79 protein-coding genes and 1 tRNA gene are annotated in these 82,909 nt (G+C 40.6%); 50 read left to right on the forward strand and 30 right to left on the reverse strand.

Annotation, left to right across the window (positions count from 1 at the left end; all coding sequences use genetic code 11):
* Nucleotides 1-110: 110 nt before the first annotated feature.
* The 3 genes from prsT to KO530_RS17490 all read right to left on the reverse strand — a co-directional run bounded on the left by prsT (nucleotide 111) and on the right by KO530_RS17490 (nucleotide 5,215).
* The gene (gene prsT / locus KO530_RS17480; protein ID WP_216049750.1) at nucleotides 111-2,930 is read right to left on the reverse strand and encodes an XrtA/PEP-CTERM system TPR-repeat protein PrsT; all 2,820 of its coding nucleotides are present in this window, start codon (nucleotides 2,928-2,930) and stop codon (nucleotides 111-113) included.
* Nucleotides 2,931-3,076: 146 nt separating this feature from the next.
* Nucleotides 3,077-3,997 carry a choice-of-anchor A family protein gene (locus KO530_RS17485; protein ID WP_216049751.1) on the reverse strand — a complete coding sequence of 307 codons (921 nt, stop codon included), beginning with the start codon at nucleotides 3,995-3,997 and terminating at the stop codon, nucleotides 3,077-3,079.
* Nucleotides 3,998-4,276: 279 nt separating this feature from the next.
* Nucleotides 4,277-5,215: a universal stress protein gene (locus KO530_RS17490; protein ID WP_216049752.1), complete on the reverse strand. Its 939-nt coding sequence runs from the start codon at nucleotides 5,213-5,215 to the stop codon at nucleotides 4,277-4,279.
* Nucleotides 5,216-5,471: 256 nt separating this feature from the next.
* Between KO530_RS17490 and KO530_RS17495 the strand changes: the two genes are divergently transcribed.
* Nucleotides 5,472-7,613, forward strand: coding sequence for a hypothetical protein (locus KO530_RS17495; protein ID WP_216049753.1), 2,142 nt, complete (start codon nucleotides 5,472-5,474; stop codon nucleotides 7,611-7,613).
* Here the strand turns inward: KO530_RS17495 and KO530_RS17500 are convergent.
* Nucleotides 7,575-8,393 carry a hypothetical protein gene (locus KO530_RS17500; RefSeq protein WP_216049754.1) on the reverse strand — a complete coding sequence of 273 codons (819 nt, stop codon included), beginning with the start codon at nucleotides 8,391-8,393 and terminating at the stop codon, nucleotides 7,575-7,577. The two genes, KO530_RS17495 and KO530_RS17500, sit on opposite strands and share 39 nt — an antisense overlap.
* Before the next feature lie 239 nt (nucleotides 8,394-8,632).
* Here KO530_RS17500 and KO530_RS17505 point away from each other — a divergent pair, with 239 nt between their 5' ends.
* From KO530_RS17505 to dnaB, 5 genes are all read left to right on the forward strand, one after another.
* The gene (locus tag KO530_RS17505; protein ID WP_252729353.1) at nucleotides 8,633-9,199 is read left to right on the forward strand and encodes an RNA polymerase sigma factor; all 567 of its coding nucleotides are present in this window, start codon (nucleotides 8,633-8,635) and stop codon (nucleotides 9,197-9,199) included.
* A complete protein-coding gene (locus KO530_RS17510) occupies nucleotides 9,192-9,698 on the forward strand; it encodes a hypothetical protein (protein WP_216049755.1) in 507 nt (168 codons plus the stop codon). Before KO530_RS17505 ends, KO530_RS17510 begins: the two co-directional genes overlap by 8 nt.
* Nucleotides 9,698-10,738 (forward strand): DUF4097 family beta strand repeat-containing protein, encoded by a 1,041-nt coding sequence (locus KO530_RS17515; RefSeq protein WP_252729354.1) that lies wholly within the window; start codon nucleotides 9,698-9,700, stop codon nucleotides 10,736-10,738. Before KO530_RS17510 ends, KO530_RS17515 begins: the two co-directional genes overlap by 1 nt.
* 40 nt (nucleotides 10,739-10,778) lie before the next feature.
* Entirely contained in the window at nucleotides 10,779-10,931 is a 153-nt protein-coding gene (locus KO530_RS17520) for a hypothetical protein (protein ID WP_216049756.1), read from the forward strand.
* Nucleotides 10,932-11,083: 152 nt separating this feature from the next.
* Nucleotides 11,084-12,472 (forward strand): replicative DNA helicase, encoded by a 1,389-nt coding sequence (dnaB, locus tag KO530_RS17525; protein WP_216049757.1) that lies wholly within the window; start codon nucleotides 11,084-11,086, stop codon nucleotides 12,470-12,472.
* 134 nt (nucleotides 12,473-12,606) lie between these two features.
* Here the strand turns inward: dnaB and KO530_RS17530 are convergent, their stop codons facing one another.
* From KO530_RS17530 to rsd, 5 genes are all read right to left on the reverse strand, one after another.
* Nucleotides 12,607-13,788, reverse strand: coding sequence for an OmpA family protein (locus KO530_RS17530; protein ID WP_216049758.1), 1,182 nt, complete (start codon nucleotides 13,786-13,788; stop codon nucleotides 12,607-12,609).
* 85 nt (nucleotides 13,789-13,873) lie between these two features.
* A complete protein-coding gene (locus KO530_RS17535) occupies nucleotides 13,874-14,305 on the reverse strand; it encodes a secondary thiamine-phosphate synthase enzyme YjbQ (RefSeq protein ID WP_216049759.1) in 432 nt (143 codons plus the stop codon).
* Nucleotides 14,306-14,312: 7 nt separating this feature from the next.
* The gene (locus tag KO530_RS17540) at nucleotides 14,313-14,777 is read right to left on the reverse strand and encodes a chemotaxis protein CheX (protein ID WP_216049760.1); all 465 of its coding nucleotides are present in this window, start codon (nucleotides 14,775-14,777) and stop codon (nucleotides 14,313-14,315) included.
* An 84-nt stretch (nucleotides 14,778-14,861) separates the two neighbouring features.
* Nucleotides 14,862-15,293, reverse strand: coding sequence for a transcriptional repressor (locus KO530_RS17545; protein WP_216049761.1), 432 nt, complete (start codon nucleotides 15,291-15,293; stop codon nucleotides 14,862-14,864).
* A 26-nt stretch (nucleotides 15,294-15,319) separates the two neighbouring features.
* A complete protein-coding gene (gene rsd, locus KO530_RS17550) occupies nucleotides 15,320-15,775 on the reverse strand; it encodes a sigma D regulator (RefSeq protein ID WP_216049762.1) in 456 nt (151 codons plus the stop codon).
* Between the two features lie 217 nt (nucleotides 15,776-15,992).
* Between rsd and nudC the strand changes: the two genes are divergently transcribed.
* The 3 genes from nudC to KO530_RS17565 all read left to right on the forward strand — a co-directional run bounded on the left by nudC (nucleotide 15,993) and on the right by KO530_RS17565 (nucleotide 18,800).
* Nucleotides 15,993-16,814, forward strand: coding sequence for an NAD(+) diphosphatase (gene nudC, locus KO530_RS17555; RefSeq protein WP_216049763.1), 822 nt, complete (start codon nucleotides 15,993-15,995; stop codon nucleotides 16,812-16,814).
* Between the two features lie 292 nt (nucleotides 16,815-17,106).
* Nucleotides 17,107-18,180, forward strand: a complete 1,074-nt coding sequence (gene hemE, locus KO530_RS17560; protein WP_216049833.1) for a uroporphyrinogen decarboxylase — start codon at nucleotides 17,107-17,109, stop codon at nucleotides 18,178-18,180.
* Nucleotides 18,180-18,800 carry a hypothetical protein gene (locus KO530_RS17565; protein WP_216049764.1) on the forward strand — a complete coding sequence of 207 codons (621 nt, stop codon included), beginning with the start codon at nucleotides 18,180-18,182 and terminating at the stop codon, nucleotides 18,798-18,800. The genes hemE and KO530_RS17565 overlap by 1 nt, the downstream gene beginning before the upstream one ends.
* A 39-nt stretch (nucleotides 18,801-18,839) precedes the next feature.
* On the opposite strand, the gene queG is transcribed toward KO530_RS17565, so the two are convergent.
* Nucleotides 18,840-19,991 (reverse strand): tRNA epoxyqueuosine(34) reductase QueG, encoded by a 1,152-nt coding sequence (gene queG, locus KO530_RS17570; RefSeq protein ID WP_216049765.1) that lies wholly within the window; start codon nucleotides 19,989-19,991, stop codon nucleotides 18,840-18,842.
* On the opposite strand from queG, the gene KO530_RS17575 reads away from it, so the two are divergent.
* The 11 genes from KO530_RS17575 to KO530_RS17625 all read left to right on the forward strand — a co-directional run bounded on the left by KO530_RS17575 (nucleotide 19,985) and on the right by KO530_RS17625 (nucleotide 31,696).
* Nucleotides 19,985-21,496, forward strand: a complete 1,512-nt coding sequence (locus tag KO530_RS17575; protein ID WP_216049766.1) for an NAD(P)H-hydrate dehydratase — start codon at nucleotides 19,985-19,987, stop codon at nucleotides 21,494-21,496. The two genes, queG and KO530_RS17575, sit on opposite strands and share 7 nt — an antisense overlap.
* A 2-nt stretch (nucleotides 21,497-21,498) precedes the next feature.
* Complete coding sequence (gene tsaE, locus KO530_RS17580) at nucleotides 21,499-21,957, forward strand: tRNA (adenosine(37)-N6)-threonylcarbamoyltransferase complex ATPase subunit type 1 TsaE (protein WP_216049767.1); 459 nt, start codon at nucleotides 21,499-21,501, stop codon at nucleotides 21,955-21,957.
* Nucleotides 21,958-22,010: 53 nt separating this feature from the next.
* Complete coding sequence (locus KO530_RS17585; RefSeq protein WP_216049834.1) at nucleotides 22,011-23,300, forward strand: N-acetylmuramoyl-L-alanine amidase; 1,290 nt, start codon at nucleotides 22,011-22,013, stop codon at nucleotides 23,298-23,300.
* A gap of 42 nt (nucleotides 23,301-23,342) precedes the next feature.
* Nucleotides 23,343-25,208, forward strand: a complete 1,866-nt coding sequence (gene mutL / locus KO530_RS17590) for a DNA mismatch repair endonuclease MutL (protein WP_216049768.1) — start codon at nucleotides 23,343-23,345, stop codon at nucleotides 25,206-25,208.
* Complete coding sequence (gene miaA / locus KO530_RS17595; RefSeq protein WP_216049769.1) at nucleotides 25,201-26,145, forward strand: tRNA (adenosine(37)-N6)-dimethylallyltransferase MiaA; 945 nt, start codon at nucleotides 25,201-25,203, stop codon at nucleotides 26,143-26,145. The genes mutL and miaA overlap by 8 nt, the downstream gene beginning before the upstream one ends.
* A gap of 86 nt (nucleotides 26,146-26,231) precedes the next feature.
* The gene (gene hfq, locus KO530_RS17600) at nucleotides 26,232-26,480 is read left to right on the forward strand and encodes an RNA chaperone Hfq (RefSeq protein WP_008843456.1); all 249 of its coding nucleotides are present in this window, start codon (nucleotides 26,232-26,234) and stop codon (nucleotides 26,478-26,480) included.
* A 19-nt stretch (nucleotides 26,481-26,499) separates the two neighbouring features.
* Nucleotides 26,500-27,789 carry a ribosome rescue GTPase HflX gene (gene hflX, locus KO530_RS17605; RefSeq protein ID WP_216049770.1) on the forward strand — a complete coding sequence of 430 codons (1,290 nt, stop codon included), beginning with the start codon at nucleotides 26,500-26,502 and terminating at the stop codon, nucleotides 27,787-27,789.
* 77 nt (nucleotides 27,790-27,866) lie between these two features.
* Nucleotides 27,867-29,024, forward strand: coding sequence for an FtsH protease activity modulator HflK (hflK, locus tag KO530_RS17610; RefSeq protein ID WP_216049835.1), 1,158 nt, complete (start codon nucleotides 27,867-27,869; stop codon nucleotides 29,022-29,024).
* 2 nt (nucleotides 29,025-29,026) lie between these two features.
* On the forward strand, nucleotides 29,027-29,911 hold the full coding sequence (gene hflC, locus KO530_RS17615; protein WP_216049771.1) for a protease modulator HflC: 885 nt from the start codon (nucleotides 29,027-29,029) through the stop codon (nucleotides 29,909-29,911).
* 75 nt (nucleotides 29,912-29,986) lie between these two features.
* The gene (locus tag KO530_RS17620) at nucleotides 29,987-30,505 is read left to right on the forward strand and encodes a GNAT family N-acetyltransferase (protein ID WP_216049772.1); all 519 of its coding nucleotides are present in this window, start codon (nucleotides 29,987-29,989) and stop codon (nucleotides 30,503-30,505) included.
* Between the two features lie 21 nt (nucleotides 30,506-30,526).
* Entirely contained in the window at nucleotides 30,527-31,696 is a 1,170-nt protein-coding gene (locus KO530_RS17625) for an acyl-CoA dehydrogenase (protein ID WP_216049773.1), read from the forward strand.
* A 37-nt stretch (nucleotides 31,697-31,733) separates the two neighbouring features.
* On the opposite strand, the gene KO530_RS17630 is transcribed toward KO530_RS17625, so the two are convergent.
* The 4 genes from KO530_RS17630 to KO530_RS17645 are packed head-to-tail and all read right to left on the reverse strand — an operon-like array spanning nucleotide 31,734 to nucleotide 36,726.
* The gene (locus tag KO530_RS17630; protein ID WP_216049774.1) at nucleotides 31,734-33,875 is read right to left on the reverse strand and encodes a putative bifunctional diguanylate cyclase/phosphodiesterase; all 2,142 of its coding nucleotides are present in this window, start codon (nucleotides 33,873-33,875) and stop codon (nucleotides 31,734-31,736) included.
* A 6-nt stretch (nucleotides 33,876-33,881) separates the two neighbouring features.
* Nucleotides 33,882-34,373, reverse strand: coding sequence for a Rab family GTPase (locus KO530_RS17635; protein WP_216049775.1), 492 nt, complete (start codon nucleotides 34,371-34,373; stop codon nucleotides 33,882-33,884).
* Between the two features lie 20 nt (nucleotides 34,374-34,393).
* On the reverse strand, nucleotides 34,394-36,163 hold the full coding sequence (locus tag KO530_RS17640) for an OmpA family protein (protein ID WP_216049776.1): 1,770 nt from the start codon (nucleotides 36,161-36,163) through the stop codon (nucleotides 34,394-34,396).
* An 11-nt stretch (nucleotides 36,164-36,174) separates the two neighbouring features.
* Nucleotides 36,175-36,726 carry a hypothetical protein gene (locus KO530_RS17645; protein ID WP_216049777.1) on the reverse strand — a complete coding sequence of 184 codons (552 nt, stop codon included), beginning with the start codon at nucleotides 36,724-36,726 and terminating at the stop codon, nucleotides 36,175-36,177.
* 652 nt (nucleotides 36,727-37,378) lie between these two features.
* Here KO530_RS17645 and KO530_RS17650 point away from each other — a divergent pair.
* The 4 genes from KO530_RS17650 (at nucleotide 37,379) to KO530_RS17665 (ending at nucleotide 41,230) form a co-directional block, all read left to right on the forward strand.
* Entirely contained in the window at nucleotides 37,379-39,025 is a 1,647-nt protein-coding gene (locus KO530_RS17650; protein ID WP_436792309.1) for an AbgT family transporter, read from the forward strand.
* A 99-nt stretch (nucleotides 39,026-39,124) separates the two neighbouring features.
* Nucleotides 39,125-40,204 (forward strand): ferrochelatase, encoded by a 1,080-nt coding sequence (hemH, locus tag KO530_RS17655; RefSeq protein WP_216049778.1) that lies wholly within the window; start codon nucleotides 39,125-39,127, stop codon nucleotides 40,202-40,204.
* Nucleotides 40,201-40,635 carry a DUF4112 domain-containing protein gene (locus KO530_RS17660; RefSeq protein ID WP_216049779.1) on the forward strand — a complete coding sequence of 145 codons (435 nt, stop codon included), beginning with the start codon at nucleotides 40,201-40,203 and terminating at the stop codon, nucleotides 40,633-40,635. Before hemH ends, KO530_RS17660 begins: the two co-directional genes overlap by 4 nt.
* Nucleotides 40,622-41,230, forward strand: coding sequence for a glutathione S-transferase family protein (locus KO530_RS17665; RefSeq protein WP_216049780.1), 609 nt, complete (start codon nucleotides 40,622-40,624; stop codon nucleotides 41,228-41,230). Before KO530_RS17660 ends, KO530_RS17665 begins: the two co-directional genes overlap by 14 nt.
* A gap of 8 nt (nucleotides 41,231-41,238) precedes the next feature.
* Here KO530_RS17665 and KO530_RS17670 read toward each other — a convergent pair whose 3' ends face one another.
* From KO530_RS17670 to KO530_RS17680, 3 genes are all read right to left on the reverse strand, one after another.
* Entirely contained in the window at nucleotides 41,239-42,132 is an 894-nt protein-coding gene (locus KO530_RS17670) for a transporter substrate-binding domain-containing protein (protein WP_216049781.1), read from the reverse strand.
* 97 nt (nucleotides 42,133-42,229) lie between these two features.
* Nucleotides 42,230-43,123, reverse strand: coding sequence for a carbon-nitrogen hydrolase (locus tag KO530_RS17675; RefSeq protein ID WP_216049782.1), 894 nt, complete (start codon nucleotides 43,121-43,123; stop codon nucleotides 42,230-42,232).
* A 1-nt stretch (nucleotide 43,124) separates the two neighbouring features.
* Nucleotides 43,125-44,189 (reverse strand): agmatine deiminase family protein, encoded by a 1,065-nt coding sequence (locus KO530_RS17680; RefSeq protein ID WP_216049783.1) that lies wholly within the window; start codon nucleotides 44,187-44,189, stop codon nucleotides 43,125-43,127.
* 172 nt (nucleotides 44,190-44,361) lie between these two features.
* Here KO530_RS17680 and KO530_RS17685 point away from each other — a divergent pair, with 172 nt between their 5' ends.
* Nucleotides 44,362-45,111, forward strand: a complete 750-nt coding sequence (locus KO530_RS17685; RefSeq protein ID WP_216049784.1) for a ferredoxin--NADP reductase — start codon at nucleotides 44,362-44,364, stop codon at nucleotides 45,109-45,111.
* Between the two features lie 55 nt (nucleotides 45,112-45,166).
* Nucleotides 45,167-46,357 (forward strand): tetratricopeptide repeat protein, encoded by a 1,191-nt coding sequence (locus tag KO530_RS17690; protein ID WP_216049785.1) that lies wholly within the window; start codon nucleotides 45,167-45,169, stop codon nucleotides 46,355-46,357.
* Nucleotides 46,358-46,370: 13 nt separating this feature from the next.
* On the opposite strand, the gene KO530_RS17695 is transcribed toward KO530_RS17690, so the two are convergent.
* Entirely contained in the window at nucleotides 46,371-46,727 is a 357-nt protein-coding gene (locus tag KO530_RS17695) for a hypothetical protein (RefSeq protein WP_216049786.1), read from the reverse strand.
* A gap of 21 nt (nucleotides 46,728-46,748) precedes the next feature.
* Nucleotides 46,749-46,937 (reverse strand): hypothetical protein, encoded by a 189-nt coding sequence (locus KO530_RS17700; protein WP_216049787.1) that lies wholly within the window; start codon nucleotides 46,935-46,937, stop codon nucleotides 46,749-46,751.
* A 260-nt stretch (nucleotides 46,938-47,197) separates the two neighbouring features.
* Here KO530_RS17700 and KO530_RS17705 point away from each other — a divergent pair, with 260 nt between their 5' ends.
* Nucleotides 47,198-47,416, forward strand: coding sequence for a hypothetical protein (locus KO530_RS17705; protein WP_216049788.1), 219 nt, complete (start codon nucleotides 47,198-47,200; stop codon nucleotides 47,414-47,416).
* Here KO530_RS17705 and KO530_RS17710 read toward each other — a convergent pair.
* Both KO530_RS17710 and soxR read right to left on the reverse strand, forming a co-directional pair.
* The gene (locus KO530_RS17710; protein WP_216049789.1) at nucleotides 47,403-48,695 is read right to left on the reverse strand and encodes an NAD(P)/FAD-dependent oxidoreductase; all 1,293 of its coding nucleotides are present in this window, start codon (nucleotides 48,693-48,695) and stop codon (nucleotides 47,403-47,405) included. The two genes, KO530_RS17705 and KO530_RS17710, sit on opposite strands and share 14 nt — an antisense overlap.
* Nucleotides 48,696-48,841: 146 nt before the next feature.
* Complete coding sequence (gene soxR / locus KO530_RS17715) at nucleotides 48,842-49,309, reverse strand: redox-sensitive transcriptional activator SoxR (RefSeq protein ID WP_216049790.1); 468 nt, start codon at nucleotides 49,307-49,309, stop codon at nucleotides 48,842-48,844.
* Nucleotides 49,310-49,580: 271 nt separating this feature from the next.
* Between soxR and KO530_RS17720 the strand changes: the two genes are divergently transcribed.
* On the forward strand, nucleotides 49,581-50,003 hold the full coding sequence (locus KO530_RS17720) for a VOC family protein (RefSeq protein WP_216049791.1): 423 nt from the start codon (nucleotides 49,581-49,583) through the stop codon (nucleotides 50,001-50,003).
* 65 nt (nucleotides 50,004-50,068) lie between these two features.
* Here KO530_RS17720 and gloA2 read toward each other — a convergent pair whose 3' ends face one another.
* From gloA2 to KO530_RS17750, 6 genes are all read right to left on the reverse strand, one after another.
* The gene (gene gloA2 / locus KO530_RS17725; protein ID WP_216049792.1) at nucleotides 50,069-50,458 is read right to left on the reverse strand and encodes an SMU1112c/YaeR family gloxylase I-like metalloprotein; all 390 of its coding nucleotides are present in this window, start codon (nucleotides 50,456-50,458) and stop codon (nucleotides 50,069-50,071) included.
* Nucleotides 50,459-50,475: 17 nt separating this feature from the next.
* On the reverse strand, nucleotides 50,476-52,590 hold the full coding sequence (locus KO530_RS17730; RefSeq protein ID WP_216049793.1) for an alpha-amylase family glycosyl hydrolase: 2,115 nt from the start codon (nucleotides 52,588-52,590) through the stop codon (nucleotides 50,476-50,478).
* 18 nt (nucleotides 52,591-52,608) lie between these two features.
* Nucleotides 52,609-53,580 (reverse strand): aldo/keto reductase, encoded by a 972-nt coding sequence (locus KO530_RS17735; protein ID WP_216049794.1) that lies wholly within the window; start codon nucleotides 53,578-53,580, stop codon nucleotides 52,609-52,611.
* A 182-nt stretch (nucleotides 53,581-53,762) separates the two neighbouring features.
* Complete coding sequence (gene cydB / locus KO530_RS17740) at nucleotides 53,763-54,761, reverse strand: cytochrome d ubiquinol oxidase subunit II (protein WP_216049795.1); 999 nt, start codon at nucleotides 54,759-54,761, stop codon at nucleotides 53,763-53,765.
* Nucleotides 54,761-56,122, reverse strand: a complete 1,362-nt coding sequence (locus KO530_RS17745) for a cytochrome ubiquinol oxidase subunit I (protein ID WP_216049796.1) — start codon at nucleotides 56,120-56,122, stop codon at nucleotides 54,761-54,763. The genes cydB and KO530_RS17745 overlap by 1 nt, the downstream gene beginning before the upstream one ends.
* A gap of 104 nt (nucleotides 56,123-56,226) precedes the next feature.
* Nucleotides 56,227-56,772 (reverse strand): GbsR/MarR family transcriptional regulator, encoded by a 546-nt coding sequence (locus KO530_RS17750; RefSeq protein ID WP_216049797.1) that lies wholly within the window; start codon nucleotides 56,770-56,772, stop codon nucleotides 56,227-56,229.
* 486 nt (nucleotides 56,773-57,258) lie between these two features.
* Between KO530_RS17750 and KO530_RS17755 the strand changes: the two genes are divergently transcribed.
* From KO530_RS17755 to KO530_RS17805, 11 genes are all read left to right on the forward strand, one after another.
* Nucleotides 57,259-57,612, forward strand: coding sequence for a BufA1 family periplasmic bufferin-type metallophore (locus KO530_RS17755; protein WP_216049798.1), 354 nt, complete (start codon nucleotides 57,259-57,261; stop codon nucleotides 57,610-57,612).
* A gap of 15 nt (nucleotides 57,613-57,627) precedes the next feature.
* A complete protein-coding gene (gene bufB / locus KO530_RS17760) occupies nucleotides 57,628-58,476 on the forward strand; it encodes an MNIO family bufferin maturase (protein WP_216049799.1) in 849 nt (282 codons plus the stop codon).
* The gene (locus KO530_RS17765; RefSeq protein WP_216049800.1) at nucleotides 58,469-59,209 is read left to right on the forward strand and encodes an HvfC/BufC N-terminal domain-containing protein; all 741 of its coding nucleotides are present in this window, start codon (nucleotides 58,469-58,471) and stop codon (nucleotides 59,207-59,209) included. The genes bufB and KO530_RS17765 overlap by 8 nt, the downstream gene beginning before the upstream one ends.
* 12 nt (nucleotides 59,210-59,221) lie before the next feature.
* Complete coding sequence (locus KO530_RS17770) at nucleotides 59,222-59,752, forward strand: DoxX family protein (protein ID WP_216049801.1); 531 nt, start codon at nucleotides 59,222-59,224, stop codon at nucleotides 59,750-59,752.
* Nucleotides 59,753-60,280: 528 nt separating this feature from the next.
* Nucleotides 60,281-61,255: a DUF1852 domain-containing protein gene (locus KO530_RS17775; protein WP_216049802.1), complete on the forward strand. Its 975-nt coding sequence runs from the start codon at nucleotides 60,281-60,283 to the stop codon at nucleotides 61,253-61,255.
* Between the two features lie 31 nt (nucleotides 61,256-61,286).
* Entirely contained in the window at nucleotides 61,287-62,315 is a 1,029-nt protein-coding gene (locus KO530_RS17780; RefSeq protein ID WP_216049803.1) for a methionine synthase, read from the forward strand.
* A gap of 89 nt (nucleotides 62,316-62,404) precedes the next feature.
* Entirely contained in the window at nucleotides 62,405-63,259 is an 855-nt protein-coding gene (locus tag KO530_RS17785) for an alpha/beta hydrolase family protein (RefSeq protein ID WP_216049804.1), read from the forward strand.
* A gap of 61 nt (nucleotides 63,260-63,320) precedes the next feature.
* Complete coding sequence (locus tag KO530_RS17790; protein WP_252729356.1) at nucleotides 63,321-63,782, forward strand: GNAT family N-acetyltransferase; 462 nt, start codon at nucleotides 63,321-63,323, stop codon at nucleotides 63,780-63,782.
* 113 nt (nucleotides 63,783-63,895) lie between these two features.
* Nucleotides 63,896-64,420, forward strand: coding sequence for a lipocalin family protein (locus KO530_RS17795; RefSeq protein ID WP_216049805.1), 525 nt, complete (start codon nucleotides 63,896-63,898; stop codon nucleotides 64,418-64,420).
* 101 nt (nucleotides 64,421-64,521) lie between these two features.
* A complete protein-coding gene (locus KO530_RS17800; RefSeq protein ID WP_216049806.1) occupies nucleotides 64,522-65,049 on the forward strand; it encodes a hypothetical protein in 528 nt (175 codons plus the stop codon).
* 100 nt (nucleotides 65,050-65,149) lie between these two features.
* Nucleotides 65,150-65,713, forward strand: a complete 564-nt coding sequence (locus KO530_RS17805; protein ID WP_216049807.1) for a PhnA domain-containing protein — start codon at nucleotides 65,150-65,152, stop codon at nucleotides 65,711-65,713.
* A gap of 229 nt (nucleotides 65,714-65,942) precedes the next feature.
* Here the strand turns inward: KO530_RS17805 and KO530_RS17810 are convergent, their stop codons facing one another.
* Nucleotides 65,943-67,676, reverse strand: coding sequence for a lysophospholipid acyltransferase family protein (locus KO530_RS17810; RefSeq protein ID WP_216049838.1), 1,734 nt, complete (start codon nucleotides 67,674-67,676; stop codon nucleotides 65,943-65,945).
* A 152-nt stretch (nucleotides 67,677-67,828) separates the two neighbouring features.
* Here KO530_RS17810 and pyrC point away from each other — a divergent pair, with 152 nt between their 5' ends.
* The 4 genes from pyrC to dbpA are packed head-to-tail and all read left to right on the forward strand — an operon-like array spanning nucleotide 67,829 to nucleotide 71,870.
* The gene (pyrC, locus tag KO530_RS17815) at nucleotides 67,829-68,866 is read left to right on the forward strand and encodes a dihydroorotase (protein WP_216049808.1); all 1,038 of its coding nucleotides are present in this window, start codon (nucleotides 67,829-67,831) and stop codon (nucleotides 68,864-68,866) included.
* Between the two features lie 2 nt (nucleotides 68,867-68,868).
* Complete coding sequence (locus KO530_RS17820) at nucleotides 68,869-69,756, forward strand: substrate-binding periplasmic protein (protein WP_216049809.1); 888 nt, start codon at nucleotides 68,869-68,871, stop codon at nucleotides 69,754-69,756.
* Between the two features lie 12 nt (nucleotides 69,757-69,768).
* Nucleotides 69,769-70,458 carry a crotonase/enoyl-CoA hydratase family protein gene (locus KO530_RS17825; protein ID WP_216049810.1) on the forward strand — a complete coding sequence of 230 codons (690 nt, stop codon included), beginning with the start codon at nucleotides 69,769-69,771 and terminating at the stop codon, nucleotides 70,456-70,458.
* 35 nt (nucleotides 70,459-70,493) lie between these two features.
* The gene (dbpA, locus tag KO530_RS17830; protein WP_216049811.1) at nucleotides 70,494-71,870 is read left to right on the forward strand and encodes an ATP-dependent RNA helicase DbpA; all 1,377 of its coding nucleotides are present in this window, start codon (nucleotides 70,494-70,496) and stop codon (nucleotides 71,868-71,870) included.
* Between the two features lie 58 nt (nucleotides 71,871-71,928).
* Here dbpA and KO530_RS17835 read toward each other — a convergent pair whose 3' ends face one another.
* Both KO530_RS17835 and KO530_RS17840 read right to left on the reverse strand, forming a co-directional pair.
* Nucleotides 71,929-74,151 (reverse strand): M13 family metallopeptidase, encoded by a 2,223-nt coding sequence (locus tag KO530_RS17835; protein ID WP_252729357.1) that lies wholly within the window; start codon nucleotides 74,149-74,151, stop codon nucleotides 71,929-71,931.
* 61 nt (nucleotides 74,152-74,212) lie between these two features.
* Nucleotides 74,213-75,019, reverse strand: a complete 807-nt coding sequence (locus tag KO530_RS17840; protein ID WP_216049812.1) for a class I SAM-dependent methyltransferase — start codon at nucleotides 75,017-75,019, stop codon at nucleotides 74,213-74,215.
* A gap of 167 nt (nucleotides 75,020-75,186) precedes the next feature.
* Between KO530_RS17840 and KO530_RS17845 the strand changes: the two genes are divergently transcribed.
* From KO530_RS17845 to nusG, 7 genes are all read left to right on the forward strand, one after another.
* The gene (locus KO530_RS17845; RefSeq protein WP_216049813.1) at nucleotides 75,187-75,603 is read left to right on the forward strand and encodes an MAPEG family protein; all 417 of its coding nucleotides are present in this window, start codon (nucleotides 75,187-75,189) and stop codon (nucleotides 75,601-75,603) included.
* 25 nt (nucleotides 75,604-75,628) lie between these two features.
* Nucleotides 75,629-76,240, forward strand: a complete 612-nt coding sequence (locus tag KO530_RS17850; RefSeq protein ID WP_216049814.1) for an RraA family protein — start codon at nucleotides 75,629-75,631, stop codon at nucleotides 76,238-76,240.
* An 18-nt stretch (nucleotides 76,241-76,258) separates the two neighbouring features.
* A complete protein-coding gene (locus KO530_RS17855; protein WP_216049815.1) occupies nucleotides 76,259-78,100 on the forward strand; it encodes an ABC transporter ATP-binding protein in 1,842 nt (613 codons plus the stop codon).
* A 562-nt stretch (nucleotides 78,101-78,662) separates the two neighbouring features.
* Entirely contained in the window at nucleotides 78,663-81,086 is a 2,424-nt protein-coding gene (locus KO530_RS22160) for a S8 family serine peptidase (RefSeq protein ID WP_216049816.1), read from the forward strand.
* Nucleotides 81,087-81,364: 278 nt separating this feature from the next.
* Nucleotides 81,365-81,441: transfer RNA gene (locus KO530_RS17865), tRNA-Trp, on the forward strand.
* 86 nt (nucleotides 81,442-81,527) lie between these two features.
* On the forward strand, nucleotides 81,528-81,905 hold the full coding sequence (secE, locus tag KO530_RS17870; RefSeq protein WP_216049817.1) for a preprotein translocase subunit SecE: 378 nt from the start codon (nucleotides 81,528-81,530) through the stop codon (nucleotides 81,903-81,905).
* A gap of 3 nt (nucleotides 81,906-81,908) precedes the next feature.
* Nucleotides 81,909-82,445 (forward strand): transcription termination/antitermination protein NusG, encoded by a 537-nt coding sequence (gene nusG / locus KO530_RS17875; RefSeq protein WP_216049818.1) that lies wholly within the window; start codon nucleotides 81,909-81,911, stop codon nucleotides 82,443-82,445.
* Nucleotides 82,446-82,909: the final 464 nt, after the last annotated feature.

Raw genomic sequence — 82,909 nt, forward strand, 5'->3', positions numbered from 1 at the left:
TACTGTGGGGATTCTTCAGGATAAATCCCGTGCTACAGGGATGTGTAGCCATGGGTTTTTAGCCTATGGAATGTTGGTGTATGCCCAACGGGATAAATCCCGTCCTACAATCAACCTTTGTTGATTTCTTCAAGCAGTGCTTGAGCGTTAGATTTTTCGGCGAAATACACATTTTCAGCCAGTATCTCGTTAAGTAGCCGCTCAGCTTGTTTGATTTTGTCTAGTTTTGTTAATGTGTAAGCTAGATGATATTTCAGGTTTGGATTGCTTGCATCTCGAGTCATCGCGTCGCGCAATACAGTGATACTTTTTTCGTAATCGCCTTGTTTGGCAAGTATCCATCCATAGTTGCTTAGAATATTTACATTGTCGTCATCCAGTGCCATAGCTTGCAAAGAATAATCTGCGCTTTTGTTCAAATCATCTGGTAAGTATAAATAAGCCAAACGATTAAGTAGTGCCGCTTTATTTGGCATATTATCGGTCTCTAGAAGATGTTGATAGTGTTCGATAGCAATGGATGATTGACCATAGTAAAAATGGAATTGCGCAAGTAGGCTTCGTGGAAAATAGCTCTGTGGATATTTGTCTACAATTTGATTGAGCACGGTTAAAAACTCATTTTCTGACATTCCATTGGCAACGTGTGCATAAAGTTTTGCCAAGGCTAATTCGTATTTGTCGTCTATTTTTAATATTTGTAAATAGTACTGTTTGGCAACGTCAAACTGTTGTTTTGCATCATTTAACTCGCCAAGTTTTAATAATACATCTGGGTTATCTGAATTGCTTTGAACTAGTTCGTTAAGTTGTTTTTCAGCTTGCTTGAGATTGTCTGAAGTAATTAATTGAGACACCCATTGTAAGTGTAAACTGATGTCATTAGGGTTTAGTTTATGGGCTTGTGCGACAGCGGATAACGCTTTTTCTTTCTCATTTACGGCTAAATACAACTGACTAAGCGCCAGTAAATTAAATGCCGTTTTTTCAATAAGCTTTTCGTATTTACTAATTGCTCTTAAAGCTTTTGCTTCGTCTTTTAACTTTATGAGAAGTTGTGCTTCTTTTAACACATACAGCGGGTAACGCGGTTCTAAGCGTTGAAGACTTTGCGCTAGACGCAAGGCTGGAGTGAAGTTGCCCTGACTTTCGTTTATTTGTAACAAACCTTCCATTGCCTGTAAATTATTTATATCTTGCTTCAAAATCGACTGATATAGGTTGCTAGCCCTATCTGTATTAGACATAGCTAAGTTGATTCTGGCTAAACGTAGTTTAACTGCAATATCGCTGGTATTAATACTGAGTAATTTTTCTAGTGTTAGTAGCGCTTCTGGGTAACGCTTTAAGCGACTTTGCACAGTCGCAAGGTTATATAAAGCAGAATAAGACTCTGGGTTTTCTGCTAGTACATTTTGTATCGCGTCCATTGCTGCAAAATCTTGTCCTTGCATGATTAGCATAGCCGTATTTAGGTTCTTAACGTCCACATCGTTAGGCATTAACTTTTTGAGTGTGGTTAGACTTCGATCTGCAGAATTAAGCTTCTTTGCATCCATGTTTACCATGCAATGTTCAATTAGGACCTTCTTATTTTCGGGGTAGGCAATCATCAACTTTTCTAATTCAGCCAAAGCGATGTCAGTTTTTCCCCTTGCTATAGCTACCTGAACAGCAAATAGTTTGTATTCCACTTGTTCAGAAAAGCCATCTTCAAGCCTATCTAATAATGCCACAGCCCTATGAGGTTTATGGTTTACCAAATACAGACCGCCTAAAAATAATGACTGGGAAAGATTATTGGTTATTTGTAACTGATATTTTTCGAATACGTCTAACGCAGCATCAAAGTCGTAAAGTGCCGAATAGGTTTTAGCTAACAGGTAGGCCGACTGAAACTCGCCACCGGAGCGTAAATTGTATTCTGCTAAATCGTCTCTCGCGCTTTGATACTGGCCAAGTAGAAAGGAAACCGTCCCTCTGAGGTATGAAAATGTCGGATACTCATCGATCAAATATCTTGGTAAACCATTGAGTCGATTTGCCAATACTTGCATTTGTTTATAACCGTCACTCTGGTTAGCAGTTTTAACCGCTAACCAGTTGCGTGCGAATTGCACGTATAAGTCATTGGGAGACTCTACTAATAACTTGTCTGATAAAGAAAATGCTTTATCGAGGTCATTACTGGCAATGTAAGCATCGACGAGGTTACGGGCGATTGCTGGTTCACGGGGATTGATCTCAAGGGCTCTGTTTAAGAACATGATTGCTTGTTCAATATCACCTTGAGATCGAGCTAGTTGCCCTCTTAAACGCCAAGTTTCTGCGTTTTCTGATGAGATTTTTAAGGCTTTTTTTATTAATTTGTCGACCTGTGAATAGTTTTTTTCGATCAACGCTATTGCGGCTTGTCCATTAATTGAATCAATGTGACCGGCATCAATAGCTAAATTTTGTTGATAAAACTGATTGGAGCATTGGTAATCGCGCAAGTTGATGCAGGCTGTTGCTTTGAATATATTCCATTTCATTTGATTTTTTTGCGATAGCCTACCGCTATAGTCGAGCTCTACTAAATATTTATACTTTTTAAGGTTGAGCAGGGTCTCTGCCCAATCAGCAAACACTAGGTTAATATCTACATGGGAGCGGATGGCTTCGCCAATCTGTTTTTCTGCATCTTCATATAGTTTGTTTTTTACTAGCAACTTGCTCAATAGCACTTTCGCTGATAAATCATTAGGGTTGTCTTGAAGTGCATTTTTCACGTGGATATAGGCTTCTTCATATTGTCCCTGGTCGAAGTTCGAAAGTGCTTTTTCATAATCAGAGTTGTTTGCATTGACAACCTGAGTGAGCGTGCAAGCGGCTATCAAAATGATTAATTTAATTTTGTAAAAACGGTACTTCAGGTAATTTCTTTTCATGGGGTCTCTGACGAATCAGGTTGCTATTTATAAGGGAAATACAGGCTTTAATTTACCTCGAAATGGGTCATTTAAAAAGCCACTTTGATTAATACTAGATATAAAAAAGCCCGCTAATTAACGGGCTTTGAATTGATATAAAGTGCTTAAGATTTGATTCTACGTTTTCTGATCACTAGTAAACCCGAAAGTAACATCAAACCAAACAAAGAAGGTTCCGCTATCTGCGTTGATGTTGGAGGGGTATAATTGAATGTATAATTATGGAATTCTCGAGCACCAGTGTATGACACAGCAGCAAATGAGCCATCAAAAGATGCGCCGCCACTTGTATCTGCATATGGCGCTAAAACAGAACCTTTAGATGCTAAACTATTAAAATCGATATTAGTTGCTTCAAAGAAATTCCAAACAATATTAGAAAATGCTGCGTCGCCATTAAAACCGTTGTTAAGGTTAACACCGCCACCGATATTAATATCAGTGCCAGACACATTAATGATAACCGTTTCAGCGCTTCCCCAATTCATTGATAAGTTGCTGTTTTGGGCAAAAACATCGGCAGCAGACACAGCAAAAATTGCCAAGTCTCCTGAGCCAGTATAATCAAAATTACCACTGGAAAAACTACCTGTGCTTGTGAGACCAGCGAAATAGGCTGTATCAGCGTACAACTCAGCTTGGATGTCAGCAACGGTCAATGATGAATCATGTATTAACTGGCCGTCATTTCCATCGTTCAACTCTACGGCGGTACCGTTTAAATCACCACCATAAACCAAATTATTATCACGTAATACACGAACGCGACTCGCGTTGATATCGCCAACAATAGTTACCGCATCAATAGCTGTGTCGGTATTGGTTAGTCTGCTACCAAACTCTACTGGATTAGATGAATTCAAATCACCACCAATAAACGTTTGTCCTTGGACATCTCCGCCATTGAAATTATAGTCGCCAAGCAATAAAAGATTATATTTGCCAATAGTGCCACTGGTTGCGGTGGCTGCGCCCGAAATCGAGGCCAGTAATGCAAATGCGAATAATGATTTTACCAATTTCAATCTACTTCTTCCTATTACTAAAATATGAATATTTACGCCATACAGACATGTTTCGTGCAATTCAAAGCTTAAAGCCTACCTGAGTATTCCGTTCTCAATCTTTAAGCAATAAACAAGCCGAAATTTAAGTCTTTGTATTTTATAAAAAATAACTCCATTTAACTGCCCTTCCTGAGTAAAGTGTAAAAAAATCAGACTCGGAGTCGCTTTACGCCAGAAAATTCGCGCATAATATAACATATTATCAACTAGCGAGTTACTCAGATAAGCCGAATTTAGTTATACTTTAGTAAGGTTGCCCTCACCTTTATCAGATTCTGGCTTCAAAACTAAAATGTCGCAGGGCATTGCTTCTGTTAGGGTCATTGCGGTGTCACCAAAGATCTTATCCATAAAATGTTTATCTTCATTATTACCAATAACGGCTACTTCAGCATTCAAACGCGCGGCTTTTTCAGGCAAAACTTCATCTGGAATACCTTCGATAGAATGAAGAACTTCATTAGCAAGGGAATATTCTTTGATATAAAGCTCTAACTTTTCTTGATGTTTTTGTTTCAACGTCGCCTCTCGTTTAAAGCCTCGCTGACTATTATAATCGATGTGAAGTGTGCCTATTTCGCCATCATAACAATCAATAACATGCATTTGCCCACCGATTGCCTGGGCCAGTTTATCGCTGACGGCTAAAATCCTACGATTCAGTAAATGATTATCAAAATCATCGTCTTTCATATCTACACAAGCTAAAACCTCGAGTTGTTTGTCCCACAGTCTTGGCTTAACCATCCATATAGGAAGAGGGCAGTTAGCAACGAAATAGTGATCCAGTCCACTGGTAAACAATCGTTTAAAATCACTTTGCAGATAAGGTGCCTTCAAGACTAAATTAAATGTTGTTTGAGTTAATAAATTCGCTACGGCTAGAGAAGGTTTCTGCTGCCATGACAAAACAATATCTTCAACAAATTCACTTGCTTCCCATTTTTCCAATATATTTTTAATTGAATTTTGATGATTAACCACAACCTTGTTCAGGTCATCTGCTAAGTTGAGATTGGCTTTAGGGTAGAAATAATTGTGCAGAGAAACGAACACCGTCATTTTGCCAGAATAGGCCCTGCACAAACGAGTAGCTCTAGCCAAAGGTATAGACGGATCTTCATCTGCTTGCAGTACGACTAAAATATGATTAAAGGGGCTGATTTCCATGTTCATTATTGTTTTACCTTCTTACCCTAATTAGTTGAACTAAAATTGTAGACGACTATTTAGCCAATGGTTAGAAAATAAATCTATGAGCAACAAATACCTATGAGGTATTGCTCAACTTACGAACGATTGATTTTAGTACTAAATTAAGCCAACATAAGCCGTATAAAAGACTCTTTCACGCTAAGTGTGTCGCACGCTCTTGTTTCGAAATGACAGTATTCTCTTAGTAACCTATTTTATAGCATTACTCAGGATATTTATGTTTAAGACCTTGGTGTCTGAAGTGCGTCGTCGCAATGTGCTGCCTACTGTAATTCCTTACTTAGGTCTTATTTGGTTGTTACTGCAAGTGGTTTCCGTTATCCAACCAATGCTTAATTTGTCGCCGCTGTTTGGCACCTTAACCGCTGTGATCTTATTTGCGGGTTTTCCAATTGTATTATATTTGTCCTGGTATTTTAACTTCACCCTTAATGGTTTAGAGCCAATAAGTGATGAGGACAGTGGGGAAGTAATCGCTTTCGGTGCCGGGAAGTGGGTGTTGCTGATAATTATTACAATTGCATCAGGTGGTTTAGGCTATGTGTATTTTACTGATCTAAAACAGCAAATAGTTAAGCAAGAAGAAGGAATAAGCCAGATAAAGTCGGTAACTTCAATTGCGGTTTTACCATTTAGAGATTTGAGCCCTGATAAAGACCAAAGTTATATTAGTGACGGCTTAAGCGAAGAGTTAACTGCATTATTGGGTAAAGTTAGCCAATTAAAAGTTGCCGCTGCAGGTTCTGCTTTTAGTCTCGCTGAGCAAAATCTAACAGCGACCGAATTTGGTCAGCGCTTGAATGTGGATGTCGTTGTAAGTGGTAGTTTGCGTGTGACGGGCAATCGGTTAAAAATTCGTACCGAACTAATTGATAGTAAAGACGGAATGTCATTGTGGTCTGAAACCTTCAGTCGCAAGTTTCAAGACATCTTTTCTATTGAAGAAGAAATTAGCCGCACAATAGTCAACCTTCTTGAAGATCGTTATTTAGAGTCTGGGCAGGTAACCACTCAATCGAAAACTGCCAGCACTGATGCTTATGTGATGTATTTAAAAGGACGGGAACAATATCGTAAACAAACTACAGAATCGATAAAGGCCGCCCGCCAATTTTTTGAACAAGCAATAGCATTAGACCCCGAATATGTCGCTGCTTACGTGGCGTTGGCAGATACTATTTTATTATTAGAAAAAGGCGAAAGTCGATTCGGTATTTTGGAAACTGAGATTGCAATTCAACTTGCGGATCAACAGCTAGCAAAAGCTTTTGTTAGAGATGACGGTAATGCAAGATCCTATGCTATTCAGGGAAAATCATTTGAACTAAAACAGGAGTTTGATAAGGCAATTTCTAGTTACGATAAAGCGATTTCAATTAATCCCAGTTTAGCTGTGGCGCATATGTGGCAGTTTTTAGTATATAAAAAACTCAATAAGCACAATGAAGCAATGGACTCAATTTCAAAGGCTTACGCTTTAGATCCACTTTCCATTTCGATTATAACTAATTACGCATTAGAGTTAACATTTAGAGGTGAATTCGAGTCATCCTACGTCATTTTTCATAATTTGTTGAAAGAGCATCCAGAATCGCCTTTCGGCTATGCGGGATTAGCTACTCATGCTTTTATGCAAGGAAATTTGGCCGAAAGCTTAATTAACTGGAAGCGCGCGTCTGAACGTTCACCAGAAAATGAAGCGTACAAATATAATTACCTGGACACGTTAACAAGCTTAAAATTGGTGGAGGAGCTTGAAAAGTCCACAGATGACCCAGCTTATAATGCCTCAATCTTTATTATTAAACAGGATTATGAAAGTTTGTTTAAAGAAATGGATTTTATCTTGCAAGCTTATCCAGACGATCCTTGGGCACAATTTGAGGCTGGCTGGTATCAACTATTGTATGGTGAAAAAAGCCGAGGAATAGCACTGCTTTTGCAAGCCAAAGACGGGTTAAGTGATGAGGATTTATTTGCCATGCCGATGTGTAGTCCAGGGATAGAAATTGCTTGGGCATTGCAACAACAAGGAGCAATTGATAGCGCTAAACGCATCATTTCCCGTTGTGAAGTGCAGGCCAAATTAGCCGAGGATACATTGTTAAAGGATAGTTTTGTGGACTATTTAAAAGTACGTATTTCCGTTCTAAATGGCAGTTCAGCGTTGGATACAAAGAATAAACTAAACCAAGCGATTGTTCATGGATGGAGAGAATGGTGGACAGATAAGGATCCCGTCCTTTCCAAATTTGCCAGTAGCACTGAATTACAAGAACCTTTTGCGACGATTAAGCAACAATTAGCCCAGCAGAAACAGTTAGCTAAATCTTTGCTTTTGGCGTCTGATTCCCATTAACCCTAATAACATTAAAGCTAGTATTGCAGGTTCAGCAACCTCAACTTGTTGTTCTGCAAGAATGACTAGTCTTTCTGCATAGCGGGCTGAAAAAGACAATGTATCGGATGAGTAAAAAGAGGTGTATCCACAAACGTCATTTACAGTATCGCAATCATATTGAAATGAATTACCTTCACCTGAAGCATCATAATAAAAATTAGCATCTAGACCTGAATACAAGGTGATATCCAAATCGACTTGGTACTCGCCTGGTATTAATTCCGAGGGCATTAATATGTCTAACAGAATATCGCCGTTATCAAAGGCACTAATATTTTGATTTATTGTTAAGTCGGGTTGACCTAGTTGGGAAATAGTCCAAATAATTTGTGCGCTTTGCGCAAGGTTAAATGCGAATGGACTAAACCCGTTTAAGGTTAGTCTTTCTTCATTTTCATAAAATTCGTAATAACAAGGCTCTTCTATAAAAAAGCCATTGTCTATAGCAAAGTTATAATCTGAAAAAGATCCTAAGTTTCTCATGCAATCGCTAGGCGTTGTAAGTAAATGGGGATCTTGACTATTTTTGGATAACATTTGAATAGCCATAAAATCTTCAGCTATTCCGACCGAATTCAGATAAAGATTATCAATTAAGTAGTAAGCATCAGTTGCCGAGTCAGTATAGGTTCCTCTTCCACCGCCCCTGACCAGCCGTGCATCTGCAAACGCGTGAAATAAAAATAGTATTGAAGCTAAGGAGTAAATAACGACTCTACAGGAGGGGAGTGTAAACATAGTCTTTCTTATTTCGGATTTGGTGGTTAAAATTTAAGCATGTTTCATGCCTTAAAATAAACTTACTAAAAAACAATAAGTAAGATTTTGTATTATTTTTCTATGTTTATAAGTGTAAAAATATCAGACACTTATAGCATGAAATACAAAGAATGCTGAAATATAATTTTGGCAGTTTAAACCTTTCTGATCTACTCTGCGACTAACTCTTCAACACAATATAAAAAACGACAAGCATATTGAATACACAAGGAAATGTTGTTTCTGCTCAACGCGCATTCGAAGATAAGTCTGAGCGGGATTTAATTAAAGCAGTACAACAGGGCGATAAAAAAGCATATCAAACCCTATATCAAACCTATATTGGTCAGGTATATGGTCTGTGCTTTCGGCTTACTAGTGATAAGTCGTTAGCAGAAGATGCCGCTCAAGAAGTGTTCATTCAACTGTGGCGAAAAATGGGTAATTATAAAGGAGACAGTAAGTTCTCCACTTGGTTACATACAGTAACTTCAAACATTACCATTTCTTATTTGCGTAAGCAGCGAGGTTGGGTGAAACGTATGTTCAATATTGAAGATTCAGAGGCAAATTTTTATGCTGCGGAGCAATCCACTGATCTAAGTGAATTAGAACGTCATGTCGCCAGATTGCCCGAACGAGCGCGGATTGTTTTTGTGTTGCATGCAATAGAAGGTTACCGCCACGAAGATATTGCTAGCATGATGAATATGGCGGTTGGCTCCAGTAAAGCACAGTTTCACCGTGCCAAGCAGTTGTTAAAGGAGTGGATGGGTTATGAGTAATATGAATTTTGAAAAAGATTTACGAGCGCAAATAGATGCTCTGAGTAACGAAAAACAACCTGAAAGAGATCTGTGGGCTGGGATTGAAATAGCGCTAGCCGAAGAACCTGCGCCTCTTGAGCAAGTTCAAAAAAGTAAAAGTGAGTCGAGCTTCAAGGTGATTGCTATTGCAGCTTCTTTCGCGTTTGTTTGTGTTCTTAGTTGGTTCTCTCTAAACCCCACATCTGAGCAAATGACGGGGCAAGATCTAGTCGCAGCATTAAGTAGTCAGCATAAAATGCAAAAAGATGCGTTATTGGTGAAATTTCAAGATCAGCCTGCGTTGACGGAAAATTGGCAAAAGCAATTAACGGAGTTGGATGAAGCAGCTGATGCTATCAAGGCTGCTTTGAAGCACGATTCAAACAATATTGCACTGTTGAAAATGCTGCAAAACGTGCATCAACAGCAAATTGATTTAATTGAACGAGTTCATGCTCCCAAATGGAGACAAATTTGATGGAACTGCAACAAGATAGCACTCGCACCGCGTTGCAGTACTGCAAGAATCATCACTGCCAGTCAGTGGATGTAAATAAGGGTATTAGAATGAAACAAATATTGTTTAGTGTTGGTTTTTGCTTGATAAGCTCTTTTACCTTCGCCGGTGAGAAAGTTGATCAAACGCTAAAAGCCGATAACAACGGTTATGTACAAATTGAACACCTCGGAGGCTATGCCAACATAAAAGGCTGGTCGAAGAATGAGGTACGAGTCGTGGGTGAATTAGGTGACCGTACAGAGAAGTTTATTTTTGAGCGTGATGGCAATGAAGTCATTATTAAAGTGAAGGTTAAAAATAACAAAGGTACTTGGAGTTGGGGGTCAGAAGATGGTGATGATCTGGAAATTTACGTGCCATTAGATAGCCATATAAATTATAACTCCACAAATGCCAATGTAGAGGTTACACAAGTACGCGGAAGTGCTGATATAGATACCGTAAATGGGAATATTGAAGTCACAAATCTCTCTGGTAGGTTACGTATTGAAGCCGTTAATGGCGATGTTACGGCTCGATCACTGCAGGGCAATATTAAAATTCAAACTGTAAATGGCGATATTAAAGACAGTGACTCTACAGCAAGTGAAGCTGCATACGAATCGGTTAATGGAGATATTGACGTTGTTGTTTCAAGTCCGGAAGTAAAAGCGGAAACCGTCAATGGGGATATTGAGTTAACATTAGGAAAGGTTGAGCACCTGAACTTGAACACGGTAAATGGTAGTGTGCAAGCGAGCATGGCGTTAGCGTCTCAAGGAGATGTTCGGGCTACCAGTGTTGGTGGTGGCATCAGTCTATATTTTCAGCCAGATGTTTCCGCGCGCTTTGATTTACAAGGTCATGCCGGTGGTCGGATTATTAACAAAATTACCCAAGATAAAGAACATAAAGCCAAATATGGGCCTAGTCGCTGGCTTGAATTTTCCCATAACGGCGGAAACGGTCAAGTTAAGGTGTCTACCGTCAGCGGCAGAATTAAAGTCGACAAAAAATAATAAACATACTAAACCTGTAGTCGGTGGCTTTAGCCCCGAGATGGATGGGTTAAACCCTGAGAGGAACCCATGGCCTGAAGACCATGCTACAACCTCTATATTGGATTGGGAAACCCCCGAGATGAACCCATGGCCTAAAGGCCATGCTACACCTGTAGTCGGTGGCTTTAGCCCCGAGGAGATTCCCAATTAAACGAATCAACAACCTCCCTGTACCGGCGAAAAGAATTCGCCAATCGATTCCAACAAATCCTGATTTGCTGATAAATTTTCACAATACACTTTGATGCAGTATCAAACTTAGCGCATAATACTCGGCCCATTGTTAAAAGATTTAAGAGTGTTGTGAAAGCCGTTCCGGATAAAAACAGAGACGATAAAGTTGAGAAACTGAAAATCCCGCCGCATTCCATGGAAGCTGAGCAATCAGTGCTTGGGAGTATGTTAATTGCTCCCGATTCTTGGGACAAAGTAGCGGAAGTCGTTGTTGAAGAAGACTTTTATAACCGTTCGCACCGTACTATTTTCCGCGCAATTGTTCGTTTGTTATCTGCTAACCAACCTGTTGATATCATCACAGTTTCTGAAGAGTTAGAGAATCACGATGAATTGGAAGAAGCCGGTGGCTTCACGTATTTAGGCGAACTAGCTCAGAACACGCCAAGTGCAGCTAACGTAGTGGCCTACGCAGAAATCATTAAAGAACGTGCTATCACACGGGAGCTTATTGGTGTTGCACATTCTATCGCTGATGTTGGGTATAATCCTGAAGGCAGAGATAGTAGTGAGATCCTCGATCTTGCCGAGACACAGGTTTTCCAAATCGCTGAAAAGCGAATGGGTAGTAATGAAGGGCCCAAAGATGTTGAGTCTGTATTAGGTAAGACAATAGATCGTCTTGAAGCCTTAATCAAAACCAACAAAGAAGTGACTGGGGTGTCTACCGGCTATACCGATCTAGATAAAAAAACCAGTGGGTTGCAGGGTTCGGACCTTATTATTGTGGCAGCTCGTCCTTCCATGGGGAAAACAACTTTTGCCATGAACTTGTGCGAAAATGCCATGTTATTGGAAGAGAAACCGGTATTAGTGTTTTCCCTAGAAATGCCGGCCGAGCAAATTATGATGAGGATGCTCGCCTCTTTGAGTCGGGTCGACCAGACCAAAATCCGTACCGCTCAGTTAGACGATGAAGACTGGGCACGTATTTCCAACACAATGGCTATGTTGAAAGACAAAGATAATCTGTTTGTTGATGATTCATCTGGCCTAACACCTATGGAAGTGCGTACTCGAGCCCGTAAGTTAGCGCGTGAGCGTGGTGGTATCAGTATGATCATGATTGATTACCTGCAGCTAATGCGAGTGCCATCATTAAGTGATAACCGTACCTTAGAGATAGCCGAAATATCCCGTTCATTAAAGGCATTGGCAAAAGAGTTAAATGTGCCTGTTGTGGCTTTGTCACAGTTAAACCGGAGTTTGGAACAACGGGCTGATAAACGTCCGATAAACTCAGACTTACGTGAATCTGGTTCTATCGAGCAGGATGCCGATTTGATTATGTTTATCTATCGAGACGAAGTTTATAATGAAAATACTGATCTTAAGGGGATTTCGGAAATAATCTTAGGAAAACAACGGAATGGTCCTATTGGTACGGTACGTCTTACATTCCAAGGTCAATTTTCCCGCTTTGACAATTATGCTGGTCCCGCTTATTCCGACGAATAATGTGAGCTTAAATTGTTTTCAAACAGGATAAATCCCGTCCTACAGGTGTTTGTAAACACCGATGCCAAATCATGATTAAATTTCAGGTATAAAAAAAGCGGCTTAAAAGCCGCTTTTAACGTAAATATTGCGTATTAACGTAATACTTTTTCTTTCTTAGTAGCTGTTACAACAGCTTCAATACGACGGTTCACTTTATGTGCTGCTGCAGTATTGCTTGTATCTAATAATTGAGTTTCACCAAAACCTTCAGCGCTCAATCTGCTTGCATCAATACCGTAGTCATCGATAAGCAATTGTCTAACTGCTCTTGCACGCTTAAGTGAAATAGTCATGTTGTAATCCGCACGACCTGGTGCAGAAGCGTGACCTTCAATTGTAGTGTGAGTATTCGGGAAACGATTCAAGAAATCAGCGAATTCTTGGAACTTAGGATCCTTCGGATTTTGAATAACACTGCTGTTATTTGCAAAAGTTACTTTAAGTGTTTCACGAACTTCTACTTCTTCAAAAACACTACAGCCCATTGAATCTACTTTATCTGTAAGAGGCGTGTCAGCACACTGATCTACATTATCAAGAACGCCATCTTGGTCGCTATCAAGTTCTAAACTACAACCTTTAGCACCTACAGGTGTACCAGCTGGAGTATTTGGACATTGGTCAATGTCATTCAATACGCCGTCGCCGTCTAAATCTATGCTACAACCGTTGCTGTCTACTCGTGCACCGATAGCAGTGTTAGGGCATTGATCAAGATTGTCGTTAACGCCATCTTGGTCAGCATCACCAGGAGCTTTAGGACCAGTAGAACCAAATGTGTAAGCTAAACCTAGTTTAGCGCTTACGTCATTGTATGCCTGTCCGAAATCATGGTAAGCAGCTACTTCAGTAATTAGCTTAACTTTTTCAGATAGGTCCCAGTGCTTACCAAGACCAAGGTTAGCCATACTTCCAGAGTCAACCATATCGATATGTTTCAAACCACCAAATATATACATTAGGTCGTCATCTAGGAAATACATTGCATCAATACCGAAACGTATTGCGCTGTCATCTTCTAGGTTAGCATCACTTTGTAAGTTAACTTTAGATACTTCGAAACGACCACCCCAGTGCTCGCTTTCTCTAACACCAACTTCAGCACCTAGTCCTAGGCCAGCATCAAAAGAAGTAAAGTCGAAGCTTTTCTCTTCATCTGGCTTATAAATCTCAGTAAAGCCGCCTATCCAGTATTTGTCTGAAGAATCTTCAGCTGCGAAAGCGTTACTTGAAATAGCAGCTAAAAGACTTGCTGCGATTAATGATTTTTTCATGTTTCCATCCCGTGTGTAGTGGTTGTCTAAATTAAAAGTAAATTTTTCAAATTATTGTCAATTCTACGTGTCAAAAATATAGTTTTTACACGTCTTTTTCGAGTCCTTGTAGTGTCGCCACTATATTTCTTTGGGTCCCATGGTCTCGGTGCTCACCTAAGTATATCCCTTGCCACGTCCCCATTTCCAGCTTACCTGAGCTAATGGGGATATTTAAATTGTTACCAAAAATACTCGCTTTAATATGTGCTGGCATATCATCATCACCCTCAATATCATGCAAGTAATGTTCCGAACCTTCAGGAATCATCCGATTTATTTGAGTTTCGAGATCAATTCTTACTGTAGGGTCTGCATTTTCGTTAATTGTGAGGCTTGCACTGGTGTGTTGAATAAATAAATTCAACATCCCTACAGACATCTCTCGTATTTCAGGCAGCTGTCCAAGGATTTCTTGGGTAATTAAATGAAACCCTCTTGCTTTGACTCTTATTGTTATTCTTTTCTGTATCCACATTGCGACACTATTTATTAAAGCATATTTCTAAATATGCTTTTCCTGCCTCGCTGGTAAACGGCATAACTAATTTAGCGCCGTCAACCTGATGATTAATTGTATGGTTTTTACCAAAAACTACAATAGGTGTGGCCATACCAAATTCTTGACTTGTTTCAGCAAGCGTACTTTTCGCGCCACCACAAACCATATTTACAACTTCTCCAACCATGTCCTGAACATCGTCATCTACACTTGTTGGTTTTTCGCCTAGCATTTTATGCATTATATCAAGTGCTAAGGATTCCTCGAAAGTGATCGACAAAGAACCTTTAATATCGTCACCAATCATTCCGATTAAACCTGACACATCACCGCAAGCCTTAGAGTCGACCTTTTCTAGTGCTTCTCCTGGCTTCAATTCGGTTTGAGCCATGGTCAACAACACATTTATAAAAGATGCAATAAATGGCTTAATGAATTCGGCGTTCATAGAACTAGTGTTTCCTTATCCCGTTCTAGCATTTACGGAGGTAAAACAAATTTACCCAGAACTAAATGAAGATGGAATGGATGACTACTGACAAAGTGCGCAGGTTCCATGTGCTTCAATCGTTTGTTTACTCACTTTGAATCCAACAGAGTTTGCCTGTTTATCCAATGTTTCTTTCAATCCTTCTGACTGAATTTCTTTTACTAAGCCGCATTTATCGCAGATTAAAAACTGAACTGGATGACTGCAATCAAAATGATGACAGGCAACAAAAGCATTGGTGGATTCTAATCTATGAACCAAACCGAATTCGAGTAAAAAGTCTAAGGTACGATAAACAGTCGCAGGTTTGGCGCCGCTTTCAGTCACTTTTAATTCATCTAATAACTCGTAAGCACCTACAGAACTACTTTTGTTCAACAGTAATTCATAGACTTTTTCTCTCAGGCTTGTGAATCGAGCACCCTTACCTTCACAGTATTCTTTAGCTCTAGACAATTGTGCATCAATATTCATTATAGCTAGTTATGTCCTTTTTAACCCTATTTATTCAGGGATTGAAGCAACTGATCTTCTAATTCAAATCGTGCTTCTAGTTGTTGACCTAAAAACGAAAGCTTATCGTCAAAATTCGCTAAATTCTTATCTGAGGAAACTTCGGCGAATAAATCATTAAACGCTAGTGCTTCTTCAGTTGTCTCTGAAATGCGAGGATATATAGACTTTTCAAGACTCTGATCGTTATTATTCTTTTGTGGATCTGAAGCCAGTTTATCATAAACTTCAAAATGCCCAGTGGATACATAATCCACTAAGGTTTCGCAGAAGGTCCTGATTTCACTTATTTCCGGCAACCCAGAAGTTTGCTTCTCAAACGGCGGCAAGCCCGCCAATTGACAATATTGTACCAGTAATTTTTGACGCTCTTGCAACCATATATCTACAGACTTATGGTAGCCACTCCATTTTTGCTTAGCGAGTTCGACTTTGGTCAACATTGTAGATCCTTACAAGAGTCCATTTCATTGAAACATAGTATATCATTGGCAATAGTGTAACTAAACTATGCTTTAGTCTATTGACGTAGATCAATTGTAACATCTGACTTTCAAGAAAGGCTAGAAATCGTGTTAAACTAATTTCATCATTCTGACTTCAAATTGTGGTAATTATACCTTGTTTTGGTGTCTCTAAAAGACGACATGTGTGTGACTTATGCTAATAAATATTAAAGAAATCGGCGTTAATACTGAAGTTCAGTGGATTATTTTTATGGGCGACCGTGTTGTCGCAAATAAGGAACAGCAAGAGTTGCTAAGAGCCACTTGGCAAGATCTGGCAATGATTCATCATTACGACGATCAAATCATTTCATTGGGTGAGTTCGACGGAACTCCCTGCCTAGCAGTCGATGTAGGCAATGAACAGCTGGTTATTGAAGAATACGAAACTATTAGTCTCCGTGGCATTTACCTTGGTAATAATTTTCCTTTGTTCCAGACTGTCGCCCGTGCTTGGCAATGGATATTGTTTAGACGAACCCATCGTTACTGTGGTCAGTGTGGAAGTGCGATGCAGCAAGTGAATTGGGAAATGGCAACCCAGTGCTTTAATTGCCAGCATCGCTGCTACCCGCGTGTTTCACCTTGTATAATTGTTGCTATCCGTAAAGGAAATAAAATATTACTAGCACAAGGTAAAGCACAACGAGATCGAAAAATGTTTTCTACCTTAGCCGGATTCGTAGAAAGTGGTGAAAGCTTAGAGCAAGCGGTTCATCGAGAAGTATTTGAAGAGGTTGGGATTAAGGTAAAGAACCTTGAGTATTTTGACAGCCAACCTTGGCCGTTTCCCCATTCTTTGATGATGGGGTATTTAGCTGAACATGACAGCGGAGAAATTGAAGTTGATGGCGATGAGATTTTAGAAGCTCATTGGTACGAACCTGACCAGCTGCCAATAATTCCGCCGCGAATATCTATTGCTGGGCAATTAATTGAAGAAACCTTGCGACGCATAGCGCAATCCGATAATTAAGCTTATTAGAAATAAAAAACCCTGCTGAGCAGGGTTGTAATATTTTAGCGTCGAGGGCTCGTTAATCGAGCTTCTTAATTGTTAGAACTTTTACACCATTATTTTATAGCAAATGGTGATAACGTAAATCAAGAATTATTTTTAAAATATGTTATAAAAAACTAAAAATCGATAAATATACCCTCAACAACACTTTTTTACTAAACTATGCCGCAATTTTAAAATAATGAGCTTCTCACTAATTCACAAAAATTACTGTTGGCTCGGCTTAACCCCTTTAATAAACGGATAAATCATGCAGTTAAAAAACGATCGCTATCTACGCGCTTTGCTTCGTCAACCAGTCGATGTCACCCCAGTGTGGATGATGCGCCAAGCCGGTCGCTATTTGCCAGAATATAAAGCGACTCGTGCAGAAGCGGGCGATTTTATGTCACTTTGTAAAAATGCCGAATTGGCCTGTGAAGTGACTTTACAACCTTTGCGACGCTTTGATTTAGATGCTGCTATTTTATTTTCCGATATTTTGACTATTCCTGATGCAATGGGACTTGGTCTGTATTTTGAAGCTGGGGAAGGTCCTAAATTTAAACACCCATTAACTAGTCGCTCGCAAATCGAGGCACTGCCTATTCCTGATCCTGAAGATGAACTGGGTTATGTTATGAATGCAGTGCGTACTATTCGACGCAACTTAAAAGGGGAAGTGCCATTAATTGGATTCTCTGGCAGTCCATGGACGCTTGCCACTTATATGGTAGAAGGCGGTGCTAGCAAAGCATTCACTAAAATTAAGAAAATGGCATTTGCAGATCCTCAGTCATTGCACTTATTGCTAGATAAACTTGCAGATTCAGTGATTTCGTATCTGAATGCACAAATAAAAGCCGGTGCACAATCGGTAATGGTATTTGATACTTGGGGAGGGGTGCTAACTCCAAGAGATTATCAATTATTTTCATTGCAGTACATGCACAAAATTGTTGATGGCCTGATTAGAGAATATGAAGGACAGCGCATACCAGTTACATTGTTTACTAAAAATGGTGGGGCATGGATTGAGAAAATCGCCGACACCGGATGTGATGGTGTGGGACTTGATTGGACCATTGATATTGCAGACGCTAAGCGCCGAGTAGGCGATAAAGTAGCGTTACAGGGCAATATGGACCCGTCCATTCTTTACGCGGATGCTCCTCGCATTGAAGAAGAAGTTAAAACGATATTGGCTGGATTTGGTGAAGGCACTGGCCACGTATTTAATCTCGGCCACGGTATTCATCTAGATGTGCCACCTGAAAATGCAGGTGTATTTGTAGAAGCGGTGCATAAATTCAGTAAGCCCTATCACCAAACTGCAAAATAATGAAATCGCCGTTTGTTTTATGGGTTAGTGCTGGATTAATATTCTTTGCTGGATATTGGTTCGGCACTGTTCAATCGGAACATAACGGCGACATTGTTAACAAAGAGGTATTAGTTGAAATTGAGCAGAAAAGTGAACAGCCGCTAACTGAAAATACGCATACCACTTCGAATCAGCAGACGACCAAAGAAATCGAGATTCAAATAAAAGCCAAGGATGAAAACCTTAGCTTGTTAGATGATAAAAATAACCAACAAGATCAAGATTTAGCTGAGTTAGGTGAAGCATTTCAGCAATCGAAATTGTCTCGTCAACTAACAGAATTAACAGAGGTCGATTTTGAACAGGGTTACTCTGCCAACCACACCAACTTAACCGCGCAAAATCAAATCAGTGATTTTTTGTCTTTACACCAAGATGCTGAACTAATTGATCTTTATCGACTTGATTGTGATAACAGCCGATGCCAAATGATTGGCGAATATGCTGGTGAACATCAAGATTGGGCTAAGGTAATATCTGGTATGCGAGGCTCTGATTGGTGGGATTATGTTGGTACCTCGTCATCCACTACAAGCAAAGATGGAAAAACTTATTTTCACATTTTTTTAGATAAATAGGCCGCTACTCACGCATTAATCAGCCCAACAGATAATCAATCAGGCATCTCTTGGCAGACCTTTTTCCACACTTCTAATTAGTCGCTTTGTGAGTCTCTGAGTTTGCGCCGTTCTGGGCACGGATTGTTGGCGTTCGAGCTGTTGTTGTATAGCCCATTGAATGTGTTCCGAAACCATTTCACTAGTATCTTTCAATTGTGCTTGTAGTGCGTCCAAAATAGACTGGTCGAATTCTGCGTTACCCATAGCTACCGCTATATTTCTTTGCCATTTTTGGAAACCGATTCGACGGATGGCGGATCCTTCCGTATTAATAAGAAATTGCTTTTCATCCCACGAAAATAACGTAATTAAGTCAGCGCCTTTAATGACTTTTCTACCATAAAAATCTTTTTCTTGGGTCAGTTGGGCGTATCGATTCCATGGGCAAATCAATTGACAGTCATCACAGCCATAAATGCGGTTTCCTATGGCTGTTCGGAAATGCTCAGGAATCACTCCATCATACTCAATGGTTAAATAAGAAATGCAACGTCGTCCGTCAACAACATAAGGCTCTACAATGGCTTGCGTAGGACAGATAGTTAGACAGGCTGTGCAACTACCACAATTTTGCTCCACGGGTTGGTCGACGGGGAGCGGAATATTGACAAATAATTCACCTAGAAAAAACCAAGAGCCAGCTTCTTTATTGATCGTTAACGAATGCTTACCGGTCCAGCCTATACCGGCTTTTTCTGCAACCGCATGTTCTAATACAGGCGCAGAGTCCACAAATGGACGAAATTCTAAATCAACAAATTGTTGTTTGATTTGTTCACCGAGTTTTTTAAGTCGGTTACGCACCAGTTTATGGTAATCACGACCCACAGCATAACGACTTATGTAGGCGGTTTTAGAGCGTTTTAAATCTTTTGCAAAACTAGCGTCAGGGGGGAGATAGTCCATTCTTACACTAATCAATCGCAAAGTGCCTTCGAGCAACTTGGCTGGATCTGCGCGTTTTTCTTGATTTCGCTCAAAAAACTGCATATCTCCGTTGAAGCCTTTGTCTAGCCAGCTTTCGAGGTGAGCCTGATGTTGAGATAAATCGGTATCGGTAATTCCCACTTGCTGAAAACCTAGCGCTTTGCCCCACTCCTTGATATTTTTGGCTAACCTATCCAGAAAATCGGGAGATAATTGTGTCACAGCGGTCCTTAAAAGCAGAATTGTCAGAACAAAGGTTATCACAAAATCTTTATACAGCGCAGTGTGTAAGAGAAGGCGAAGTGGAAGCGGCTAAACAGATGTCTATTCCTCTTTACGACGTTATGCTGATCGCTGGCGAAAAGTTATTTCAATGGATTCAGAAACATTTCGATCATCAGACCAATATTTTAGTGGTGGTTGGAACGGGTAATAATGGCGGGGACGGCTATGTTGCTGCCAGTCTGCTATTGGATGATGGTTATAAGGTGTCGCTCGCATCTATCGATCCGGCTCGACAATTATCTGGCGATGCTGCTTTGGCGCAAAAAAGTTGGGTAGCCAGCGGTGGCGAAGTGGCTGATATTCGATTGTTAGATACCGAACATTTTGAGCTAATTGTAGACGGACTTTTAGGCACTGGATTAAATGGACCTGTATCATCCGCCTATCAGTCTGTTATTCAGCGAATTAATCAATCGGCGGCTCATATTTTATGTATTGATATTCCATCGGGTCTTGATGCCAATACAGGCGCAACGCTAGGAGCCAGTATTAATGCAGATACCACCATTACATTTGTTGGTATAAAAACCGGATTGGTCACCGCTAACGGCAAACAAAAATCGGCTAATTTAATATTTGAAGAATTGAACATTGGTGAAACCTTTGCGCATCTCACTGAGCCTAAAGCACGCTTAGTCGAATACGCTGACTTTGCTCCTTTACCTTCACGTGCTTTATATAGCCACAAAGGAAATAATGGTAAATTGCTGTGTATCGGCGGTAATAATGGGATGGCTGGAGCGATTCGTCTTACCGCTGAGGCAGCTATGCGCACGGGGGCCGGGCTGGTAAAGGTTTACTGTCATCCCAGTTCAGCGTCATCGATTGTGCAGGGTAGGGCAGAAATAATGGCTAGCAGTGAAAATTTGTTGCAGCTATTAGATTGGGCAGATTGTATCGTATTTGGTCCTGGTTTAGGTCAAACTTCTTGGAGCCAAGAAACCTTTAATCAATTATTGAGTTATCTGGTTGATCAAGATAAACCACTAGTAATTGACGCCGATGGCTTAAATTTATTAAGTCAGCAATTGCACGCGTTGAATTTATCTTATTTGATAATGTCTCCTCATAGTGCCGAAGCGGCAAGGTTGCTAAATATAAGCATCGAAAGTGTGGAAAATGATCGCTATCAAGCGGCATCAAAATTGGTCGAAACCTATGGCGGAAATTGTATTCTAAAAGGTGCTGGCAGTATTGTTCATGGACCCTTAGGCACATATGTATGTGCAAATGGCAATCCAGGTATGTCGACAGCAGGAATGGGGGATGTTCTTTCAGGTGTTCTGGGATCTCTAGCAGCGCAAGGGATGACAGCAACTGATGCGAGCTTATACGGCACCTGCATTCATTCCGCGGCCGCCGATTTAGTGGCGGACAACTTTGGTCAACGTGGTATGATTGCCAGTGATTTATTTGATTATTTAAGACAACTAGTTAATTGAAAATGAAATATACGCAGTTTTTGCCAGATGAGGCAGCTACACTCAATATTGCTAAACGAATTTCCCAACTGACCACCCAGCATTTAGTTATTTATTTGTCTGGTGATCTTGGTGCAGGTAAAACCTCGTTTAGTCGAGGCTTTTTGCATGGTTTGGGGCATGTCGGGAACGTTAAAAGTCCCACCTATACTATCGTCGAGCCTTATGAAGTGCCACCTTGGAGAGTTTTTCACTTTGATTTATATCGCTTAGCAGATCCTGAAGAGCTCGAATATATGGGAATTCGCGATTATTTTGCAGAAGACTGCATTTGCCTAATTGAGTGGCCCGATAAAGGCGCTGGTCTATTGGCAACAGCTGATTTAGAGATTAGTATAGAATTCGAAGCTGGTGGAAGGCGCATCCATCTAGCCTCCCATTCTGATGTCGGGCAAAAAATTGTAGAGATATTACAAAAATAATAATGATGAATACTGTATCTAGACTGATAGCTCAAATATTGAGCGGCACTTTGATGCTGCTTATCAGTCATTTCTGTATTGCACAAAATGCAATTGAAGCGTTGCGCCTGTGGCCTTCTCCGGATAATACTCGGGTGGTTTTAGATCTCACCGAGCAACCTGAATACTCCTATTTCACCCTTTCAAACCCTGAGCGGTTAGTTATCGATTTGGCGAATACTAAGGGCGATATTGATCTTGCTAGTTTTGCTAAATCATCCGATTTAGTTAAAAAAATAAGGTACAGCTCTGCCAAAGATGCTTCGTCAGTGCGGGTTGTACTCGAACTAAATCGAAAATTGAATACCGAAATCTTTGCGTTACCGCCTACTGCGCCATATAAAAATCGTTTAGTGATAGATTTAAGTGACCACTCGAACAGCACCCAGCAGGTGGTAATGAGTTCAGAAAGCTCGACTCGAGATCGAGATATTATCATTGCTATTGATGCTGGACACGGTGGAGAGGATCCCGGTTCAATTGGCAGAGCGGGTACCTATGAAAAAAATATCACACTGAGCGTAAGCAAAAGATTGGCAGATCTGATTAACGCCGAGCCAGGGTTAAGAGCTGTAATGACACGCACTGGAGATTATTATATTTCGCCTAATGCACGCCCAGATATTGCCCGCAAAAACAAAGCTGATTTATTTATCTCAGTTCATGCTGATGCGTTTACCACTCCCCAGCCAAAAGGTGCTTCAGTTTGGGTTTTATCTATGGGCAGAGCGAATTCTGTTTTAGGTCGATGGATGGAACGCACTGAACGTCACTCTGAATTGTTAGGTGGCGCTGCCGAGGTGATTCAAGATACGGCAAGTGAACGTTATTTAGCTCAAGCGTTGTTAGATATGTCGATGGACCACTCGTTAACTACCAGCTACGACATCAGTAAAATGGTTATATCTGAATTGAAACAAGTGACCAGCTTGCACAAAAAAATGCCACAAGCAGCCAGCTTAGCGGTACTAACCTCTCCGGATATTCCTTCGATACTTGTGGAAGTGGGCTTCATTTCTAATCCAACTGAAGAAAAAAACCTTAATTGGAATCAACATCGCCAAAAATTAGCAAGTTCGGTATTTTCTGCAATCAAACAGCATTTTAGAAAACTCCCGCCAGATGGTACGCTATGGGCGAATAACGCACGTTCTGAAAAACGCACTCACAGAGTCAGAAGTGGTGAGTCATTATCATTATTGGCACAACGCTATAAAGTGCGAATTAGCGCCATAAAAGAAGCAAATAATATGCGTAATGATACGGTGAGGATTGGTCAAGTACTGACAATTCCAAGCACCTAAACAATAAGTTATTCCCGCCCAAAAAATTAATAAAGGTTTCCTGTGTCAATTCAAATTCTATCCCCACAACTTGCCAACCAAATTGCCGCTGGTGAAGTAGTTGAACGGCCCGCTTCTGTGGTCAAAGAATTGGTTGAAAACTGCTTGGATGCAGGTGCCAGCAGCATTGAAATTGAGATAGATAAAGGTGGACATAAACGTATTTCTATTCGCGATAATGGTAAAGGCATCCCGCAGCAAGAGTTAGAATTGGCGCTGAGTAGACATGCAACCAGCAAAATATCCAAACTCGACGATTTAGAAAATATTTGTAGTCTTGGCTTTCGCGGAGAAGCGTTAGCCAGTATTAGTTCTGTGTCACGATTAACCTTAACTTCAAAACCACAAGAACAACATCAAGCATGGCAAGCTTGCGCAGAGGGAAGGGACATGCAAGTGACACTTCAGCCTGCTGCACACCCCAAAGGTACCAGCATTGAAGTACTTGATTTGTTTTTCAACACGCCAGCTAGACGTAAATTTTTGCGCGCTGAAAAAACCGAGTTTAACCATATTGATGAAGTGATAAGGCGAATTGCCTTGAGTCGATTTGATGTGGCGTTGAACCTTAAACACAATGGCAAGACGGTTAGAAAATATCCAGCGATTAAGGATGACGGGTCGCATATCAAACGGATTGCTGCGGTTTGCGGTAGTGATTTTGCGGATAACTCTCTTGCTATAGACAGTGAGTATGAGGGGATAAGGCTTAACGGCTGGTTAAGCGCCGCTGGCGCGAGTCGTATGCAAAGTGATCTGCAATATGTTTACGTTAATGGTCGCGTGATGAAAGATAAACTAATTAATCATGCAATTAGGCAAGCATATGAAGGTTTGATTGAGCCTAACACTCACCCAGCATTCGTGCTGTTTCTGTCTTTGGATCCTATGCAAGTTGATGTCAATGTTCACCCAGCTAAACATGAAGTGAGATTTCATCAATCCCGACTTGTCCATGACGTTATATTTCGCTCTGTTTCAAAAGCGCTGACTGAATCGTTCGCTGATCATACGGAGCATGCTGAGAGCGGCGGACAAGTCACACCAACGACATTGCAAGAAGTTGCTCCTAGCCACCAGTATATCCGTCCGTTGAGCAGGGTAATTGATAAGCCAAGCCAGAGTGAACAGCCGTTGCGATCAACCACTGAAATTCATGAGCAGGTCACTAATCAGCAACCTAAAACATTCAGGTACAGTGCTCCGGCTCATTCAAAGTCAGGGGCCAAGCATTACAAAAATTTAATGACTCCGCATTCCCCTGAACACTCTCAAAGCAACCTGTTGAGTTTTATGCAGATTGCTGATAATCGTTTATTGATCGAATGTGCAGGGGCGTATTATCTGTGTAAGGCAGAAGAATTAGCTGCTAAAAAATTACACGATGATGGGCAGTTTAATCAACCAGTGATGCAACCTCTTTTAATGCCCATTTCGCTGGCGTTGAACCAGATAAAGCTGACGATAGAGCCATCATTAATTCAAAGCATTAAAAGCTTAGGTATTGAGCTTTCTATTGTTAATCAACGTATACTTTTGAAGCAAGTCCCTTCCGGAACCCGAGCTTTGGATTGGGCCAGTGTGCTGCTGAGTTTGTTTGATAGATTGGAGCTAGCGCTCAATCAAAGTACCAAGGAAAATGCGACTCTGCCTATTCGTAAATTTGACCAAGACAGTGACAAACAACTATTACTTGAAAGTTTTTACACTGTGTTAGCAGAGCACCAAATCAAAGGGTCAGCAGCACAACATACTAATATGAACTTTCTGTGTGAATGGTTAACTAAACAACTCAATGCTGAAGAAATACTTAAATCTTGCGCTAAATTAATCCCATTAAAAAATTGGTTATCACAATTTGATGAATAAAAAACAAACCGAAAACTTACCGCCAGCGATTTTTTTAATGGGGCCAACAGCCTCTGGTAAGACTGATTTGGCATTAGAAATAAGCAAAAGGCTCCCCTGTGAAATCATTAGTGTAGATTCGGCGCTAATCTATCGTGGTATGGACATAGGCACGGCCAAACCAACTCCCGAAGAACTATCTCAAGTTCCCCATCGACTCATTGATATTCTCGACCCTGCAGAATCTTATTCGGTTGCGAATTTCAGGAACGATGCGTTAAATGCGATGAAAGCGGTAACTGAAAATGGAAAGATTCCTTTACTGGTTGGTGGAACTATGATGTATTTCAAGAGCTTAGTTGATGGTTTATCAACATTGCCAGCTGCCAATGAAGAAGTTCGTGCGCAATTAACCCAAGACGCACAAAACCAAGGCTGGGACGCATTGCATAACCGATTAGAACAAATCGACCCAATTTCAGCTAAACGTATACATCCAAATGATCCTCAGCGTTTGTTAAGGGCTTTAGAAGTATTTGTATTGAGCGGAAAGACGATGACGGAGTTAACTGCGGCAAAGTCCAGTAGTCTCCCATATTCGGTAAAAGAATTTGCCATCATGCCCAGTGATCGGGGTATACTCCATGAGCGTATAGAAAAACGATTTAATGATATGCTTGATAAAGGCTTTCAACAAGAAGTCGAAGATCTTAAGCGTCGCGGAGATTTACATCTAGATTTGCCTTCCATGCGGTGTGTGGGTTACCGTCAAATGTGGCAGTATCTCGATGGTGACTATAATCACGAGGAAATGGTATTTAAAGGTGTGGCGGCAACGCGTCAATTGGCAAAAAGACAAATAACCTGGCTAAGAAGCTGGAAAAATATAACTTTTTTAGATGGTATTGAAAAAGACAATTTGACTACCATATTGAATGTCAGCAATACTGTACCCTAATAGGCAGCTATACAGCCCCATGTTTTACTGTATAATTTGTATATCAGGTGAAAATCATAATAAAAAGAAAAGGATAAGGAATAGTGATGGCAAAGGGGCAATCTTTACAAGACCCGTTTTTGAATGCGTTAAGAAAGGAGCGTATTCCTGTCTCAATTTATTTAGTCAATGGAATCAAGTTACAAGGTCAAGTGGAATCGTTTGACCAGTTCGTGATTCTGTTAAAAAACACTGTTAGTCAGATGGTATACAAGCATGCCATTTCAACTGTTGTGCCTTCTCGGGCCATTAATATGTCAACCGGCGCACAACCTGACTCTGATAACGGTGAATAAAACCTTATAGGAGAAAAGCTTGTTTGACCGTTACGAAGCAGGCGAGCAGGCTGTTTTAGTTCATATTGATTTTTCTGATGATTCTAGCAAAGAAGATCTGCAAGAGTTACAAATGCTAGTGTCATCTGCCGGTGTTAATGCAGTTGAAGTGATAACCGCTTCACGGCAAGCACCTCATCCCAAATACTTTACGGGTAGTGGCAAAGCTGAAGAGATTGCTAATGCTGTGCGTACCAATAACGCAGATGTCGTTATTTTTAATCACCCTCTATCGCCTTCTCAAGAAAGAAATTTGGAAGCATTGTGCAAATGTCGCGTGTTAGATCGTACCGGTCTGATTTTAGACATTTTTGCGCAACGAGCCCGTACTCACGAAGGTAAATTACAAGTAGAGTTAGCGCAACTTCGGCATATTTCAACTCGATTAATTCGAGGTTGGACTCACTTGGAACGTCAAAAAGGTGGAATTGGCCTACGCGGTCCCGGTGAAACTCAGCTGGAAACCGATAGACGACTTTTGCGAGTCAGAATTAAGAGTATTCAACGTCGCTTAGCCAAAGTACAAAAACAACGTGAACAAGGCCGCAGAGCTCGTAAACGCGCGGAAATGCCAACGCTCTCGCTGGTGGGATATACGAATGCGGGTAAATCGACTTTGTTTAATACTATTACTGATGCGGGAGTCTATGCGGCAGATCAATTGTTCGCCACACTAGATCCAACCTTGCGAAAAATTCAGTTACAAGATGTTGGTAACGCTATATTGGCTGATACAGTTGGATTTATCCGGCACTTACCACATGATTTAGTGGCGGCATTTAAAGCCACTTTACAGGAAACTCAAGAAGCAGACCTGTTATTGCACGTTGTGGATTATTCGGATGACCAATATCTAGACAATATTGATCAGGTGAATGATGTTTTGGAAGAAATTGATGCATCTGAAATTCAACAGCTAATGATTTGCAACAAAATTGACAGAATGGAAGGGGTTGAACCCCATATAGACCGCAATGATGAAGGAATTCCCATTCGAGTCTGGATTTCTGCTCAACAAGATCAGGGCATTGATTTATTATTTAATGCCCTCACTGAATGTTTATCGCAAAGCATAGTGCAATTTACATTACGCATTCCGCCTAAAGAAGGTAAACTTCGAGGCGCATTATTTGGAATGAACTGTATCGCTGCAGAATCGTATGCAGAGGACGGCGATTGGCTGGTGGATGTCAGAATGCCAACCAGTGATTGGAACCGATTGGAAAAAAGATCAGAGATAGACTTATCCAGTTTGGTAGTAAAGCATTAGTATATGCAAATTAAGTTAACTTCTGATGGTAGTATCGGGGTTGCGTAGATTTAGACTTAACCTAACGGAGAGTGATGATGGCTTGGAATGAGCCCGGTGGAAAGAATAACGACCCTTGGAAAAATAAGGGGGGACGTGATCAAGGCCCGCCTGATTTGGATGATATATTCAAAAATTTGTTTGGTAAATTCAGCAAAGGTGGCGGCGGTGACGGCTCATCTGGCGGTAAAAGCTTAGGTGGAGTTGGCTTAACTGTGATCGCAGTTTTGCTAGTTGTCGTTTGGTTTATTAGCGGTTTCTACACTATTCGTGAAGCAGAACGTGGTGTGGTATTACGTTTTGGTGAGTTCAGTCAATTCGTAGAGCCTGGTTTACGTTGGAAACCAACATTCGTAGATGAAGTCATTCCAATTGACGTGCAATCTATTAAGTCGATGTCTTCAGAGGGCAGCATGCTCACAGAAGATGAAAACGTGGTTAGCGTTGAAATGGAAGTTCAATATCGAATCGTAGAGCCTTTCAAATATAGCTTTGCGGTAACTAACCCAGAACAAAGCCTTAGTCAGGCGTTAAATAGTGCCATTCGTTACGTGGTCGGACATTCAAAAATGGACGATGTGTTAACCCGCGGTCGTGAATCAGCCCGTCAACAAGTTTGGCAAGAGTTAGAAGGCATTATTAATCCTTATGATATGGGTATTTCAATTGTCGACATTAACTTTAAAGATGCTCGTCCACCAGATGCGGTGAGAGCGGCTTTTGATGATGCTATTGCTGCACAAGAAGATGAACAGCGTTTCATCCGCGAAGCAGAAGCTTATTCTCGTGAAATCGAGCCTCGCGCTCGTGGTCAAGTGAATAGAATGGCAGAAGAAGCACAGGCTTATAAAGAGCGTGTTACTTTAGAAGCGCGCGGTGAAATCGCACGTTTTGAAGAGTTATTACCTCAATACAATGCGGCACCTGAAGTTACCCGTCAGCGTATCTATCTTGAAACTATGGAACAGGTGTATCAAAACACTACTAAGATCATGATAGATAATGAGGGAAGTGGCAATATGATGTATTTGCCTTTAGATAAAATTCTAGAGAGCCAAAATAGTCAAGCACCTAAAGAGAACTCTCGCAGTACGCTTGAAGGACTACAACAAAATAGTATTTCCTCTTCGCAAAGTAGTAATTCCACTCCGAGCACTACGTTACGTAGTGATCGAACTAGAACAGGGAGAAATTGATAATGAAAAATCTAAGTATTGGAGTCGTAGTACTCGTTATCATCGCAGTTTTTCTTTCATTGTTTGTTGTGCCTGAAGGCGAAAAAGCAATTAAAATTCAATTCGGAAAAGTTGAGCGAGATGCTTCAGGTGAAACTGTTGTCTTTTCACCCGGTTTGCATTTTAAAATTCCATTGATTGACCGCGTTGTTAAGCTCGATGCCAGAATTCAAACGCTGGATGATCCTGCTGGACGTTTTGTTACTTCAGAGAAAAAAGACTTAATCGTTGATTCTTATGTAAAGTGGCGGATTAAAGATTTTGCAACTTACTACTTGTCAACTGGTGCTAACAAATTACAAGCAGAATCACTATTAAAACAAAAAGTTAATAATGGTTTGCGCTCTGAATTTGGTACTCGTACTATTTCTCAAATCGTATCTGGTGAGCGCTCAGAATTGATGGATGAAGCCATGAAGCAAGCGTCAACTAGTTCGGATGAGCTTGGTATTGAGATTGTTGATGTAAGAGTTAAACAAATTAATCTACCACCTGAAGTGAGTAATTCTATTTTCCAACGAATGAGAGCAGAGCGAGAAGCTGTGGCAAAAGAGCACCGCTCAGAAGGTAGAGAGCAAGCCGAAATCATTAAGGCAACAATTGATGCTAAAGTGACGGTTATGCTGGCAGACGCAGAACGGAACCTACGTAAGATTAAAGGTGAAGGTGAAGCCCAAGCCGCACAGATTTATGCTGAAACTTATTCTAAGAGCCCTGAGTTCTATGCATTTTTAAGAAGTATGGATGCTTATAGAGCGAGTTTCGATAGTAAACAAGACGTTTTAGTTGTTGAACCAGACAGTGATTTCTTTAAATACATGAAAGACATGTCAGGTGCTAGAAACTAAATTTAAGTGTTGATAAAAGCGCCGTGAAGGCGCTTTTTTTATCACTAAAATCGTCATTATTAAACGAGAGTGCTTATGTTTGAATTTCATATTAGAGATGCGGTTCAGGATGACTTTTCTGAAATTAAACGCTTAAACGATAAATTTGTACACTTTACCAGCCCAATGGAGCTAGCTCGCATCGAGCAGTTACATAACCTCAGTGCGTATCACCGGGTGATAGAGCAGCATGACAAACAGACATCTGAGGTCTCCACTGTCGGCTTCCTACTTGCTATGAAACCCGCCACAGACTACAGCAGTGATAATTACCAATGGTTCGACTTACGTTACAAGCACTTCTTGTATGTGGACCGGGTAGTGATTGATTCTACGGCGCAAGGAAAAGGCTTGGGAAAGAAGCTGTATGATGATTTATTTTGTTTCGCACTCAAACATAGAATTGAACTTATTTGTTGTGAATACAATTTAATTCCAGCCAATCCCATTTCAGCAAATTTTCATCAATCCTATGGTTTTCATCAGGTTGGTCGATTGGATGCAGACGATAAAAGCAAGGTTGTTTCCATGCAAATTGTAAAATTACCTAATTAATATTAATTCGGGACCCTTAAAATGACTAAATTCAATTGGCAAGATCCTCTCAATCTAGATTCCTTATTAAACGAAGATGAGCGGATTTTAAGAGATAGCGTTCATCAGTTTTGCCAACAACAGTTGATGCCCGGTATCTTGCAGGCTAATCGGACTGAACACTTTGATATCGGCATCATGCAGGAAATGGGGCATTTAGGGTTATTGGGCGCAACCCTGCCCGAAAAATACGGTTGCTCCAACATCAATTATGTTTCCTATGGATTAATAGCAAGAGAAGTTGAAAGGGTAGATAGCGGTTATCGTAGCGCTATGAGTGTTCAGTCTTCATTAGTGATGCACCCTATTTTTACTTATGGAAGCGAACAACAACGCCAGAAATACCTGCCTAAATTAGCAACCGGAGAGTGGATCGGCTGTTTCGGTCTTACTGAACCAAACTCGGGGTCTGATCCGTCAAGCATGAGTTCCCATGCTAAAAAAGTAGCAGATGGCTACCTTCTCAATGGTAGTAAAATGTGGATTACCAATTCACCTGTAGCACATGTATTTGTAGTGTGGGCAAAGTTGGACGGTGTGATACGTGGTTTCATTTTAGAAAAGGGAATGAAGGGCTTAAGTGCGCCTAAAATAGAAGGTAAATTTTCATTAAGAGCATCCATTACCGGTGAAATTGTGATGGATAACGTGTTTCTTCCTGAAGAGAATATCTTACCTAATGTTTCAGGGTTGAAAGGGCCTTTTGGTTGTTTAAACAAAGCGCGTTACGGAATTGCTTGGGGGGCTTTGGGAGCGGCCGAATTTTGTTGGCATGCGGCTCGACAATACTGCTTGGATCGTCAGCAATTTGGACGTCCATTGGCTGCCAATCAATTGGTACAGAAGAAACTAGCCGACATGCAGACAGATATCTCCCTTGGTTTGCTGGCGTGCGTGCAAGCCGGAAGATTGATGGATGCTGATTTATTGGCACCTGAAGCCATTTCTCTAATAAAACGTAATTCCTGTGGCAAAGCCTTGGATATTGCTCGTACCGCAAGAGATATGCATGGCGGTAATGGTATTGCGGATGAATACCACGTTATTCGTCATGTTATGAATTTAGAAGCGGTAAATACCTACGAAGGTACCCACGATGTACATGCGCTAATTTTGGGCCGTGCACAAACCGGGCTGCAAGCTTTCACTTAACTCAGGTTAATTCTAGTTTGCAGCCGAGTTGGCATAATCAGTTTGATTGTTGTTTATCAGAATGTTTCTCTGTTATTAGAAGTTCACAAAACTCTTCAAATGGTAGGGGTTTGCTGAATAAATATCCTTGCGCAGTATTACATTTATTATCGAGTAAAAACTTAGCCTGATATTGATTCTCAACCCCTTCAGCAATAACCCCTAATTTTAAGCTGTGTGCCATGGCAATCACGGCCAAAATAATCGCTTTGTCATTCTCGTTCTGTTCTAAATCAATAACAAAAGAGCGATCTATTTTAAGGTTATCGATAGGTAACTTTTGCAAATAAGAAAGGGAACTATAGCCAGTTCCAAAGTCATCGATTGAAGTAGAAATACCAATTTTTCTCACTTGGTCTAATAAGTTTTTAACTTTGTCATAATTATCAATTAATACCCCTTCAGTTAGCTCTAATTCCAAGTTTTTGGATGGAATCCCACTGTGCTGAATGGCTTGAGTAACAAAATCAAACAAGTGTCTATCGGCAACTTGACGAGGAGATAAGTTGACCGATACTTTTAGATTAGGCTGATGTTGAATAATCACTTTCAACATATCTGTCGCACGACTAATCACCCATTTGCCAATAGGTACAATTAACCCGGTCTGCTCTGCAAGAGGAATAAACTTATCTGGGCTGGTTATAGTGCCATCAGCTAAGCGCCAGCGAATTAACGCCTCTGCTTTAGCGATTTTGCCCGTGCTTAAATCGATGATTGGCTGTAAATAGAGTTCAAACTGATTTTCATCGATGGCTTTTTTAAGCGCATTTTCTAATTCAAGCCTGTGCATTGATGCTTCTTTAAGGGCTTTTGAGTAAAAACGCAATTTGCTCTTATCTTCTTTTTTAGCGGAAAACATGGCTAAGTCAGCAAACTTCATTAACTCTTCAGAATCTGACGCATCACTAGGGAAATGGGCCGCACCGAGATTGAGTCCAATCTGCACCTTTTGTTTTGATTCGGTATAAAAAGGAAATTCGGTTGCTTCTATTAAACGATTGGCAAACTCAATACAGTCTGATTGCTCTTTAGCTCCGGATAAAATAATACCAAACTCATTACCCCCAACCCGTGCACATAAATCCGCTGTAGATAAACATTGTTGGATCCGCTCAGCGAGGGTCACCAATATATGGTCACCAGCTTGATGACCATGTAATTCATTGATTTGTTTAAAGTGTTTTACATCCAAGTAAACGATGAAAAATGGTTTATCTTTCTCAATTTGGTGTTCTAATTTTTGCCAGAAAAATTGCCGATTGGGAAGATTGGTAACATTATCATAGAGATTTAACTTTTCATTTCTTTGTAATAGGTATTTGACGCGACTGACATCGCTGAAAATGAATATCCAATTTTGCAAATTTTGCATTTCGTCGGTAACTGGATATAACGCTAATTTTAACCACTTGCTAGAATACGGCGGTTTATGCCAAAAAAGCTCTCCATGCCAGCGACTGCCAGTTTCAAAGACCCGCTCAAACTCAGCACATTGGTGTTTAAACAATTCGAGTAAAATCGTAAAGGGGGAAGCCTCATTGGATGCTTCAGAGGTTTCGAAAAAACTATAAGAATTTGGGTTTTGGCTAATGATATTTAATTGGGAATCGGTAATTACAACACCAAAGTCGGCATTTTCAATGACCTGCTTAATCGGCTCTTGTAATGATTGTAGTGTCTGGTTTTCACGAAGAACTTGATCTAAACGTTCATGAATATACTCGTGTTGGGCGAGGATTTTATCATTCGATATCAGCAGTTCGCGGGCCACCTGCAGAGTTTGTTGTTGTTTTTTGTATTCTGCTTGCAAATTGTGAATGACTAAATAAGCTTCGCCCTTTGAAACTGCTGCAATGGCTTCTAAACGTAATAAATCATCTTTGGATTGTTCGGACCAAATCCCCGACTGAATTTGCCCATCATTACCAATTTGCCAAAAATCTTCGGCATCAATAAAAAAGTCTTCTAAGTAGGCGGAGTTACCAATAAATTCGAAAAATTCGCTGCCAATTGCCTCTGGCGCTATAGCATAAAACCAATCTTCACTGCAGTGTAATAATTGGAATTTACGATTTTCTACTCGCTTTAAAATCGCGCAGTTAATAATGCCTAAAGCTTGAATAAGTGATTGTTGCATAATTGATTAATTCAACGTTAGTTGCGCGATAAATTTGAACATTTCTTCAACCTGGTCGCCTGTTTTGGCGCTAGTAGAAAAACTGCGAATAAATTCTTTGCTGTAGCCATTGAGCTCATTTTCAGTCCAATGCCAAGCTACATCAAGGTCGCTTTTATTAATAATTAGAATTGCAGGAATATCGCTTATTTCTCTTACCATGCGATGAATTTCCATTCCTTCTACAAGACTTTGAGAGCGTGTTTGGTCGGTAACTATTGCGTAAGCTGAGGCCCCTCTAAGGTATTTAGGTTGAAACCCACAGTAGCGGTCAATCCCTTCTAAATCCCAAATCATAAGTTGCACTTGTTCGACTACTAAATCTACAAGTTTTTTATCAATTTTGACACCAATTGTGGTCAGGTATTTTTCAGAAAAAATACCTTCAACAAATTGCTTTACCAAACTGGTTTTCCCTACTCCCGAGGGGCCAAGTAGGCAAATCTTTTTTTGCAACATAATGCGGTTGATGTCCTTATTTAATCAGTCTTAAAATTGATGATATTAAAAATCACTTTACGTAATCCTGAGCCCGACGCTTTATTTTCTACAACACCCAATCCTATGGCATTTAAATACTGAGCCTCAATTCCTTGCTCAACTAAAAATTGCCGAGCTGCTAATGCCCGTTTTCGACTTAAAGACTGATTAAATTGCATGGAGCCAGTTGAATCACTTGCGCCCATAATAATCAAGCCTACATTTAACTCCAATTTTTTAGACAATTCAATCGCCGCTTTAAGGTAACTCGCTAGGGCAGCCAATTGCTCTTGTGCCTTTTCGTTGAGTTCACTTTGGCCTTGTTCAAATTCAACCTGGGTACTATCTATTTTTGCCCTATTGATTTCGAAAAGTGCCAAGAGTATTTCTGGGCTATCATCATTGATTGTAGCCAATTCTTCGGCGCTGATCCCAGAAATTAACTCTTCCGCATAAGTTAAACCTGGAATGGCATGTATTTCTCTGGCTAACGCTAAGCGCTGAACGTTTGGCAGTACACCGCTTAAAACAGGTACAGAAGATTGCCAATCAACGCTTATTTGTGGGTATCGGTCTAATAACTTTTTGAGTCTAGCCTTAACCAATGGTGCTTCTAGGGATAAATATTGTTTTTCAATTACTTGTACACTGCTGGTATCGATTTGCTTTTCAGACATCCATTGCCTTACGGTTATGGCCTCGGGGTCACGTAAGATTGACAGCTTGATATCCTGCCATCCTGCTCTTTCTAATTTACTTATGACGATACCCGGTTGTTTACCGATTTGCGAAACATTTTCTAATAGTTGAGTGTGTTGGTAATTGTTAAATCCTAAATAGCCTAGTCCGATGAAAATGAGTAACAGCAAACCAATGGCGAGAATCGGCTTTCTTTTTCGTTTTTTTATTGCTTCCGGGCGCATCTCCGCAACCAAACAATCTCGAAGTTGTTGGGATGTGGGTTCAAACACAATAGTGTCGCCATTAAAATTAGCAATTTCTTTGGCATAGAGCTTATGAATATACTCATTGGTAATTTCAAATTTGGTAGATATATCCTGTGGAATATTACCCGTAACAGCAGCGACCAAAAGCAACTTTGGCCCGCGCTTTATCAGCAACGAAAAATCTTCGGTTTTTATAACCTCTAGATTTTGTTCTGTGGATTCCTGTTGTGAATTAAATGAATCAGATACAAAGTCATTTATTGCCGTCAGCATTGCTGAAACAAGATCTCCATCGGCAGATTCATTAACCGATTGAGATACCGAATTAAGTAAAATCCCAGTTTCCCTGTGGATTAACAAAACTTGCTCAACTTTAAATACGAAAGTTTGACTCGCCACATATTGAGAAAAGCTTACGCCTGATTGCCACGCTTTAAAGCGCCAGGCCATCCCTTTAAACGTCAGGCTATTTTCAATTAATACATTGGTTTTTTCTAAAAATTCACTTAGAAATGAGGTGACAGATTTGCGAACTAAGCGACCTACCAGTGGGTATAAATAACCAACAAATTGTTCACTCTGTTCTTTGACTGATTTTTCCACTGACTGCTGCACGACGGGAGTCAGCACGTTGGTGAATTCGTCATTGCGTTTTTGCCGATCGTGAATCGCTTCAATCACAACCTCGCCGACAATTTCACGCGCATTGTCTTTGAGGACTTGTTTAATTTGTTCTCGATTTTTCCCCAATAAAAGCTCACGCAGCTGTTGCATGGCTACGTCATCTTCATGTGGTTCGCTGTTATTTGGATGGTCAGCCATAAAAATTGGCTTTAATCTTCGTCAGATTCTAAATTAACAGCCATGGTTGCAAGTAGTTTGGCCAACGTCTTCCTATCTGTTTTAGTTGAACTGAGTTCTTTGGTAACCTGATCCAACCTTTCCAACGCTTCGGCAAATCGAGCGTCATATTTCTCGGTGAGCATGGCAACTTCTTTATCAACTCGAGTATGCAGTTCATCAGTCTCTTGACGGCCATTGGTGTCTGACATTTCTAATTCAGAAGATAGTTTGTCGGCATAGGCGTTAAGTTCAGAGGTTTTATCTTCGTAGACTTTGTCCACTGAATTGACTTTAAGCTGTAAATCTTCAAAGCCATTGTGCATGGATTTATTCAAGTCTTTGACGTGTTCTGCTAACTTTTGTTCAGCCTGTTGGAAGCGTTCTAACATTCGGCTTTCTAAATCTGACAACCTATGTTCAATATCTGCTTGAGCAGCACCGAACACAATTTGTCGTAAAGTAGCTAGTTCTGATGGGGTTTCACTACTGATATTGGGGGTCTCATCGACTACGGTTTTATTGTCTGACTTGTTATTCGCCACTTTCACTTCCTTCTGCTTAAACACCGATAATCAATCATAGCCCAAAAAAACAACTTTATGCACGGGAAATAATCGATGCTAATTACTTTTTCTATCCATTATTTTCGCGCCTAGTAAATCTTTAAACCGCTGATATATGGTTATTTCCGGTTAATTGGATAAACCTTATTACCGCCGCACATACTGAAACGTCTCCTTTACCGCTTTCTACAATCTCTACATGAGTATCTTGTGCTTTGTTTTATCAATTTCGTTTTAAGGCGGTTTAGTGACGTAACAATATCGCCCACAAGTTTGATCGTGTTTTCTATTTTTGCGGCGATTAACTTAGGTTTGCTGCCTTTCGAAATTAAAATATTGATCTAATAACACCTGCACAATTAGAGTAAAAGTTGGCAAAAACATTAAATTCTGGGGTTAATGGCGAAGTTATGTCGATTGAAGAAAATGTTGCAACTGCAAAAGATTCGTTACAGCAAGCTGTAAATGTAGAGGCTTAATCGGCTAACGATAAGTATATGCCGCGAATGATTGAAAGCTTTAACCTTGTATAAGCAACCACCCTAAATCTGTCTACAACTGCTTATTTGTGTCATAGACTGCACTTTGCGGATTTATTTCGCTATCATATGCAAAAAAATAATAAGGACTTATGCCCAATGGAGTTGGTGATAAAGTCCGTAAAGACAGAGGAATAGTTTTGGTACAAGATCAGACAAACAATAAGTCTTCAGATGAACAAAATACGGGATGGTTTTCACGGTTTCTGGCAACAGTAGAATGGCTTGGTAATTTACTCCCGCACCCTATAACCCTATTCGCCTTACTGGCACTTTTCATTGTTATTCTCAGCGGTATTCTTGGTTATTTTGATGTTGCCGTTTTAGACCCGCGTCCGTTAGGGGCCAAAGGGCGAGATCCGGATGGATTGATTGAAGTCATTTCGTTATTTAATGCCGAAGGACTACAACGGATTGTCACGGGGTTAGTGACGAACTTTACAGGGTTTGCACCGCTAGGCACTGTGTTGGTTGCTTTACTTGGCGTATCAGTTGCAGAACATTCAGGTTTACTCTCAACGGCGATGCGAGCAATGGTAATGAATGCCTCCGAACGCATGGTTACTATTACCGTAGTATTGGCCGGTATTTTATCGAATACGGCATCTGAACTTGGCTACGTTGTGTTGATTCCACTAGCGGCAATGATTTTCCATTCCCTTGGCCGTCATCCATTAGCGGGCTTGGCCGCAGCTTTCGCAGGTGTATCTGGCGGCTACAGCGCGAATTTGTTGTTAGGCACAGTAGACCCGTTATTATCTGGTATTACTGAATCAGCAGCACATATGATTGAACCTGATTACATGGTTGGTCCAGAAGTAAACTGGTACTTTATGATTGTAAGTACCTTCGTGGTTGCCGCTATGGGGGCGTTTGTAACTGAGAAAATAGTAGAACCGAGACTAGGCAAATATGATCCTAGTGAAGCTTCGGTTGAGTTAGAAAAACAAGAAATGACAGCACCCAGTGCATTAGAAAAGAAAGGTCTTAAAATGGCCGGTCTGTCCTTTGTTATTTTATGTATTTTATTGGCGCTTACGATCGTGCCGGAAAATGGCATCTTACGACATCCTGAAACGGGACTTGTTGCCTACTCGCCATTTTTGAAAGGCATTGTGGCCTTCATTTTTATCACGTTTGCAATACCGGGTTTCGTGTACGGCAAAATCGTTGGCACCATGAAAAATGACAAAGACGTAATCAATGCGATGTCTAAAAGCATGGGGTCGATGGGTCTTTACATTACCTTAGTATTCTTTGCTGCACAGTTTGTAGCATTCTTTAAATGGACTAATCTAGGAACAGTTTTAGCGGTTAAAGGTGCATCCTTGTTAACTGTGCTTGGCTTAGATGGCCCAGAAGTGTTTATTTTATTTATATTGATGTGCGGCATAGTGAACTTGTCGTTGGGTAGTGCCTCGGCCCAGTGGGCAGTAACGGCGCCTATATTTGTACCTATGTTAATGCTAATTGGTTATTCTCCTGAAGTGATTCAAGCTGCCTATCGAATTGGTGATTCTGTCACCAATGTCATTTCGCCGATGATGAGTTACTTTGGATTGATTTTGGCCATTGCAGCCCGTTATAAAAAGGATTTGGGCATGGGGACGTTAATTGCAACAATGTTACCCTATTCAATCACCTTTTTTGTCGGTTGGACGTTACTTTTCTATGTTTGGGTATTTTGGTTAGGGATGCCTGTAGGACCAAATGTAGAAACGCTATATAATGGAGGCTGATAACCGTTAGCGGTTTGCATTGTTTAGCTTTAAGTTTTGTGCGCTAATCCAATTACGTGATTAGTGCGTAAAACTTATAAAATTGAGACCAAGTCATTAATGAAATATACAGGCAGTCCGAACTTTAAGCACAACCAGCCAGATAAAATAGGTGTATTGATAACCAACTTAGGTACACCGGAAGCGCCGACTAAGAAGGCTCTTAAAACTTATCTAAAAGAATTCTTATCCGATCCGCGAGTGGTTGAAATTCCCCGATTGTTATGGTGGATGATTCTCAATTTAGTGATTCTAAATATTCGTCCCAAGCGCTCAGCTAAAGCCTATGCAACTGTGTGGGAAGATGAGGGCTCACCTTTGATGACCCATTCAATAAACCAAGCTGCGGCACTGAAAAAGACAATACAAGCAAAGTATGGCGAAGGAGTGATAGTTGACTTTGCTATGCGCTACGGCTCACCTAGCATCTCAGGTACGGTTGAAAATATGATGCAACAGGGCGTACGTAAGTTAGTGGTTTTGCCTTTGTATCCGCAATATAGTGCTTCTACCTCAGCATCTACATTTGATGCCATAGCCGCAGATTTTGAAAAACGTCGTTGGATACCTGATTTGAGATTTATTTCACAATACTGCGATCACCCTGAATACATACAAGCAGTCGCGGACAAAATCCGTCAGCATTGGCAACAACATGAACGTGCTGACAAATTAATATTTTCCTACCACGGCATTCCTGAACGTTATTTAACTAATGGTGATCCCTACTTCTGCCAGTGCCACAAGACCTCGCGCTTAATTGCTGAAAACTTAGGGTTGCAAAAAGATCAATTTCTAATTTGTTTTCAGTCTAGATTTGGTCGCGAAGAATGGTTAAAACCTTATACCGATCATACCTTGCAAAGCCTTCCAAAATCCGGTGTTGAGTCAGTCCAAATCGTCTGCCCTGGATTCTCTGTTGATTGTCTGGAAACGATAGAAGAAATTGGCGTAGAAAATCGTGACTATTTTTTAGAGGCCGGAGGAAAACGTTACGAATATATTCCTGCCCTTAATGATGATCCTGCGCACATCGATATGATGGCATCTATCATTGGCAGTAATCTTCATGGTTGGGATTTGGCAGCAGACAATTCTTCTCGAGCAAATTTAGCTAAAGCTAAGGGTGCAACAATATGAATGGTAACGCCGCAGCTTCTATTGCCGCGCCAAAAGCTTTGGTACTGGCGCAAAAGCTAGCCAATATGTCCGATACGGCGGTACGGATACCGTTTACTAAAGTAAAATTCGGCCTCGACTTTATCATTGGATTGATTCCTGGGATTGGCGACATGGTCATGTTAATCGTGGGCGCTGTGATCATTATATTGGGCAAAAGTATTGGTTTACCCGGCCCGCTAATTTTAAAAATGTTGAAGAATAGTGTTATTGATTTTGTGTTAGGTTTAGTGCCCTTTATAGGCGATATTGCAGACATTTTTTACAAATCAAATCAATCGAATGTACGAATAATGGAGCGCTGGTGGCTGAGTCAAAACAAAGCAGCTATTGATGCTCATACCCAACAAACATTGGCAAATTGGCAGGATACTAAAAATGAAGATTTATGACACCCACACAGCGCCGACACCTAGAAGAGTAAGAATATTTCTAGCCGAAAAAGGCATTGATATGGAATATGTGCAAGTGGATTTAGCAAAAGGTGAAAATATTAGCCCCGAAATGCGCTTGAAAAACCCCATCGGAAAAGTTCCTATCCTTGAATTAGACGACGGCACTTGTATTGGTGAATCTGTGGCAATTTGTCGATATTTCGAAGCATTACAACCTGAGCCTGCGTTAATGGGCACGACTCCACTACAACAGGCACAGATTGAAATGTGGCAGCGCCAAGTTGAATTCGCTTTGTTTATGCAGGTAGGTATGTGCTTTCAGCATACCACAGGCTATTTTAAAGACCGCATGACCCCTGTACCAGAATACGGGGAAGTGGCTGGGATTTCTGCGAGTAAATACCTCAATGTGCTTGAGAAACGCTTGGGGCAAAGTGAATATGTAGCTGGAGATACTTTTTCCATTGCTGATATTACCGCTATGTGTGCAATTGATTTTGCGCGAGTGGTAAAAATCAAGCTCAAAGATGAACAAGTTAACTTGCAGCGTTGGTATGACTCGGTCAGTGCTAGGCCCAGCGCCAGTGCGTAATCACTGACTTAATTTAAATTAAGCCAGAGAGACTTGTCTTGTATGGGCGTGGAATTCGACATGATTGGATTTTCTAGCCTAAATATAATCCGGTTATCAACAGGAATTTGCTGCAACGCTTTTGAATGACCAGGATAGGCATAAAAATGTGTATCGAATGAACCATCTGCTAGCGCTGCTTTTAAGCCGAATTTGATACGTTCGGCTAATTGCTTATTTTGTTTCGTGACGAAAAAATAGATCGCGCTGGGGTAAACTAATAGGTGATGCGGATCGATTATTAAACTGTCGTCACCATTGCTCTCCATTTCCTCAATCACTTCAAGCAAAGATCGGGGAAAGTAGTCGACAATATTGCCTGCAACTAATTTATACATCGAACTGTGGGATATGGTCTTTTCGACTTTTAATCCGGCATTCTCTAAAACATAAACGTCCGGCCAATCGTGTCCCTGAATGGCGCTAAGCTCCGCCAGTTGAGCAAGACTCTTAATGTTTGCAAAGCTGGCTTCTTTGGTCTTATTAATTACCAATACTCTGTGCCCAATGAGCCCTTTTAAAAGAGGAATGCGTATGGCTAACGCGTTTTCTTCTCGACGAGTTGATGTGACTGTCCACATTAGGTCAATTAGCCCCGACTCGATGCTCTTGAACTGTCTTTCTTGACGCATTGCAACAGGTACGCCCTCGATTGCATAGTCACCGTATTTCACTTTGGATTTTTCGAGCGCCAACTTCAATACGCTAATAAAATAAGCGCCGTGTTTGTCTACACTATCTGTATTGTCGATATATTTGATTGGTTGCGCATTTAATGACATTGAAGTCAATGAAGAGAAAAAGAATACGACAAAGGTCAGCGGCCTAATAAAAATCATTATGCTAGGTTTGATTGGAGCCATAAACGACCTTTGTCTTTTACTTAATTTTCGTCGACCTAATAATAGTCAATTGCGCAAAAATAAGAAGGAATCAAATGCAATTCTGAACTTTTATCGCTCAATCTCGCCATCTACGGGTGATGTCTTGATACTCATCGATGCGTCTGTCTCTAAAATAAGGCCAAATTCGTTTAACTTTTTCTGTTCTTGCTAAATCTAACTCTACCATCAGGGTTTCTTCTTTGTCGCTGCTAGCTTGAGCAAGTACTTCGCCTTGAGGTCCAGTGATAAAGCTCTGTCCCCAGAACTGAATACCAGGATCACCGGCTACCGGAGATGCTTCGAATCCTGTGCGATTAGCCACAATAACAGGAACTGAATTGGCCACGGCATGAGAGCGTTGAATCGTTTGCCATGCATTAAATTGACGTTCTCTTTCGTCCGCAGTGTCGGTGTTGTCCCAGCCAATTGCGGTAGGGTAAAACAGCATATCTGCTCCTGCCATCGCCATTAATCGAGCTGCTTCTGGATACCATTGATCCCAGCAGACCAATACGCCTAGTCGACCAACACTAGTGTCAATGGGTTCAAAGCCTAAGTCTCCAGGGGTAAAATAGAATTTTTCATAAAACCCGGGATCATCTGGAATATGCATCTTGCGATACTTTCCAACCATACCCGCTTGGCGATCAAACACCACGGCAGTATTGTGATACAGACCGGAACCACGCTTTTCAAATAATGACGTAACTAAAACAATATTATGTTTAGCGGCCAACTCTGCAAAGTAATCGGTTGCAGGACCTGGAATCGTCTCAGCTAAATCAAAGTAATCGGTATTTTCTTCTTGGCAGAAATAAAGGGTACTGTGCAGCTCTTGTAACAGCACCAACTCACAACCATCAGCTGCAAGTTTGGCAACTTGCTTGGCACTTTTTTCCCAATTTTGGTTTTTGTCGTTGCTAGCAACCGCTTGTTGCACCAAGCCAACTTTTAACTTGTTTTTATTCATTTTATGCATCACATCCATAAACAGTTAAGCCATCGCTAAGGTTGTCGAGCACCTCAGGTTTTAATGTCCCCTTCGGGATCTGCATACTAATACAGTGCACACTGCCAAATTGTTGAACTAAAGGCAAACTATCTATGGGCACTATTGTGTAATCTGGATAGGCACTTGCGATTATATCCAGAGCCAGTTGATCTTCAGGTTGACGATATATAGGGCACAATACCTGATGATTTGAAATAAGGTAATTTGCATAAGATGCAGGTAAGCGCTCACCAACTTCATTGACTATATTTGGTAGGGGTAGCTCAAAAATTTCATGTTGAGGTAACAGTACTTTTAATTCATTCACAAGGGCATTTAGTCCGCTAAAATGAGTGTCCTCTGGTCGGTTAAAACAGGATTGAATTACAACACCATTGTCTTCAGTGAATCGCACTATGGTATCAATATGTCCATCTGTATCGTCGCCTTCTAAATGGCCATTTTCTAGAATGCTAACGCGACTAGCGCCCAAGTGTTTAATAAACATGGATTGATAGGCGGCAAGCGACAAATCGCCATTACGTTGTGGGTTTTGTAAACACAAAGCGGTTGACAATAAATGGCCGTGTTGATCTATTTCTAGCGCACCGCCTTCTGCTACTAACTCAACACTTTTAAGGGGCTCTTTACACAGCTTTGCCAACACATTTGCGTTAACCTTGTTGTCTAAAGATGCATCAAACTTATTGCCCCAACCATTAAAGGTAAACTCAATGGGCTGCATTTTTTTATCGTGTTGCAATGTTAAGAAACAATAATCTCTACACCAGGTATCGTTATAGTTAGTAATCACAAACATTAATTTGCAACAATTTTTGAGGAGCTCCTTAGCAGTATCTACTTCTTGCTCTCTAATCAGTAAGATCACCCCTGTATTATTTTGGGTTATGGCTTCAATTAGTTGCTTATAAGTATTTCTGACCTCTTTTAACCAAGGTTTCCAATCGGTTCTTTTGTCTGGCCACGCTAAAATAATGGCTTCTTGGGCATGCCATTCAGGCAACAATTTAAATTCTGGATTCATGAGTTATTTGGGTAATTAGATTCTGCGGAAATTATAACCTCAACCAATAATGTAACGGTACATTTTTATCTGTAGTCAATAAAACCAGATCCGTGGTCTTTTGATTAAGCCAATGGACTTTACCAATGAGCATGTTAAGTTAACCGCAATATTATCAACTTTGGAGCAAATTATGGCGCAATGGCATGATGGAAAAATTGTGAATCGAGTTGATTGGAATGATCATTTGTTTAGTCTGCAGTTTCAATGTGACCAGTTTCCTAAATTTGTGGCAGGTCAGTTTACCAAAGTGGGTCTCACTCAAGCCGATAATACAGTTCTATCTCGACCATATTCATTGGTCAACTCGCCGAACGACGAGTATTTGGAAATAATTGCAGTTCCCGTTGAACAAGGCAGTCTCTCCCCTAAATTACATGAATTAAAAATAGGGGATAGCGTGAAAGTGATGTCACCTGCAACTGGATTTTTGGTTTTAAATGAAGTACCACAAAGCGACATATTGTTTCTGATCGCCACTGGAACGGGGATCGGCCCCTTTCTATCGATATTAGAAAGTGATGAAATTTGGACAAAGTATAAGCATGTGGTGCTGGTTTATGGTGTAAGACACAATAGCGATTTAGCCTACCAACAGAAAATTCAAAAATGGCTCGAGCTTAAGTCTACGCAGTTTCATTTTGTGCCTATTGTTAGCCGCCAGCAGTGCGCTGATGCATTGACAGGACGTATTCCTGAGTTAATTAGAAACGGTGATATACAACGAAGTTGTGGATTTGAATTTGATCCTATCACTTGTCAGGTTATGTTGTGTGGCAACCCTGAGATGATTAAAGATACGTTAGAGGTTCTTTCGGCTTTTGGTCTGAAAAAGCACCTGCGTCGTTCGCCTGGACAAATTAGTGTAGAGCGGTATTGGTAAGTTGCTCAGTATTAACGAATTGTGACGCAACAGTATATGTTTAAGGATAAAGTGAATGAAAAGACAGCCATTGAAAACCATTGGACTCTTAGCAATGTTAATTGGGTTGGGAGCTTGTCAAACTGCTAATGTAGTGACGTCTGATGATTCATTGCAAAATAAACATGAACCTAAAGTGTCTTTGAGTTGGCAATCTACTTTATTTACGCCTAGAGAAGTCGCTTCTGTCGATGATATTTTTCAGTTGACACAAAAGCAGCAAGAGGACTTCGAAGCCTATTATTTTGCCGAAAAAAACGCTCATATTGAAGGACATGAACGTCTCTACAACTATTTAGATATGATTCTGTATGGTTTTGATTACCGAGGGGATACTTATACTGCATCTGATGCCCTAACTAAGCACAGTGGTAACTGTCTTTCATTGGCGATTTTAACCACAGCATTGGCAAATTTAGTGGATTTAGACATTCGTTACCAGCGCGTAAATGCCGCGCCAATTTATCAGCGCTACCATAACGTGATGACCTTATCGTCGCACGTAAGAACCCATGTCTTTGCGCCGGAAACGGAGGTTAAGGAAAACGAAATTGTTGTTGCTAGAAAAAAAATGATAATCGATTACTTCCCAGAAAAGGGAAATGTAAGAGGTGACTTTCTGAATGAATCGCAATTCTTATCAATGTATTACCAAAATTTAGCGGGCGATAGTTTAATCGCTAAAGATTATGACCTTACCTATTCGCTGCTAGCTAAAGCAATGGAAATCAACAGTGAAGATCCAGAAACGTTAAACACGCTTGCGGTTTTATACAAAAACCTGGGTGACTTAGCGAGGGCTGAGAAAATTTATCATTACGCTTTAAATAACACCTCGGGCTCAGTCAATATTTTAAGCAACTATGCAATGCTACTAACAGAGCAAAACCGACAAGATGAACTATCACGTTTGCAGGAAAAGCTATCGTCCATTGAGGATGATAATCCCTATCGTTGGTACGATATCGCTAATCGACATTTTGATAGAGATGAGCTTATCTATGCTTTGCGATATTTTAAAAGGTCGGTTAAAGCCGCTCCATACTTGCATGAAGGTTATTTCGGTTTAGCAAAAACCTACTATCAAATGGGCAAAATAGAATCAGCCAAGCAGAATATGGATACAGCGGTGGAATTAGCCTTTACCCCTCAAGATAAAGTCTTGTATCAGGCAAAATTGAAGGTATTAGCCATAGAAAAAAACTAGTTTCTAAAACCCGTTAATTTAACTGTTTTTTTAACAACTGGCCGTTACGTTCAATTACATCAATCAGCGGAATGAAACCCGCCGGTGTAGATAGGTTTGCAAAACCGTTTGCCATCTCCACCAAAACGTCTCCAAATTTAGATTGTCTGCTAGGCTCTGGCGCGTAATCCACAGATAAATTATCGACATTTACCCATGCGGTTGGTCCACCAGATGCAGCAAAAGCGATATCTAATTCTGAGTGTTTAACCCGTGTTGCTAACTGATATAAATGAATATTCTGGATGACTGTAGAAATGAGTACTCTTTCGTTTTCCACATTAGCCAGCAAGTCCATTAGTTTATCTTGTGCGTGAAAAACATAGATCATGATTGCCTCGATATCGGTTTGTTATCCCATTACAATCACATTTTTATCATTATCGACACCATTGGCAATGATAATTTCAAAACTAGACTTGCATTTTTGACAACCCATGGTTTGCGGTTTGTTCATGATTTTGGTTTGATGATTATCGAGGCTATTTGCGGATAAGCAAATAGGGCACAAACATTCCAATAAAGCTTCTGTTTTAAGCATGACATTTCCTTTTGTCTTGTTGGTTTTAAATTTGAATCAGAACAGAGAACCAACTGCGTGCATATTTTGACGGTATTAATTTTTGATGCAAGTGTTTTTGTTGGAATTATGTTCAACTCGGGGCAAGATAACACTCATCAGTCCAGTGAAAATCCCTTTTTACCCTCTTTTTGAAGGGTTTTCGAGGACTAGTAGCCCCATGAAATGTGATAACTTAAAATTTAATACCATTTTCAGCGAGCAAATTTAGTATGCCAATTATGGATACATTCATCGCTTTTTCCATTGCCTCCATAATAATGAGTGTGTCACCAGGCCCGCCAAAGCTGTATATATTGGCCAGAACCATGGCTGATGGACATAAATCTGGTATTGCGGCTGCCTCTGGAATGGCAATAAATTCATATGTAGTAGTTCATTCCTCTAACTTAATGGATCAAGCTAGAGGAATGCTGAAGGTTGCGCTTAGTGGAGCTTAAGTTTAGGGCCCACAATATTGCTCACTTTGCGACTTAGTAAAACCAAAATCGCCTTTAACCAGCCGTGCACCGCAAATTGATGCATGTTGTACAGTGAAATATAAACCAGTCTTGCCAATCGTCCTTCAATAAACATACTACTACTTACTAGGCTGCCCATCAGACTACCCACGGTACTGTATTTGCTGAGGTGGACTAATGAACCATAATCCACATATTTGTAGTCTTTCATCACATTGCCGCGGACTATGCCAATGATATTAGCTGCGACTGTATTGGCCATTTGATGGGCTGATTGTGCTCTAGGTGGTACCCATTTACCGTTGTCCTGCATAAAGCCACAGCAGTCGCCTAAAACAAAAATGGTTTCACAGGTCGTGCTTTGCAAATGTTTATTAACTAAGATTTGCTGCGCTCTGTTGGTCTCAAATACACCTAATTGTTGAATGAAATCGGGGGCTTTTACACCTGCCGCCCAAACCAGCAGATCAGCTTCAATAGGCTTGTCGTCTGAGGTGATGAATGCGCCTTTCCTAGCACTTGAAATTCGTGTATTTTCCAACACATCGACACCCAGCTTTGTTAGTGCGATACGAGCAGAGGTGGCAATACGTTCTGGTAGAGCAGGCAAGATACTTTCACCGGCTTCAATAATACTTATTTTTAATCGTGAAGCTGACATTTCAGGCATACCATAATTTTTAGCTAAATTTGCCACATGATGTAATTCGGCAGCTAATTCAGTACCTGTTGCACCGCCTCCAACAATGGCAATACTCAACTTTGCTGAATCAGACTTTTCTTGATTAATTCGCAAAAGCTGATTTAACAGTGCTTTATGGAAACGTTCCGCTTGAGATAGAGAATCTAAAAAGAAACTGTGCTCGGCAACACCTGGGGTACCAAAATCATTACTAACGCTACCAACGGCTAGCACTAAATAGTCGTAGTTGATGGTTCGTTCTTTTAGCAATAACTCACCAGCATCGTCATACAAGGGGTCAAGATAAATAGTTTTATTCTCAGCATCCACGTTACTCATTGTGCCTAACTGAAAATGATACCCAAATCGAGCTGCATGCATTCGGTAATCCACACCATCTGAGTTTTTATCAATCACTCCAGCGGCCACCTCATGCAACAAGGGTTTCCATAGGTGTGTTTGGTTTCGATCAACCAAGGTGATGTGGGCTAATCCTTTCTTGCCTAACTTTTTACTTAACTTACTAACAAGTTCGAGTCCGCCGGCGCCTCCGCCAACAATGACAATTCTTAACATATTGATTCCTAAATAGTATTTTGAAATTGGTGGCAAACAAAAAAGACGGTATTGAAGTCAGAAGAAGAGCGCCAAAGCGTGACATGAATGAGCTGATTACCGGAAAAATGCCTTACCTGAATCATGCCAAATAAAGCGTAAAAAGTCTATGTATTATCCTTCAGATCAGATGATCTCTGGCGGTCTAAGAGCACGGGGCCAGGACCTTCAATGGCGAGGTTATCTTGGGGGTTATATATAGGGCAAGATTTCATCGATAAGCAGCCGCAGCCGATACAGCCGTCTAACGAATCTTTTAGTTTTATCATGCTTTGAATGCGCGCTTCTAACTGTTGTTGCCAATTCCGAGATAGCTTGGCCCAATCTTGTTTTGTCGGCGTTCTTGACTGAGGTAAGGTTGCAAAAGTGAGTTTAATGTCTTGTAGACTGATGCCTATTTTTTGGGCGGCTTTTATCACCGAGACTCGTCTTAAAACATCCGCTTTATAACGTCGTTGATTTCCTGAATTACGCCAACTTTGAATGAGACCCTTTTGTTCGTAGAAATGCAGCGTTGATACTTTTACACCGCAGCGTTTGGCCACAAACCCAACGCTTAGCTCTCTTTCGGCCATGATGATTCCTTTTGTCGTTTTTTAAAGAATATGAAAAAAAGTCCTTTACCTCAAGTTAACTTGAGGATTTATTCTGTGCTCATAGACAACAAAACATATAACTTTGGAGAGCATCATGCAGACACCTCAAGAAAATCAATTACCAACAAAACAACAGCAAACTCGAAAACTATTACAGTTCAAACCTTGTATAGCCAAAACATCAACTATTCGTTTAGACAATTTTTTAAGTTTGTTTAATAACACAATGAAATTAAAGTGAGGTATGCAAATGATCCGTTTAGAACATATCAATATTGTCGTCAAAGACATGCAAGAAACATTAAATTTTTATCAAGCCGCGTTTCCACACTGGTCTATTCGCCACCAAGGCAATGCTAATTGGTATGGAACCCAAAGAAATTGGCTACATTTGGGCGATGAATATAACTATCTTACGTTCAACGACAATGGAAGCGGTGAAAATAGGGACTTAAAAGGTAGTCAATTAGGGCTGGCCCATATGGCGTTTGAGGTAAGGGATATTTCGGCACTTTTAACTCGAATGCAAAGTGCTGGTTTCGAACCCCACAACCTAGGCGCTAAAAATCAATTTAGAAAAAACATGTATTTTATTGATCCGAGCGGCTTTGAAATAGAATTTGTCGAATATCTATCAGACATACCCAGTCAAAGGAATAACGCCGACGATTAACTAAGTGGAAAAGTTCGCTGGCATAGGTTGATGGATGTGACACGGGGGCTAACCCCCTTATCACTTTAATCTTGGTACACTTCTAATGGTAAGTTGTCAGGATCGGCGAAAAAGGTAAACTCCCGGTTTGTATATTCATCAATTCGAATCGGCTCGGGAATAATACCTTTGGTCCGCAAATAATCGCAAAAATCACTTACCGAATCGACTTTAAAAGCCAAATGTCTGAGTCCCTGAGCTTCCGGTCTAGAGGGCCGTTGAGGGGCTCCGGGAAATGAAAACAGTTCGATTTGGCTGCCATCAGGAAGTGCTAAGTCGAGTTTGTATGAGTCTCGCTGAGCACGGTAATTTTCTGCAACTATTTGAAATCCTAAAATATCAGTATAAAAGGCTTTAGAATGCGCATAGTTGCTACAAATAATTGCCACATGATGAAAGCCTTTTAATTTAGTCATACTCGTCTCTGAATAAGTTAATTGATGTGGTTGATAGTACGTTCAACATCTGTATTTTTTTCAAGGGAAAAAGTATGTACTACGCTTTTTCCTTGCCAATCGCTAATCGAAACTCGAATATCCTTGGCTGCCAGCCGGATAAATTTTTGCTTATCAATAATGGCTGAATATGGCGGGGTGTTATCTTTGGCGACTAATTCATATTCGCCTTGTTGATTGCTAATTTCAGTGGTTACTTCAAACAGTGGTAATGGGCTTGAAACTTGTTCAGCAAGTCGGTAGTCAAAACGTATTACACGCCCTTGAGATTCCGTTCCTAAAAATTCCAGTTCTACTAACTCGGTATTCTCAATGGCTGAATTTGCTTTTAAAACTGTATAGCTAAGAGCTGGCAAGGTAATTAGTATGTCATTGTTATCCATACTAAATTTTCTGCTACCATCTATCCATTGATAGCCGTCACTGCTGGCTTTTAACCTAATAGTTTGCGGCTGATTAGTTGGATTGAAGGCCAGTAAATATTCTGTAGAGTCTTGTTTATCCACTCTGGATATTGCAAAAGCATATTCACTACCTTCGCTGGCGCGGTTAAAGGCGAATCCACGACGCAAAGTAGGGTGATCCATACGCAGTTGTGCTAGTTTTTGCAAAGCGCGATATATTGGGTGGTTTTGATCAAAGTTCTCCGTTGCCGTTGTTGCTTCTGTGCCAAGTAAATCCAATTCATTATAGGCAGCTACTTTTGAAGCAAACATATCTTCTCGTGCGCCAACATCGCCCCCAGTGCCAACAAAGCCTTGTTCATCACCATAATAGACCACCGGAATGCCACGAGATAAGTACATGAAAGCATGAGAGAGTATATCTCGCTTGAGCTTTTCTTCTGCACTGGCATTAGGCAAACTTTGATTGATAAAAAATCCGGCCCTTCCCATATCGTGATTTCCTAAAAAATTCATTAATAAATCAGATTGACTGTCATTGTCGTTGTAAAAGTCATCATTTTCAAAAAGCTGATAGATTTCTTGAGCCGGCTTATTTCGATAAAATACATTGGCGGTCGCGTCCTGAAATCCAAAGTCGAGGACCGAAGGCATTTTACCCAAAGTTGTATAGCTACTTAGTTCTATAGGATCCGCACTGTATACTTCACCAAAAATATGAAAGTTAGGTATGCCTTGTTGTTTTGCATGGTTTAAAATTGCCGGACTAAACGAAGACCAAAACACCATATCCACGTGTTTTACGGTGTCGATTCGAAAACCATCAGGTTTGAATTCGCTAATAATGTTTTTATAAATTTCGATCATACCGGCAATCACTTGTGGATCTTTTGTATTTAAGTCGTCAAGCCCTGCAAAGTCACCGTTAATTGCGCTCTCGCCTTGCCATATACTATCACCCTGATTGTTATAGTATTTAGGGTCATTCAGCCACGCGGGAACTTTCACATTTTCGTTGCCTGCAGGCACAAATGCTGTGTACTTGTCGCCACTTTCTAATTGCGTTTTGGATTTATAAGGGCAGGTCCTTTCGTCTATAAAACTGCCGTCTGAGTTATGACACTCTTGATAACTGATAACATCCGCAGTGTGATTAGTAATGATGTCGAAAAATATTTTGATACCCTTATCATGAGCAGCGCTTATTAAATCCTTAAGGTCTTGGTTGCTGCCAAAATGCGGGTCGATTTGGGTAAAGTCGAGAATCCAGTAACCGTGATGAGCATAACCATCGGATTGAATTGCTTTGTTGCGTAAAATCGGTGTCATCCAGATTGCACTGATCCCGAGTTCCTTCAGGTAATCTAATTTTTGCTCTAATCCTTTGATATCACCGCCATGAAATCCTTTAATGTCATCAATACTATATCCACCTTGGGAGATTGGAATGGATTTTGAACCCATATCGTTATCGGGATTGCCATTGTAAAAACGGTCAGGCATAACGAAGTAAAAAATATCGTCGCGCACATCTCGATTTAAATAGTCGTCGTAAATATCAGGGAAAGATAAAGTTATTGGATCTGATATGACTTTTTGCGTACCTGATGAGGGCAGCTCTTGCTTGGAACAAGCAAATAAAAGAGAGCAACTGAATATCAGAGTAAGTAGGGTATTTAGGTATTTCATAATGGGCTCTCTTTAAGGTTAAGGTAATTCACAACCACGGGCTGTTACAAACAGTGAATACCAATGTTCCCTTGTTAGTTCAAATTGTGACGCTTGGCTACAGGCTTGAATTCTCAGTGGATTGGTTGTGCCAATAATGGGTTGGATTTTCGCTGGGTGGCGCATTAAAAAAGCCAACAAAATCGCCTCTGCAGAGGTTTGGTAATCTGCTGCTAGTTTACTGACTAAATCTGCGGTCTGCTGAATATGATGTGGTTGATTTGTTAAACTCTTGCCAGACAAGGTGCCTTGGCAAAGGCTTCCCCAGGCTTGTACTTGAACATTGTTGAGTTGGCAATATTCCATAGTACCGCTAGGAAAGGATAGGTCTTTTGCCTGAGGATGGTTAGCCAGCACAACATCCTCTAAGAAATCTAAATGGGTTAGATTCAATTCAATTTGGTTGGCAACCAAAGGCATGTCTAACGCCGATTGCAATAGTTTCATTTGATGGGAATTTTGATTGGATACACCAAATTGTTTTACTTTGCCACTGGCTTTGAGTATCGAAAATGCCTCGGCGACTTCATCGGCTTGCATCAATGGATCTGGGCGGTGCAGCAGGAAAATATCAATATATTCAGTATTGAGTCGGTTGAGGATCCCGTCTACAGATTTTAAAATGTAGTGTTTTGAAAAGTCGAATCGTTTTGGGCCTTTTTCATCTTCAAAAACAATTCCACATTTAGATTGCAGTAGGATATTTTCGCGTAATTCAGGGCGTGCTTTTAATACTTCACCAAAAACCTGTTCTGCTTTTCCCATGGTGTAAATATCAGCATGATCAAAACTGTTAATTCCACAATCTAATGCCGCGTCAACCGCAGTATGTGCCTGTGTAACATGTTTAGATTCAAATGGAGCTGTGCCCCAAGATCCACCTAATCCCATACAGCCTAGGGATATCTGACTCATGCTTGGAAAATACGAATTCAACGGTATTTGTTTCATGCCAACGTCTTTTAAAATGAAATAATTCAGTCATTCTAATCAGTTTACAAAAAGATTACATTGAATACGTATGCGTTAGGTCAATTCACACTCGTCGGTGAATTGACCACTCATTTTATAAGCGCTGCAATGAAATTCAGCTATTTATCAGCGTGAACCTAAGTAAGCTGAAAATGGCTATTCTAATGGTATTCCAAATCTCTTACTTTTCCCCAGAACACACGGTATGAGAACAAGGTGTAAGCAAAAATACAGGGAATAACAATAAGTGCGCCATACAAAATAACCCGTAGAGACTCAGGTGCACTTGCTGCTTGCCAGATATTCAATTCGCCTGGCACCACAAAAGGATAAAAACTAAATGCTAAGCCGACAAAACTGAAGGTGAAAATGGCTGTACAGAGTACAAAGGGTAACCAGCAACCAGCGTCATCTTCTAACGGTAATCTTTGCAGCGTGAAATACCCAATCACAAAAAAGGCAAAACATAATATTGGTACCAACGCGATAAAATAGGCTAGCGGAGGTTGCGTCCAGCGTTCGAACACAAAGGGATTAATTAACGGGTTGATAATACACACAGCAAGGATCCCCACTAAACATACTTTCCCCGCATTCTTTGCCCATTTTACCGATCTAATTTGTAACTCGTCTTCCGTTTTCATGATTAGCCAGCACGCGCCAATGAGCGCATACGCCATTGCTACACCTGCGGCACTGAGTAAACTGAAGCCAACGGCTTCTATACTGGTTTCAAATCCCATCACAAACATGCCCAACATATAACCTTGAGAAGCGGCCGCAATGAAAGATCCTAATTTAAATAGCTTGTCCCAACGGTCTTTTTTATGAGCGATTACCTTGGCTCTAAAATCAAAGGACACTCCTCGAATTATTAACCCAATCAATAACATGGCGGTAGGCAAATAAAGTGCTTTCAAAATAATACTGTGGGCACTAGGAAAAGCGACTAACATCAACCCGACTGCTAATACTAACCAAGTTTCATTCGCATCCCAAAATGGGCCAATTGAGGCGATCATTTTGTCTCTTTGTTGTTGATTGTCCATAGGTAAAAGCAAACCAACGCCGAGATCGTAACCGTCGAGAATCGCATAAACTAGTACTGAGAACGCCATTAAACCGGCAAAAATAATAGGTAAATCGTGGTCTAAGAACATTAGTTGGCCTCCGCAGTCGCTGTGGTGCGAGCTGGTGTGTACTCAGCCGCATCGTATTCTTCAATTTCTACTGACTTTCTTGCCATGTAAAACAAAGTTTTTATGTATGCAAACAGTAAGAAAGCATACAGCGTCAAATACATCGCCAAGCTGACCCCAACGTTTTCTGGCGCAATATCAGTTACCGCATCCGCCGTGGTTAATATGCCGCTTACTAAATAAGGTTGGCGACCTATTTCGGTAACGTACCATCCCGCCAAAGTTGCCACCCAACCTGAAAATGTCATCCCAATGAAGAATTTCAGCATCCATGGTGAAAGTGACTTTTTCCGCCATAAGTAGAAGCTCGCTAACCAACTACTGAATAGCATGAGCATTCCTAGTCCAACCATGATTCTAAAGCCATAGAACACCGGCTTAACGGGGGGATGTTTGCCTTCAAATTCGTTTAGACCTCTAATTTGTCCGTCTGGATCATGGGTTAAGATAACGCTGGCCATCTTTGGAATGGCGATTTCTAAATGGTTAGTGCGCTGCTCTTCATCAGGGACAGCAAATAACAGTAGTGGTGCGCCATTTGTTGTTTCCCAAACGCCTTCCATTGCTGCAACTTTTTGAGGCTGATGCTCAAACGTATTAAGCCCATGCATGTCACCCATAATCACTTGTAATGGTGTGAGTATTGCGGCTAGGAAGATAGCCGTTTTTAAAGCTAAATTAGGGGCTTTTTTGTTATCGCCTCGAAGGATTCGGTAGGCTGAAATTCCGGCAATTAAAAAACAAATGGTTAACCCTGATGCTAACAGCATGTGCCCTAATCGATATGGAAATGATGGATTAAAAATAATCTCAAACCAGTCAACCGCATAAGCTACGCCATCGCGCATCTCAAAACCTGTTGGGGTATGCATCCACGAGTTAAGGGCTAAAATCCAAAACGCTGAAAGTGAGGTTCCTATTGCAACTATAAAGGTAGATAAAGTATGGAGCCAAGGCGGCACGCGGTTAATACCAAATAACATCACGCCTAAGAAGGTTGCCTCTAAGAAAAACGCAGTCATTATTTCGTAGGCCAAGAGTGGCCCCGCAATATTACCTACCGTAGCCATGAAACCTGGCCAGTTGGTGCCAAATTGAAATGACATTGTAATGCCACTCACCACACCCATTGCAAACGTGAGGGCGAATACCTTTACCCAAAAACGGTAGATTCGCATCCACACTGGATGTTTACTAATGTGAAAACGAACGCGGAAATAGAAAAGCATCCAGCACATAGCAATGCTTATGGCTGGAAATAAAATATGAAAACTAATGTTAGCTGCAAATTGAATGCGAGAAAGTAGCATTACATCTGCCATTGAAACCCCCTAGCGGCGCTGATTTTAGCCGTTGTTTATTTAAATTTAAAACTCGATGAATTTAACCCTGCGTACGACGATAATCTGCTTTTTGCATGTTTGATTTAACTGCTTTTTAGGAACTTATCCTTCATATCTAAGACCTTTCCGACGCCTGAACCTAACTTCATTAAGGTTGCCATTTTTTCAGGACTCAGACGTTGCAGTTCTTCACTCCACTGTGTGACGTTTTCTAATAAGTCATGGATCTCTTGTAACTGTCGTTGCGCATATTCTTCTTGTTGATTTGCCGGTGTAACCAAAAGAGTATCTCGAAGCACGCTCATAGTGGGTTCAATTTCCCGTTTTCGACGCTCTTCAAATACTTTATTGGCCATATCCCAAATGCTGCCTAAAGATTTAAAATAGTCTTTTCTATCTCCGGGAACATGATGCATTTGCACTAGTCGCCACGACTGTAATTCTTTCAATCCCATACTGACGTTACCGCGAGAAACATTCAGGGCCTCTGCAATATCATTTGCGCTTAAAGGCTCTTCACTTATTACTAAAAGCGCATACATTTGACCAACAGTTCGATTAAAACCCCATCGACTACCCATTTCACCGAAATGCATAACGAAGGTTTCTATCATGGGTGTCATTTTCATAATCAAGACTCTTTTCTGAAGTTTCAGTAATTTCTGAAAATTATAAACACTAATTGATGCAGATCAAATATTATTTTATTTATTTGTGTTTGCTATTGGCGGAATGGTTAAGAGTTTCGGTGAGGATTTTTGTATGAAATATGCTTTTTGTATTGAGCGAAGAATAATATTTAAACCAAATTAGCAGCGTTTATTGCGATTAGATCCCTACTTAATCGCCAATAAAGGGGGTCTTTTTGGATGTTTTTTTCAACACATTTTAGCCGTTAGAAAGCGAACTGGCGATGGAGGCAGCTAATTGATATTCATAAAAATTTTATACTTTTTCATTTTTTGTTAATCCACTTCTTAAACAAAATAATTTTCTAAATAAAATATTTTTTTGAAATTTTAACGAAAGGCTAATGGTCTTTAACTTACATAATGGACTACATTGTTCAAAAAGTAGCCCGTTTTTCACAACTAAATATTTTGAGGATACGATTTATGAAACATAACAATTCGATTAAAACTGCTTTACTTATTGGTGCCACTCTTGCCGCTTCTCAAGTCGCCGTTGCTAAACCAAATGATCAATTATCATTAGCAGATGCGACACCTGAAAAAGTGAAAGTCGCTTTCCAAGAATGGAAAGATGGCAATAGACTACGTGGACGTAAAGACAAGTGTTATGGGATTGCTTTAGCCGGTGAGAACGATTGTAAAGCTGGCGCTGGCACAAGTTGTGAAGGGACTTCTACCGTTGATTTCCAAAAAAATGCATGGACTTATGCACCTAAAGGTTCATGTGAATACATAATCACACCAAATGGTGCTGGTTCTAAAGACCCAATTGCTTAAGCGTTTCATTTCCGAATGATAAAGCTAACTGAATTGCCCGCAGATGCGGGCATTTGTTTAAAACCAGAACATTTTGACGCTATACCAAGTAAGGTTGATGGTCATTTATGGTTCGAAGTTCATGCAGAAAACTACCTGATGCAGGGTGGTCCTAGACTTGCAAAATTACAGGAAGTTGCACAGCGATTTCCGTTAAGCATTCATGGTGTTGGGGCTTCGCTTGGTGGACCAAACCCACTTAATCCCGAGCATCTCAAGCGATTGGTTCGTTTAGTCAATTCGGTTCCTACCGCAGCTTTTTCTGAACATATAGCTTGGTCAGGTGCTGACGGAAATTATATGGGCAATTTAATGCCTACACCAATTACCACTCAATCTCTTCTTCGTACTGCCGAGAATATTGACCAGTTACAAAATGCAATTCAACGGCCCATACTGATAGAGAATCCTGCTAATTATCTCAACTTTAAATCTGACATGTCCGAAGCGGAATTTATGATGTTTTTGGTGAATAAGACTGGCTGCGGTATTTTGCTGGATGTTAACAATTTATTTATAAGCGCGAACAACACTGGGATTGACCCACAGCAATACATTGGCAATCTTGAAGCTACAGCTATCGGTGAGATTCATGTGGCTGGTCATTCGGTTGACCCTATCGAGAAAGATTTGTTAATTGACTCTCATGATAGTGATGTGTCGAATGCGGTTTGGGCACTTTTAAATGATGCTTTAAGTCACATTGGTCCTTGTCCTGTGCTGATAGAGCGAGATGCAAATTTACCGCCGTTTGCTGAACTGCTGGCAGAACGCAATATTGCACGAGAGCTAATCCAAAGTAGTAAAGTTGTTAGCTATGAGTGATTTTCATTTCGCCTTAATGGGCTATGTACAAACTGGAGACATACAAGATGTCACCGAACATCTTGATGATGGACAAAATAAACGTCGCTTGGCGGTATATCGGAACACCTTTATTAGTAGTTGTATTGATGCGTTGCAACGCAAGTACCCAAGTGCTGAGAAGTTATTAGGTGAGGACTTCTTTAAAACCTTAACTCGACAATTCTGTTTAACTAACCCGCCCACATCACCTGTTTTGGCAGAATATGGTGAAATTTTTCCTGAGTATTTAAACGATTTTTTGCAACATAATCATCCTGAACTTAGGTATTTATGGGATATATGTAAATTGGATCGAGCTTGGCATCATGCCTATTTTGCCGATGATAAACCTTCTCTTGGTCAAGATGAAATTGAATCCCTAATTGAAGATATCGAATCGAAATCACTGTCTTTGCACCCCAGCGTGCAGTTAATCAAAAATGATTGGTCGGTATCGTCTTTATGGGCACAGTTAAGAGTCAGTAACCTAAGCGAACAAGTCGCCATCGAGAATACAACTGAAAACCTTCTATTGTGGCGAGACAATAGCAGCATTTTGCATCGAGTCATTTCTGAATCAGAGAGCCTATTTATTTCTAGTATTTACGCAGGCCGAACTTTAGGTCAAGCCGCGGATGTGGCGATGCAAAATGGTGAAATAGACATAAGTGAAATATTTAGTCAGTTACTACTTAATAAATTACTAACATAAGAGAAAAAAAATATGAAAGCCCTAATGAACCTATATGCTGACATCACGGCCAAAGTCAGCTTGTATTTGACCGACATAACATTACTTCTTGCTAGGCTATTAGCAGCAAGTGTGTTTTTTCAATCAGGATTAACAAAGTGGAATGGGTTTCTTAGTTTTAATCCGGATAAATATGATTTATTTTTATATGAATTTTTCTGTCCAGATCCAGTTCGTGAGGGGGCGTTACTGCTGTGTGATCCTAATACGTTAGATTACGTCGAAGGGTCTACTATTGTGTCCTTTATTGAAACACTTGCTGTTTCTGCTGGGGTGGCTGAAATCGTGCTTCCGGTGATGCTCGCTTTTGGCTTTCTGACTCGTGTTGGAGCTGCTGGCTTAATTGGTATGACGTTATTTATTCAATTAGCTGTATTCCCTTCGTGGGATCACTGGTGGAATCCTGCAGTTTGGTGGTTTATTGTATTGTTGGCCGTACTTAGTATGGGGCCAGGGAGGATATCTCTCGATAAATTATTGGGCTTAGAAAAAAGCCGAGCATAATGTATCCCTTGCTAAGTTAGTTAGCCAGAGTTTGGGTTGACTAAAGTATCCTTAAATATAGGCGCCTACATCAAAAGTAGTGCGTCTATGCCATTTATTCCACTGCTTCCGATATAACTCGATATTTAGCACTCATCTTCAATTTATATTTTCCTACGCAGTACATGAGATAAATATTCCTGCTCTGTCCTTAGTCGCTTCGAGCAAGCTTTATTTGCCGCCTTTAGTGCAGCGCAAAGCGCCATCTATTAATAATCAATTAAACTAACTCATGAATTACAGTCATGTATTAATGAAATAATATCATTTTTATTCATGAGTTGAACCGCGTATAAAACCCACTCTGCTTCGACTTTAGATTTTTACTTTACACATATTGCCGTTGATTCTTGATAGTCCGTTAGGCCCAAACCCTGAGGCTGTGAAAGCGATGGCCGACAAGGAAGGCCGCAAAATAAAGTTGCAAAGTCTAAAACAAGCTAACAATAAATTTAGGTTTTATCTCAGATAAATTGGATACAAATCACGATGACTAAAGATTTTATATTTACTATTAACAAGGTTGCTTTTGATGAAAATTATCATCCCTCAGACAACACTCGTATCACGACCAATTTTGCTAATTTAGCAAGAGGACAGAGCCGTCAAAAGAACTTACGCAACGCTTTAAATATGATTGACAATAGTTTTAATGGCATGGCCTGTTGGGATAATCCCAATGGAGATCGTTATTCGGTAGAACTTGATATCATCACCGTTGATATTGACATTGAAGGCAGTGGTCGTAGCTTCCCATCGATTGAAATTTTAAAAACCAATATTGTTGACCACAACACCAACAAACGCATAGAAGGCATTGTCGGCAATAACTTTTCCTCTTATCTGCGAGATTATGATTTCAGCGTATTGTTGTTAGAGCATAACAAGAATCAACCGAAATTTAGCATTCCCGATAATTTTGGCGACCTCCACGGGAAACTGTTTAAATCTTTTATTAATTCAGATGCCTATAAACAGCACTTCAAAAAACTCCCAGTTATCTGTCTCAGTGTTTCGGATAACAAAACCTATCACCGGACTGAAAATCAACATCCGATATTAGGTGTTGAATACCAGCCAAATGATTCATCGTTGACGGAACTATATTTCAAAAAAATGGGATTACAGGTTCGTTATTTTATGCCGCCCAATAGTGTCGCGCCTTTGGCTTTTTATTGTTGCGGTGATTTGCTTAATGATTACACAGCGCTTGAGTTGATAAGTACCATCAGCACCATGGAAACATTTCAAAAGATCTATCGACCTGAAATCTATAACGCCAATGCAGTTGCGGGAAAATGCTATCAACCAAATTTGCAAAATCAGGATCATTCACTGACTCAAATCGTGTATGACCGCGAAGAACGCAGCCAGTTGGCTAATGAGCAAGGAAGATTTGCTGAGGAGCATTTCATTAAACCCTACCAAAGAGTCCTTGAGCAGTGGTCTGCTAATTACGCTTAACATTTAACTCCAATATAAGACTTTATTTATTATGAAAACACTATTACCTACATCAACTGCCGGCAGTTTACCTAAACCCTCTTGGCTTGCGCAGCCTGAGACACTTTGGTCACCTTGGAAATTACAAGATGAAGCGCTAATTGAGGGGAAACGAGACGCTTTACGCTTGTCATTACAAGATCAACAGCAAGCAGGAATTGATATTGTCAGTGACGGTGAGCAAACCCGTCAGCATTTTGTGACAACTTTCATTGAACACCTTGATGGTGTCGATTTTGAAAAACGTAAAACCGTTAAAATTCGTGATCGTTATGATGCCAGTGTACCCACTGTCGTTGGTGCTGTTGCTCGTCAAAAGCCAGTTTTTGTTGAAGACGCCAAATTTTTACGTCAGCAAACCAATCAACCGATTAAATGGGCCCTACCAGGTCCTATGACGATGATAGATACCCTGTATGATAACCATTACAAAAGCCGTGAGAAATTAGCTTGGGAATTCGCCAAAATTCTCAATCAAGAAGCCAAAGAATTAGAAGCAGCTGGTGTTGATATTATTCAATTTGACGAGCCTGCATTTAATGTGTTTTTTGATGAGGTAAACGATTGGGGAATTGCTGCTTTGGAAAGGGCAATCGAAGGGCTTAAATGTCAAACTGCTGTACATATTTGTTATGGTTATGGCATAAAAGCTAATACAGATTGGAAAAAGACGTTGGGCTCTGAGTGGCGACAATATGAAAAAGCCTTTCCCAAATTGCAAACATCTAATATCGATATTGTTTCACTGGAATGTCAAAACTCTCGTGTTCCTATGGATCTGATTGAACTTCTTAGAGGTAAAAACGTGATGGTAGGGGCGATTGATGTCGCAACCAATAAAATAGAGACAGCAGAGGAAGTGGCTAGTACCTTAAGAAAAGCCTTAGAGTTTGTCGATGCTGACAAGCTCTATCCTTCAACCAACTGTGGCATGGCTCCTTTATCACAACAAGTGGCACGAGCTAAACTTGCTGCTTTGAGTGCAGGGGCAGAAATACTGCGAACAGAACTCTCTAGTTAAGAGAGTTCGACTTAACAATATTTACCTATAAGTTCGCAACCTAATTTTAATTGAGTGTTAAAAGCAAAAAGGCAGTGAACCTAAAATATATGAATATCATTAAGTATTTAGTTTGTTTGCAAGTTTTCTTGGCAACAGAGGTTTTAAGTGGGGAGACATCGTTATTTTTAGATAATGGTGAATATCAAATCCCCGCTATTTACTCCGCTCCAACTGGTATGGACAAATATCCCGCGATAATTTTACTCCACGGTACTGCATCGAATAAAAATGAAGTAGGTGATTTATATGCGATATTAGCCAAAAGGCTAAGAGACAATAATATCGCATCGATTAGAATTGATTTTGCGGGTACTGGCGATAGTGAAGTGGACTATAGTCAATACACATTAGCCAGTGCAGTGCGTGATGCAGATATGGCAAGGGGGTTTTTAATCGAACAGCCGAAAATTCTAGCCGATTCTCTGGCGGTACTGGGATTTAGTCAAGGCGGGTTGATTGCGCAATTGTTAGTGATAGAGCATCCCGAACTCGCTGCACTGGTAACTTGGTCATCGGTTGCGGGCGATGGTGGTGAACCGTTTTCAAGCCAGTTTGAGCAGTATTATGCTGAAGCTAAAAATAACGGCGTGGCTGAATTAACATTCGAGTGGCGCGCACCGTTAAATTTAAGTTTGCAATGGTTTGAGCAGGTTAAAAAACAGAAGTCATTAACTGAGCTGGCGAATTATCCTGGTGCAGTTTTAGCCATTGCTGGTGGTGCAGATACTATTGTTGACCCTATATCTTCGCTTAGATTGATACAGGCAGCAGGCTCTGAGGATGCTCAAGCGGTAGTATTGAAAGGGGCGGATCATGTATTTAATGTTCTCGACCCAACGGCAACAGAAGACGAGGTTTTACTGAAAATTACTTTGCAATGGTTACTGGAAAAGTTACATTAAATTCACACTTAACCTTTGATTAGGTGCATTTTAACTAAAATAGACTGAGTGAATTTAACCGTTGGAAAATATAAGTATACGAAAAGCGATAATAGGCGACCTTGAAAAGTTAATAGAATTAGAGCAAAAGTTGATTGCGGCCGAACGTCCCTTTAACTCGATTTTAAAAGCAAAAGATGCAACTTATTACGATATTGAAAATTTAATAACCAGTCCATCGTCATATTTGGCGGTAGCTGAATTCGAGGGCGAGATAATAGCCACGGGTTATGCGCAAATTCGAGAGTCGAAACGAGCCCATAAACACGATCATCATGTTTATTTAGGCTTTATGTTTGTAGCTCAAGAGTATCGTGGTCAGGGGATTAATAAACGAATTATGCAAACATTAATTGCTTGGGGCAGGGAACAAAATTTGGATGATTTTTATCTGGATGTTTACGCCACTAATGAATCAGCGATCAAAGCTTATCGAAAAGCGGGGTTTGCTGAATCCACTTTTGAAATGAAACTAAACTTTTAGATAAACGCTACCTTTTGAATTAAATTTTTAATCAATGTAAGTGATACAAATAAGCTATTTGTGCGTTAAAACTACTAGGTTTAGACATTTTTAGTTAATTAGGTTTGGTATTTATGAAATTTAAGCTCGGTTTTCTTTTAATCATAAGTTTGTTCGTTGCTTCATGCACATCGATTCCTCAGGGAATAGAACCGGTCAAGAATTTTGAGTTGAATAAATATTTAGGGACTTGGTACGAAATCGCTCGTTTTGACCACAGTTTTGAAGAAGGTTTAGAAGCTGTCTCTGCGCAATATTCCCTACTCGAAGATGGTGGTGTCAGTGTTACCAATCGGGGATTTAACCCTGAAGAAGGTGAATGGGAAGAAGCCAAAGGCAAGGCTTATTTTGTTGATGATGAATCAGTTGGACATTTAAAAGTATCTTTTTTCGGTCCTTTTTACTCTAGCTATGTCATATTTTTCCTCGATAGTCGTGATTACCAATATGCCTTGGTAAGCGGACCGAACCGAGAGTATTTATGGATATTGAGTAGAGACAAAAATTTACCAAAATCGGTTGTAGACATGTTAATTACTGAAGCCAGTGCAGCTGGCTATGATACTTCCAAATTAATCTTCGTAGACCATGAACAGTGACTAATAAAAGACATCATTCAAAAAAATTGAAATTATTATTTATGAATGAAGGTCTTAGCTAAAAACAAATCTCTGAATGAGAAGAAAGCGGAAGGAATAACATGCTCGAAAGTCAGCTTGAAGTAGTGCGCCAAGCCAAGCAATTTTTAACTTACGCTGATATGACTGAATATCAGCAGATCTTAAAACCTCATCTCTCAGGCAGTGCAGGTATGCACATGCGGCATATTCTCGATCATTATTTGGCGCTAAAAAACGGACTCGCCATAAAATCAATTGATTATGATAAACGAAATAGACATTCGGAATCAGAAAGGTGCCCCAAAGCCGCACTAAAAGAGTGGCAGGAAATCGAAACTTGGTTAGATTCTGTTTGCCAAAAAGATCTTGATGTTAACTTATTAGTTAGCTGTGAAGTCAGTGCAAACAAGGTTGAACAGGTTCAAGTTCAATCCACTTTAGCGCGCGAGTTGGTATTCATCTCAAGTCATGCCATTCATCATTTTTCATTACTTAGTGTGATCCAGTCACTTAGAGGGCAAAGTACCCCAGAAAACTTTGGTGTTGCCCCTGCAACAGTTTCTTTTCAGCGGGAACAGACGCGAAAAACCGCAGTTTCCAATGCTTAATTAAATCTAGAATCCTAGCCTAATGTGTAAAAACCATAGAAATTTTATGGTTTTTATGGATAATATCGCCGCTTAAATTCCATTCCACAAAGGTTTTAACATGTCTATAGAACAAACTCTTCTATCTCGCAGCAATCAAACGTGCGAATTGTGCGGCGCAACTGACTCACTTGTCGTATATGAAGTCCCGCCAGAAGAGGCGCATGCAGATAAATGTATTTTAGTTTGCGGCACATGCCAGTCTCAAATTTCGGGCGAGGCTGAACTGGACATGACTCACTGGCGTTGTCTAAACGACAGCATGTGGAGCCAAGTCCCTGCGGTGCAAATAGTTGCCTGGCGAATGCTTAAAAAGTTATCTTTTGAAGGTTGGGCGCAGGATTTATTAGACATGTTATATCTGGACGAAGATATGCTTAAGTGGGCAGAGTCTGGTCTTGTTGAGCACAGTGACGAGCCAACATTAGATTGTAACGGTACAGTTCTGCAGGCGGGTGATACCGTTACCCTTGTGAAAGATTTAAATGTGAAAGGCGCTAACTTTACCGCTAAACGAGGTACTGCAGTGCGTGGAATTGGCCTTAGTAGCAATCCAGAACACATCGAAGGCAAAGTCAATGGTCAGCGAATTGTGATCATCAGTGCATATACCAAAAAATCATAATAATAGTTTGGGCTTCAGCCCGAATAGGCGCTAGCAGTTCGCTCGTTAGCAGCAGCGATTGGTAAATATCCATGGGCTAAAGCCTCATGCTACGGGTGTATTGTAGTTTGGGCTTCAGCCCGAATAGCATTTCACTCGTTAGCTGCAGCGATTGCTAAATATCCATGGGCTAAAGCCTCATGCTACGGGTGTATTGTAGTTTGGGTTTCAGCCCGAATAAGTCGATTAACTAACCTTCAAAGGACGCATATTGTTTCCAAGCGTCTCCTAAATACAGCTTCAATAATTTTTCAGGGGCTTTAGGAAGTTCAACACTTAGCAGCAATCCTGGCGTGTCATTGAAGTTTCCGTCAATTCCCAGACAGTGAAATTTAGCACCGAGTTTCAGATAATGTTTAGCCAAAACAGGGATATCTTTGCCGTCACTTTCTATTGCTGCCAATAAGGTAGTTAAATGTGTCGATAAATCATATTGTTTTGCAAAATCTGAGATTTCCGGATGCAGCGCAAAGTCGAATTCTTTATGAGGGGTTACTGATTCAGTTGGCGACACAAGGGCTTGCTGTATTAATGCAACTGAGCGCGGGTTATATAGCTTACTCAACGAAACCGTGCCGTATAAAGTGCGATAGTGGGGGAATTTACAGACGAATGCGCCAATCCCTCGCCATAATAAAAATAATCCTTGGAAGCTTTTTTGATATTCGGGTACTAAAAACGACCGACCTAGCTCAAGGCAGGGCTGCTGTTGGTTCACAAATCCTGGGGAAAAATTAAACATACGTGCCAAATACAGTTGCGTTATATCACCTTGTTCCAGCAACTTGTCGGTTTGCCCCATTCTATAAGCGCCAATAATATTTTGCTTTTCGTTGTTGACCACAAATAGTTGAGTGTAAGTGGCATCAAAGGCGTCGGTATCTATTGGCTCACCGCTGCCTTCATTATGTTGGCGAAATACTAATTCCCGTAAACGCGCAATTTCGAACACAGTTTTGGGGAGTTGATGCTGGAAGCCGTAATAAACTGAAAACTGTTTATGCACCAATAAACATTGCTCTTGAGGAAGCAAAGCCAATTCATTTGCAATTTCTTGCCAAGGGGTTTGGTCTGCTATAGGTGCTTGTTGAACAGATTGATTATCGGGCCAATCCATTCTCCAAAGGGGATCCTGAGAATAACTCTGAATTCTACATAATGCAGCGTGTTGCTTACTATCTTTCACTTTATAAGTGTTGGGTTTGACCAATGAACCACAAGTAATCTTAATTTGACTGTTATTTTTGTTGAGTAACTCTCTTGCCAACATGAGCAGCCTAAAACGAAAATAAACTCGCCCTAGTCGATAGAATAACGGACTATTTTGACCGCTTACAAAGATTGGCAAAAAGTGCGCTTGGGAAGAGTCGATAAGTTTCCCAACTATGCGGTTCCAATGATGTTCACTAATGCGTTTTTTATCTCCCTGATAGTATGCGACTCGACCCGCGGGGAAAACTAACAAAGCACCGCCTTGTTTAACATGTTTCAAGCTGGCGCGGATAGAGGGCGTATTTTTAGGATCACGCTCAGATAACGGATTAGTAAAGATAAAATAGTCTTTGAGCTCAGGGAAAAGCTTTAAACCTTGGTTGGCCAAAACTTGCAGATCTGGGCGTATTTGGCCAATGAGTAAACACAATATCACCCCTTCTATGCCCCCAAAAGGATGATTACTAGCAATAACTAAGGGACCAGTCTTTGGAATGTTTTTTTGTACAGAATCGCCGCCAAGTACTTCAATATTAAGTACCTGTAACAATTTCTCGGCAAATTGTTCTTTTTTTAGCCCTTGCATTTGATGTTGCTTATAAAGGGCGTCCATTTTCTTGACGCCGACTAAGCGATCTAACATTTTAAGTGCAAGGGTAACTGGAGCGCTTTTTGGCCCCACAAGATTAATAAGACTGATAGATGTCGACACCTGATGCTGCATATTTTCAGTTATTCTCAATAACGACAATTAATCTTTACCTTATAACAGATGCTATTTATGCAATGCAAAAGATTATTTTTGCATTTTTTCGGGCATAATAGGGGGAGAGATTTAGCTTACACTTATACTATAGGCCAATGATGAATAAAATTACGATAACCGCCCCAGACGATTGGCATTTACATTTCCGTGATCATGATATGTTGGGAGAGACGGTTCCAGCGACCGCTAGGTGCTTTCAAAGAGCAATCGCAATGCCGAATTTAGTACCCCCCATTACCACTGCTAAAATGGCAATGGATTATAAATCACGGATTTTGGCCGCTCGACCAGCGAATAGCAACTTTCAACCTTTAATGGTTTTGTTTCTAACCAATGAAACCACAAAACAAGACATCATTGATGCAAAAAAAGCCGGCGTTGTGGCAGCTAAATTGTATCCAGCAGGCGCGACGACTAATTCTGATGCGGCGGTTGCTGGAATAGAAGCCCTGTATCCAATCTTCGAAGAAATGGCACAGCAGCAGATGCTATTGTTAATTCACGGAGAAGTAACTCAAGCCCATGTGGATATTTTCGACCGTGAAAAAGAATTCATTGATCAGCACCTCGCTAAAATTGTTGAGAATTTTCCTCACCTCAAAATTGTATTCGAACATATCACTACCTCTGAAGCTGCCGATTTTGTGTTACAAAGCTCAGACAATGTTGCGGCAACGATTACTCCCCAACACTTACTGTTGAATCGTAATGATTTGTTGGTTGGTGGCGTGCGGCCACATAACTTTTGTTTGCCTGTACTTAAGCGTAATACCCACCAACAAGCACTAAGAAAAGTGGTTGCCAGCGGTTCTAAAAAATTCTTTCTAGGCACAGATTCTGCTCCCCATGAAAAACATAGAAAAGAATCTGCATGTGGATGTGCAGGTTGTTATAGTGCTTGGAGTGCCCTTGAATTGTATGCGCAAATATTTGATGAGTTAGGCGCCATCGACAAGCTTGAAGGTTTCAGTAGCCACTATGGGGCTGATTTTTATGGTCTGCCCCGTAACACTCAATCTATTACGTTAGTCAAAGATAAGTGGCAAATACCGGAACAAATCATCCTTCCTAATGGGAATCCAATAGTGCCCTTTTTTGCAGGACAAACGGTTGATTGGAAAATAGAAAGCGTTTAGTAATGATAATTAAGCCGTTATTCACTTTGCTAAACAAACTACCGCGAGCAGTTGATTTTCTTTTGCTCGCAGTAAATTTACGTTCAGTAACAAAGTGTCATTTGTTGATACTCTCTATCGGGCTATACAATGGCGTGTTGGTTGCTCAAGATTCTAAAGATTTTTGGGTCTTAGCATATCCTGAAGCGCCTTTTATTGAACAGACAGAAAAAGGAAAGCTAAAGGGCTTCTTGGTCGATGAGGTCAATGGCATTTTGGCTACAGCGGGGATTCGGCAGCAAATATTACTTGCCCCATGGAAACGTCTTGAACTCGAAGCAAAGGCGAAGCCCAATGTGCTTGCCTTCGCATTAACTCGGACTCCCGAGAGAGAACAGAATTATCATTGGATTACGCCATTAACAGCGAACGTATACTCTGTTTTTAGCCCTCAAAAAATAGTCAGACCGTTAAATAACATCGAGCAGTTATCTACATTTGACTCTATTGCGGTATTGGAGAATGATGTTCGCCACAAATTGCTGCAAGCGCAAAATGCTAAGAATATTCAGGTCTATTCAAGTTGGTCTGATGCAATCGATAGTGTCGTAAGCGGAGAGTCCAGTGCAATATTTTTCTCGGATTCAGGAGTTCAGTATTTTTGTCGTGTTCAAGGAAAAGATTGTAATCAGTTCGAACGCGTGTTTTTGTACGAAAAAACAATAACCTATCTTACTTTGTCAAAAGTAGGGTCAAATCCGGAGTTGGTAAATAGATTAAAAAGTGCGGCAGAACAATATAAAGATTCTGACGCATTTAAAACAATTTCAAAAGATTGGCTAAAGCAATACGAAACGTTGCCTATTCCTATGCATATGGAAGATGGTGTACTTAATTTGTGGAATAAATAATCGGACCATATTATGAGCAAACTTGTAAGTTATCAAAATCAAGAAGCCTATGCCCTTATCACTATTGATAATGGAAAAGCCAATGCGCTTTCTCATGAAGTGATAGACCAAATTAATTTGTGTTTAGACAAAGCAGAAAAAAACCAGAAAGTTGTAGTTTTAGCTGGTAAAGCAGGCATGTTCAGCGCGGGTTACGATTTAAGTGTGATGAAACACAGTAACGAGTCAGCCTTAGAACTTGTGGAAAAAGGATCAACGTTATCAAAACGTTTATTAACTTTTCCTACGCCTGTGATTGCAGCCTGCTCAGGTCATGCTGTGGCTAAAGGGGCGTTCCTTTTATTATCAGCTGATTACCGAATTGGGTTAGATGGGGAATTCAAAATAGGTCTAAATGAAGTAGCTATCGGAATGACGATGCACCAAGTTGGAATTGAACTCGCCCGCAATAGGTTAACTCCTCGCTATTTTAATCGTTCGGTTATCAATGCAGAAATATTTAGCCCAGGACAAGCACTAGAAGCCGGGTTCCTCGATTTAGTTGTAAAACCCAAAAAATTCGAAAAAACCGTGAATAAAGTAGCCTACGCAATGGCTTCTTTGGATATAAAATCTCACCGAGCGACTAAACTAAAAGCTAGGGCTGAACATATAGCAAACTTAGAAAAAGCGATTGAATTAGATCGCACAAGCTCGCTGTAATTATTAATTAAACTTATTTTAAAGAGAGCACTTTAGTGACCCAATTTTCTTCTTTGCCATTAAAACCTGAACTTGTTAGTAATTTGGAAACCCTCGGATTTGAGGGGATGACCGAAATTCAACAACAAAGTCTACCGAAAATTCTGGCAGGCAAGGATGTCGTAGCGAAAGCAAAAACCGGCAGTGGTAAGACCGTTGCTTTTGCTCTGGGTTTGTTAAATAGACTAGATGTGGATCGATTTAGAATTCAAGCTTTGGTCATGTGTCCAACTCGTGAATTGGCTGAGCAAGTTGCCGAAGAAATTCGTCGTGTAGGACGGATGATTGATAACATGAAAGTGCTTACCCTTTGTGGCGGTACGCCCATGGGCCCACAGATTGGATCACTTTCACATGGTGCTCATATTATTGTCGGTACTCCTGGCCGTATTATGGATCACTTATCTAAACGCCGACTCAGTCTCAAAGAAGTCAATACGCTAGTGTTAGACGAAGCCGATCGTATGTTGGATATGGGCTTCGAGGAGGAAATGGAAACCGTCATTCGAGCTGTGCCCACAGACCGACAAACCTTATTGTTTTCGGCTACTTATCCTGACCAAATTAAACAAATTAGTCTTAAGATACAGCGCAATCCAATTGAGATTACGGTGGAATCAACCCATGACACAAGCAAAATAAAACAATTGTTTTTCGAAGTTGAAGAATCTCATAGAATCAAGGCTACTGCGGCACTGTTAAGTGAGTTTCAACCCGAGTCAGCGATAATATTTTGTAATACTAAAATTGCCTGTAACGAACTACTAGAAGCTCTCACTGAAATGGGGTTTTCTGTCGATGCGTTACACGGTGATTTAGAACAAAAAGATCGCAATCAAGTTCTAGTCCGGTTTGCCAATAAAAGCGTATCGGTGCTTATTGCCACAGACGTTGCATCAAGAGGTCTTGACGTGAAAGGTGTGGGCGCGGTTATTAACTATCAAATCACACCTGATCCAGAAGTCCACATTCACAGAATCGGTCGCACGGGACGAGCTGACGCCGAAGGTTTAGCATTAACTCTTTGTGCCCCTAAAGAAATGGCGCGGGCAAATGCCATCGAAGATTATCAGCAAAGAAAAGTCGAATGGAAAGGGATTCAAGCTATTCGTTTTCATGCGAATCGAATTATTCAGCCTGAGTACCAAACAATATGTATTGATGGCGGTAAAAAAGCTAAATTACGTCCTGGAGATATATTAGGCGCATTAACCAAAGACGCGGATGTTCCTGGCGAAGATATTGGTAAAATAAAAGTGACAGCTACCCACAGCTATGTCGCAGTTAAAATTCGCAGTGTTAAACGCAGTTTGAAGCAATTTAACGAAGGCAAAATGAAAGGTCGTAAATTTAAGGCCAGAAAGTTGCTTTAATTTTTTCCAAAAAAAAGAGTGCGAAAGCACTCTTTTTAGTTAGTTCTGCAATATCCTTTTACCAAATCTTCACTCGATCTTTCGGTGCTAGAAATAATGCGTCACCTTTTTTGACATCAAATGCGGAATAAAATTCTGGCACGTTCGGTACCACACCATTCACTCTATATTCTGAGGGTGAATGTGGGTCAGTATTGACCTGGTTACGTAATGTTTCATCCCGTTGCACCGCTGCCCATACCTGAGCATAACCTAAGAAAACACGTTGTTGTCCAGTATAACCATCGAGAAATGGTGCTTCTTTGTCGGCTAGAGATAATTCATAGGCTTTGAGGGCAATACTGAGTCCCCCTAAATCACCGATATTCTCGCCAAGGGTAAATTCACCATTAACATGTAGGTTTTTTAATGGGGTAAATTTATTATATTGTTGGACAAGTTGTTTGGTACGTTTTTCAAACTCTTGTTTATCTGCATCTGACCACCAATTACGCAGTACACCATCGCCATCAAAGGTACTGCCAGCATCGTCAAAGCCATGGCCTATTTCATGCCCAATAACCGCGCCAATACCGCCGTAGTTAACTGCATCGTCAGCCTCCATATTAAAAAATGGTGGCTGCAAAATTCCAGCTGGAAATACAATTTCATTAGCCGGAGGGTTGTAATAGGCATTCACGGTTTGTGGGGTCATGTCCCATTCGTGTTTCTGTACCGGACCTGGCTGTTTATCGAGTATCTGCTGCCATTGCAGATCATCTGAGCGTTTGATATTGCCAACTAAGTCAGATTTCGAAATAGACAGTTTTGAATAGTCTTTCCATTCATCAGGATAGCCAATTTTTGCAGTGAATTTGGATAGTTTGTCGAGCGCTTCCGCTTTGGTGGCATCCGACATCCAGTCCAGTTGTTTGATACTGACTTCGTAGGCTGTTAATAGATTATTGACTAAGTCTAACATGCGTTCTTTGGCGGCCGGTGGAAAGTGTTCTTTGACATATACCTCGCCTATCACTTCACCTAAGTGAGTATTTACGAAATCAACGCCTCTGCGCCATCTTGGTCGTTGCTCTGTCACCCCATATAAGACTTTGCTGAAAAACTCAAAATTTGCTTTATCTAATTCAGTGGTTAAATAGCTTGATTGCTGATTGATAACCATCCATTTCAGATAAATTTTCCAAGTTGTGATTGGCGTTTTAGCAATGATGTTGTCTAACTCACGCATGTAATCGGGTTGCGTGACTACTAAGCCATCCAAGTCAGTTAATTCTAGTTCTTGCAACATTGCTGCCCAATCGAATTGAGGCATTAATTCAGATAACTTGGTTACTGGAATTTTGTTGTATAGTGCAACCATATCTCGGGTTTTTTCTTTTTTCATATGCTTAGAAGCTAGTGTAGTTTCTAAGTCCAAAATAATTTTTGCGTTTTTTTCGGGATTCTCCAATCCTACTAATCCGAGCATTTTGGCAATGTGTTTCTGATATTTCCCTTTTATTTCCTGATAGGAACCTTTATCACTCGTATAATATTCTCTATCTGGTAATCCTAAACCTGCCTGCCATGAGTAAATCATGTAAGTTTTAGGGTTTTTTAGATCAATATATTGGCCAATAGCGAAAGGTGTACCAAAACTGTGTTTGTTGGCATAAGCAAAATAGCGCGCTAATTGTTGTTGATCCTGAATTTCATCAATTACCGCTAATTCAGTTAATAGTGGTGTCAAGCCTAATTTGTCGCGGTTTTCCATGTCGGTGTAAGATGTGTACAAGTCACCCACTTGTTGCTCATTGCTACCTTTTTCAAAATCGCCTTCTGAGGATTTTTTAATGATAGCCATAACTTTTTCTTGAGCTTCATCAGCGAGTAACTGAAATGAATTTAAACCGGCTTTATCTGATGGAATTTCAACCTTGTCTAACCATTTACCGTTAGCAAATCTGAAAAAATCGTCGCCCGGTTTAATGTCCGTATTAATATTATCCAATTTAAGCCCTGAGTGGCGAGTCACGGTTGTGACATCCGGTAATGCTGTTGCCGGAGTTTCAGTAACGGGCGATTCAGTTTTAGGATTGGTAGTAGGTGATTCTACGTTGGGAACTTCCACTTTAGGAGATTCAATTTGAGGAATCACCAGTTCAGGAGATTCAGTTTCTGGCTGCTCAATGGTGGTGTCTTCTATTTTCGGGGCTTCTTGCTTTTCTTCTTCAACAGGCGCTGGATCAGAGCATCCCCATACAAAAACAATAACTACGAGCATTAAAATATAAATTTTCATTAAATTCCCTTACATTTAACTAAATTGCTTAAGACTAAGTTCTTAGCTTCCAATCAATGACTTATTTACTAAATTTATAAATGAATCGATCTGTTTTTCCTCGAATCAACGGGGAAAAAACCGAGCTTTGGTGATTATCTTCTGGATTTCTCAGATAAAACGCCTCTTCGACAAGTGTAAAACCGGCTTGCGCAAATTGATGTTTAACAATGTTCGGGTCAATACGATGAAGGGTATTTGCTGCATCATAACCTGAACCAGCCTGAGCGATGTGGTCTATTACCACGATAATGCCATCATCTTTGAGCACGCGATGCAGTTTTTCTAGCACTTTGACATGATCAACGACACCTTCGCGCAATTCAATTAATTTACCCCCTCGCACGGTATTAGTAAAAAATAAATCATGATATCCCAAGGCAGTAAACACTATGTCTACCGACTTATCAGCAACCTCTATGTCAGCAATGGCAACATTGTCGAGTCTAACCACATTGCTAAGACGATTGTCTTTCGTTCTTTGAATGATATCTTTTTCACCAAAATTCCAATAAACACTGTCGTTTTGCAAATAAACTAGGCCATCTTCACCTACAGCTCTGGAAAGGAGTTCAGAATACCAACCTCCACCGGCCAGCAAATCTAACACCGTATCTCCAGCAGATATGCCTGTGAAAGATAATACTTGTTGGGGAAGTCTAGCTTTATCTCGTTTAGCGTCTTCTACTGGTCTTTCCACAGATGAAAGGATATCGTTGATTTGCTGTTTAGTTAACTGAACCGCGGTTGCATTCACCGAGAATATAATAAAGAAGATAGCGGATATTAATTTGATGCTATTTGAACAACGGGGTAATACAGGTTTCATGCTTAAATGTCCCAACTGAATATTTCTTGATGATCAATGGGGTAAAGAATAACGCCAACCACCAACAAAAATCACTAAAAACTGTAACAGAACAATTCAAATTTCTAATTCGTTGATATTTCGGGTAACTTACGTCTTCGTACATGTCTGCGTATAAAGGAATACCTATGAATGCTACTATTATTGCTCTGCTCGGATACATCAGTTGGACGGTGTTTTTACTGATTTTATTAGCCAGCTATCGAACCTTTTTGGTGAGTCAGAAACAGCGATTACCCAATCAGTTCAAGGCCGACGGTTCAGATTCCCCTGATTTTGGGCAACGACTTACTCGGGCTCACCTTAATTGTGCAGAAAGTTTTGTGTTTATTGGTGGCACTATGCTGACAGCTCTGGCAACAAACGCCTCAGCGATTACTGATACGTTGGCGTATTACTTGCTGGCAGCAAGATTAGGACAATCTATTGTTCATCTTGTTTCGACCTCAGTACTTGCCGTTCAGATTCGATTTGTGTTTTTTCTAATTCAGGTTGGAATTTGCGGTTATTGGTTATTCAAGTTAATAACAAATTTTGCATTTTAAGATTTTAAAGATAAGGTGATTATTTATGCTAGATATGAATTTATTCAAACAAATCTCCCCATGTGAATATGCTGACGCATTACCTCGTGAGCAATTTATTGATTATAAAATATCAAGTTTATGGCCACAGCCCCCACGTATTGCCGGACCTGCTTTTACAGTGTTTTGCGAAGATGGTGATCATTTAATGTTACATGCGGCTATCTATGAAGCTTCACCAGGGGATATCATTGTTGTAAAGTCTGATCCGCAGTTTGCTGCAGCGGGTGGAAACGTTTGTGCAATCGCTAAACAGCGAGGAATTGCTGGGTTTGTTATTGATGGCGTCATTCGTGATTTGGCAGAAACCCGTGACATTCAATTCCCTGTTTTTGCCCGTGGTGTGATTCCTTTTCCTGCCGCCAAAAAAGCCTACTCACCCCTAAATCAAACTATCAAATGTGGTGGTGTTACGGTCAATCCAGGGGATATCGTTATTGCTGATGAAGAAGGGATAGCTGTTGTACCTAAAGACCAAGCTCAGTCAGCATATGAAATTGCCAAAGCTCGCACCGACAAAGATGCGCAAACGTCATTGCAGCAATGGCAAGATAACCATAAACGTAATATTGATAATATTATTTCGAAGCTCAAATAAACTTTAATTGGATAGTGCATGTTTTCATTTTTTGAACGGTTGACAAAACCGTTCCCTGTTGAGCACCCAACAAAACCTCCTCAGACCCTAGTTGCTTTTTGTCGTCATTACACTAAAGGTATGTGGCCTGTAATCTTTACGGTATCGATTTTAGCTGCGTCTGTTGCGGCTTTAGAGGTTTCCTTGTTTAGTTATGTCGGTCAACTTGTTGATTGGCTGTCTGAGCGTGATCCGGAAACCTTTATACAGCAGGAGAGTGGCAGCCTAATCTGGATGGGCACAGTCATTCTAGTGATATTACCTTGTTTAGTGATATTACAGTCTTTGTTGACCCATCAAACGTTATTGGGTAATTACCCGATGAAGATACGTTGGCAAGCACATCGATATTTACTTGGTCAAAGTATCGGTTTTTTCCAAAATGAATTTGCTGGACGTGTCGCTACTAAAGTGATGCAAACCGCACTGGCTGTGCGTGAAGCAGTGATGAAATCACTCGATATTTTCGTGTATGTGAGTGTTTACTTTATCAGTATTTTAGTACTGGTTTTTTCGATTGATTGGCGTTTGAGTGTGCCATTGTTAATTTGGTTACTGACTTATTTTATTATTCTGCGGACGTTTATTCCGCGGCTTAAAAAAGTCTCGCAAAAACAAGCTGATGCGCGCTCAATCATGACCGGCCGAATCGTTGATAGTTATACTAATATTATGACGGTTAAGCTGTTTTCCCACAGTCAACGTGAATCAGACTATGCAAAAGAAGGTATGAGTGGATTTTTGCATACGGTTTATCCGCAGATGCGTTTAGTCACGACACTTTATGGGTTTGTTTGGTTTTCTAATGCTCTATTGGTTTTTAGTGTCAGCGCACTATCTATCTACTTGTGGTTGAATCATCTAGTAACCCCAGGTGACTTAGCGGTCGCAATTAGCTTGTGTTTACGCCTCAACGGCATGGCGCAATGGATTATGTGGGAAGTATCTTCACTATTTGAAAATATTGGTACTGTACAAGATGGGATCAATACCCTTGCCAATGATGTTGTTGTGCAAGACGTACCTGATGCCCCTAATTTACAGGTCCGCGGCGGAGCGATTGAGTTTAACAATGTTGATTTCGGTTATGCAGGTCCTGAAGGAAAGCCCATAGATGTATTCAAACAATTGAATCTTTCAATCAAACCAGGTGAAAAAGTTGGATTAGTGGGACGCTCTGGGGCGGGTAAGTCTACTTTAGTCAATTTATTGCTGAGATTTTATGATGTGCAAAGTGGCAATATTCTCATTGACGGGCAAGAGATAAAACACGTTAAGCAGGAAAGCCTGCGAGCCAATATTAGTATGGTGACGCAAGATACGTCTTTATTGCACCGATCTGTGCGCGAAAACATTATTTATGGTCGCGCCTCTGCCACAGAAGAGCAAATGATAACTGCGGCAAAACAAGCTGAAGCGGACGAGTTTATTCAGCAGCTTTCTGACTTGAATGGCAATATCGGGTACGACGCACAGGTAGGTGAGCGAGGCGTTAAATTATCTGGTGGTCAACGACAAAGAATTGCAATTGCCAGAGTGATGTTAAAAGACGCTCCGATTTTAATTTTAGATGAAGCAACTTCTGCATTGGATTCAGAAGTCGAAGCGGCTATTCAACAATGCTTAAACAAAGTAATGGTGAATAAGACTGTGCTAGCCATTGCCCATAGATTATCCACCATCGCCCAAATGGACCGTTTGTTAGTTTTAGAGCAAGGAAAAATCGTGGAATCAGGTAGCCACAGTGAACTGTTGGCAAAAAATGGTATTTACGCAAAATTATGGTCTCATCAAACGGGAGGATTTATTGGGGTTGATTAATTCGCACTCCCTGATGAGCTAAATCAAAGACTCCTGATGTTTTGCATTGGGAGTTTATATATTTCATTTCGGTTTTTTCAAACAATCCTTCACTCAAAAGCAAAGCGCAAAATCTGTATTTTCCTAGCTTATTGTTTTCTTTACCTTTTAATTTGACGGGTAAAAAAACCACCTAAAAAGGGTAAAAAAAGGTTGCATTTAGTTGACCGTATGGTTAGTTTTTAACCTGAGATTATTAAGTGAGCAGCTAAATCTGCCTTTTCAAGTCACTTTATAGCGTCTCACTTTAATAAGAAATATAGGATTTCGAGCCCATGAAAAACCTACGACTCAAAGCAATCTACAAGCGAATTTTGAACTTTTCGGCATTCAAGACTTAGCGACTCTTATCTAATTTAACTTCTGAATATAATCCTAAACCCAGTCTGAGCAGACCTGGGCGGAATTCTTATGTCTTTAAAAAGGAGGAAGGTCTATGTAACCAATTAAAATTTAAGTAAATATTTAAACAAATTTAAAAATAATAAAAATTAAAATAACGACAGAAATAGGAAAATCGGGAATGAATAATAAAAAGTTTCTCATCAGCGCCTTAGGTGTAGCTGTGATGAGTATTACCCACACAATGGCTGCACAGCCATCTCCAAATTTGCAGTTTGCTGAATGGTTGGCGTCACAAAACCCAGAACTGAATAATCAGCTAACGGATCGATTAATTGTAAAATTTAAAAATCAGACTACTTTGCATGAAATAGAAACGGCCAGTACTGATTTAAGTTCAGAGTCGGAGATAAATAATGGATTGTCAATTGCTCCTGGTCAAATCTCTGCGGGTAGCAATCTATTAACTAAGCTAGCCACTAAAACTGGTCAGCAAATGCGTTTCGTAAAAACCAATAAACAGGGAAGGGCAATCTTAAAGTTAGACAAGCGAATGTCGAAAGCAGCCATGCAATCCATTATTTTACAAATGCAGCAAGACCCTTTGGTTGAATCTGTTGAAGCTGATCCAATTCGCTATTTAATGGCGCAATCACAGCCTTGGGGAATTGCTAATGTTCAAGCTGATCAGTTGTCTGATGTCAGTGCTGGTGGCAAAACGGTATGTATAATTGACTCTGGCTATGACATTAACAACCCTGATCTTAGTGCTAATTCGGTTTCTGGGAGCAATAATTCAGGTACCGGAAATTGGTACGTGCCAGGAGGATCTCATGGTACTCATGTAGCAGGCACTATTGCTGGAATTAATAATGCTGAAGGGATTGTCGGCGTGCTTCCTAACCAAAATATTAATCTGCATATCATCAAAGTATTTAATGAATCAGGCTGGGGTTACTCTAGTGATTTAGCCGATGCGGTTGAAACCTGTGAGGCAAATGGTGCGGATGTAGTCAATATGTCATTGGGTGGTGCCGGTTCTTCTACAAGCGAAAGCAATCGTCTTACCGCCGTCGCCAATAATGGTGTTTTGTTAGTCGCCGCAGCAGGAAATGCTGGGGACTCAAGTCACTCTTATCCGGCGTCTTATAGTTCGGTTATCTCTGTTGCCGCAGTGGATGAAACAGGTTTAAGAGCTGAATTTTCTCAATATACCAACCAAGTTGAACTATCTGCACCAGGGGAAGCGATTCTTTCTACTGTGGGTATTAATGATGGGCGGCAGGGTTATTTAACGTTCAATGGAACGACACTAGGAGATGACCGAGTTTTACCGCCGTCACGCTATATTGTTAGTGGCGGAAGTTACGCAATCAATAATATTAACGGTTCAGTTTCTGGAGTGATAGGAGCCTGTAGTACCAGCAGTAGCGGTAGTTTCAGTTGCTCAAATATGAGCAACAAAATTTGTGTTGTAGAGCGTGCAGACAATCAAGCGGGCAGTACTTATCCTGAAATTAACGCGGCATTAGCTTGCGATAATGCGGGAGCGGCGGGGATTGTGATTTATAGCAATGCCGAGCGTCCTGGATTGCAAAATCCATTTTTGGTAGATGACAGTAGTCAAATTACAGTGCCAACAGTGTCGGTCAATCGAACTCTTGGTCAGCAATTAATTGCAGCGGCAGGCACATCGGCTACGTTACAGGTGTTAGGTAATACGGATTACGCCTACTACAACGGAACTTCTATGGCGAGTCCACATGTTGCTGGGGTAGCAGCTTTGGTCTGGGCTAATAACCCCAGTTGTAGTGCTTCCCAAGTACGCAGCGCGTTAGGCGCGACGGCTTTTGATTTGGAGTCGACCGGACGGGATAACCAAACGGGCTATGGTTTAGTGCAAGCGAAAGCAGCGTCAGACTATTTAGCTGCAAATTGCAGTGGCAATGGTGGTGGAGATCCAGGAGGGAATGTACTAATTAACGGAACTGCGGTGATCGGGTTATCTGGCGCGTCTAATTCTGAACTACTTTACAGCATTGATATCCCTGAAGGAGCAAGCGATTTGGTTTTCTCTATGAGTGGTGGCTCTGGAGATGCTGATTTGTATGTTAAATATGCAACTGAACCATCCACAAATAGTTATGATTGCAGACCCTACCTAGGTGGTAATAATGAATCTTGCAGTGTAGATCCGGTTCAAGCTGGTACCTATTACGTTAAAATAATTGGTTACAGTGCCTATTCTGGTGTGTCCATACAAGCTGATTATACTGAATCAGCAGGTGGTGGAGGAAATGATGGCTCGTTAACTGTAATTGAAGATATTTCCGCATCACGTCGTAATTGGGTGTATTACACAGTAGAAGTTCCAGCGGGTTCATCAGTGTTGGATGTGAGTACCAATGGCGGCAGCGGTGATGCCGATCTCTATGTTCGATATGGTAGTAACCCAACTACCGGTAGTTATGATTGTCGACCATACCAAAATGGCAATACTGAAAGCTGTTCGTTTAATTCACCGCAAACAGGTACTTGGTATGTGGGTATTCGCGCTTACAGCACATTTTCGAATTTAACATTGACGATGGAAGTTCAACCTTAAATATCCATTAAAAATCAAATAGGCCGTCTAGCAAGGCGGCTTATTTAACCTCAAACTAAAATAACTTTTAGTAGCCCTTGGGTATGGATTAAGTGAAGCCAAAGAATAGCGACGATTAATAGTTGCTAGCTCCACTGCTATTTTCCGCTTGTCGGAATTCATTTTTACTTGAATAGCGCGGCTCAATGAGTATAATACGCGTCCCTCCTTGTGTGACTCCAAATTTTCCAATAAAAAAATTGGTTCAAATCACAAAGATGGTGTAACTGAAATTTGTTAGGGGTGTAGTTCCAATTGGTAGAACAGCGGTCTCCAAAACCGATGGTTGGGGGTTCGAATCCCTCCACCCCTGCCAATTTTGTCAAATCACATAAATTTGAATTTAAACATACTGGTTTAGTTGATACATAATTGACCAGTATTTATTACGGAAGTAAGAATATGAGCGAAAAAGCAGAATCACCATCCAATTCATTGGATATGCTCAAATGGTTGGTAGTCGTCTTGATTTTGGGCGGAGTGATAGCCGCAAATACCTATTATCAGGAAATTTCTGTGCTTTATCGTGCACTCGGTGCTGTTGCATTGGTGGTGATTGCTGGCTTTATTGCCAGCAGCACGGTTAAAGGTAGTTCATTCTTAACTTTTGCAAAAGAATCTCGAGTCGAAGTGCGCAAAGTTGTTTGGCCCACAAGACAAGAAGCAACTACCACTACTTTGATAGTTTTGGCTGCTACCGCTTTTATGTCTATCGTTCTTTATCTTTTAGACATGGGTATTGTGGAAGTCGTGTCTTTTGTTACCGGTTTAGGAGTGTAAGTCATGTCTGATAAAAAATGGTATGTAGTACAAGCATTTTCTGGTTATGAAGGACGTGTTCAAAAGACGTTAGTTGAACATATCAAAATGAACGGTATGGAAGATTATTTCGGTGAAATATTAGTACCTACCGAAGAAGTTGTTGAAATGCGAGCTGGCCAAAAACGCAAAAGTGAACGCAAATTTTTCCCAGGCTATGTACTGGTAGAAATGGAAATGAACGAAGACTCATGGCACTTGGTTAAAAGTGTTCCAAGAGTGTTAGGTTTCATTGGTGGTACTTCAGATCGTCCAATGCCTATTTCTAAGAAAGAAGCAGATGCTATTCTTAATCGTTTGGAAGAATCAGTAGACAAGCCAAAACCAAAAACATTATTCGAACCAGGCGAAGTGGTTCGTGTTACCGATGGTCCTTTCGCAGATTTCAACGGCGTTGTCGAAGAAGTCGATTACGAAAAGAGCCGCTTGAAAGTATCAGTACTTATTTTCGGCCGTTCAACTCCGGTAGAACTAGAGTTCGGCCAAGTCGAAAAAGGGTGAAGCAAGACCGAAACGAAGTTTCGCAGCTTGCTGAACGACCGACATGGATGTCGGGCTGGAACCCAGCCACAGGATGTGCACGAAGAGACGACTATAGGTCGTCTTTTTTAGTTTAATATTCCCAGAATTTTTAGCTTCGACGAAGCTTTGGCCGACTGAACGACCGACATGGGTAAAGCTGGTTTTATTAGGAGCGAAGCTCCGTCCAGCTGCACGACCGCTCAAGGACGTGCGGGCTGGACGTAATACCAAGGACGGGTCAGTATGGTTTTAGTATATTAGCCCCAGAATTCTGCACTCAAGATACCAGGCTGGAATCCAGCGCCAAGGATGGCGCCGAAGAAATTAAAACAAAGATGTCTAAATAGGCATCTTTTTTTTTGCCTCGAGAAAAGCACAAAAGCCTATGTAGCATGGTCTTTAGGCCATGGTATTTAATGTGCTATTCGCGGGGCTAAAGCACC

Origin of the sequence: Aliiglaciecola lipolytica (genome assembly GCF_018860635.1) — a bacterium.
Taxonomy (GTDB): Bacteria; Pseudomonadota; Gammaproteobacteria; order Enterobacterales; family Alteromonadaceae; genus Aliiglaciecola; species Aliiglaciecola lipolytica_A.

Coding starts and splice junctions, on each gene's coding strand:
- KO530_RS17515 (WP_252729354.1), top strand. CDS start 9,698: ATGGAACTGCAACAAGATAGCACTCGCACCGCGTTGCAGTACTGCAAG.
- KO530_RS17630 (WP_216049774.1), bottom strand. CDS start 33,875: ATGCAACAATCACTTATTCAAGCTTTAGGCATTATTAACTGCGCGATT.
- KO530_RS17495 (WP_216049753.1), top strand. CDS start 5,472: ATGTTTAAGACCTTGGTGTCTGAAGTGCGTCGTCGCAATGTGCTGCCT.
- KO530_RS17705 (WP_216049788.1), top strand. CDS start 47,198: ATGGATACATTCATCGCTTTTTCCATTGCCTCCATAATAATGAGTGTG.
- prsT (WP_216049750.1), bottom strand. CDS start 2,930: ATGAAAAGAAATTACCTGAAGTACCGTTTTTACAAAATTAAATTAATC.
- KO530_RS17730 (WP_216049793.1), bottom strand. CDS start 52,590: ATGAAATACCTAAATACCCTACTTACTCTGATATTCAGTTGCTCTCTT.
- KO530_RS17520 (WP_216049756.1), top strand. CDS start 10,779: ATGGATGGGTTAAACCCTGAGAGGAACCCATGGCCTGAAGACCATGCT.
- cydB (WP_216049795.1), bottom strand. CDS start 54,761: ATGTTCTTAGACCACGATTTACCTATTATTTTTGCCGGTTTAATGGCG.
- KO530_RS17795 (WP_216049805.1), top strand. CDS start 63,896: ATGAAATTTAAGCTCGGTTTTCTTTTAATCATAAGTTTGTTCGTTGCT.
- KO530_RS17530 (WP_216049758.1), bottom strand. CDS start 13,788: ATGAAAAAATCATTAATCGCAGCAAGTCTTTTAGCTGCTATTTCAAGT.
- KO530_RS17785 (WP_216049804.1), top strand. CDS start 62,405: ATGAATATCATTAAGTATTTAGTTTGTTTGCAAGTTTTCTTGGCAACA.
- KO530_RS17540 (WP_216049760.1), bottom strand. CDS start 14,777: ATGAACGCCGAATTCATTAAGCCATTTATTGCATCTTTTATAAATGTG.
- KO530_RS22160 (WP_216049816.1), top strand. CDS start 78,663: ATGAATAATAAAAAGTTTCTCATCAGCGCCTTAGGTGTAGCTGTGATG.
- hemH (WP_216049778.1), top strand. CDS start 39,125: ATGAAATATACAGGCAGTCCGAACTTTAAGCACAACCAGCCAGATAAA.
- KO530_RS17665 (WP_216049780.1), top strand. CDS start 40,622: ATGAAGATTTATGACACCCACACAGCGCCGACACCTAGAAGAGTAAGA.
- KO530_RS17765 (WP_216049800.1), top strand. CDS start 58,469: ATGAGTGATTTTCATTTCGCCTTAATGGGCTATGTACAAACTGGAGAC.
- KO530_RS17750 (WP_216049797.1), bottom strand. CDS start 56,772: ATGAAAATGACACCCATGATAGAAACCTTCGTTATGCATTTCGGTGAA.
- bufB (WP_216049799.1), top strand. CDS start 57,628: ATGATAAAGCTAACTGAATTGCCCGCAGATGCGGGCATTTGTTTAAAA.
- KO530_RS17490 (WP_216049752.1), bottom strand. CDS start 5,215: ATGAACATGGAAATCAGCCCCTTTAATCATATTTTAGTCGTACTGCAA.
- KO530_RS17680 (WP_216049783.1), bottom strand. CDS start 44,189: ATGAATCCAGAATTTAAATTGTTGCCTGAATGGCATGCCCAAGAAGCC.
- KO530_RS17700 (WP_216049787.1), bottom strand. CDS start 46,937: ATGCTTAAAACAGAAGCTTTATTGGAATGTTTGTGCCCTATTTGCTTA.
- KO530_RS17690 (WP_216049785.1), top strand. CDS start 45,167: ATGAAAAGACAGCCATTGAAAACCATTGGACTCTTAGCAATGTTAATT.
- KO530_RS17675 (WP_216049782.1), bottom strand. CDS start 43,123: ATGAATAAAAACAAGTTAAAAGTTGGCTTGGTGCAACAAGCGGTTGCT.
- hflK (WP_216049835.1), top strand. CDS start 27,867: ATGGCTTGGAATGAGCCCGGTGGAAAGAATAACGACCCTTGGAAAAAT.
- KO530_RS17805 (WP_216049807.1), top strand. CDS start 65,150: ATGTCTATAGAACAAACTCTTCTATCTCGCAGCAATCAAACGTGCGAA.
- KO530_RS17720 (WP_216049791.1), top strand. CDS start 49,581: ATGATCCGTTTAGAACATATCAATATTGTCGTCAAAGACATGCAAGAA.
- KO530_RS17755 (WP_216049798.1), top strand. CDS start 57,259: ATGAAACATAACAATTCGATTAAAACTGCTTTACTTATTGGTGCCACT.
- KO530_RS17500 (WP_216049754.1), bottom strand. CDS start 8,393: ATGTTTACACTCCCCTCCTGTAGAGTCGTTATTTACTCCTTAGCTTCA.
- hfq (WP_008843456.1), top strand. CDS start 26,232: ATGGCAAAGGGGCAATCTTTACAAGACCCGTTTTTGAATGCGTTAAGA.
- KO530_RS17625 (WP_216049773.1), top strand. CDS start 30,527: ATGACTAAATTCAATTGGCAAGATCCTCTCAATCTAGATTCCTTATTA.
- KO530_RS17650 (WP_436792309.1), top strand. CDS start 37,379: ATGCCCAATGGAGTTGGTGATAAAGTCCGTAAAGACAGAGGAATAGTT.
- KO530_RS17510 (WP_216049755.1), top strand. CDS start 9,192: ATGAGTAATATGAATTTTGAAAAAGATTTACGAGCGCAAATAGATGCT.
- KO530_RS17620 (WP_216049772.1), top strand. CDS start 29,987: ATGTTTGAATTTCATATTAGAGATGCGGTTCAGGATGACTTTTCTGAA.
- hflC (WP_216049771.1), top strand. CDS start 29,027: ATGAAAAATCTAAGTATTGGAGTCGTAGTACTCGTTATCATCGCAGTT.
- KO530_RS17745 (WP_216049796.1), bottom strand. CDS start 56,122: ATGGCAGATGTAATGCTACTTTCTCGCATTCAATTTGCAGCTAACATT.
- KO530_RS17800 (WP_216049806.1), top strand. CDS start 64,522: ATGCTCGAAAGTCAGCTTGAAGTAGTGCGCCAAGCCAAGCAATTTTTA.
- KO530_RS17820 (WP_216049809.1), top strand. CDS start 68,869: ATGATAATTAAGCCGTTATTCACTTTGCTAAACAAACTACCGCGAGCA.
- pyrC (WP_216049808.1), top strand. CDS start 67,829: ATGAATAAAATTACGATAACCGCCCCAGACGATTGGCATTTACATTTC.
- secE (WP_216049817.1), top strand. CDS start 81,528: ATGAGCGAAAAAGCAGAATCACCATCCAATTCATTGGATATGCTCAAA.
- KO530_RS17835 (WP_252729357.1), bottom strand. CDS start 74,151: ATGAAAATTTATATTTTAATGCTCGTAGTTATTGTTTTTGTATGGGGA.
- KO530_RS17660 (WP_216049779.1), top strand. CDS start 40,201: ATGAATGGTAACGCCGCAGCTTCTATTGCCGCGCCAAAAGCTTTGGTA.
- soxR (WP_216049790.1), bottom strand. CDS start 49,309: ATGGCCGAAAGAGAGCTAAGCGTTGGGTTTGTGGCCAAACGCTGCGGT.
- KO530_RS17735 (WP_216049794.1), bottom strand. CDS start 53,580: ATGAAACAAATACCGTTGAATTCGTATTTTCCAAGCATGAGTCAGATA.
- KO530_RS17565 (WP_216049764.1), top strand. CDS start 18,180: ATGAAATCGCCGTTTGTTTTATGGGTTAGTGCTGGATTAATATTCTTT.
- KO530_RS17635 (WP_216049775.1), bottom strand. CDS start 34,373: ATGTTGCAAAAAAAGATTTGCCTACTTGGCCCCTCGGGAGTAGGGAAA.
- KO530_RS17825 (WP_216049810.1), top strand. CDS start 69,769: ATGAGCAAACTTGTAAGTTATCAAAATCAAGAAGCCTATGCCCTTATC.
- KO530_RS17710 (WP_216049789.1), bottom strand. CDS start 48,695: ATGTTAAGAATTGTCATTGTTGGCGGAGGCGCCGGCGGACTCGAACTT.
- KO530_RS17780 (WP_216049803.1), top strand. CDS start 61,287: ATGAAAACACTATTACCTACATCAACTGCCGGCAGTTTACCTAAACCC.
- gloA2 (WP_216049792.1), bottom strand. CDS start 50,458: ATGACTAAATTAAAAGGCTTTCATCATGTGGCAATTATTTGTAGCAAC.
- KO530_RS17695 (WP_216049786.1), bottom strand. CDS start 46,727: ATGATCTATGTTTTTCACGCACAAGATAAACTAATGGACTTGCTGGCT.
- KO530_RS17850 (WP_216049814.1), top strand. CDS start 75,629: ATGCTAGATATGAATTTATTCAAACAAATCTCCCCATGTGAATATGCT.
- KO530_RS17770 (WP_216049801.1), top strand. CDS start 59,222: ATGAAAGCCCTAATGAACCTATATGCTGACATCACGGCCAAAGTCAGC.
- rsd (WP_216049762.1), bottom strand. CDS start 15,775: ATGTTGACCAAAGTCGAACTCGCTAAGCAAAAATGGAGTGGCTACCAT.
- KO530_RS17545 (WP_216049761.1), bottom strand. CDS start 15,293: ATGAATATTGATGCACAATTGTCTAGAGCTAAAGAATACTGTGAAGGT.
- tsaE (WP_216049767.1), top strand. CDS start 21,499: ATGAAATATACGCAGTTTTTGCCAGATGAGGCAGCTACACTCAATATT.
- KO530_RS17585 (WP_216049834.1), top strand. CDS start 22,011: ATGCTGCTTATCAGTCATTTCTGTATTGCACAAAATGCAATTGAAGCG.
- KO530_RS17845 (WP_216049813.1), top strand. CDS start 75,187: ATGAATGCTACTATTATTGCTCTGCTCGGATACATCAGTTGGACGGTG.
- KO530_RS17685 (WP_216049784.1), top strand. CDS start 44,362: ATGGCGCAATGGCATGATGGAAAAATTGTGAATCGAGTTGATTGGAAT.
- nusG (WP_216049818.1), top strand. CDS start 81,909: ATGTCTGATAAAAAATGGTATGTAGTACAAGCATTTTCTGGTTATGAA.
- nudC (WP_216049763.1), top strand. CDS start 15,993: ATGCTAATAAATATTAAAGAAATCGGCGTTAATACTGAAGTTCAGTGG.
- KO530_RS17855 (WP_216049815.1), top strand. CDS start 76,259: ATGTTTTCATTTTTTGAACGGTTGACAAAACCGTTCCCTGTTGAGCAC.
- miaA (WP_216049769.1), top strand. CDS start 25,201: ATGAATAAAAAACAAACCGAAAACTTACCGCCAGCGATTTTTTTAATG.
- KO530_RS17840 (WP_216049812.1), bottom strand. CDS start 75,019: ATGAAACCTGTATTACCCCGTTGTTCAAATAGCATCAAATTAATATCC.
- KO530_RS17535 (WP_216049759.1), bottom strand. CDS start 14,305: ATGTGGATACAGAAAAGAATAACAATAAGAGTCAAAGCAAGAGGGTTT.
- KO530_RS17775 (WP_216049802.1), top strand. CDS start 60,281: ATGACTAAAGATTTTATATTTACTATTAACAAGGTTGCTTTTGATGAA.
- KO530_RS17670 (WP_216049781.1), bottom strand. CDS start 42,132: ATGGCTCCAATCAAACCTAGCATAATGATTTTTATTAGGCCGCTGACC.
- KO530_RS17640 (WP_216049776.1), bottom strand. CDS start 36,163: ATGGCTGACCATCCAAATAACAGCGAACCACATGAAGATGACGTAGCC.